At 55.6% G+C, this 115,343-nt stretch carries 106 protein-coding genes, 4 tRNA genes, 3 rRNA genes, 2 pseudogenes and 1 other annotated feature (1 of these 116 only partly in view); of the genes and pseudogenes, 60 read left to right on the top strand and 55 right to left on the bottom strand.

What is annotated here, in order from left to right; translation table 11 throughout:
- Positions 1–389, bottom strand: the 5' portion of a protein-coding gene (locus ACNQFG_RS05980; protein WP_015536742.1) for an AbrB/MazE/SpoVT family DNA-binding domain-containing protein. The gene continues 16 nt to the left of window position 1, outside the view; 389 of the gene's 405 nt are visible here — the first part of the coding sequence; the start codon lies at positions 387–389; its stop codon lies beyond the left edge, outside the window.
- 884 nt (positions 390–1,273) lie between these two features.
- On the opposite strand from ACNQFG_RS05980, the pseudogene ACNQFG_RS05975 reads away from it, so the two are divergent.
- Positions 1,274–1,519, top strand: a pseudogene (locus ACNQFG_RS05975) (transposase); the annotation flags it as partial.
- 182 nt (positions 1,520–1,701) lie between these two features.
- Here ACNQFG_RS05975 and ACNQFG_RS05970 read toward each other — a convergent pair.
- Complete coding sequence (locus tag ACNQFG_RS05970; protein WP_249253956.1) at positions 1,702–3,087, bottom strand: glycosyl hydrolase family 28 protein; 1,386 nt, start codon at positions 3,085–3,087, stop codon at positions 1,702–1,704.
- A gap of 203 nt (positions 3,088–3,290) precedes the next feature.
- On the bottom strand, positions 3,291–3,626 hold the full coding sequence (locus tag ACNQFG_RS05965; RefSeq protein ID WP_423406332.1) for a hypothetical protein: 336 nt from the start codon (positions 3,624–3,626) through the stop codon (positions 3,291–3,293).
- A gap of 253 nt (positions 3,627–3,879) precedes the next feature.
- Here ACNQFG_RS05965 and ACNQFG_RS05960 point away from each other — a divergent pair, with 253 nt between their 5' ends.
- Together ACNQFG_RS05960 and ACNQFG_RS05955 are read left to right on the top strand one after the other, a co-directional pair.
- On the top strand, positions 3,880–4,119 hold the full coding sequence (locus tag ACNQFG_RS05960; RefSeq protein WP_423406331.1) for a hypothetical protein: 240 nt from the start codon (positions 3,880–3,882) through the stop codon (positions 4,117–4,119).
- A gap of 102 nt (positions 4,120–4,221) precedes the next feature.
- A complete protein-coding gene (locus ACNQFG_RS05955) occupies positions 4,222–4,860 on the top strand; it encodes a YczE/YyaS/YitT family protein (RefSeq protein ID WP_097771470.1) in 639 nt (212 codons plus the stop codon).
- A 435-nt stretch (positions 4,861–5,295) separates the two neighbouring features.
- On the opposite strand, the gene ACNQFG_RS05950 is transcribed toward ACNQFG_RS05955, so the two are convergent.
- The 7 genes from ACNQFG_RS05950 to ACNQFG_RS05920 all read right to left on the bottom strand — a co-directional run bounded on the left by ACNQFG_RS05950 (position 5,296) and on the right by ACNQFG_RS05920 (position 14,531).
- Positions 5,296–5,895, bottom strand: a complete 600-nt coding sequence (locus ACNQFG_RS05950; protein WP_423406330.1) for a DUF624 domain-containing protein — start codon at positions 5,893–5,895, stop codon at positions 5,296–5,298.
- A 75-nt stretch (positions 5,896–5,970) separates the two neighbouring features.
- Entirely contained in the window at positions 5,971–7,629 is a 1,659-nt protein-coding gene (locus ACNQFG_RS05945; protein WP_423406329.1) for a glycoside hydrolase family 13 protein, read from the bottom strand.
- A 12-nt stretch (positions 7,630–7,641) separates the two neighbouring features.
- Positions 7,642–9,603 (bottom strand): TIM-barrel domain-containing protein, encoded by a 1,962-nt coding sequence (locus ACNQFG_RS05940; RefSeq protein WP_423406328.1) that lies wholly within the window; start codon positions 9,601–9,603, stop codon positions 7,642–7,644.
- A 99-nt stretch (positions 9,604–9,702) separates the two neighbouring features.
- The gene (locus ACNQFG_RS05935) at positions 9,703–10,578 is read right to left on the bottom strand and encodes a carbohydrate ABC transporter permease (RefSeq protein WP_015564190.1); all 876 of its coding nucleotides are present in this window, start codon (positions 10,576–10,578) and stop codon (positions 9,703–9,705) included.
- Between the two features lie 16 nt (positions 10,579–10,594).
- The gene (locus tag ACNQFG_RS05930) at positions 10,595–11,497 is read right to left on the bottom strand and encodes an ABC transporter permease (protein WP_097793518.1); all 903 of its coding nucleotides are present in this window, start codon (positions 11,495–11,497) and stop codon (positions 10,595–10,597) included.
- A 122-nt stretch (positions 11,498–11,619) separates the two neighbouring features.
- A complete protein-coding gene (locus ACNQFG_RS05925) occupies positions 11,620–13,194 on the bottom strand; it encodes a substrate-binding domain-containing protein (RefSeq protein WP_423406327.1) in 1,575 nt (524 codons plus the stop codon).
- A gap of 272 nt (positions 13,195–13,466) precedes the next feature.
- Positions 13,467–14,531 (bottom strand): LacI family DNA-binding transcriptional regulator, encoded by a 1,065-nt coding sequence (locus ACNQFG_RS05920; RefSeq protein WP_423406326.1) that lies wholly within the window; start codon positions 14,529–14,531, stop codon positions 13,467–13,469.
- A gap of 90 nt (positions 14,532–14,621) precedes the next feature.
- On the opposite strand from ACNQFG_RS05920, the gene ACNQFG_RS05915 reads away from it, so the two are divergent.
- Complete coding sequence (locus ACNQFG_RS05915) at positions 14,622–14,879, top strand: DUF3847 domain-containing protein (RefSeq protein WP_423406325.1); 258 nt, start codon at positions 14,622–14,624, stop codon at positions 14,877–14,879.
- A gap of 177 nt (positions 14,880–15,056) precedes the next feature.
- Here ACNQFG_RS05915 and ACNQFG_RS05910 read toward each other — a convergent pair whose 3' ends face one another.
- Both ACNQFG_RS05910 and ACNQFG_RS05905 read right to left on the bottom strand, forming a co-directional pair.
- Positions 15,057–15,533, bottom strand: a complete 477-nt coding sequence (locus ACNQFG_RS05910; RefSeq protein WP_423406324.1) for a S24 family peptidase — start codon at positions 15,531–15,533, stop codon at positions 15,057–15,059.
- Positions 15,524–15,853, bottom strand: coding sequence for a helix-turn-helix domain-containing protein (locus tag ACNQFG_RS05905; protein WP_423406323.1), 330 nt, complete (start codon positions 15,851–15,853; stop codon positions 15,524–15,526). The genes ACNQFG_RS05910 and ACNQFG_RS05905 overlap by 10 nt, the downstream gene beginning before the upstream one ends.
- Between ACNQFG_RS05905 and ACNQFG_RS05900 the strand changes: the two genes are divergently transcribed.
- On the top strand, positions 15,837–16,130 hold the full coding sequence (locus ACNQFG_RS05900) for an NAD(P)H-hydrate epimerase (protein ID WP_423406322.1): 294 nt from the start codon (positions 15,837–15,839) through the stop codon (positions 16,128–16,130). The two genes, ACNQFG_RS05905 and ACNQFG_RS05900, sit on opposite strands and share 17 nt — an antisense overlap.
- 146 nt (positions 16,131–16,276) lie before the next feature.
- Here the strand turns inward: ACNQFG_RS05900 and treC are convergent, their stop codons facing one another.
- Both treC and treP read right to left on the bottom strand, forming a co-directional pair.
- Positions 16,277–17,902 (bottom strand): alpha,alpha-phosphotrehalase, encoded by a 1,626-nt coding sequence (gene treC, locus ACNQFG_RS05895; protein WP_423406321.1) that lies wholly within the window; start codon positions 17,900–17,902, stop codon positions 16,277–16,279.
- A gap of 18 nt (positions 17,903–17,920) precedes the next feature.
- Positions 17,921–19,336 carry a PTS system trehalose-specific EIIBC component gene (gene treP, locus ACNQFG_RS05890; protein WP_423406550.1) on the bottom strand — a complete coding sequence of 472 codons (1,416 nt, stop codon included), beginning with the start codon at positions 19,334–19,336 and terminating at the stop codon, positions 17,921–17,923.
- A gap of 252 nt (positions 19,337–19,588) precedes the next feature.
- Here treP and treR point away from each other — a divergent pair, with 252 nt between their 5' ends.
- Positions 19,589–20,311 carry a trehalose operon repressor gene (gene treR / locus ACNQFG_RS05885; protein ID WP_423406320.1) on the top strand — a complete coding sequence of 241 codons (723 nt, stop codon included), beginning with the start codon at positions 19,589–19,591 and terminating at the stop codon, positions 20,309–20,311.
- Between the two features lie 645 nt (positions 20,312–20,956).
- On the opposite strand, the gene ACNQFG_RS05880 is transcribed toward treR, so the two are convergent.
- Positions 20,957–22,441 carry a C69 family dipeptidase gene (locus tag ACNQFG_RS05880; protein WP_423406319.1) on the bottom strand — a complete coding sequence of 495 codons (1,485 nt, stop codon included), beginning with the start codon at positions 22,439–22,441 and terminating at the stop codon, positions 20,957–20,959.
- 164 nt (positions 22,442–22,605) lie between these two features.
- On the bottom strand, positions 22,606–23,304 hold the full coding sequence (locus ACNQFG_RS05875) for a LytTR family transcriptional regulator DNA-binding domain-containing protein (protein WP_423406318.1): 699 nt from the start codon (positions 23,302–23,304) through the stop codon (positions 22,606–22,608).
- 264 nt (positions 23,305–23,568) lie between these two features.
- On the opposite strand from ACNQFG_RS05875, the gene ACNQFG_RS05870 reads away from it, so the two are divergent.
- From ACNQFG_RS05870 to ACNQFG_RS05800, 15 genes are all read left to right on the top strand, one after another.
- Positions 23,569–24,948 (top strand): DUF1254 domain-containing protein, encoded by a 1,380-nt coding sequence (locus ACNQFG_RS05870; protein WP_423406317.1) that lies wholly within the window; start codon positions 23,569–23,571, stop codon positions 24,946–24,948.
- A gap of 23 nt (positions 24,949–24,971) precedes the next feature.
- On the top strand, positions 24,972–27,023 hold the full coding sequence (locus tag ACNQFG_RS05865; protein WP_423406316.1) for an alkyl/aryl-sulfatase: 2,052 nt from the start codon (positions 24,972–24,974) through the stop codon (positions 27,021–27,023).
- A gap of 179 nt (positions 27,024–27,202) precedes the next feature.
- Complete coding sequence (locus tag ACNQFG_RS05860) at positions 27,203–27,427, top strand: helix-turn-helix domain-containing protein (RefSeq protein WP_423406315.1); 225 nt, start codon at positions 27,203–27,205, stop codon at positions 27,425–27,427.
- Between the two features lie 632 nt (positions 27,428–28,059).
- On the top strand, positions 28,060–28,308 hold the full coding sequence (locus tag ACNQFG_RS05855) for a DUF6061 family protein (RefSeq protein WP_423406314.1): 249 nt from the start codon (positions 28,060–28,062) through the stop codon (positions 28,306–28,308).
- Between the two features lie 202 nt (positions 28,309–28,510).
- Complete coding sequence (locus tag ACNQFG_RS05850) at positions 28,511–29,089, top strand: GntR family transcriptional regulator (RefSeq protein ID WP_423406313.1); 579 nt, start codon at positions 28,511–28,513, stop codon at positions 29,087–29,089.
- Positions 29,067–29,711 (top strand): GntR family transcriptional regulator, encoded by a 645-nt coding sequence (locus ACNQFG_RS05845; RefSeq protein WP_423406312.1) that lies wholly within the window; start codon positions 29,067–29,069, stop codon positions 29,709–29,711. The genes ACNQFG_RS05850 and ACNQFG_RS05845 overlap by 23 nt, the downstream gene beginning before the upstream one ends.
- A 19-nt stretch (positions 29,712–29,730) precedes the next feature.
- Positions 29,731–30,351: a DUF1847 domain-containing protein gene (locus ACNQFG_RS05840; RefSeq protein ID WP_423406311.1), complete on the top strand. Its 621-nt coding sequence runs from the start codon at positions 29,731–29,733 to the stop codon at positions 30,349–30,351.
- A gap of 425 nt (positions 30,352–30,776) precedes the next feature.
- Entirely contained in the window at positions 30,777–32,045 is a 1,269-nt protein-coding gene (locus ACNQFG_RS05835; RefSeq protein WP_158396105.1) for an SLC13 family permease, read from the top strand.
- Positions 32,046–32,113: 68 nt separating this feature from the next.
- Positions 32,114–33,013 (top strand): L(+)-tartrate dehydratase subunit alpha, encoded by a 900-nt coding sequence (ttdA, locus tag ACNQFG_RS05830; RefSeq protein WP_317393324.1) that lies wholly within the window; start codon positions 32,114–32,116, stop codon positions 33,011–33,013.
- On the top strand, positions 33,013–33,639 hold the full coding sequence (ttdB, locus tag ACNQFG_RS05825) for a L(+)-tartrate dehydratase subunit beta (protein WP_097793052.1): 627 nt from the start codon (positions 33,013–33,015) through the stop codon (positions 33,637–33,639). The genes ttdA and ttdB overlap by 1 nt, the downstream gene beginning before the upstream one ends.
- Positions 33,640–34,050: 411 nt before the next feature.
- Entirely contained in the window at positions 34,051–35,325 is a 1,275-nt protein-coding gene (locus ACNQFG_RS05820) for an SLC13 family permease (RefSeq protein WP_207686026.1), read from the top strand.
- Positions 35,326–36,014: 689 nt separating this feature from the next.
- Positions 36,015–36,611 carry a hypothetical protein gene (locus tag ACNQFG_RS05815; RefSeq protein WP_423406310.1) on the top strand — a complete coding sequence of 199 codons (597 nt, stop codon included), beginning with the start codon at positions 36,015–36,017 and terminating at the stop codon, positions 36,609–36,611.
- 30 nt (positions 36,612–36,641) lie between these two features.
- Positions 36,642–36,968 (top strand): helix-turn-helix domain-containing protein, encoded by a 327-nt coding sequence (locus ACNQFG_RS05810; protein WP_423406309.1) that lies wholly within the window; start codon positions 36,642–36,644, stop codon positions 36,966–36,968.
- Positions 36,969–36,980: 12 nt separating this feature from the next.
- On the top strand, positions 36,981–37,604 hold the full coding sequence (locus ACNQFG_RS05805; RefSeq protein WP_423406308.1) for a hypothetical protein: 624 nt from the start codon (positions 36,981–36,983) through the stop codon (positions 37,602–37,604).
- Positions 37,605–37,653: 49 nt separating this feature from the next.
- Positions 37,654–37,875, top strand: a complete 222-nt coding sequence (locus tag ACNQFG_RS05800) for a hypothetical protein (protein ID WP_423406307.1) — start codon at positions 37,654–37,656, stop codon at positions 37,873–37,875.
- Between the two features lie 12 nt (positions 37,876–37,887).
- Here the strand turns inward: ACNQFG_RS05800 and ACNQFG_RS05795 are convergent.
- From ACNQFG_RS05795 to ACNQFG_RS05755, 9 genes and pseudogenes are all read right to left on the bottom strand, one after another.
- Positions 37,888–39,601, bottom strand: a pseudogene (locus ACNQFG_RS05795) (recombinase family protein).
- Positions 39,602–39,766: 165 nt separating this feature from the next.
- A complete protein-coding gene (locus ACNQFG_RS05790) occupies positions 39,767–40,060 on the bottom strand; it encodes a hypothetical protein (protein ID WP_423406306.1) in 294 nt (97 codons plus the stop codon).
- A 43-nt stretch (positions 40,061–40,103) separates the two neighbouring features.
- Entirely contained in the window at positions 40,104–40,673 is a 570-nt protein-coding gene (locus ACNQFG_RS05785) for a UbiX family flavin prenyltransferase (protein ID WP_417945249.1), read from the bottom strand.
- Between the two features lie 11 nt (positions 40,674–40,684).
- On the bottom strand, positions 40,685–42,172 hold the full coding sequence (locus ACNQFG_RS05780; RefSeq protein ID WP_418521666.1) for a UbiD family decarboxylase: 1,488 nt from the start codon (positions 42,170–42,172) through the stop codon (positions 40,685–40,687).
- Positions 42,173–42,274: 102 nt separating this feature from the next.
- On the bottom strand, positions 42,275–43,735 hold the full coding sequence (locus tag ACNQFG_RS05775; protein ID WP_423406305.1) for a hypothetical protein: 1,461 nt from the start codon (positions 43,733–43,735) through the stop codon (positions 42,275–42,277).
- Entirely contained in the window at positions 43,732–44,004 is a 273-nt protein-coding gene (locus ACNQFG_RS05770; RefSeq protein ID WP_423406304.1) for a hypothetical protein, read from the bottom strand. Before ACNQFG_RS05770 ends, ACNQFG_RS05775 begins: the two co-directional genes overlap by 4 nt.
- 31 nt (positions 44,005–44,035) lie before the next feature.
- A complete protein-coding gene (locus tag ACNQFG_RS05765; RefSeq protein WP_418521662.1) occupies positions 44,036–45,514 on the bottom strand; it encodes a subtype B tannase in 1,479 nt (492 codons plus the stop codon).
- Positions 45,515–45,557: 43 nt separating this feature from the next.
- Positions 45,558–46,361: an MBL fold metallo-hydrolase gene (locus ACNQFG_RS05760; RefSeq protein ID WP_417945241.1), complete on the bottom strand. Its 804-nt coding sequence runs from the start codon at positions 46,359–46,361 to the stop codon at positions 45,558–45,560.
- Positions 46,362–46,443: 82 nt separating this feature from the next.
- The gene (locus ACNQFG_RS05755; protein WP_418521660.1) at positions 46,444–47,880 is read right to left on the bottom strand and encodes a PTS transporter subunit EIIC; all 1,437 of its coding nucleotides are present in this window, start codon (positions 47,878–47,880) and stop codon (positions 46,444–46,446) included.
- A gap of 301 nt (positions 47,881–48,181) precedes the next feature.
- Here ACNQFG_RS05755 and ACNQFG_RS05750 point away from each other — a divergent pair, with 301 nt between their 5' ends.
- Positions 48,182–48,907 carry a MurR/RpiR family transcriptional regulator gene (locus tag ACNQFG_RS05750; protein WP_418521658.1) on the top strand — a complete coding sequence of 242 codons (726 nt, stop codon included), beginning with the start codon at positions 48,182–48,184 and terminating at the stop codon, positions 48,905–48,907.
- Positions 48,908–49,007: 100 nt separating this feature from the next.
- Here the strand turns inward: ACNQFG_RS05750 and ACNQFG_RS05745 are convergent, their stop codons facing one another.
- Positions 49,008–49,196, bottom strand: a complete 189-nt coding sequence (locus ACNQFG_RS05745; protein WP_423406303.1) for a hypothetical protein — start codon at positions 49,194–49,196, stop codon at positions 49,008–49,010.
- 460 nt (positions 49,197–49,656) lie between these two features.
- On the opposite strand from ACNQFG_RS05745, the gene ACNQFG_RS05740 reads away from it, so the two are divergent.
- From ACNQFG_RS05740 to ACNQFG_RS05725, 4 genes are all read left to right on the top strand, one after another.
- Complete coding sequence (locus ACNQFG_RS05740; RefSeq protein ID WP_423406302.1) at positions 49,657–50,091, top strand: plasmid mobilization protein; 435 nt, start codon at positions 49,657–49,659, stop codon at positions 50,089–50,091.
- Positions 50,063–51,598 carry a relaxase/mobilization nuclease domain-containing protein gene (locus ACNQFG_RS05735; protein WP_423406301.1) on the top strand — a complete coding sequence of 512 codons (1,536 nt, stop codon included), beginning with the start codon at positions 50,063–50,065 and terminating at the stop codon, positions 51,596–51,598. Before ACNQFG_RS05740 ends, ACNQFG_RS05735 begins: the two co-directional genes overlap by 29 nt.
- 12 nt (positions 51,599–51,610) lie before the next feature.
- Complete coding sequence (locus ACNQFG_RS05730) at positions 51,611–52,495, top strand: hypothetical protein (protein ID WP_423406300.1); 885 nt, start codon at positions 51,611–51,613, stop codon at positions 52,493–52,495.
- A gap of 138 nt (positions 52,496–52,633) precedes the next feature.
- Entirely contained in the window at positions 52,634–52,966 is a 333-nt protein-coding gene (locus ACNQFG_RS05725; RefSeq protein ID WP_423406299.1) for a transposase, read from the top strand.
- Here the strand turns inward: ACNQFG_RS05725 and ACNQFG_RS05720 are convergent.
- From ACNQFG_RS05720 to ACNQFG_RS05695, 6 genes are all read right to left on the bottom strand, one after another.
- A complete protein-coding gene (locus tag ACNQFG_RS05720) occupies positions 52,918–54,258 on the bottom strand; it encodes an MATE family efflux transporter (RefSeq protein WP_423406298.1) in 1,341 nt (446 codons plus the stop codon). The two genes, ACNQFG_RS05725 and ACNQFG_RS05720, sit on opposite strands and share 49 nt — an antisense overlap.
- A gap of 154 nt (positions 54,259–54,412) precedes the next feature.
- Positions 54,413–55,441, bottom strand: a complete 1,029-nt coding sequence (locus ACNQFG_RS05715; protein WP_423406297.1) for a siderophore ABC transporter substrate-binding protein — start codon at positions 55,439–55,441, stop codon at positions 54,413–54,415.
- A 30-nt stretch (positions 55,442–55,471) separates the two neighbouring features.
- Positions 55,472–56,224: an ABC transporter ATP-binding protein gene (locus ACNQFG_RS05710; RefSeq protein ID WP_215666621.1), complete on the bottom strand. Its 753-nt coding sequence runs from the start codon at positions 56,222–56,224 to the stop codon at positions 55,472–55,474.
- 4 nt (positions 56,225–56,228) lie between these two features.
- Entirely contained in the window at positions 56,229–57,197 is a 969-nt protein-coding gene (locus ACNQFG_RS05705) for an iron chelate uptake ABC transporter family permease subunit (RefSeq protein WP_423406296.1), read from the bottom strand.
- Positions 57,194–58,165: an ABC transporter permease gene (locus tag ACNQFG_RS05700; RefSeq protein WP_423406295.1), complete on the bottom strand. Its 972-nt coding sequence runs from the start codon at positions 58,163–58,165 to the stop codon at positions 57,194–57,196. Before ACNQFG_RS05700 ends, ACNQFG_RS05705 begins: the two co-directional genes overlap by 4 nt.
- 385 nt (positions 58,166–58,550) lie before the next feature.
- Complete coding sequence (locus ACNQFG_RS05695; protein ID WP_412600665.1) at positions 58,551–59,054, bottom strand: CarD family transcriptional regulator; 504 nt, start codon at positions 59,052–59,054, stop codon at positions 58,551–58,553.
- Between the two features lie 304 nt (positions 59,055–59,358).
- Between ACNQFG_RS05695 and ACNQFG_RS05690 the strand changes: the two genes are divergently transcribed.
- Positions 59,359–60,759, top strand: coding sequence for an MATE family efflux transporter (locus ACNQFG_RS05690; protein ID WP_423406549.1), 1,401 nt, complete (start codon positions 59,359–59,361; stop codon positions 60,757–60,759).
- Entirely contained in the window at positions 60,759–61,337 is a 579-nt protein-coding gene (locus tag ACNQFG_RS05685; protein WP_423406294.1) for an AAA family ATPase, read from the top strand. Before ACNQFG_RS05690 ends, ACNQFG_RS05685 begins: the two co-directional genes overlap by 1 nt.
- A 100-nt stretch (positions 61,338–61,437) precedes the next feature.
- Here the strand turns inward: ACNQFG_RS05685 and ACNQFG_RS05680 are convergent, their stop codons facing one another.
- The 3 genes from ACNQFG_RS05680 to ACNQFG_RS05670 all read right to left on the bottom strand — a co-directional run bounded on the left by ACNQFG_RS05680 (position 61,438) and on the right by ACNQFG_RS05670 (position 64,179).
- Positions 61,438–61,689 (bottom strand): DUF6061 family protein, encoded by a 252-nt coding sequence (locus ACNQFG_RS05680; RefSeq protein ID WP_423406293.1) that lies wholly within the window; start codon positions 61,687–61,689, stop codon positions 61,438–61,440.
- A 484-nt stretch (positions 61,690–62,173) separates the two neighbouring features.
- Complete coding sequence (locus ACNQFG_RS05675) at positions 62,174–63,253, bottom strand: SGNH/GDSL hydrolase family protein (protein WP_005922696.1); 1,080 nt, start codon at positions 63,251–63,253, stop codon at positions 62,174–62,176.
- Positions 63,250–64,179 (bottom strand): glycoside hydrolase family 113, encoded by a 930-nt coding sequence (locus tag ACNQFG_RS05670; protein WP_186851175.1) that lies wholly within the window; start codon positions 64,177–64,179, stop codon positions 63,250–63,252. The genes ACNQFG_RS05675 and ACNQFG_RS05670 overlap by 4 nt, the downstream gene beginning before the upstream one ends.
- 270 nt (positions 64,180–64,449) lie before the next feature.
- Here ACNQFG_RS05670 and ACNQFG_RS05665 point away from each other — a divergent pair, with 270 nt between their 5' ends.
- Positions 64,450–65,535, top strand: coding sequence for a GDSL-type esterase/lipase family protein (locus tag ACNQFG_RS05665; protein WP_423406292.1), 1,086 nt, complete (start codon positions 64,450–64,452; stop codon positions 65,533–65,535).
- 138 nt (positions 65,536–65,673) lie between these two features.
- Here ACNQFG_RS05665 and ACNQFG_RS05660 read toward each other — a convergent pair whose 3' ends face one another.
- Positions 65,674–66,330 (bottom strand): substrate-binding domain-containing protein, encoded by a 657-nt coding sequence (locus ACNQFG_RS05660; protein WP_423406291.1) that lies wholly within the window; start codon positions 66,328–66,330, stop codon positions 65,674–65,676.
- Positions 66,312–66,659, bottom strand: coding sequence for a LacI family DNA-binding transcriptional regulator (locus tag ACNQFG_RS05655; RefSeq protein ID WP_423406290.1), 348 nt, complete (start codon positions 66,657–66,659; stop codon positions 66,312–66,314). The genes ACNQFG_RS05660 and ACNQFG_RS05655 overlap by 19 nt, the downstream gene beginning before the upstream one ends.
- 395 nt (positions 66,660–67,054) lie before the next feature.
- On the opposite strand from ACNQFG_RS05655, the gene ACNQFG_RS05650 reads away from it, so the two are divergent.
- The 10 genes from ACNQFG_RS05650 to ACNQFG_RS05605 all read left to right on the top strand — a co-directional run bounded on the left by ACNQFG_RS05650 (position 67,055) and on the right by ACNQFG_RS05605 (position 78,365).
- Entirely contained in the window at positions 67,055–68,467 is a 1,413-nt protein-coding gene (locus ACNQFG_RS05650) for an ABC transporter substrate-binding protein (protein WP_186851173.1), read from the top strand.
- Between the two features lie 71 nt (positions 68,468–68,538).
- Entirely contained in the window at positions 68,539–69,486 is a 948-nt protein-coding gene (locus tag ACNQFG_RS05645; RefSeq protein ID WP_005922707.1) for a carbohydrate ABC transporter permease, read from the top strand.
- Between the two features lie 16 nt (positions 69,487–69,502).
- A complete protein-coding gene (locus ACNQFG_RS05640) occupies positions 69,503–70,348 on the top strand; it encodes a carbohydrate ABC transporter permease (RefSeq protein ID WP_005922709.1) in 846 nt (281 codons plus the stop codon).
- Between the two features lie 252 nt (positions 70,349–70,600).
- Positions 70,601–71,620: a glycoside hydrolase family 130 protein gene (locus tag ACNQFG_RS05635; protein WP_005922713.1), complete on the top strand. Its 1,020-nt coding sequence runs from the start codon at positions 70,601–70,603 to the stop codon at positions 71,618–71,620.
- 140 nt (positions 71,621–71,760) lie between these two features.
- Positions 71,761–72,942 (top strand): AGE family epimerase/isomerase, encoded by a 1,182-nt coding sequence (locus ACNQFG_RS05630; protein ID WP_423406289.1) that lies wholly within the window; start codon positions 71,761–71,763, stop codon positions 72,940–72,942.
- Positions 72,929–74,119: a glycoside hydrolase family 130 protein gene (locus ACNQFG_RS05625; protein WP_097777010.1), complete on the top strand. Its 1,191-nt coding sequence runs from the start codon at positions 72,929–72,931 to the stop codon at positions 74,117–74,119. The genes ACNQFG_RS05630 and ACNQFG_RS05625 overlap by 14 nt, the downstream gene beginning before the upstream one ends.
- Positions 74,120–74,156: 37 nt before the next feature.
- The gene (locus ACNQFG_RS05620; protein ID WP_005922719.1) at positions 74,157–74,837 is read left to right on the top strand and encodes a YesL family protein; all 681 of its coding nucleotides are present in this window, start codon (positions 74,157–74,159) and stop codon (positions 74,835–74,837) included.
- 94 nt (positions 74,838–74,931) lie between these two features.
- Entirely contained in the window at positions 74,932–76,566 is a 1,635-nt protein-coding gene (locus ACNQFG_RS05615) for a phospho-sugar mutase (RefSeq protein WP_423406288.1), read from the top strand.
- Between the two features lie 117 nt (positions 76,567–76,683).
- Positions 76,684–77,598 carry a type I phosphomannose isomerase catalytic subunit gene (locus tag ACNQFG_RS05610; RefSeq protein WP_044960178.1) on the top strand — a complete coding sequence of 305 codons (915 nt, stop codon included), beginning with the start codon at positions 76,684–76,686 and terminating at the stop codon, positions 77,596–77,598.
- Between the two features lie 92 nt (positions 77,599–77,690).
- Positions 77,691–78,365: a hypothetical protein gene (locus tag ACNQFG_RS05605; RefSeq protein ID WP_113621309.1), complete on the top strand. Its 675-nt coding sequence runs from the start codon at positions 77,691–77,693 to the stop codon at positions 78,363–78,365.
- Positions 78,366–78,619: 254 nt separating this feature from the next.
- On the opposite strand, the gene ACNQFG_RS05600 is transcribed toward ACNQFG_RS05605, so the two are convergent.
- Positions 78,620–78,889 (bottom strand): hypothetical protein, encoded by a 270-nt coding sequence (locus tag ACNQFG_RS05600; RefSeq protein ID WP_423406287.1) that lies wholly within the window; start codon positions 78,887–78,889, stop codon positions 78,620–78,622.
- A gap of 805 nt (positions 78,890–79,694) precedes the next feature.
- Here ACNQFG_RS05600 and ACNQFG_RS05595 point away from each other — a divergent pair.
- The 5 genes from ACNQFG_RS05595 to ACNQFG_RS05575 all read left to right on the top strand — a co-directional run bounded on the left by ACNQFG_RS05595 (position 79,695) and on the right by ACNQFG_RS05575 (position 84,067).
- Complete coding sequence (locus ACNQFG_RS05595) at positions 79,695–80,030, top strand: hypothetical protein (RefSeq protein WP_186851172.1); 336 nt, start codon at positions 79,695–79,697, stop codon at positions 80,028–80,030.
- A gap of 624 nt (positions 80,031–80,654) precedes the next feature.
- Positions 80,655–81,386 (top strand): replication initiator protein A, encoded by a 732-nt coding sequence (locus ACNQFG_RS05590; protein ID WP_423406286.1) that lies wholly within the window; start codon positions 80,655–80,657, stop codon positions 81,384–81,386.
- The gene (locus ACNQFG_RS05585; RefSeq protein ID WP_044960195.1) at positions 81,383–82,219 is read left to right on the top strand and encodes an ATP-binding protein; all 837 of its coding nucleotides are present in this window, start codon (positions 81,383–81,385) and stop codon (positions 82,217–82,219) included. The genes ACNQFG_RS05590 and ACNQFG_RS05585 overlap by 4 nt, the downstream gene beginning before the upstream one ends.
- Positions 82,220–82,291: 72 nt before the next feature.
- Positions 82,292–82,606 (top strand): helix-turn-helix domain-containing protein, encoded by a 315-nt coding sequence (locus ACNQFG_RS05580; protein WP_186851170.1) that lies wholly within the window; start codon positions 82,292–82,294, stop codon positions 82,604–82,606.
- A 15-nt stretch (positions 82,607–82,621) separates the two neighbouring features.
- A complete protein-coding gene (locus ACNQFG_RS05575) occupies positions 82,622–84,067 on the top strand; it encodes a site-specific integrase (RefSeq protein WP_423406285.1) in 1,446 nt (481 codons plus the stop codon).
- A 105-nt stretch (positions 84,068–84,172) separates the two neighbouring features.
- Here the strand turns inward: ACNQFG_RS05575 and ACNQFG_RS05570 are convergent.
- The 15 genes from ACNQFG_RS05570 to ACNQFG_RS05500 form a co-directional block, all read right to left on the bottom strand.
- A tRNA-Lys gene (locus ACNQFG_RS05570) sits at positions 84,173–84,248 on the bottom strand.
- A gap of 5 nt (positions 84,249–84,253) precedes the next feature.
- Positions 84,254–84,325, bottom strand: a tRNA-Glu gene (locus ACNQFG_RS05565).
- A gap of 7 nt (positions 84,326–84,332) precedes the next feature.
- Positions 84,333–84,449 (bottom strand): 5S ribosomal RNA (gene rrf / locus ACNQFG_RS05560).
- Positions 84,450–84,576: 127 nt separating this feature from the next.
- A 23S ribosomal RNA gene (locus ACNQFG_RS05555) occupies positions 84,577–87,411 on the bottom strand.
- A 207-nt stretch (positions 87,412–87,618) separates the two neighbouring features.
- A tRNA-Ile gene (locus ACNQFG_RS05550) sits at positions 87,619–87,695 on the bottom strand.
- 3 nt (positions 87,696–87,698) lie between these two features.
- Positions 87,699–87,774, bottom strand: a tRNA-Ala gene (locus ACNQFG_RS05545).
- A 120-nt stretch (positions 87,775–87,894) separates the two neighbouring features.
- Positions 87,895–89,405 (bottom strand): 16S ribosomal RNA (locus ACNQFG_RS05540).
- Together the 16S, 23S and 5S rRNA genes with 4 tRNA genes alongside form the textbook arrangement of a ribosomal RNA operon.
- 392 nt (positions 89,406–89,797) lie before the next feature.
- Complete coding sequence (locus tag ACNQFG_RS05535) at positions 89,798–90,472, bottom strand: sigma-70 family RNA polymerase sigma factor (RefSeq protein WP_423406284.1); 675 nt, start codon at positions 90,470–90,472, stop codon at positions 89,798–89,800.
- A gap of 21 nt (positions 90,473–90,493) precedes the next feature.
- Entirely contained in the window at positions 90,494–90,934 is a 441-nt protein-coding gene (gene spoIIAB / locus ACNQFG_RS05530) for an anti-sigma F factor (protein WP_423406283.1), read from the bottom strand.
- A gap of 2 nt (positions 90,935–90,936) precedes the next feature.
- A complete protein-coding gene (locus tag ACNQFG_RS05525; RefSeq protein ID WP_097791704.1) occupies positions 90,937–91,263 on the bottom strand; it encodes an STAS domain-containing protein in 327 nt (108 codons plus the stop codon).
- An 88-nt stretch (positions 91,264–91,351) separates the two neighbouring features.
- The gene (locus tag ACNQFG_RS05520) at positions 91,352–92,617 is read right to left on the bottom strand and encodes a folylpolyglutamate synthase (protein WP_423406282.1); all 1,266 of its coding nucleotides are present in this window, start codon (positions 92,615–92,617) and stop codon (positions 91,352–91,354) included.
- Positions 92,618–92,621: 4 nt separating this feature from the next.
- A complete protein-coding gene (locus tag ACNQFG_RS05515) occupies positions 92,622–93,131 on the bottom strand; it encodes a VanZ family protein (RefSeq protein WP_423406281.1) in 510 nt (169 codons plus the stop codon).
- A 5-nt stretch (positions 93,132–93,136) separates the two neighbouring features.
- A complete protein-coding gene (locus ACNQFG_RS05510; RefSeq protein WP_097780825.1) occupies positions 93,137–95,842 on the bottom strand; it encodes a valine--tRNA ligase in 2,706 nt (901 codons plus the stop codon).
- A 60-nt stretch (positions 95,843–95,902) separates the two neighbouring features.
- Positions 95,903–96,130, bottom strand: a binding site (T-box leader).
- Between the two features lie 44 nt (positions 96,131–96,174).
- Positions 96,175–97,155: a glycosyltransferase family 2 protein gene (locus ACNQFG_RS05505; protein ID WP_423406280.1), complete on the bottom strand. Its 981-nt coding sequence runs from the start codon at positions 97,153–97,155 to the stop codon at positions 96,175–96,177.
- 43 nt (positions 97,156–97,198) lie between these two features.
- Positions 97,199–98,989 (bottom strand): bifunctional homocysteine S-methyltransferase/methylenetetrahydrofolate reductase, encoded by a 1,791-nt coding sequence (locus ACNQFG_RS05500; RefSeq protein WP_423406279.1) that lies wholly within the window; start codon positions 98,987–98,989, stop codon positions 97,199–97,201.
- Positions 98,990–99,068: 79 nt separating this feature from the next.
- Here ACNQFG_RS05500 and ACNQFG_RS05495 point away from each other — a divergent pair, with 79 nt between their 5' ends.
- The 14 genes from ACNQFG_RS05495 (at position 99,069) to fabZ (ending at position 110,438) form a co-directional block, all read left to right on the top strand.
- On the top strand, positions 99,069–99,335 hold the full coding sequence (locus ACNQFG_RS05495) for a type II toxin-antitoxin system prevent-host-death family antitoxin (protein ID WP_423406278.1): 267 nt from the start codon (positions 99,069–99,071) through the stop codon (positions 99,333–99,335).
- Positions 99,332–99,664, top strand: coding sequence for a type II toxin-antitoxin system RelE/ParE family toxin (locus ACNQFG_RS05490; protein WP_423406277.1), 333 nt, complete (start codon positions 99,332–99,334; stop codon positions 99,662–99,664). Before ACNQFG_RS05495 ends, ACNQFG_RS05490 begins: the two co-directional genes overlap by 4 nt.
- 163 nt (positions 99,665–99,827) lie before the next feature.
- Positions 99,828–100,430 (top strand): GNAT family N-acetyltransferase, encoded by a 603-nt coding sequence (locus ACNQFG_RS05485; RefSeq protein ID WP_423406276.1) that lies wholly within the window; start codon positions 99,828–99,830, stop codon positions 100,428–100,430.
- 72 nt (positions 100,431–100,502) lie between these two features.
- A complete protein-coding gene (gene hflX / locus ACNQFG_RS05480; RefSeq protein WP_005945458.1) occupies positions 100,503–101,768 on the top strand; it encodes a GTPase HflX in 1,266 nt (421 codons plus the stop codon).
- 259 nt (positions 101,769–102,027) lie between these two features.
- Positions 102,028–102,255: an acyl carrier protein gene (gene acpP / locus ACNQFG_RS05475; RefSeq protein WP_005939770.1), complete on the top strand. Its 228-nt coding sequence runs from the start codon at positions 102,028–102,030 to the stop codon at positions 102,253–102,255.
- Between the two features lie 11 nt (positions 102,256–102,266).
- On the top strand, positions 102,267–103,139 hold the full coding sequence (accD, locus tag ACNQFG_RS05470) for an acetyl-CoA carboxylase, carboxyltransferase subunit beta (protein WP_097774750.1): 873 nt from the start codon (positions 102,267–102,269) through the stop codon (positions 103,137–103,139).
- Positions 103,136–104,089, top strand: a complete 954-nt coding sequence (locus tag ACNQFG_RS05465; protein ID WP_005939761.1) for an acetyl-CoA carboxylase carboxyltransferase subunit alpha — start codon at positions 103,136–103,138, stop codon at positions 104,087–104,089. The genes accD and ACNQFG_RS05465 overlap by 4 nt, the downstream gene beginning before the upstream one ends.
- Positions 104,086–105,036 (top strand): beta-ketoacyl-ACP synthase III, encoded by a 951-nt coding sequence (locus ACNQFG_RS05460; protein WP_423406275.1) that lies wholly within the window; start codon positions 104,086–104,088, stop codon positions 105,034–105,036. The genes ACNQFG_RS05465 and ACNQFG_RS05460 overlap by 4 nt, the downstream gene beginning before the upstream one ends.
- On the top strand, positions 105,033–105,968 hold the full coding sequence (locus ACNQFG_RS05455) for a DUF561 domain-containing protein (RefSeq protein ID WP_423406274.1): 936 nt from the start codon (positions 105,033–105,035) through the stop codon (positions 105,966–105,968). Before ACNQFG_RS05460 ends, ACNQFG_RS05455 begins: the two co-directional genes overlap by 4 nt.
- Positions 105,962–107,029: an NAD(P)H-dependent flavin oxidoreductase gene (locus ACNQFG_RS05450; RefSeq protein ID WP_423406273.1), complete on the top strand. Its 1,068-nt coding sequence runs from the start codon at positions 105,962–105,964 to the stop codon at positions 107,027–107,029. The genes ACNQFG_RS05455 and ACNQFG_RS05450 overlap by 7 nt, the downstream gene beginning before the upstream one ends.
- Positions 107,026–107,961, top strand: a complete 936-nt coding sequence (gene fabD / locus ACNQFG_RS05445; RefSeq protein ID WP_423406272.1) for an ACP S-malonyltransferase — start codon at positions 107,026–107,028, stop codon at positions 107,959–107,961. Before ACNQFG_RS05450 ends, fabD begins: the two co-directional genes overlap by 4 nt.
- Complete coding sequence (gene fabG, locus ACNQFG_RS05440; protein WP_423406271.1) at positions 107,958–108,707, top strand: 3-oxoacyl-[acyl-carrier-protein] reductase; 750 nt, start codon at positions 107,958–107,960, stop codon at positions 108,705–108,707. The genes fabD and fabG overlap by 4 nt, the downstream gene beginning before the upstream one ends.
- Positions 108,708–108,722: 15 nt before the next feature.
- Positions 108,723–109,961 (top strand): beta-ketoacyl-ACP synthase II, encoded by a 1,239-nt coding sequence (gene fabF / locus ACNQFG_RS05435; RefSeq protein ID WP_097774745.1) that lies wholly within the window; start codon positions 108,723–108,725, stop codon positions 109,959–109,961.
- A 3-nt stretch (positions 109,962–109,964) separates the two neighbouring features.
- Positions 109,965–110,438, top strand: coding sequence for a 3-hydroxyacyl-ACP dehydratase FabZ (gene fabZ / locus ACNQFG_RS05430; protein ID WP_423406270.1), 474 nt, complete (start codon positions 109,965–109,967; stop codon positions 110,436–110,438).
- Between the two features lie 106 nt (positions 110,439–110,544).
- On the opposite strand, the gene ACNQFG_RS05425 is transcribed toward fabZ, so the two are convergent.
- Positions 110,545–111,660 (bottom strand): ABC transporter ATP-binding protein, encoded by a 1,116-nt coding sequence (locus tag ACNQFG_RS05425; RefSeq protein WP_097773796.1) that lies wholly within the window; start codon positions 111,658–111,660, stop codon positions 110,545–110,547.
- Positions 111,661–111,789: 129 nt separating this feature from the next.
- On the opposite strand from ACNQFG_RS05425, the gene ACNQFG_RS05420 reads away from it, so the two are divergent.
- Positions 111,790–112,650: a helix-turn-helix transcriptional regulator gene (locus tag ACNQFG_RS05420; RefSeq protein WP_423406269.1), complete on the top strand. Its 861-nt coding sequence runs from the start codon at positions 111,790–111,792 to the stop codon at positions 112,648–112,650.
- 27 nt (positions 112,651–112,677) lie between these two features.
- On the opposite strand, the gene ACNQFG_RS05415 is transcribed toward ACNQFG_RS05420, so the two are convergent.
- Positions 112,678–113,976: an MATE family efflux transporter gene (locus tag ACNQFG_RS05415; RefSeq protein WP_423406268.1), complete on the bottom strand. Its 1,299-nt coding sequence runs from the start codon at positions 113,974–113,976 to the stop codon at positions 112,678–112,680.
- A gap of 318 nt (positions 113,977–114,294) precedes the next feature.
- On the opposite strand from ACNQFG_RS05415, the gene ACNQFG_RS05410 reads away from it, so the two are divergent.
- A complete protein-coding gene (locus ACNQFG_RS05410) occupies positions 114,295–115,122 on the top strand; it encodes a PfkB family carbohydrate kinase (protein WP_423406267.1) in 828 nt (275 codons plus the stop codon).
- The last annotated feature ends 221 nt before the right edge of the window (positions 115,123–115,343 follow it).

Raw genomic sequence — 115,343 nt, 5'->3', positions numbered from 1 at the left:
TCTTTGTGTTTTTTCGCCTTAGCTTCCTCTATGTCCATCTTCAGCTGATGTGTAAGCTGTTTTACATAATCGAGTGAAACTTCATAGCCTTCTGCGATTTTTTCTGCCGGCATCCCATCAAGGATACGGGAGATCACAATGTTCTGAGTGGCTTGTTTTCTCGACTCTGCAATCATTTCCTCAATAGAGGGGCAATGTTTATTATGCATCCAATTCAAGTAATCCAAGCGTTCAGCTTCTATCCGCGATAGAAGCCTGACTGCATAGAAATTGTCATCTACCTCGAAGCGAACTTCCTCTCCGGGTTTGACTTCAAGTTTTTCCAGAACCGCATCTGGGAGTTTTACAGTTCCATCTTCACCGACTACAATATTAAATTTCTTTTCCATCGCACACTCCTAAAATCACGCAAAGTTCCTTGCATCCAGTGCCTTTACTCCCGTAAGAATACCATAAGCCCCTTCCTTTTACAAGACACTGCGCATTTCCATTCGCACTGTTACATAGACCAGAGTTTTCTCGCAGAAAGCTCTGGTCTTTTTCTATTGAAAACATTTGTCCATCACACCAGCTACGGCTGTATGGTCTGGTTCACGAATGCTAAACAAGCAAATATCCGTAGGGAAACGTACACTTCCCAGCTAATGAAAGGTGGGCATTTTACAATGAACCTTCCACTTTTCATTAGCTCTGCTAATTTTCTGCTAATGAAAAGCCTTTTACTCGTTTTATTTCGGGGTTTGTGTTCTTTACTCAGATTGACAGCGCAACAAAAAATCAATTGATAAAACGTTACTTGTTTTACCTACTTTTGCCTAGGATTTATGGCTTCAGCCCCTACTCCTAAGCCTGAGGCCCCCGGTTCGAATCCGGGTAGGGACATCCTTTTAAGAAAATGCGAAGGTCATTTTTCCATGTGAAAGACGATCTTCGCATTTTTCATTTTGAACCGATCACCAAAATCAGCCAGCGAATGCCATTAGCAGAATTTTCGGTTCCAGCTAATAAAATCAGGTTTCCAGCTAATGAAGCCTCATAAAGCGCCTTTTGAACCCTGTTTTCTGGCTCTCTGCTAAGATTGGTAAACGCTTTCCTGTAAATCCATGTAAATACAAGATAATCTGTGTGAATCTATTTTCCACCTTTCTGCTGGAAGCCGTGTAAAACACTTTTCTCCATATTCCTTCAATGGTAACAATCATGGAGATTAGTGTTTATCTGGAGATTACCAAAGGATAAATACCAGCACGCATTCTACCGCAGTGAACTTCAGAAACACGGAATCATTCAATCCATGTCCAGAAAAGGTAACTGCTATGACAACTGTATTATGGAGACCTTCTTTGGTAGATTGAAAAATGAAATGTTCTATGGTTTTGAGAAAGATTATCCTTCCTTTGAAGCATTCTCCAAAGCTATTGTTGATTATATCGACTATTACAATAACAGCAGGATTCAAGCGAAAACAAAATGGATGCCTCCCTCTAAATTCAGGGAAGCATCCATGATGGAAGCTTAATTATTCAATTTTGAACCGGTGTCCAGAAAACCGGGTACATATCATTTCATAGAAAGCTCTTTTGCATTTTCACAGTCCAGCTGTAAATATTTTTTTCCGTCTTTTTGGAAAAGCATGCTGCTTTGTTCCATAAATACCCTCCTTGCTGCAAGTAATAAAACCATCTCTATATGGTGATATTCTCAGAATTTCATCTGTCTGCATATTCTGGCACCATTGACATAAATGTCATTTGCCAGTTCTGTAACAAGCCGCATATCCTGCCAGGTTTCACACTTATTCCCCATAAAAGTAATGTTATCAAAATGGACATCATGGACACGTACTTCTTCTGTCGGTGTCTGATACCCCCGGATCATGGAGACCGGGATATCTCCGTTCAGCACCTGGATATTATCAAAATAGATATCATTAATCTCTCCTTTGGCAAGCTGTTCCGTATATCTGCAGAGCAGAACCTTAATATCGAACAGTTTCTGTTCTGCCTGCTCTACTCTGATATTTTTATAATGTATATCATGAACATGGCCGCCATCTGCCTGATGGATGGAAAGCGCCGCACCACCCATGTTTCCTTCATACTGGCAGTGTATAATATCACAATCCTCAAATACTAGGTCGTGGATTTCGCTCTGGAGGGCATAACCAAGCTCTATGGCATTACCGGGTTCTGCATTCCAGATCACGTTATTGTGAACACGCACTTTTGTTACGTCACGTACCGTTGACGGATCTTCAAACAATCTTTGGGATTTGATGCAGATACTGTCGTCTGTGGAACGGATAAAGCAATTTTTTACCTCTACGTCCTGGCTGCTCGTAATATCAATACCGTCTCCCGTTACAATCCTCGACATAATATTCATATCATCAATCACAACATGGTCACACGCCGCAGGAACTACATGCCAGGAAGGACCGTCTACAGCAGTAAAGCCTTTTAAGAGTACATTATTACACCACTTGGCATAGATAAAGAAACGGTCTGCATTACTGTCCGGCAGATGCCAGCAGGCTCCGTTGATAATTCCGTTTCCTACAATGGAAATATTGTCACAATGGTCTGCGTATACACAACCTGATACAACAGCACCTTCCTCTATGTAAACCGTATCATTGGACTTTAAGGTAAGAACTCCTACATTATATACCTTGCCCTTTTCAAAGCAGATGGTGGTATCTGCCGGCTTCTCAATCCTGTGCGAGCAAAGCACAAACAATGCATCATGAAGACCACCATCTGTCTCTACAGTAAACTTTCTCGGTTCATCAAGATGGATATGGACTGTTTCTCCTTTTACAAAAGGAACTATGCCAAAGCTGGACGGACGGATTTCAAGTTTTTCATATGGTGTATGGATTGAAATCTCCAGATCATACGCTTCGTTATCTACTACTACAACATAGTCAAACGAATCTGTATGGTATACCACACGCTCTGTTCCATTGCAGGTAACACTGTATTTTGTTGATTTTTCCAATTCATCTACAGATTTTAAAATAAATCTCGGTTCCTTGACCGGGTCCGGATTAGGATAATAAATCAAATCATTTTCAAAATCCTTCATATCTCTTTTCTCCTCAAGTGACACAAGTCTCGGAAGCTGACTTTTTTGCGTTCCAGTGAGAACACCATATCTGGAGTACGTTCAAAAAATCCCATATCACGCCGCCAGCTTGTGCTGCATTTGCAGTGGAACAGACCAATGAACTGCTGCTTCATTTTACGTCCGCAGTTCGGACAGATCCGCTTGCTGGCTCCCATAAAAGTTTACTGGAGCTTGGCGATAATTTCATCAGCGGACATACCGCTGGCAAGTAGCTTTTTCAATACGGATTCCGCTTCGGCCTTTTTGGATTCTTCTGCGGCCTTTTTTTCGGCTGCAACCTTTTTTGCCTCTGCTTTAGAAAGTTCCTTTACTGCAACCTTCAAAGCAGATTTTTTACTTTTCAACTGTTCCTTCAGTGTGCTAATGTTGTCAGACAGTGCGGCAATCTCGGTTTCAATTTGTTCCTTGGCTGCGGTCTTTTCAGCAACAATAGCCGCATAGTCAATATTTGCTTTCTTGGTACGCACTGCATTCTTGCTTCCTTTTGGTCTAGCCATAATAGTCCCTCCATCTAGTATTGGAATTTAGCTAATATAAGTATATTCTTTCGGTCTCGAAATGGCAATACTTTCTTAGACAACAAGAGCGGAGCCTTTTGCAAGGCCCCGCTCTTATTCATAGAGAAAACCACAAGCTATGCTTGTGGAAGAAAAGAGCCGTAGCGTCGAAACGGTAGAAAAAGAACCTCCTTTTGCTATAATTAGAAGCGGGTAACGCCAACCGCATAGGGCCTTTGGTTCGGCCTACTTTTTGGAGCTGGGCCTCTCGTGCCAGCAGCTCGAACAGAATATCCCGGCCCTCTTCACCGACCCCGCGTGCGGCCATGTGCTGCGGGCGAAAGGTTTCGTACAGGACGAGAACGGCTGGGTGGAGCTGAACGCCACCGCCGACGGCCTGACGGCAAACGCTATCCCCAAGGGGCAGAAAGTGCTCATCGTGATCGGGGAGAGGCTGGAGAAAGAACGGATTGAGGTGAGATTAAAGGGGTAAGGCGGATCCCCCGTATATCGTTGTATCTTTCCATAAATAGTTTGTCTCCCGCCCAAAGTAGGCGTATAATAGGGGAAAAGAAACGCTAAAGGAGAATCCCCTATGAACGGCACCGCATTGCGCAAACCGACTGCCCGGCGGGTGGTGGGCATGGTGGCGGGCATCGTCATCATCGCCCTTGGCATTGCGCTTTTCAAGCAGTCCCACCTCGGCAACGACTCCATCAGCGCCCTGAACATGCGGCTGGCGGAGCTGCTCGGCATCTCGCTGGGCACCCAGAACCTGTGCACGAACATCCTGTTTTTCCTGCTGGAATTCTGGTTCGGGCGCAAGTACATCGGCCTTGGCACCTTCGTCAACGGCATCTGCATCGGGTACATCGTCACGGCGTTCTATGACCCCATTCACGCCCACTTCGGCGACGCGCCGTCGCTGGCGGTGCAGTTGGCGTGGGTCATCGCGGCGGTGCTGGTCACGGCGCTGGGCGCTTCGCTCTACCAGACCGCCGACCTCGGCATCGCGCCCTACGATTACCTTTCCCTCGGTCTGCGGGACTACACACCCTGCCCGTACTTCGGGTGCCGCATCTTCACCGATGCGCTCAGCGCCCTGCTGTGCTGGCTGCTGGGTGGCCTTGTGGGCCTTGGCACCTTGATCTGTGCGTTCTGCCTTGGGCCCTTCATCCAGTTCTTCGATCGGACGTTCTCCCAGAAGGTGCTGCAATACAAACCGAACAATTGAGAAACCCCGCGGCGTCAAATCATACGCTGCGGGGGTCTTTTTTATTACTGCCGTTAAGCAGAAAATGAAAATGAAGGAGATTTATCTTTCAAAACCGCCTGTGGACTGCTGCGGCGATGGGGAGCCATAACAAACCCATCAGACAGGCTTTGGAAGAAGTAAATAGGGATGTGAGAAATGCACTGTCACAGGTTGATGCCGATTCCAAGGATCACGAATAGGATCGCCAGACAGATGCAGCTTAACATTTATCTGGAGATGGCCCAAGGATAAAATAGAGGCAGTATTAAAGCCGCTCACCGTGCAGGTTTCCAGCATGGTGAGCGGCTTTTTACTACAAGTATGAGGAATCAAAGAAGTCTTTTAAGGTGATTCCCAAGCCAGACAGATTCTTTCGATGGTTTCTAGAAAAGAATGGTCAAATTGGAGGAACGATCAATCCTGATGGGAACAGTCTTTATTCTCCTTGTCTATGCCATCGTCTATATCGGGAAGATATTGATAGAACACCTTTTTCTCAAGGACCCACCGGGCAAACAGCGCATATCCGGCAGGTGCCAGAAGGATCAGCGGCGGGCAGAATGCTGTCAGCAGGCCGAACGCAGCCAGCACCACCAAAAGCAGCAGACTTTTGTCAAAATGGAGCAATGCCATGGCACCGGACTGCAAGATCGTCTTTTTGACCGGGTCGTCGAATCTTGCCGCATAGGCTGCGTTGTAGATCATCCAGGCCAGCCCACAGGTACTCAGCACCGTAAAAATGATCCAGAGATTACCCGTCGCTGCCTGTTGCCTCTTGAGGTAATGGGTCATAAAGCAGTCAGCCAGCAGAATGCTCTCCGGCACTGCCAGAGCAAGAAAGCTCAAAGTTGCCTGTCGGAAGCTCCGGCGGTAGGCCCGGAAAAATTCCTCGCTGACCGTTCCCCGGTCCTCAATTAGGGACTTGTTCACTGCATAATAGAGGGCTGTGCTGGAAATGCCCAAGGTAAACAGCGGCAGGCTTCCGATTAGCCACAGCAGGCTGAGAATCACCATATCCGCAACCCGGGTTAAGAAACGGAACAGAGGGGCATCCAGGTCGAAAAAGTCATTCATAGGGTATCACCTGGTTTACTTCTGGAGCACAAAGGCCTCATAGGGGCGCAGGGTCACAGCGCCGGTGAGAGCGGTGTCAGGATAATTGCCGATCAGGCGCCGGGCCCCCGCAAAATCAGCGGGAATTGTGAAGGCCGCGTCCTTGTCTGAGAAGTTGCAAGCGATCAGGTAGTTCTCGCCGGTCTCGGCCAGGGTACGCCGGTAGGCAAAGACCTGGGGGTTCTCCTCGGCCAGAAGCTGGAAGGAGCCGTAAATCAGCCCCAAATGGCTCTTGCGCAGGGTGATCATCTGCTTGTAGTAGTTGAGCACCGAGTCCGGGTCTTTTTCCTCGGCGGCGGCGTTGATGGCGGTATAGTTGGGGTTGACCTCAATCCAGGGGGTGCCGGTGGTAAAACCGGCGTTCGGGGAGTCGTCCCACTGGACCGGGGTGCGGGCGTTGTCCCGGCTGCGGAGGGCCAGGCACTCCATCATTTCGTCTGCAGAAATCAAGCCTGCGCCGGTCAGCTCCTTGAAGGCGTTGAGACTTTCGATATCCCGGTACTGGCTGAGATCTTTGAAATAGGCGTTGGTCATCCCCAGTTCATCGCCCTCATAGATGTAGGGAGTACCCTGCAGGCTCAGCAGGCAGGTGGCCAGCATCTTGGCGGAGAGGGGCGAGTCATCGCCCCAGCGGGATGCAGCCCGGGGCTGATCGTGGTTGTCCCAGAACAGGCTATTCCAGGCTTTGCCGTCTAGGCCGGTCTGCCAGTGACTGAGAATTTTCTTGAGCTGCATAAAATCGTAGCGCTGGGTGGTCCACTTGCCCAGGGGTCCGTCCCCAATGCCGACGTGATCAAATTGGAAGACCATGTTCAGCTCCTTGCCGTCCAGCCCCGCATACTGGGGGGCGTTTTCCACCGTGGCACCGGGGGTCTCGCCCACCGTCATAATGTCGTATTTCGAGAGGACCCGCCGGTTCATCTCCTGCAAAAATTCATGGATGCGGGGCCCATTGACATAGTAGGGACCGCCATTGCCATACAGTCCGTGTTTCTCGCCATCCGGAAAGCGCTGGTCCTTGGAAATCATACTGATGACGTCCATCCGGAACCCGTCGATGCCCTTGTCAAACCACCAGGTCATCATGTTGAACACTTCGTCCCGGACTTTGGGGTTCTCCCAGTTCAGGTCGGGCTGCTTGGGGGAGAACAGGTGCAGGTAATACATATCGGTCTGGGGGTCGTATTTCCAGGCCGAGCCGCCGAAGCTGGCGCCCCAGTTGTTGGGCTCGTGGCCGTCTTTGCCCGGCTTCCAGATATAGTAGTCTCGGTAGGGGTTATCCACCGACTTGCGGCTCTCGATGAACCAGGGGTGCTCGTCCGAGCTGTGGTTGACCACCAGGTCCATCACAATGCGGATGCCCCGCTGATGGGCCTCGGCCAGCAGGGCGTCGAAGTCCTCCATGGTGCCAAACCGGGGGTTGATGGCCTGGTAGTTGGAGATGTCGTAGCCGTTGTCATCCATGGGGGAGTCCATGACGGGGCACAGCCACAGCACATTGACCCCCAGATCCTTCAGGTAATCCAGCCGGGAACGGATGCCGTTCAGGTCCCCGATGCCGTCCCCGTCCGAGTCCTGGAAGCTGCTGGGGTAGATTTGGTATACGATGCTTTCTTTCCACCATTTGCGGTCCATGGCAATGCCTCCTTATTCTTCTGCGGGGATGGTAACCCCGTCGTCGTCGTAGCGGTCATAGCTGGCTTCGGGCCAGCCGATCATCCGGATGGTGGCGGGGTCGATGCCGGCCACCGTCTGGGCGGGGTCCGCCACCGGGATGCAGGCGCCTTTGCGGATGAACAGGGGTACCTCGTTGAGGGCCACCTTCACAAAGTGGGTGCCGGCGGGGAGGACTTCCTGTGTGATGCGGCCCTCAGGGCCGAACTTGACAAACAGCATCTCCTCGGGCAGATACACCATCCGTCCGGTGGCATTCTGGGTGTAGACCGGGGCAATCATCACCTCATTGCCCAGCATCAGCTGGTCCTCGGTCTGAAGGGCGATCTCGTCTTCGGGGTAGACGAAGGCCAGGGGCTTGAACAGCATATCGCCGTTCAGCGCTGCCTTCATGTATTCGCTGTAGAGGTAGGGGATCAGCCGGTAGCGGGTCTCGATGACGCTGCGGAAGTCCTCGGGGCCCTCAAACTGGTAGAACTCCTGCCGGCGGGTGTCGCAGCCCGAGTGATTGCGCATCAGGGGGGTGAACACCCCCAGCGCCAGCCACCGCAGCAGCAGATCCCGGCTGGTGTCGGCGTTGAAGCCACCCAGGTCGGCTCCCACATACAGGAAGCCGCACATATTCAGGGAGGGCAGCATCTTGAGGTTCAGCAGCAGGTGGCTCCACCAAGAATGGTTGTCGCCAGTCCAGATGCCGCCATACCGGTGCATCCCGATGCAGGCAGAACGGGAGAACAGCAGAAACCGTTTGCCCGGGGCAATGCTGGCCAGCCCCTCCGAGGCGGCCCGGGTCATGTTGTAGCCGTAGAGGTTGTGGACCTGGTCGTGGCGGACCATTTTGCCGTCCACCTTGTGATAAAAGCGGGCGTAGTCTTCCGGCGCATTGGACAGATTGAGCCAGCCGATGGCCTGGCCAAAATGCTCGATGGTGCCGTCTTCATGGAGAACCGGCGGGTGATCCAGCCGCTCGGCCAGCCCCTCCCGGGAGTAGAAGATGGCGGGCTCGTTCATATCGTTCCAGAAGCCCTCGATGCCGCAGTCGGTCAGTGCCTTGTACTGCCGGCCGAACCAGGCCCGCGCCTCGGGGTTCAGCACGTCGGGGAAGTGGCTCCACCCCGGCCAGACGGTTCCCTCAAAATCGGTTCCGTCGGCCCGCTTGCAGAAGTAGCCCTTTTCCTTGCCCTCGTCGCAGACCGAATAGCCTGCTTCCTCCTTGACGCCGGCGTCGATGATGGGCACCAGCCGGACGCCCTGCTCTTTCATCTTGGATACAAAGCCGGAAAAATCGGGGAAATTCTCCGGGTTGACGGTGAAGTCCTTGTAGTGGTCCATGTAGTCGATGTCCATGTACACCATGTCCAGGGGAATGTGGGCCTGGCGGTGTTTGGCAACCACCTCTTCAAAGTCGGCCTGGGTCTTGTAGCCGTAGCGGCTCTGGCCAAAGCCAAAGGCAAATTTGGGCGGGATGTAGCTGCGGCCGATGATGGCCCGGAACTGCTTGACCACATCGCAGGCGCTGTCGCCGGTGATGACGTAAAGGGCTAGGTCGGCCCGCTCACAGGTGACTTCCAGCCAATCCCTGCGGGTGAAGCCGATGTCAAACCGAATCCGGGCGGGATAGTCGAAGAACAGCCCCAGATTCTGCTGGCCTGAGATCACGATGAAGTTGTGGGCGGCGTACATTCGCTGCTTGTTTTCGGTGTGGAGGCCGTCGTCCACATTGTCGCTGACGTAGACAAAGCCCCGCTTGTTGATGCCGCGGTTGGCTTCGCCCAGGCCGTAGACCCGGTCGCCCTCCGCCAGGGGGCAGGCAAAGCAGAAGCCGGATTCGCTGGTTTTGACCGTTCCCACAGGGGGTTCGCCTTGGCTTGCAGGGATTGGTGCGACCACCGACTCGGTGTCAAAGGGGGCACCATAGAGATACTTTTGAATCATACCGTTCTCCCAAATAAAAGCGATTGAATGGTTGTTTTGTCAGATAGAGCGCCCCGTCTCCGGAGCGCTCTGAAAGAATATAAATTAGCCCTATATAAATTAGCCCTTAACCGAGCCCACCACAATGCCGGAAACGAAGTACCGCTGCAGCAGGGGATAGATCAGCAGCAGCGGGATAACTGCAATAACGATCTTGGCTGCATTGAGGTTGGTGTTGCCCAGGGAGGCAGAATCCACCACGGCAGACAGATTGCCCTGCTTGATCAGATCTTCCACGTTGATCTGCAGACTCTGGATATAGGTCATCAGGGGATAATAGGCGGCTTTGGACATGTAGATCAGGCCGCTGTAGAAGTCGTTCCAGCTGCCCACAATGCTGAACAGGGATACGGTGGCCAGAACCGGCTTGGAAATGGGGATGAAGATCTTGGTCAGAACCTGGAACGGGTTGGCGCCGTCAATGAAGGCGGCTTCCTCAAGCTCTTTGGGAACGGCAGCAAAGAAGTTCATCACCAGGATGACATTGAAGATGGGCACGGCTCCCGGCAAAACCAGGGCCCAGACGGTATTGAGCAGGCCGTAGGATTTGACAACCAGGAAGGTGGGGATCATGCCGCCGTTGAAAAGCATGGCAAAAATCATCAGGTTTGCATAGATGTTGCGGCCCCGGAACTGTGCGTTGGTTTTGGAGAGGGGATAAGCCATCAGTACGATCAGCACAAAGTTGATGATCAGGGCCAGCACAACCCGCTCCACCGAGATCAGGAAGGAGTGCCAGAACTGGGAGTCCTCCAGGATCTTCTTATAGGCTGCGGTGCTGAATCCCACCGGAATCAGCCCTACCATGTTGCCTTCCACTGCTGCAGAGGAGGAGAAGGAGATGGCAACAATGTTCAGCAGCGGCAGCAGACAGACTAGGCCCAGCAGAATAATAATGATGTAGATGATGACAGTGCGGAGTTTATCAACTTTCATTGCCAGACGGACCTCCTTAGAAAATTTTGCTGTCGGTGTACTTCTGAGCCAGCTTGTTGGCGCCGATCATCAGAACAAAGGCGATCACGGACTTCAAAAGGCCCACGGCGGTACCGAAGCTGTACTGCAGGCCCTGCAGGCCGACGCGGTACACATAGGTGTCCAGAATATCACCGGTGGCATAGACCGATGCGCTGTACAGGTTATAGACCTGGTCGAAACCGGCGTTCAGGATGTTGCCCAAATTCATGACGGCCATCAGGACGATGGTGGTGCGGATGCCGGGCAGGGTGACATGCCAGACCTTTTTCCACCAGGTGGCGCCATCGATGGAAGCAGCCTCGTAAAGGGTCGAGTCGATGGAAGTGATGGCTGCCAGATAGACGATGGAGCCATAACCGAACTCTTTCCAGGTGTCGGTCAGGATCAGCAGGGGCTGGAACAGGGAATTGCTGCCCAGCCAGTTCAGCGAGGTGCCCAGCATTGCGTTGACGGAGCCGTCCAGGTTGAACAGATTCTTGACGACCAGAGCCAGCACAACCCAGGACAGGAAGTGAGGCAGGTAAACCACCGTCTGAACCGACTTTTTCAGGGTCCGGTTCTTGACCTCATTGAGCAGAATCGCAAAGGCGATGGACATGATGGTGGTAAGGACGATTTTGCCCAGGGCGATGATCAGGGTGTTGCGGAACAGCTCAAAGCTGTCTGGCATTTCGAACAGGTATTTGAAATGTTTGAGGCCCACAAAGTCAGAACCGAAAAAACCTTTGGCGGGTCTGTAGTCCTGAAAGGCCATGATGGCGCCGAACATCGGAACAAAGTTGAACAGAATCAGGAAGATGAAACCAGGGAGCATCATGCCGTGGTAATACAGTTGATAGGCCTGGTTTGCGTGGCTCTTTTTGACCTGATTTTTCATCCGTTTCCACCCCCTTTGTTACTGTGCAAAGTATTCCTGGACTTCCTGGGCGATTGCGTCGCCGCCCAGACGCTTCCATTCGCTGACAAAGGTATCGAAATAATCGATGGGCTGTGCGCCGGTCACGATTGCCACATAGGCCTCCAGCTCGGTCTTGTCCAGGGTTGCCTTTTTCTGCTCGCTGGTGGGGGTGGTGGGGGATACTTGGGGGTGATCCATTCGGCGTTGCCGTTCTTTTCCAGCGCATCGATGGATGCGCCCAGGCCGATGATGCGGGACTCATAGAAGTGCCAACCGCCCAGGGTTTCCTCAGTGACGTTCTGGGGATCCTTCAGGTAGTCCAGAATGGCCTGGGAAGAGCCTCTGTTCTCGGCAATGGTGGTTTCCTCAGGGGTCATCTCGCCGTTGATGACGGCCATGTGCTCGGTATAGTAAATGGAGGGATTGTTGGAGGGCAGGACTTCCATGTAATAGGGACGGCCCTCGTTGTGTCCGCCGGCGTTGATGTAGGCGATGACATCCGGTGCGGTTTCCGCGGTGGCGCGGGCCAGATCGTCATAGAGGATGTTCAGAATTTCCACTGCCACCTGGGGATACTTGCAGTCCTTGCTGACCACCAGGAACCGCTCGGCGGCGTTTTCGTGGTAGGCGTGGACGATGCCGTTGTCATCGGCCACCGTATAGGCGATGTACTCTGCCTCCGGCACCAGGGCCTTGACGCTGCTCAGACGCCAGTCGGGGATATGCCATGCGCCAAAGACGATGCCCAGCTCGTTGTTGATCATCATGGCGTTGATGTCATCGGTGGTGCGGGTGCCGAACTGGGGATCCAGGATGCCCTCCTCGTACCACTCGTTCATCTTGGCCCAGGCAGCTTTGACTTCGGGCGCCAGGGTGGACCAGCTCATGGTGCCGTCGGGGTTTTCGATCCATCGGTCGATGTAGCCGCCCATGGCGTTGGCGATGCACATGGCATCGCCGATATCATTGCCGGAAAAAGCCATGCCCACGGTGCTGTTGCCGCCGCCTACATTGGCGTCCACAAAGGCCTTGGCCACAGCGGCGATGTCATCCAGCGTGATGCACAGGTCGCCGTCGGGGTCGGGGTTGATGCCCAGCTTGTCCAGCCAGTCCTTGCGCATCCAGCACAGGACAGGGACGCTGTTGTCGGGGTTCGTACCGGGAATACCCATCAGCCGGCCGTCAAAGGTTGCCATGCTCAGGCAGCGGCCGTCGTAGGAATCGTAGAGGCTCTTGATGTAGTCAGAGGCGTACTCCTCGTACACATCGGTCATGTCATAGGTCAGGCCGTTGTTCACCATCTCGACAAAGGTGTCGTAGCTGATGACGGTCATGATGTCGGGCAGTTCGCCCGAGGCGACGCAGGTGGCCAGCTGGTTGGTGAAAGCGTCGCCGCCTGCTTCAAAGCTGTCCACCAGATCCACGTTGAGCTTGGATTCAATGTAACGGGTGTAGGCGTTGTCTTCAAAAGTCTGGCCTTCCGGGAACAGGGCAGCAGCAGAAGGTTCCGCAAAACGGCCCAGGGTGATGGTCAGGGTGTCCACATAGGCTCCGTTTTCGTCCTTGGCCACAGAAACGGCGGCAGATTCATCGCCGCCTCCGCAGGCGGTCAGTGCGGTGAGTGCGCAGGCAACGGTGGCAGCCTTCAAAAACGATCTGCGCGAAATCTTTCTCATGATAAAATCCTCCACGATGTTCAGTCAGATTTTCCGGAATTCGTTTTTTGTCTGCTCCATCCAGGATACAAAAAACAAATCCTCTTCCAGTTTGTATATGTCTCGTTCTGACAGGCTGCGCAGCGTGTCTTTTTGACGAGCTCATTGTACAATACCGAAGAGGATTTGAAAAGGGTTTTGCGTAACGTTTCCTACGAAACTGATAAATACCACAAAAATTATTTGTGGGTTTTGCGCAACGTTTCCTACGAAACTGATAAATACCACAAGAATTATTTGTGGGTTTTGTGCAGATCTTGTGACCAGGGCGCGGCGTTGGGGGTTGATTCGCGCACCGAGTTGCGGTGGATCAGTTCAACCGGCTGAACGTAATTTTTACACTCCACCGGTTCCTGCCGAATCAGACGCACCAGCAGTTCCACGGCGGCCTCTGCTTTGGCCGGGACGTTCTGACGCACTGTCGTCAGAGGAGGATGCAGGAGTTCTGCATAGATGCAGTCGTCAAACCCGGTGACGGAGACCTGCTCCGGCACCTGTATGCCGTGGTCCTGCAGATAATTCATCACTTCCGCCGCATCATAGTCAGAGGCTAGGGCCACAGCCCCGGCCTGGACAAAGCGATCCAAATAGTGGCCGTACATGACACGGCGCAGAGAAAGATCCTCGGGGAGAAGAATATGGCGCTCTTCTCCGCAGTCAATCCCGGCAGAGCGCATCTGATGCTGAAATCCTTTCCAGCGGTAATGGTCTGCGCCGGTATCACACTCGGCGGCAAAGATGGCTTGGGTGTACCCGTTGTCCAGCAGATACTTTGCAATCATGGCACCGCCGCCGAAATCATCAGTCCCCACGTTGACGTAGTGGTACTCCGCTTCGGGATAGGTGTCAATCAGGACCATATATTTGTTGAGTTGCCTGCGCAGCTCCTTGTATTTCTTTTCGTCCAGTCCCAGGACGACAAGACCATCCACATTCCATCGGGAGGCAATCTCTGCCACCTGGTCCGTATTTTTGTCCTGGCCATTGATCAGCATGACATAATATCCGTTTCGATGGGCTGTCTCTTCTACACCAGACAGAAATTCTGCCACAAAGGTATCGCGCAGAGAAGGGATGCCGTGGACACAGCTGTAGCCCAGCACCAGTCCAATGATGCAGGACCCTTTGCGGGTCAGCTCACGGGAAGATGTATTCGGGACATAGCCCTCCTGGTTCAGAATTTCCGAAATTTTCCGGATCATTTCCTTGGAAACCTTTTTGGTGTTGCCGTGCAGCACATTGGACACTGTTGTCCGGCTTACACCAACTTGATCTGCAATATCCTGCAAACGCTTCATGGCTGTTCATACGCTCCCTGTTTGATCAGTTGAAACACAAAACGGTTTTCAACGTAATCATATCATATTCATACAGTAATTGCAATCCGAATGATCCTTTACTACCAGCACCAAGAGAAAATGTTGGAGCACCGGATACCGGGGTTAACCCGCAAGGCCCGCACCCATCGTCTCTGTACGCGCGGGGGAATGCTGGAAAGTTTTCTGATCTGCCCGGGGGAGCTGACCGATGACCAGGTGATGGAGCTGCTGAAACTCTCGTTCCACCAGCAGGAGGTTGCGCTGGCCCTGGCAAAGATGATTCACGATTTGCAAGAAGTCCGGGACGTCCCAGACTCTTTAGGATAAAGACCTACTACAGGATAAAGACCTACTACGCTCAACTGGCCTCCCCGACGAGCAGTTGTTTGAATCGTGGAGTACGATATTCCGCATTTCTTTGCCAATACACACAGATTCATATCACGCGCTTGCATCAAATCCTGAACACGCTTGATCGTATCCACGAAAACTCCTCCCATCTTTTTAGTTCAAAACTTTTCCAACAACCTCGAATCTTTGCTCTGGAGATATAAGGATCGGCGAATATTTGGTGTTGAGAGAAATCAAAACCGGTTGGTTATGCACCACGCCATAGCTGTCGGTAAGGAATTCTGCTTGGGTTTTATCCGGGGTATGTTCATCGTATTTTTTCAGATATCCGCAGTCATCATATACGAATATCCCGATATCCCCGCATTCAAGTTCTTCGCAGCGCTTTACCCATACGATTTGTCCGCTATGATAACGTGGCTCCATACTATCACCGCTAACGTATATCCCGAACTCGGCACCAGCCGGAACGCTACTGGCAGGCACTTGTATCTGCTGGAACATTTCACCCTCAAGAAAAGCTCCTAGACCTGCCGATACTGGCAACTCTGATACAGGCATCATTATGTAGTCGATTTCCGCAGGCTCTTCTGTGTCTGGCTGGTAGCGCCGAGATGCAATCAAGTCCATTTCGTACTCAGCGACTTTTTTTGCCCGATGGCATTTAGAAGGGCGGGTTTCTGAAAGGTCTTTGTAAAGTAGGAAGGTCCTTCCTTGATGTTCAATGCGTGGCAGATTGCAACCAGTTGGTAGATGCTGGGAGTGGTGTATCCTTTTTCCCATTTACTGATTCCCTTGTCACTGACATCGACGCCATAGTGGCGGAGAAGTTCGGAGAAAGTTATGCACGCCTGGCAGACCTGCCGGTCACCAAATGCCGCGATGCGGCAGCGCTGGCAGCACAGCCCTTTGACGCCGTCGTGGATGCTTTGTATGGCACCGGGTTTCACGACAGCCTTCGCCCGGCCGGGCTGGTTCCCTGCTACGCTGATGAATCGTCAGCGGGAAAGCGGCGCATTCGTGCTGGCCGTCGATCTGCCCAGCGTCATCAACACCGATACGGGTGAGGCCGCCGAGGGAGCCGTCCGCGCAGACCTGACCGTGACGTTTGACAGCTGCAAGCCCCTGCACACAGCTCCAAGCTCCGCACCCTTCTGTGGTGAAATCGTCTGTGCCGACATCAGCATCCGGGACGAATGGCACCCGGCAGGTCTTGCACAGCTTTAAACGCGGAATTTTGCCCTTACAAAAAAGCACTTTCCCTTATATTTGCATTGCAAATAAGGGAAAGTGCTTTTGTCTTGCTCACTATGAGGTTACTATCGCAAAGGATACAGTCAACTCCCAATAGCGAAAAGATAATACGGCAGCCTTCACTTTTTCAGCACTACGCACTCATAGGGGCGCAGCGTGTCGGCGGTGTCGGGGTAGTTGCCCAGCAGTTTCTCGGCATCGGTCCAGCCTACGGGCAGGGGCTTGGCAATTTCCCGCTCCCGCAGGTTGCAGAGAACCAGCAGCTCCGTCTCGCCGTCGTACCGGCGATAGGCTAACAAATCCGCGTTGTCGGGGTACAAGAACTCGATTTTTCCCGCACTGATGACCGGCATTTTCTTGCGCAGGGCCACCAGCGTTTTGTAAAAGCTGCGGATGGAATCCGGGGCGTCCATTTGGGCAGCGGCGTTGATGGCCTTGTAGTTGTCGGCAATGCCGATCCACGGCGTACCGGTGGTAAACCCGGCGTTCTCGCTCGCGTCCCACTGCATCGGGGTGCGGCTGTCGTCGCGGCTGCGCTGGGCGATAATGTCCAGCGTCTCGGCCTCGGTCTTGCCCTGCTCTCGCAGGATCCTGTAGTAGTTGCGGCTCTCGACGTCGCGGTACTGCTCGATTTTCGTGAAGTGCGGGTTCGTCATGCCCAGCTCCTCACCCTGATAAATGTACGGTGTGCCGCGCATAAAATGGATCGCTGCCGCCAGCATCTCGGCACTTTCCTTCCAGTAGGTCGTGTCACTGCCAAAGCGGCTGACCGCACGGGGCTGGTCGTGGTTGCACCAGAACAGCGCATTCCAGCCGTCGTGGGCCTGCATCCCCTCCTGCCAGGTCTGGAACAGTTTCTTCATGGCGAGGTAATCAGGCTCCCTCAATTCCCACTTTTGCCCGTCCTTGTAGTCGACCTTCAGGTGGTGGAAATTGAAGCACATCGTCAGCTCGTGGTTGCCCTCAGCGGTGTAGCCGATGCAGTTTTCCAGCGTGGTGGAGGACATCTCCCCCACCGTGATCATGCCGTCGATGCCGCCCGCGGCGACCAGCTCTTTCAGATATTTGTGGACGTTTCGGCCATCGGTATAGAAGCGGCGGCCGTCGCCCTCGTAGTCGTCCTCATAAAATTCCGGCTTGGAAATGACGTTGATGACGTCGAAACGGAAACCCTTGATGCCCTTCGCCTTCCAGAAGCGCAGGATGTCGGCCATTTCCTCCCGCACGGCGGGGTTCTCCCAGTTCAGGTCGGCTTGCATAACGTCGTAAAGATGCAGATACCATTTGCCAAGGCACGGCACGTATTCCCACGCGGGGCCGCCGAATTTCGACACCCAGTTCGTCGGGTAGCAGTCGGGCGTGCCGTCCTTGAAGATGTAATAGTCCTGGTACTTTTTGTCGCCCGCCAGTGCTTTTTTGAACCACTCATGCTCGGTGGAGGTGTGGTTGAACACCATGTCCAGCATCAGGCCGATGCCGCGCCTGTCCGCCTCGCGGATAAGCTCCTCCAGATCCTCCATCGTGCCGTAGCGCGGGTCAACGGCACGGTAGTCGGCCACATCATAGCCGTTGTCGCGCTGGGGCGAGGGGAAGAACGGCGTCAGCCAGAGATAGTCAACGCCCAGGTCGGCGAGGTAGTCCAGTTTCGCGGTGACGCCCTTCAAATCGCCGAAGCCGTCACCGTTCGAATCCATGAAGGATTTCGGGTAAATTTGGTAGACAACTTTATCTTTAAAATCATTCATGGTACACACCTCACAAAATCAGGCAACGCCTTTTTTCTTGCCGACGATGACGGTCAGCACAAATGGGACGACGATGGCAATGGCCATGCACAGCGCAAAGCTGAGCATATAGGCGGGCTGGATTGACAAAATACCAGGGATGCCGCCGACACCGATGGCGTTGGCCGTGGTGGAAGTTGCCACACAGACGACCGCTGCGATGGCAGATCCAATCATGCCGCAGATAAACGGGAAGTGGAATTTCAGGTTGACGCCGAACATAGCGGGCTCGGTAACGCCGAGGTAGCAGGAGATGCAGGAGGGAACGTTGACTTCCTGTGCGGCAGCATTCTTGCGCTGCAGATAGATCATACCGAGGACGGCGGAGCCCTGCGCAATGTTGGACAGCGCGATCATCGGCCACAGCATCGTACCGCCGAAGTCGGCGATCAGCTGCATATCGATGGCGTTGGACATGTGATGCAGGCCGGTGATGACCAGCGGGGCATAAACAAAACCGAAGATTGCGCCAAAGACCACGCGGAAGGAGCCGGAAATGCCGGCGTAGACGATGTCAGAAATGAAGGTGCCGATCTTCCAGCCGATGGGGCCAAGGACAGTGTGGGCGATGATGACGGACAGCACCAGCGAGCAGAAGGGCACAACGATCATCGAGATGACCGGCGGGCAGATCTTGCGGAAGAATTTTTCTAGATAGACCAGCGTGAACGCGGCCAGCATGGCGGGAATGACCTGCGCCTGATAGCCGATCATGTTGATGGTGAAGAAGCCAAAATCCCATTTCGGGATGTCCGCCGCTGCCGTGGACGCGACGGCGTAAGCGTTGAGCAGCTGGCCGGAGACGAGCGTCAGGCCGAGGACGATGCCCAGGCTTTGGGTCGTGCCCATTTTCTTTGTGACCGACCAGCAGATGCAGACCGGCAGCATATGGAAGATGGCTTCGCCAATTAGCCACAGGAAGCTGTCAACGCCGGACCAGAACTGGCTGATGTCGCACAGCGTCTGGGTGCCGTTATTAAAAAAGTAGATGCTGTCAATGCAGTTGCGGAAGCCGAGAATCAAACCGCCGGTGATGATGGCGGGAATCAATGGGGCAAAAATCTCCGCAAGCACACTCATGACCTTCTGCAATGCGTTCTGGTTCTGCTTGGCCGCGCTCTTGACGGCATCCTTGGAAACACCGTCAATGCCGGAGACGGCAATGAAGTCGTTGTAGAAATCGCTGACCGTATTGCCGATGATGACCTGGAACTGGCCCGCCTGGGTGAAAGTGCCCTTGGCAGATTTCAGTGCCTCGATCTTGGCAACGTCCGCCTTGGCGGGATCGTTGAGGACAAATCGCATACGCGATACGCAGTGGGATACTGCTGCAATGTTCTCCTTGCCGCCAACGTACTCAAGCAGCCGCCGCGCGTCCTGTTCGTATTTACCCATAATGTTTTCCTCCTTTTGCCCGGTAGAGCGGGCATCTTTGAACTTGTTCATACGGGTATTTTCGAACTTGTTCATACAAGTTCTCCTTACAGCCACAGAATACCAGACTTGTTCATACAAGTCAATATGCTTTTGCAAAAAAGCATTGCAGAATGCCTATTTTCGGCACTGCTCACAAGTTGCCCACTTGAAATTTAGCCGAAAAGACGGTATACTAAAGTAAATGTTTGAACAAGTTGCGAGGTGCACACCATGCCAAAGGCAAAATATGAGGGCATTTATCACAGCATCAAAAAACGCATCGAGGCGCAGGATTACCCCTATCAATCGCTGCTGCCCAGCGAGAATACCTTAATAGAGGAATACGCCTGCTCCCGCAACACAGTTCGACGCGCATTGGCGGAGCTGGTAGCCGACGGCTATGTGCAGTCCATGCAGGGACGGGGCGTTCGGGTCATCTACCAGCCGGTGGGCAAAACGACGTTTACCATCGGCGGCATCGAGACGTTTCAAGAAACCGCCCGCCGCAACCGCCTTCGCGCCGTGACGAAGGTCACGAAGTTTGAGACCATCATCGCAACGGAACAGTTTGCTGCGGAAAGCGGATTTTCTGAGGGCGATGAATTGTGGGCGGTACAGCGTGTGCGTTATCTGGACGGAAAAGCACTGATTCTGGACATCAACTACTTTTTAAAGGAATTTGTACCCGGACTGACAGAGGAAATCGCATCCCATTCCATCTATGATTTTATTGAAAACGTGCTTGGAATGCAGATCATCACCAGCAAACGGCGCATCACGGTGGAACACGCAACTGCCCGTGATGAAAAGCTGCTGGATATGGACGGCTATGATTGCGTGGCAGTGGTGGTAAACCAGACTTTCAACTCGGACGGGATGCTGTTCGAGTACACCCAGTCCCGGCATCAGCCGGACTATTTCTGCTTTCAGGACATTGCCACGCGGAAAAAGTGAGCGGCAGACACCCGGCGCAGGGGTATCCACCTGGGATTTTGCGCTGGGCCGGGGCTCCGACAAAATGGGTTTTAGGGTGTCCCTGAATCAGAATCTGTTTTATCCACAGTCATCATATATCTTCTTTTGGGCCGAGATCCTTCTAGGGATCAGTTTCAAAATGAACTGCAAGCCGCTATAGATCATCTTGAAAAAATCAAAGGTCTTTTATAATCACTTCAACAAGAAACGCTCCTGCCGGTTTTGCACCGGCAAGAGCGTTTCTTGTGTTATTCAAAAATATCGGCAAGGGTAAGCAGCTGTACTTCTCCGCGTTCCTGTGCCTGAAGTAGTCCGTCCGTAAATACACATTTCCAATCATACTGTTACATAGGCCAGAGTTTTCTCTCAGAAAGCTCTGTCTTTTTCTATTGAAAACATTTGTCCATCACACCAGTTACGGCTGTATGGACTGGTTCACGAATGCTAAATGTTCCGCACGCATTGTTTCCACTACTTTTATTTTGAATTCCCCACTATATTTTTTGTGGTATTCCCTTTGGCATACAAAAACACCCCATTTGTTAGACAGTATACTATACTGTCTAACAAATGGGGTGCAGTTCACGGGGGCGCTCCCTTTTATTCCCTTATTTGTTTGTCCGCTCAGGCATCCGAGCGGGAGAAGGCATTCTTCATATTGCAGCTCAGTTCAAAGAGTACCTTGTTCAGCGTATCGGCGGCGCGGGCCTTCAGCTCTCTGGCGATGGCCTCGTTGGCCTCCGTGCGCAGGGCGGCACGGCGGGCCGGGTCGGCCTCCTGGGCCTGTTTTTCGTCGTAGGCGTTCAACAGAGCGCGTGTGGCGGAGAGGACGCCTTCCTCGTAGCGCTCGACATGGAAGATGGACTTGCCGTAAGCGGCATCGGCCATGGCAGCGATCATCCGGCTGACCCAGTAAAAGCTCTCGGTGGAGACTTCGCCGGTGGTGCAGGCGAGGTAGGCCGGGGTGGTGTCCACATTGGCATAGAACGGCACCATCGTGTTGAAGGCGTTGGACGCATAGGCGATCCACTCCACCGTGCGGAACTCCTCCGGCAGATCCGGGCGCATCTGGGTCAGCGCCATGAAGCTGTTGCGGTTGATGCCGATCGTACGGTAGGCACCCTTGCTCTTCGGGTCGCCATAGGCGGCATACGGGTCATACGGGGTGCCCTGATAGTGCGAAGACAGCAGGTATTTCACGTCTTCCGGTGTGATCTTCCGCTCTGGGACCATGCACCAGGGCAGGTCGTCCGAATGCGGGGTATAGTCTGCATCGGGGCCTTCCCAGACCCAGGTGTTGGGGTTCAGATGCCGCAGCATGAACCAGGCGCGCGGTGTGTTATACACATGATCGGCGTCGTCGTGGCTGCCGAAGGCATCGCGCGGGTTGAAGCTGCCGTCCAGCGAGAGGTCGAGGTGGTGCTTGTCCACAAAGGCCTTCAGGTCGTCCGAGCACATGTAGTTTTCCTGTGCGCCGCAGGCGTCGGCAAAGTCGAAGCTGTCGATGCCGAGCTGGTTGGGCATCACGACATAGCTGTCGTCCGGCACACGGCGGGCCATCCAGTGGTGGCCGCCGATGGTCTCCAGCCACCAGATCTCGTTCACATCCTGAAACGCGATGCCGTTCATCTCATAGGTGCCGTACGTCCGGAGCAGCTCGCCCAGGCGCACCACGCCCTCGCGGGCCGTGCGGATATAGGGCAGCACGAGGCAGACGATGTCCTCCTCGCCAATGCCGCCAGGCACTTCCGGCCGTTCCCCTTTGGCGGGCTGATACACCACCAACGGGTCTGCGCCCAGAACGCGCGGGTTGGACGTGATGGTCTCGGTGGCCGTCATGCCCACATGGGCCGCATTGACACCCGCTGCCGCCCAGATGCCCTCGCCTTCCACCGCGTTGGGCATGGCCGTCATCCGCAGCGCATGGCCGGGCAGCGGCACCTCCACATGGGAGATCACCGACCGATAGACGGCCGGGTGTTCCTCCGGCTGCACGACCACGAACTTTTTGGCCGTGAAATGCCCCGAACCAGAATCGTCGTTGCGGGCGACCATGGTGGAGCCATCGTATGATGCGTTTTTGCCGACTAAGATTGTAGTACAAGCCATTGTTCTGTCCTCCGAAATTGTTTCCTTATCTTTTCGGTTTGCCGAGGCTATTGTAAGCCTTTTTTGGGGAAAAGGCAAGATTTTTTGAACAGGGAGCGACAGCCTTTTTCCATGTAAAGCAACAGGCGGCATGACCCGTTGTATGGGCCACGTCGCCTTTTGCTTCAGGGCTCGTTTGCCTGCAGCACACAGGCACAATACCCCGGTTCGGGCTGATAGCAGTGGATGGTCAGGTATTTGTCCACCTCCGGGCTGTAATCGTGGAGGGTATGCTTCGTACCGTTCAGCGCCACATCTGCATAGGACACCAGCCACTTTTTGTCCCCATTGGGGAACACCTTGTAAAACGAGCGGTCCAGCATTTCCTCCACCGGCATACCCTCGATATTGGCCATTTCCGCATTGCAATAGCGGAAGATGAAATCCACGCCGCGTCCGTCCTCATTGAAGACCAGCTCGATGACACAGAACGCCAGCGGCATATCGTCCAGCAGGCTGCATTTTTCCAGCAGGCTCATGCTCATGGGGCGAGGCTTCGTGTCGGACCGCCCGATCTCCATGCGCAGGCGGCGGTGGCTGCTCAGGCCGCGCTTGCGTCCCTGAAACGTGCGGCCGTCCGACATGGTATAAACGCCATCGTTGCCGATGTTTACGATCTGGCTGCGGTTCACTGCGATTCCCTTGCTGATGTTCAGGAACTGATCTTCCGGCAGAACAGACAGGACGCCGTGCATCGGCGCATACAGCGCGGCTTCCACGCCGTCCATGCGGTGAACGACCGTTTTCCGGTCGTTGCGGTAAAGATATAAAATGTTTTCCGGGCAGAGATCGTGTTTTTGCATCCATTTATTCAGGTCGCTCATTGCAGTGCTCCTTCGTCAGTTGATGACTTTAGTATAACATACTGCCGTGCGGCCGACAAGGAGGATTCTAAAAAAGCGCAATTCAATGGAGCTTTCAACAATAATCCGAGGTATTTTTTGTTAAAACTTACGTTTTTGCGTGTCTCGCATAGAAACTATTGACTTTCCAGCATTCTTTTCGTATGATGAACACAGAACACCGAATGGTTTTCCCCATAAAGCGCATACGCATAAAGCAAAAAGCATAACAGGAGGTTTCATGTTATGAAAATGACCCGCCGGGAATTTCTGAACATTTCCACTGCGGCTGCGGTGGTCTGCGCAGCTACACTTTTGCCCGTAGAGAAAGCCGCCGCAGCACAGCAGACGATGGCGGCGCAGGAACTTCTGGAACAGGCGTATCTGTACGCCTTTCCACTGGTTCTGATGGATGCGACCCGAAAGGTTTCAACCAACACAGAAACACCGAACGATACCCGTGCGCCGATCAACCAGTTCATCCATGCGAAAAAGCTGGCAGACGCCGCATCTCGCGCAGTCGTCACGCCGAATGTGGATACCATCTATACGCAGGCATTTCTCGATGTCAGCGCAGAACCGATGCTTTACGGTGTACCGCAGACGAACCGATTTTTCAATGTACAGGTGCTGGATGCGTGGACAAATACCGTTGCAGTGCTGGAAGCACCGGGCCTTTACGCGATCACCCGCTCGGACTGGCAGGGCAAACTGCCGGAAGGGGTGCAGCGGATCAATGTGCCGACCAATATGGTCTGGACCATTGCCCGCATCGTGCTCTCCGGGCAGGAAGATCTGCCCAACGTCCGGGCCATTCAGGATAGGATGCAGTTGATGCCGCTTTCCGCCTATCAGGCGGGTGGATGGACCGCCCCCGCAGGCAGCTATGACCCTGCCAATGACTTTGTGCCGGTAAAGCACGTTCTTGCTATGGACGCAAAGGAATTCTTTGATACCGCTAACCAGCTGATGGAAACCAACCCGCCCGCTGCGGCAGATGCGCCGGTACTCCGGGAGCTTGCAGCACTGCATGTCGGCCCCGGTGAGAAGTTCGATGACAAGGCGCTGGGTCTGTTCAGCGGGCTGCGCTGGAAGCTGATGCTGCTCCAGCTGAAGAAAAAGCTGCTGAGCGAATCGAAGGGCTATACGCGCCAGATGGGTCAGTGGACCTATTTCGGCGACCCCATCGGCAACTTTGGCACAGCATATACCTACCGTGCCATGGTTGCGCTGCGGGGTCTGGGTGCCAACACCACCGATGTTGCCGTCTACCCTAAAACAGATGTGGACAGCACCGGCACAGTCCTGACCGGCAAAAAGACCTATACGCTGCATATCGAGGCAGATCCTCCCACACTGGAAAAGGGTTTCTGGTCGGTGACCGCCTACGGGGAGAACGATTTCCTCATTGAAAACCCCATTGACCGCTACTGCGTCAACGACCGCTCCTGTCTGCACCGTAATCCGGACGGCTCGATCGATATCACCCTTTCCAAAGAGGCACCGGCGGACACGACCAACTGGCTGCCGGTAGGAGAGGGAGATTTCCACCTCTTCCTTCGTATCTATAAACCGGATGCCGCCGCACTGACAGACTGGCAGCCGCCGGTCGTCCGCACAAACTGATCCGTAATAAGGAGAATCCTGCTATGAAAATGACCCGTCGGAATTTTATTTCAGCTTCGGCTGCTACAATGCTGGCGTGCGGAGTATCCCTGACTGCGCATGCAGCAGGCAGCACCGACGAAAACAGTCTGAACTTTATCACAGACATTTTCAAGGACTCCACCCAACCGGGCGAGATCGAAGAGGCAACGACTATCACGGCAGAAAAGAACGCCGAATGGTATGAAACGCTGGATTTTTCCGACCGGCGGGAGTTTGCCAACGCAGAGCGCGGCTGGCTGGACAACGCAGAAGGCAGGATCATCGATGGTGATGATAACAGATCTGCATGGGATCTGCAGAGCTACGGCGATTTGAACCGGGACGCGCCGGACACCGTCAATCCGAGCCTGTGGCGGAACACGCAGCTGAACGCCAAAGCCGGTCTGTTTGAAGTGTGCGACGGCATCTATCAGGTGCGCGGCTTCGATATGGCCAACACGACCTTTATCCGCACCGACCATGGCTGGATCGTGTTTGACGTGCTGATGTGCAGGGAAAACATGAAAGCCGCCAAGGAACTGATGGAAAACCGCTTCGGCCCGCTGGAGATCAAGGCCGTACTGTACAGCCACTCTCATGTGGATCACTTCGGCGGAGTGGAGGGTATCATCGACCGCGCACAGGCAGCAGATGCGAGCCTTTCGCTCCAAGACCAGCTGGCTTCCGGCAAGGTCCCTGTGCTTGCGCCGGCGGGCTTTCTGAAGCACGCCATCAGCGAGAATGTCTACGCGGGCATCGCCATGGCGCGGCGCGCACAGTTCCAATACGGCACGGTGCTTGACAAGGGCGAAAAGGGTGCGCTGAGCGTGGGCATCGGCATGGGCCAGTCCACCGGTACGGTGTCCCTCATCGCTCCTACCTACGAGATCGGGGAAGATCTCCCGAAACTGACCATCGACGGGCTGGAGATCGAGTTCCAGCTGACCCCCGGCACCGAAGCCCCCGCCGAGATGAACGCCTATTTCCCGAAATACCGCGCCCTCTGGATGGCGGAAAACTGCACCGGTACGCTGCATAATCTGTATACCCTGCGCGGCGCAGAGGTGCGCGATGCCAACGAGTGGGCAAAGTATATCATCGAGGCCGACCAGCGCTTCTGCGATAAGACCGATGTGGTGTTCCAGAGCCACAACTGGCCGCATTGGGGCGAGGAGATCCATGAGTATCTGCTGAACACAGCCGCCATCTATAAGTTCATCCACGACCAGACCCTGCATTACATGAACCAGGGGTATACCTCGAATGAGATCTCGGCGATGCTGACCCTGCCCAAAAAACTGGAAAAGGTCTGGTACACCCGGCCGTATTACGGCACACTGGCGCACAATTCCAAGGCCGTTTACCAGAAGTATCTGGGCTGGTACGATGCCAACCCGGTCAACCTGAACCCGCTCCCGCCCAGCGATACCGCCAGGAAGCTGGTGGAATATCTGGGCAGCACAGAGCTGGTGCTCTGCAAAGCGAAAAAAGACTACGAAAAGGGCGAGTATCAATGGGTAGCGCAGATCACCAAAGAACTGGTCTACGCCGACCCGTCCAATCAGAAAGCACGCAATCTGTGTGCAGATGCACTGGAACAGCTTGGCTATCAGGCAGAGTCCGGCGCGTGGCGCAATGCCTATCTGATGGGTGCCGCCGAGCTGCGCAAAGGCAACCTGTCCAAACTGGCACGCTCAGCCAATGGACTGACCGCGACAATGGGCGAGATGACCATCGCCATGCTGCTGGATTACATCGCTATCATGACCGATGCCAATGCCGCCCAGAACGATGATCTGACTCTGAATCTGACGGTGACAGATGTGAATGAACAGTTCTATGTAACCCGTAAGAATGGCATCCTGCTGTCTTACCCCGGCGAGAACCATCCGGATGCGCAGGCTTCCGTCACCTGCAAGCGTCTGCAGCTCTTTGCCTTGATGACAGGTCAGCAGGCCGGTCAGGTACAGATCAGCGGCGATGCCACCGTTCTGAAGCGCCTGCTGGCGTACGCCTCCAAGTTCGAGAAGACTTTCAATGTGATCGAACCGTAAAAACTGACTGCAAACAAAAAAGCGACAGGAGCCGTTCTCTGCGGGTCTTTCCCAAATTTTGTGTACAGTCAAGATAGCTATAAAACAAGAGCAATTTTATAGCAATTTTCAATAATACAGCACAGTACTTTAACTTTTGAGCAAAAAGAGGTATAACAGAGGCAAAGAAGGTGAGAACTATGCTGCACAATGAAGCTCGAAAATTGATTCTGGAAGCATACGACAAAGGCGTTAGCGTAAAAGAACTGGCAAAGTGCTTTTCTGTAAACACCTGTTCGATATATCGTTTGCTGAAGCGTCGGAACGAAACAGGCAGCTACGAAACTCAAACGAATCTCCGTGGAAAAAAGCCCAAATTGTCCGATGCAGATCATCAACACATTCTTTCGCTTCTGGAGAAATAGCCGGATATCACTTGTCTGGAGATCATTGAAACGTTGAATTTGTCTGTCAGCATCGATACAGTCTGGCGTTTTCTTCAGAAAGCAGGATACGGCACTCTTACCGTGGTCTGTCGTGCTTTTTTGTGATAAGGTCTAGGACGTTTTTCAATGGAAGCAAGGGATTCGTTCTGTTTTCCGAAAAATACAAAAAATCCGAACCCCTCTCCTATCGGAAAAAAGTTCGGATTTTGTTGATGTGGTGCACCTCCTGGGACTCGAACCTTGGGCCCACTGATTAAGAGAAACCAACGTGCAACAATCGTCAATTTTCGAAATCGCGTTAATCCGTTGTTTTTATCGATTTATCGTGAATTTATGTTTTGCATCTGCTGCATCCTTTGCACCTGTTATTCCCTCTTGCATCCGTTATCCAGCCGTTCCGGTGTGCAAAAATGTGCAGAGCCAAAATCAGCCCCTTAAACAGGCATTGAGTTTTTATGCAAAGCCGGGAAACCGGTCAGGTTCGAGCCCAAAACGGCAGCTACGATATTATCTGTTTAGACCGAGCATCAAATGTACATCAACAACTACGATTCATGGCAGGGATTTGGACAATCGAATAGACACTACCTTATATAGAAAGAGGTTTCCTTATGAACAAACTGCTTTCCTGCCACTATAACATGGACACCAACCGGGTGGAAGCCCGATTTGAAGATGGCACCACCCTTGCCATCGACTGTATCGCCGTTGAGGACGAATACGGCAATACCCCGGCACAGCGAGCTGAACTTGACTGGCTGCTGTACAATAAGCCCTTGGAGTATGCTCAGCTTGTGCTGAGAGGGGAGATTGAGCACTACCTGTCACTTGGCTGTGACCATGGAAGAATGGAAGATTGATTGACAAGGTTCCATAACAGTTAACACAGCTTGCATTTGCCCTGCAATTTTTCAGAATGGAACGCCCCAAGGGCATCCGGTCTATACCCGGCAGATTTTTCATAAAAAATCTGCCGGGTATTTTTGTTTGTCATAAAGGAAGTCTTGCTTTTTATTGTAAAATTGGATACAATATAAAAAAGACATTTGCACGGAGGACTCTATGGAATATATCGGCATCCAGAAGAAAAACGGCGGTGTAGTGGAAGCCCTGCAGCAGGCCATTTTATCTGGGCAGATCCCGGCGGGCACTGAAATGACCCAGAATGAACTGGCAGAGAGTCTCGGTGTCTCCCGGATGCCGGTGCGGGAGGCCTTGATGATCCTTGAATATCAGGGCCTTATCATCCGCCTGCCCAACAATCGGATAAAAACGGCAGATTTGACCGAAGAGACACTGCGCCAAATTTTGGCATTGGGGGCTCAGTTGGAACGGCAGGCTATGCGTACGCTGCCGCAGGATGCGATGTTGGCAGGCGGCGAGATGCTGCAGCACCGTACCCTGCAGACCGTCCTGCCCTATCCGCTGCATCGCAAGCTGCTGGAGAGCATTCAGGAGACCTACATTGCCTTTGCCGTGAGCGCACGTCCTGCGCCGGTGAACGACCGGCTGTCCCGCCTGCTGATGCTGGACCGTCAGGGTTCCCCTGATGTGCTGGATGCATGGAACGCCTATGAAGAAGAACTGCTGCATCTGATTTTAACGATAAGGAGTCAATATGCTGGGACTGAAACCCATTAAGCTGCTGCCTGCCCGCGAGCGGGTAGCTTCCGCTTTGCGGAAAGCCATTATCTCAAAAAGCATCCCGGAGGGCGCAGAACTCACGCTGGAAAACACCGCACAGGAACTGGGCGTGTCGGTCACGCCGGTGCGGGAGGCCTTTCAGATCCTGGCCCGTGACGGTCTGCTGGAAGTCAAGCAAAACAAGTGCGCCATTGTGTTGGGTGTAACGGAAAAAACGATTCGGGAGCACTACCAGCTGCGCGCTGCCTTGGAAGGGACAGCATGTATGCTCTGCTGCCAGAACAATGCTGACCTGTCCAAGATCAAAAACTGCGTGGATACTGCTGAGGAGGCTCTTTCTCATCAGCAGGCCGGAAATTATACGGACTACAACCAGTCCTTCCATTTTGAGATCTGGGAAGCTTCCGGCAATGAAAAAATGCGCAATCTTCTCTCGGAGCTGTGGAACGGTCTGTCCATTGGCGTGGAGATGAGCGAGTTGGACTATGCCCTCAACTCCCAGAGCGAGCATAAAAAGATCTATGCAGCGCTGGAAGCACGGGATGCGCTGGCCGCACGGGCTGAAATGGAAAAGCACATCCTGCGCAGCATGGACGATGCGCTGACCTATTATTTATAAGATCAAGGAGGACAAGACAGTGTATACCTGTGCGAACTGTACGGTTCTGGCCTGCGCCAACAACGCGCCGGAAAAGATGCCCAAAAACTGCCCTATGCGGAATGCTTCGGTGATGGAGGCCGCCCGCGCCGGCTATGATTTGCCTGAGAATCACGATTTCTACATCAATTGTTCGGCCATTGAGGGACTTGGCTACTGTCAATGGCCCCGCCTGAAGGAGACGGTGGAGTTCTGCAAGCGGATGGGCTACCACAAGCTGGGTCTTGCATTCTGCAAAGGTCTGCGGAAGGAAGCCCGCATCGTGGCCGACCTGCTCCGTGCGCAGGGGTTTGAGGTGGTGTCGGTCATCTGCAAGACCGGCGGCATCTCCAAAGAAGAAGTGGGCATCCCGGAAGAGGTCAAGATCCACCCCGGCGAATTTGAGGCCATGTGCAACCCCATCGCACAGGCAAAGCTTCTGAACGAACAGCACACCGATTTCAACATTGAGGTCGGACTTTGTGTGGGACACGACTCGATGTTTTATAAGTACTCGGACGCCATGGTCACAACGCTAGTGGCCAAAGATCGCGTTCTGGCGCATAATCCCTGCGGTGCCATTTACTGTGCCGAGGGGTATTTCAAAAAGCGGCTGGAATAAAAGAAGGAAAAAACGTGCGATCTCCATCTGCTTTGGAGATCGCACGTTTTTTGCAGAAGGCGGCGAAGGGAGATTTTCTTGTATCCTACTGTTTGTCTGGCGTGCACAAAAATTGGTACATAATCCGTGCAATGCGACAAAACTCGAAAAAAGGGATTGACAATTCTTTGTTTTGGGTGTATTCTCGTGTCGTCAAGTGGATACATTATCACAGATTAGATATAAAAATTAAAAAAGACGCTGCCGAGATTCCCGGAATTCTAAGGTTCCGGGCAAATCCTTCCAGAACAAAGAAGGGCTGTGAGGGCACAGCACGGCGGCAAAGACTCTGCACAACGAGGTGCAGCTGGGCGTTCCGAAAGTCAGGGCTGTTATGCTCTGATGAAATGGATACATTATATTTCATTAAAGGAGGATTCCCCAGTATGTCAGCAGCAACTATCACCCTACTCTTTCTTCTCTTCGCGGTCGTCATGTTCGTGTTTGAGAAGATCCCCCTCGGCGTAACGTCCATGATCGTCTGTATCGGTCTGGTCGTCACCGGCGTTCTGGACATCAAGACTGCTTTTGCGGGCTTCATCGACAGCAACGTCATCCTGTTCGTCGCCATGTTCATCGTCGGCGGTGCCCTGTTTGAAACAGGTATGGCCAACAAGATCGGCGGCATTGTTACCCACTTTGCCAGATCCGAGCGCAGCCTCATCGTGGCTATCATGGTCATCGTTGGCCTGATGAGCGGTGTGCTCTCCAACACCGGCACCGCCGCCGTCCTGATCCCCGTGGTCATCGGCATTGCGGCAAAGTCCGGCTATGCCCGCTCCAAGCTGCTGATGCCGCTGGTATTTGCAGCGGCCATGGGCGGCAACCTTTCCCTCATCGGTGCACCGGGCAACCTCATCGCCCAGAGTGCTCTGGGTGAGATCGGGATGTCCTTCGGCTTCTTCGAGTACGCTATCGTGGGCCTGCCCATCCTCGCCGTCGGCATCCTCTTCTACGCCACCCTTGGCATGAAGCTGCTGCCCAACCACCCCGTCTCCGATGATGACTCCTTCGGCGGCGAGCAGGACTTCAGCAATGTTCCCAAGTGGAAACAGGTGCTCTCCCTTGTCATCCTCGTGCTCACCCTGTTGGGCATGATTTTTGAAAAGCAGATCGGCATCAAACTCTGCATCACCGGCTGTATCGGTGCGCTGGCTCTGATCCTCACCGGTGTCATCTCCGAGAAAGACGCCCTGAAGTCCATCGACCTCAAGACCATCTTCCTCTTCGGTGGTACGCTGTCTCTGGCCTCTGCACTGGATAAGACCGGGGCAGGCGCAGAGATTGCGAACATCGTCATTGGTGCTCTGGGCGAGAATCCCTCTCCCTACGTCCTGACTCTGGTGGTCTTCCTGCTCTGCTGCGTCATGACCAACTTCATGTCCAACACCGCAACCACCGCCCTGATGGTTCCCATCTGCCTGAGCATCGCACAGGGCATGGGTGCCGACCCCCGTGCCGTCCTGATGGCTTGTGTCATCGGCGGCTCCTGCGCTTACGCAACGCCCATCGGTATGCCCGCCAACACCATGGTGGTTTCCGCCGGCGGGTACACCTTCAAGGATTATGCCAAGGCTGGCCTGCCCCTCATCCTCATCGCAACGGTTGTCAGCATGGTGATTCTTCCCATCGCATTCCCGTTCTTCCCGCAGTAAAGCGGACAGGAACGTTGAATATGAGTGAACCAACGCGCAAAATGTACCAAATCTAAGGAGGCATTGGAATGAACAAACAGGAACAGGTGCAGCAGATGACGACCTATATGGCCAACTTTGTGAGCCATATCGCCAAGGTGCTGCCGGACGACATCATTGCCAAGCTCGATGAGCTGGGCGCACAGGAGGATGCTCCTCTGTCCAAGGTCATCTACGAGACCATGAAGCGGAACCAGAAGCTGGCCAAGGAGCTGAACCGCCCCAGCTGCCAGGATACTGGTGTGCTGCAGTTCTGGGTAAAGTGCGGCGTGGACTTCCCCCTCATCGGTGAGGTGGAGGGTCTGCTGAAGGAGGCTGTGGTCAAGTCCACCTTCGAAGCGCCCCTGCGCCACAACAGTGTTGAGACCTTCGATGAGTTCAACACCGGCCGCAATGTCGGCAAGGGCACTCCCACCGTGTGGTGGGATATCATCCCGAACAGCGACAAGTGCGAGATCTACGCCTACATGGCAGGCGGCGGCTGCACCCTGCCGGGCAAGGCTATGGTTCTGATGCCCGGTGCAGGCTACGAAGGCGTGACCAAGTTCGTCATGGATGTCATGACCAGCTACGGCATCAACGCCTGCCCTCCGCTGCTGGTGGGCGTGGGCGTTGCCACCTCTGTTGAGACCGCTGCTCTGCTGTCCAAGAAGGCTCTGATGCGTCCTCTGGGCAGCCACAACGAGAACGAGCGCGCAGCCTATATGGAGAAGCTGCTGGAAGACGGCATCAACTCCATCGGCCTTGGCCCTCAGGGCATGGGCGGCAAGTACTCCGTCATGGGCGTGCACATTGAGAACACTGCCCGCCATCCTTCTGCCATCGGCGTTGCCGTCAACGTGGGCTGCTGGAGCCATCGCCGCGGCCACATCACGTTTGATAAAGATCTGAACTACACCATTGATACTCATTCGGGGGTGACTTTGTAATGCTGACCATCAAAGACGGAAAGAAAATTCTTACCACTCCGGTCTCCGCAGAAGACCTGAAGGACATCCATATCGGTGATGTCGTTTACCTGAACGGCGACCTGACCACCTGCCGCGATGTGGCGCACCGCCGCCTCGTGGAAGAGGGCCGCCCGCTGCCTGTGGACGTGAAGGACGCAGCCATCTTCCACGCCGGCCCCATCATCCGCCCGCTGGAGAACGACAAGTTCGAGATGGTGTCTGTGGGCCCCACCACCTCCATGCGCATGGAGAAGTTCGAGTATGAGTTCGTGCAGAAGTCCGGTGTCCGCGTCATCGTGGGCAAGGGCGGCATGGGCCCCAACACCGAGCGCGCCTGCAAGGAGTTCGGTGCCATCCACTGTGTCTTCCCTGCCGGTAACGCCGTTGTGGCTGCCACCGAGGTGGAGGAGATCGTCGAGGCCCAGTGGCGTGACCTCGGTATGCCGGAAACTCTGTGGCACTGCCACGTCAACGAGTTCGGCCCCCTGATCGTCTCCATTGACGCCGAAGGCCGCAACCTGTTCGAAGAGAACAAGGTCATCTTCAATGAGCGCAAGGAAAAGGCCATCGAAGAGATCTGCAAGCACGTCGGCTTTATTAAGTAATCCGGATATCCTCTCAGCGGGGGACAGACTTCACTCATTATTTCCTTTCATACGATTCTCCTAAATCGTTTTTCTTAGCCTAAGTTTCTTGCTCAGCTTAATTTGCCACGTATTTGTTCTCCGCAATTTGCCCCGGAACCCTTTTCCGCGTAAAGGGTTCCGGGGCGTTATTTGTTCCTGGAAGGAAATGCAGACAAAGACGATCTTGCCCGTTCTTTTTGTTCTACACACCTTATATAAAGTTCCTTTGGAAAATTGTGTTTTTCGACAAAAGTATAACAAATCCCTTGACAAGCGTGGTCTTTCGGTGTATTCTTTTCTTGCTTATTGGATACATTATCAAATATAAACATTCAAGTGTCACTGCTTTGCATCTGCAAGGTGGAAGTAATCCACAGGAGGACAACCCAAATGAGCCCATTGGAGATCACACTGGTCATCCTGCTTGTAACGATCATCGCCTTTGTATCCGGTAAAGTCCCGTTCTCGGTCATTTCTACCGGCATCATTCTGGCGCTGATCCTCACCGGCATCAAGACCCCTGCCGAGGCCTTTGGCGGCTTCATCAACACGAACGTGGTCATGTTCGTAGCCATGTTCGTCATCGGTGCAGGGCTGACCAAAACGCCCCTGATTGACAAAGCCCAGAGTCTGGTCATCCGCTACAAGGACAATATGCGGATGCTGATCTTTCTTTCCTGCGTGGCAGGTGCGTTTCTGGGCGCCATCACCAGTGCCACCGCAACTGCCGCTATCATGATCCCGCTGCTGGTAGGCATTGCGAACGACATCGGCGTGAGCCGCAGCAAGCTGCTGTATCCTTCTATGGCCTGTGCCAACATTGCCACCCAGATGACCTTTCTCGGTCAGGGTGCTTCCAACATGGCATGGAACGATGTCATGATGCAGGCCGGCGCACCGACACCGCTGCACATCTGGGATTTCACCATTGCGCGCATCCCGATGCTGACCATTGCCATCCTGTACATGACCTTTGTTGGCTATAAGTTGATGCCGGATATTCCCAACGAGCAGTTTTCAGATGCAGCACATACGGCTTCTGAGAGCGAAAAACTCAGCCCCTTCAAGCGCAAACTGGCTGTCCTGATCGTTCTGGTCTCCATTGCAATGATGCTGCTGGAAAATGTCATTGGTGTCAAGATGTATCTCACTTCCTGCATCGGCGCTGCCGCTCTGGTGCTGACGGGTGTGCTGACCGAGAAGGAAGCCCTCAACTCCATCCACCAGCCGACCATTTTCCTGTTTGCCGGTGTGCTGGCTCTGTCGGACGCCATCCAGACCACCGGTGCAGGCGATGTGGTGGCAGACTGGATGATCCGCCTGCTGGGCGATACCACCAATCCGTACATCATTATGCTGGTGTTCTTCCTTGTTCCTTTCATTCTGACACAGGTCATGTCCAATCTGGCTACCCTGACCATCTTCATCCCACTGGTCACTTCCGCCTGTATCCGCATGGGCGTAGACCCCCGCGCCGCCGTGGTCGGCGTGATCACAGCCAGCTGTGTGTCCATCATGACCCCCATGGCAGCTCCCTGCCAGATCATGATCATCGAGCCGGGCGGATACACCTTGAAGGATTATCTCAAGTGTGGTACCCCGCTGGCGCTCATCCTCATTGTCGTGTCCGTATTTTTCCTGCCGACACTTTATCCTTTTGCCTGATTCTATTTTCCCACCGCAGTAGTATCCACAAACTGCATATCGTAAATATGTCGTTCTGTTCGGCGCTATTTTTGAAAACCGCAATAAAAGCAGCAGAAATTTTTGAGCATCTCATAATTCTGTCAAGAGGGCTGGCACCGTCCGGCCCTCTCTCTTTTTGCCAAAGTTTCCCTTGTGTTTTCTTGCAAGCTGCCGAAATCAGCGTGTTCTCAAAAGTTCGCGTTTGTGGAGCGAAGCGGAACAATGAAAGCCCCAGTGGGGCTTTTAAGCGTTCGAACGGTCTTGCGTAGCAAGATGGAGGGGCCTCGCCCCAACAAGTTCACGTTGACACGGCTCGATTTTTGTGGTAGCCTATCCCAACAATTTAATATAACATATTTACTTAGAGTTCCAGCTCGGCTCCCGAAGGAGCCGGAGCAAGTTTTTAACTTTCTTATCGCTACATAGCAAACCCGAACCAAGGCTATCCCAGAAGGGATGGGCAGGTTCAGGTTGTTGTGTGGCGATTTTTTATTGCCAAATCCAGCACCGTACCTTGAAAACCGCATGACCGTCTGCATGGGATACCCGGCCATGGCCCCGCAAGGGAGAGCCGGAAAACGCCGCCGAAAGGGGGCAGGAAGTCCATGCAGAGAGAACGGCATAAGAACAATGATATTCTATTTCATTTCAGAAAGGATGGTTTGCCTATGACAAAACTGAGCCAGCTTATGCGCGCTGCCGGGTACACCGATATAGAGCGCGGCGAACGTGGCAGCACCGAAGAACACCTGACCGTCACCCAGTTCAAAGTTCAACGGGAGCAGGAGCGTCTGGGCAGCCTATCCGCCAAGATCGACCAGAAAGAGCAGCACCTTACCCAGACCAGTAAAGCCCTTTCAAAAAAGGAGAAAGAGCTTGCCGTCGTTCAGAAGAAAACTGTTATTATAAAAGATGCTCTCATCCACGCACAGGACGTGGAATCCTTGGGCAAGCGTACCCTGCTGGGCAACTATTCGCTGACCGAAGAAGAATTATCCTCCCAGAAAAAGCAGGCAGCACACGGCTATGTCGTAGATGTTGAGAACCGCCAACTGAAACAGCAGTTGGCGGCTGCCAAACGGGATTGCGCCGAATGGCAAACCCGTTACCGTGACCTGCGGAATGATGTCCAACCCTATCTGAACGCTTTGCTCCACGCCCCAGAGCGTGTGCGTAATTTTCTTGAAAATCTTCTCTCCCAGAAACCGGAGCGCACAGCGAGCAGCCCCAAAGACCGCCATCACGAGCAGAACGCTGAGCTTTAACAAACCAGATGTGAAAAAGGAGACTTGCCTATGACAAAAAACCGCACCACCACTATCCCCAGCAATACCACCTCTGTGAAATGCAAAGATTATACGAATAAATCCTTGCAAATGGACTCGAACCTCGCTACAATGGAGATGTCTAAATCCCCTGCCATTGAATCTTCTGACCAGACCAAAGCAGCCAAGCACGAACCTCTTGTTTACCGGGTGGAGGAGATTGCCCAGCTTTTGGCGATTTCTCCCCGTGCGGCGTACAACCTGTGCAACACCACGAAGGATTTTCGGGTGCTGCGCATCGGCACCAGCATCCGGGTGAACAAGCAGAGCTTCGACAGCTGGTTTGCGGCAGTCTGAGGGAGGTAATCTATGGCATCTATCATGAAGCGCGGAGATTCCTACTCCGTCCGTTACAAGTACAAAGACCATTCCGGCAAGCCCTGCGAGGGATGGGAGAGTTTCAAGACCAAGAAGGAGGCGCAGGAGCGCAAGATCACGGTGGAGAAGGAACTGCTGGATGGTACCTTCCTCGTGCCCGACACCATGACGGTCGAGGAGATGCTGTACAAGTGGATCCCCATTCAGTCCAGCAAACACAAGTGGTCTCCCAAGACCTACACCCAGTCCGTAGCGATGGTGCAGAACCTTATCGTGCCGTATATCGGGAAGCGGAAGGTACAGGAGCTGCGCACCTACGACATTGAGAAGTTCTATGCTACCCTTGCCAAGACCCCCTGCGGGCAGTACGTTCATGGCGTAAAGCAGGCCCTGACCGAAAAGCAGAAGAAGCGGCTGCTCTCCAGCACCTCTATCCACGAAGTCCACACGCTGCTCAAGACCGCATTTTCCTATGCGGTGGAATGGGACTTGATCCACAAGGTTCCTCTGCCCCGTGATGCGCCCAAGGTCAACATCGAAGAACGCACCATCTTGGACGAGAAAACCATGCTGGCAGCCTTGCAGACCATCGAGAACCCCGCCCTGCAATGGTGACTTCAAGTCTGTTCAGGGCAACACAGGTCATGCGACAGCGTCTGTCCTGATGGACACCTACACCCACACGCAGGACAAGCCCCGGCTGGAACTGACCGAGAAGATCGAAGCAAACATCTATTCCCAAGACCTGACCCCGGCAGCACCGCAGCAGCCCCCGGAAAGCAAACAGCCGGTGGCAACAAAAATCTCTGGTAAGGAGATCCTTGAAGCCATCCGGCTGATGGACGCAGACGAACGCAGAGAATTGACGAGAGCCTTGTTCGCCTAAAATTTCTTCTTTTTATGCAAAGGAAAGCAGGCTGTGCAAACCTTGCGTAGAAACGCCCTTGATTCGGGCAAATGTGCAAACGGTGTGCAGAAAGTGAGCAGCCGCTTTCTTACATAAAGAAAGAACGCCAAATCTTACGATTTGACGTTCAATATCTGGTGCACCTCGCGCACTCATATCCGAACTTTTCTCCGCTTTCACGGCTTCCCCGAAAGCGACCGTTTCTGTACCTTCCTTATAATTAAAGGTAATGAGGACCTTATCATCGTAGAGATAGATGGCATTGATGAAGGTATCCACCAGTGCCTGCCGCTGCTCCGGCTGGGTCATGTCCAGCTTGCGGAAACGAAGCAGCCAAAACCGGACGAACTCTTCTTTCATCCTCGGCTTGGCAAGCCGCTCCTCTGCAATGCGGGCTTGCAGTTCTTTCCGCTGTTCTTCCAGCGCTTCCAGCCGCTCCTTGGTGGAGCTGGTCAGAATGCCCATCTGGATGGCATTCAGCATATTGGTGATGCCAACTTCCGTTTCTTTCAACTGCTTTTCGTAGATGGGCAAATCCGTGCTTTCCTGATTTTGCAGTTCCATGACCTTGGCAATAATGGCATTCATGGAAGCATCATCTTCTACCAGTTTCATGGTTTCGTTGACCACCAAATCTTCCAGCCATTGCTTTCGCACGGTCTTTTTGTCGCAGGTCTTTTTCTTCTTGGCGGCAGCACACTTGTAATAAGTGTACATCCTGCCGGTATGGCTGACACCGCTTTCACCGAACATCAATGCACCACACTTGCCACAGTACAGCTTGGTGGTAAGCAGATAGCTTTCCTCTGCCTTATGACGGGCAGGGGCTTTTTTGTTTTTCACCAGCTTTTCCTGCACCTTGTTGAACAGGTTCGCGTTTGCGGAGCGAAGCGGAGCAATGAAAGCCCCAGTGGGGCTTTTAAGCGACAGAACGGTCTTGCGTAGCAAGATGGAGGGGCCTCGCCCCGACAAGTTCACCTGACACCAATGCCGGAATCGCATTGGGCTGTACCACATCCCGCAGGCGTAATTCGCCGATGTATCGGCGGTTACTCAGCATCCGCTGAATGGTATTATAGGACATTTCCCCACCCAGCGTATTTTTAATGTTATGCTCTTTCAACCAATCACGCAGGTCAGTCATGGTCGCGCCATCTGCATACTTCTGGAATGTCTGCTCCACATACGGAGCCAGCAACGGGTCGGGCTGGTAATGCCGGGTCTCATCAATCATGTAGCCGAACGGAATCGTGCCGCCATTATAAATGCCCTTGAGAGCATTTTCGGTCATACCACGCACGACCTTTTCCGACAGATCAGCCGAGTAATATTCGGCATAACCCTCCAGCACCGATTCCAGAATGATACCCTCCGGGCCAGCCGAAATGACTTCCGTTGCCGATACTAACTTCACACCATTGCGTTTCAGTTGGGTCTTGTACCGGGCACTGTCGTAGCGGTTCCGGGCAAAGCGATCCAGCTTCCAGACAATGATGACATCAAAGATGCCGCGTTCGCTGTCTTTGATCATCTGCTGGAACTGCGGGCGGTTGTCCGTTTTTGCGGAGACGGCACGGTCAATGTAATGCTTCACCACCGTGAAGCCATTCTTTTCCGCATAGGCGGTGCATTCCCGGATCTGACCTTCAATGGATTCCTCGCGCTGGCTGTCAGTTGAATAACGAGCATAGATCACAGCAGTCATGGCAAGCACCTCCATTTATACATCATTGAACGGTGGAGCGTTCTTTCAAATCAGTGTTTCGTATAATTTATATACCATGATTTCTATTATATTTCAAGTATTTCTTGCCCATTTTCCGAAAATAGTCCATTCTCCTGATGCTGTTCCGGAGAATGGACTATTCACTTACAAGTTATCTAACATATCCTTCAACAACTCATGGCAAAGCTGGACGATCTGCACGATTTCTTCTTTGCTGGCCTTGTCGTAATGCACACCAGCTGAAACGACTGCCGGGGTGTATCCAGTCTTTGCAAGTACCTCGCACCATTGCTGGCACAGGATGCCCTCTTTGTGCCTTTCAAACTGGGTCACCGTGATGTTCCCATCCGGAGCTAGAACTCCCACCGCACCGATGTGGGGCTTATCCCCGCCGAAAAGGCCGATCTGCACTCCGCTGTCCGTGATGGTGGCATCCACCGCGATGATTTTCCCCGGAATGTCCGTTCTGCGTGGAAAGTTTTCACTCGTTCATGCCCTCCCACTCGTACAGCTCATTGTCAAGATCGAACTGGCTCAGGATGCGCTGCACTGTGTGGCGCGTCATCTCCTGCACCGTTGCTGGGTGGTTATAGTATGTCTGCATCGGCGGAAGGATCACCACTCCGTATCGGCTTGCTTTGCACAGGTTTTCCAGGTGCAGGGTGGACAGCGGACTTTCCCGCGCCACCAGCACCAGCTTGCGACGTTCTTTCAGCATACAGTCTGCCGCCCGGAGCAGCAAGTTATCGCTGTAGCCGGCCACGATGCCGGCCACGGTTTTCATGCTGCACGGGCACACCACCATACCAAGGCTCTTCCAGCTGCCGCTGGCCGGTGCAGCACCGATGTTCAAATTCTCGTGGGTGAAATCCGCCAACAAAGAAAGCTCTGCAGCCGTTATGCCCATCTCCTGCCGCAGAGTCATTTCGCCGCCACGTGTCAGGATGAGATGGGTCTCCACGTCCGGGTTTGCCTGCAATGCCCGCAGCAGTTCCACCGCCAGCGGCGCACCGGAGGCCCCGGATACGCCAACGACCAGTCGTTTTTTCATGGGTAAATTCCTCACAGTTCAAAATCCGGCAGCCAGTGTTTCGGGTCCACTTCCTTGAAAGCTGCACGCTTGAACTTTTCTTTCAGTGCAAACGGCACCGTGCAGTCAAAGATGGTCTTGGTGGAGCAGCCCACGTCCCGAATCGAGCCTGTATATTCCGGGTAGGAGCTGGGATCCAGCGGATGGCACCGCACACCGGGGATCGTGATGATATCCCGGTCACCCTGAAAGCGGGTGTTCATCGCCCACAGCACATCATTTGTATCAAAGATGTCCACATCCTCGTCCACCAGAATGACGTGTTTCAGCTCCGGGAAGGCACTGAATGCCAGCAATGCGGCCTGCCGCTGCTTGCCCTCGTCGGTGTGGACCGTCTTTCTACACTGCAAAATAGCCATATACTTGCCGCCGCCTGCACGGTGGGAATAGACATTGAGCACCTTGCCGGGCAGAGCCTTGTCGATCAGGTTCAGGATGCTGGCTTCAGTCGGGATGCCAGCCATGTTGACGTGCTCCTCGCTGGGGCCGATGCAGGTCTGCATGATGGGGTGTTTCCGGTGGGTGACGGCCTTGACCTTGAGCAGCCAGCACTCATGACTGGCGTGGCCGTTGTAACCGGGGAACTCCGGCATTGCATAGCCGGTATGGCTGTTCCGATCCTCGATCACATGGTTGCTGCCGGGCACGATCTCGCCCTCGATGACATATTCCGCATTGGCAATGGCGTTTTCTTTCACGGTCAGGCAGGGGCACAACTCTACCGGACGTTTGCGCAGCGCACCGGCGATACTCAGTTCGTTGAAGCCCAGCGGTGTCGTGGGCGGCTCAAAGCAGGCAGTCACCTCGATGGCCGGGTCCACACCGATGGAAACGCTGATGGGCAGCGACCGACCCAGTTCGGTGGCACGCTCTGCCATGGCACCAATGTGACGGCTGCCCGGCTGCAAAAAGATGGAAAGTTCGTCTTTGGACTGGATGCACATCCGGTGGATGGTCACGTCCGAAAGGCCAGTGTCCGGGTGAGTGGCATAGCACATCCCCAGCGTGATATACGGGCCCGCATCCACCGGGGTATTGGTCGGTGCAGGCACCAGCTTGAACAGGTCAAAATCCGGATCCGTAGCTTTGTGTACCACTTCCTGGCAGGGAGCTGGTTTGTCCGTCACCACCGGCTGGATGGGCGCTTTGGCGCACTCACAGAGCAGATGACCCAGTTCTTCCTTTTTCACACCAAACAGATTTGCCACCCGCTGGCGGCTGGCCAGAACGCCGATGGCAACACTGGTGTCCGGGTGACCCTTGATGTTGTGGAACACCATGGCAGGACCGTCCACTTTGGTGGGCCGCATGACCGTGCCGCCTGCGCCCACATAGCGGTACACGCCAGAAAGTTCTGCTTCCGGGTCCACCACCACATCTGTTTCCACCAATTGCCCCGGTGTCTGGCGCAATACTTCCAGTGCCGTGCGCAGATCCAGTATTTCCGTTCTATGATCCATATTCATTACCTTCTTTCTGCTTTTGTAGCCCCAAAATCCCCGGCCTGCCAACGCGGGTCGGGGATTTTCCTGCCTCAGATCTTCAGGGGCTGAATTGCTTTTTTACAATGGCGGCAGCTTTCCCATCGGCCCTGCAGCCGGGATGAGCAGATTTGCACAAACAGGATTTTCGCTTCCCGCTGCAAAGCCGTAAGGATACTGCACAAAGGGCAGTCCGGTGGGCTGTGCCGTGTCGGTCGTCCAGCCGGACTGATAGCGCATCGTCCATGCCCAGTTGCTGTAGCTGCCTGTCAGATTGAATCCATCATCCAGAACTGCGCCCTTATCCTTTACGATCTGAGCCGGTGTTTTGGAAATGCGGTTGCTGTAATTTTTCTGGAACAGAACCGCCTCACCGTTCACGGTCTTTTGCTCCGTCTGGCCCATCCGGGTCTGTACAAATACCACGTTGTGGAGAACTTTCACATTACAATCTGCTTCGCCGTTTGCATCGAAAACCTTTGCAGCGGCTGCATCCGCTGTCAGAGCAGACGTTCCATCCGCATTTTCCATGTAATAATACGTTGTACCGTCCTGCTCTGTGGTCAGCGTATAGGTTGCGGAACCGGCTGCATTCTCATTCATTTCCAGCAGCCCATAATAGTTATAGCAGGTCACAGTGCTATCCACAGCAACACCGCCGCCACCGGTCTGCACCATGTAAGCAGCAACCGAAGCAATATCATAAGTTTTCTGGTACTGGATTCCATTGTGTGACACACAAATCGTCATCTTGTTATAGACCGGTCTGGGTGCCCACTGCTGGTATGTCACAAATATATTGGTTTCCGCTTTGTTGGAAGCTACCGCATACTCCTGCTCGCCATAGGCATTCACCGGTTGCAGGGTATAGGTATCGCCGTAGGCACTCTTCAGCGTGATCTGCACATCCTCAGCGGTCACATCCGCACCGTTGACATACAGCGGCCAGGTAACAGAGAAGTAATCCGTGTAGGTATCGTTCAGATACGGTTTATCCGCAGCAGATTCTGCTCCTTCCGTGTACCATGTCCACTGCGGGACAAGGCTCTGCTGCTTTCCGCTGGTATAAGACGCATCGTAGGTATTCGCTTCATACACATGGCTCAATGCCAGATCGGTTACGGTACGGCCATAGCAGTACACCGTCACCGGGAAGGTCACAGGATCCAGTTCCTTCCCGTCATACCGGATGCCGCTGACCTCAAAGGTAAAGAAATAGTCGCCTGCACCATCTCCGCCCATGATCGACCATTCACGGCCGCTGTTGTAGTCGTTCCAGGTATAGCCCCAGGTGTTCCATTCCAGATCACCGGTATTCAGCGCATAAGTATAGGTGCCATTCTGCCAGGTTCCGTTCAGCGTGCTGGCGGCCGTGCTCAGAACAAATTCATCTGCATGGTAGGTGTTGCCATCCACCAGCCGCACAACAACCTGACTGCTGTCGATCTTGCTGTCGTCAATGTTATCGCCCAGCGAGATCAGTGCACTTCCGGTGTACTGTACCGGATCCAGCTGTACAACCGTTCCGGGCGCATATGTCACACGCTTTCCCGCTTCATTATAATAGTAAATGTTGATGTCACCGGGCCGGATGTCTTTTGCAGGGTCTTTTTCAATGAAGTCTTGTTGCCCGTGTCTGCAAGGCCCAGAATGTTGCTGGTCACGGTCACAGCCGGTTTATTCTGCTGTGCAAAAATGGACAGACAGTTTTCGCTGTTGTCCGGCCCGGCAGCCAGCGCCAGCGTACTCCCGCAGGAGAGCGCCAACGCGGCAGAAAGGAGAAGCGCCAGAGGTTTTCGGATCTGTTTCATATTCAGCTTCCTTTCATTTATGATTTGGTTTTCAGCGGCACAGACCATCGATCCAGTCAAACAATTCGTCCAGATCATAATCGCCGCTGTGGGGCAGGCCCCAGGGATAGGCAAAATCCACATCAAAGCCGTGATTTTGCAGGGTCGTTGCAAGGATAAACGGAATAGCCAGAGAAGTATCCCTGTCATAGGCTCCATGCCGGATGCGCCAGTGCTTTGCCGTATTCGCTTTGCCGATGAAGGTCAGCGGATTCATTTTGGCAATCAACTCCGGTTCGGCCAGCGTACCGCCCGCAGTATCGTGTGCCTGACTGTATGCAGTAAAGTGGCGGCGTTCGACGCTTTCTGTGCCAAATTCTTCGTTTTCCGGCGACATCAGATCCAGTGCGTCAAAGGCCGGTGCCGTTTTCATGCGTAGGATCACAGCCCGGAAACCGTCCCAATCCAGTGCTGTCACTCTGCTATTTTCGATGGTCAGGTACGGCTGCTTTTCCACTTCGCTGCCGTTGACTGCCAGTGCAGACAGCGCCTGCGCGGTATGATGGGTATCGATCTCCCGCTGTGCAGACTGCATCACGGCTGCTTTGACGGCTTCCAGAAAGCTACCGTTCCCGTTTTCGTCCAGTGTCAGCGGACGGCCTGCCGCATCCTTCAACCCAAGACTGTTCAGGTAGGCAGGGAACAGCGCTTTCAGCTCGCAGGAAGTCTGTTTTTGCTGCTCGGTCTGCGTGCCGGTCGTGCCTTTCTGGACGATCTTACCGTCTTTCACACTCATACGCAGGGTGCTGAAATCATCATAGCCGCAGAACATCCATTCGTAGGCCGTATCCGCATTTTCCAGATTGTGGATGGGGCAGAAGCAGTTGGCAGCAAAGACATCGTCTCGTTCTTCCAGTGCACCGATCGCAGCCAGTTCTGCGGCATATTCCGGGCTGTTCCCGCTGGCACCAGCCAGCGCCGACAGCGCACCGCCTGCACTGGTACCGTTGGTAATGATACGTTCCGTGTCACCGGGCAGCTGTGCCTTGTTGTGCCGCAGCCAGCGGATGCCTGCTTTCAGGTCCACCACAAATGCCGGGGCTTTGCCCACGCTGCGACCGGTTTCCGCTTCGGATTCCGCTGCTTTTGAGCCTTCAAAGAATTCCGTATTCCGGTGACCGGAGGTGCGGCCACGCACACCAATGCAAGCTACAACATAGCCATGCGCCAGCGCACAGAGTGTTGCATTCGGACGGCCAAAGCGATCCGGCCCGGGACAGTCCGCCGGGCCGGGCAGATAACCGCCCACCGTATTCGGTAGAAAAATGGGAGCCGTTTGCAGGGTATACCCGTTGTGCTGCGCACCTGCGTAATAATCCGCCAGCACATAAAGATTCAGCTTCTGGATCGGGTCAACGGGTGCAGCGCAGCATTCCAACCCTTCGTAGGCGCGATATCGCACCGTGATCTCCTCCAGCGTGCATTCCTTCACAGCATATCCAGCCGGATCAAAACACAGAGCGTTTGCCATAAAAATTTTCTCTCCTCTTATCATCATTCTGTAGATTCGCCTCTCACCACCTTGCATCCTGCGCGGCAGCATAGAAGATATTGCCATATTTTCCGGGGTGCTCCAGCGGGCGGCCTGCAAACCCCGGCACGCCCATCATCTGCATCGGAACGACGGCATCCCGGCCTGCCAGAATGTCTTCTGTCAACGTCAGATTGTCCCGCAGGATGCGCTTATCGGACCAGAACGTGCCATGGTTCCGCAGCACAGTATCAAATTGACCTTCCCATGTCTGCAATTTCCGCAAGGCCTCTGCATAGATTGGCAGCATCTCCCGCTTGAGCAGGGTCATTTCTCCGCAGGCATCCCCGAAGATGGCAATGCGATCCTCCGGAATGAGGAATACCATCATGCCGGCAGTATGCCCCGAGACCGGGATCACCTGCACCCGAACCCCGCCCAGATCCAGCACCGTGTTATCTTCCAGCGGACGATATGGTTCCGTGCGGCTGGGCTGCAACAGTTCCGGCGCAAACCCTTCCGGTGCGCCGCCCGGCCCGCCAAGGATCTCATCATACCGGCGCTGCCAGACATTATGCTGCTTTTCCAGCGCAAAGTCCGCCGGACTCAGATACACCGTTTCAAACTGCACCGAACCGCCCGCATGATCCAGATGGCCGTGGGACAACCAGACTTGATAGGGTGTCGCGACTTTCTGCTCCACAAATCCTTTCAGATCGCCGATGCCGAAGCCTGTGTCCAGCAGGACCGCTTCGTGCGTGCCCTGTACCAGATAGACGCATACGCCGCAGGGTAGAATTATCCGATTGAGGTGCCGGGATACCGGCTGAAATTTGAACGCTTGCATCGTACCCCCCTGTTTTCTGAAAATGACCAAAGGGGCAGACCGGGGAAAGTTCCCTTGGTCTGTCCCCTCGGAGCAAATGATATCAGAGTTTCTTCTCTGCCTCGAAATCGTAGGTGATCCACTGGACGATGAAGCAAAACAGCATGCCGATGCCGGTGCCGATCAGTGCCTTGATGAGGTCGCTCATGTCACCGGTCGGGTTGACGTAGTTTGCAAAGCCGAAGATGCCGCTGCCACCGAACAGATAGATCTTGGTGCGCAGCGCGCCCATCACAGCACCGCCCACAGCACCGGACAGGATGTTGATGACGTAGGGCTTTTTCAGCGGGATGAGGATGGAGTACATCAGAGGTTCGCCAACGCCGCACACCTGCGAAATGAAGGAGGGCAGTGCCAGATCGCGCACTTTTTTGCTGCGGGTGCGCAGGGTGATGCACAGGCCCTGTGCTACGCCGATCATCGGGCCGATGCCTCCGGAAGCCATGATATAGTCAAAGCCGTTGATGCCGATGTTAGACAGCGCCAGAGAGATGATGACCCAGTGCAGGCCGAACATGACCAGCACGCCGAAGCCGCCGCCGACCAGTGCACCGGCAATGATACCGCCGACAACGCCCATCTCATACAAGTTCTTCACCAGCATGAAGATCGCACCGCAGATGCCCTGCGAGACCGGGCCAATGACGATATAGGTCAGCGGGACGGTGATCAGCAGCACCAGCACCGGGGTCAGAATGCTGCGGATCGCTTCCGGCAGGGACTTTTTGAAGGCCTTTTCCAATTTGGAGGCCACATAAACGGCTAGCATGATGGGGATGATACTTGAAGTGTAGCCGCTGCCCGGCATGATGATGGGGATGCCGAACAAGGTATTATAATAGTCCATGGCAAACGGCGTGTCTGCCAGGATCGTACCCGCCACTTCCATCGTGGAGCCGATGTTTACCATGGCCGGATAAACCAGTGCTGTGCCGATCGCCGCGCCCAGGTATTCCGAGCACTTGAAACGGCGGGCTGCCGAGAAGCCCAGCAGGATGGGCAGGAAGTAGAAGAAGCCGTCACCGACTGCATACAGCAGCATGTACACGCCGCTGGTGGTCGAGACCCAGCTCAGCGATGCAAACAGCGAGATCACGCCTTTGATGATACCGGCTGCGGTCAGGATGCCCAGGGTCGGTGCCAGAACACCGGACATGGTATTCATCAGCGTATTGATGGGGTTGTGCTTCTGCCCATCTGCCACATCATTTTCCGCTGCCGCAGTGCTGATGCCGTAGGTCTCGCAAATCAGATCGTACAGGGCATCCACCTTGCTGCCGACCACGACCTGACATTGTCCGCCAGCCATGATCAGCTGGATCACGCCCTGTGTTTTGCGCAGGGCATCCTGATCCACCTTGGATTCATCTTTCAGGGTAAAGCGCAACCGTGTAAAGCAGTGCGCCAGATTGACTACATTTTCTTTGCCGCCGACATTTTGCATGATCGATGCGGCCAGAGCATCGTATTTGTTTGCCACTTTGCATTTCCTCCTGTTTCAGATGTGTCAGCTGCCCGGGCTTGTGAATATAATATACAAAATATTTCAAGATTTGTAAATATGACTTTCATGCAAAGATTTTGCTTTTTCTTTGCCATCTTGCACAATTTCATTGGATATCTCCTTGCTTCGTTTCTTTTTGACGGACCATTCCCCGAACAAATGTTATCCGCTGCCGTTTCTGTATGAAAGTTTCATTCAAAGGAAGCCTACGGATTGTATTTCTGCAAAATTCTGCTAAACTTATCTTATCGTATCATCCGAAAGAAAGGTATCTACTATGAATCCGTTGCAGCGCATGGAGCTTCACAAAGCCACCTTTACCCAGAACGATCAAATCATTTACGATCATATCATGCAGGATCCCTCTGCGATCACCCATATGTCCACCAGTACACTTGCCGAATTGTGTGGCGTTTCTCAGCCTGCTTTATCCCGGTTTGTCAAGAGCTTGGGGTACTCCCGTTATCAGGATTTCCGTGCAGAACTGATTAGCATGGTTGCACAGCAGACAGAACAGGCCGAACAGGGGCAGGAGCATCTTTTGTATTTCAGCCAGCTGTATCATCTTCTCCACGAAACAGAGCAGCTGCTCACTGCGGAGTATCTGCATGATCTGGCAAACTACCTACGCCAGTTTCCCCGCATCTTTGCCAGCGGCATCGGCAAAAGCCGTCATGCTGCTGAACTGTTGGAGATCCTGATGCGGAAACACAAACGCTTTGCACAGGCGGTCAGCCATGACGCATTGAACGAATTGACGGATTACATGGAATCCGATGATCTTCTGGTCATTTTTTCCGTAAGCGGCGGTGAACACATCATGGAAGAGGCTCTGCGTGCGAACGGAAAAGTTATGCTGGTTGCTGCCAAACCAGATCCACGCTATACCAATAAGGTGGATAAGCTTGTCGTGCTCCCCCACCTTTCTTCCAACCCCGAGGCAGATCCCATTTCTCCGGTGCTGTTCGACATCTTTGTGGAACTGCTGGTGGAGTATCTGTAACCACACTACATTAGCCTATTCTTCTATCATATCTCTTACCAAGCGGACAGGAATATCTCTGTCCGCTGTTTTCATTTCTATCGCGTCATAAGTCTTACTTCTACCGTTTTACCTCAATAAATTTTGCAAAAACATCTTGACGCACCTGCGCTTCCATGATACCCTCTATTCCAAATCCTGCCTGAAAAGTGGTGGTTCTCACCATGATAACCACCACTTTCAGCGGATGATTGCCCAGAAAGAACGTACCGCCCCGCAACACACCCGATCGTTTTGCCGTCTGTTTCACCCGACAAAATCCTTCGCCTGTACTGCGTGGGCGGTATTTTCTTTTTGGGGAAGCCGTACCTTGAGAATTTCATGAGCCGTCCGAGCGTGATACCGGCTTTTCGGCCAACGCCGCTGCAAAACAGGGGCAGGAACTTCGTTCGGAGCAAACGGTGATCAACATACACGAGCAGCGGAACTCTCTACTTATTTTTGCGTCTTAACAATTCGGAAACATTTGTTGAAAATGCGTTTTGAGCGCAGCGGTAGAGGGCAAGAACCGTCCCGTGGCCACAAATTTTCAATTCTTGAAAATGTTGTGCTCCACCGGGACTTCACTTCTGCAATGCGATTTCCGAAGTGATCTTGTTGGGGCGTACCTGCCCCAAACCCTGCTCATATTCGCACCTTGCGGTGCGAAAGAACGGCGTGTCGTGCTTACATAACTTCACCGAGGAGTTATCGAACAGACAGGAGGTACAATGACCAAAACGAATGTTCAATCGACCCCTAGCAATTCCCAGCACCACGACACGCCGAACAACAAAACGCACGTCATCAAGTTCCGTGTGACAGCGGAGGAAAAAGCGTCACTGGAACTCACTTGCAAACTCCTGAATCTCTCCCTCTCCACTTTTATCCGCCGAGCCATTCACAACGTCAAGATCGAGAAAACGGTCATCGTTGCAGGCGGCGGAGAAGAAACCCTGACCGCTGTTTCCACCTTGCTTGCCCAGTGCAGCAAGGTGGGCGGCAACCTCAACCAGCTTGCAAGGCACTTCAATTCCGGCGGTGCGGACACCGAGCAGATCCGGGCGAAACTCCTTGACGAACTTGCAGACCTGACCGCATTTCGGCTGCACGCCGAGAAAGTTCTGGGTGAACTGTATGGCAACGCTCAAGCATATCGCCTCTAAAAACTCGGACTACACCGCCATCGAAGCGTACCTCGTTTACCAGCACGATGAATTTTCCGGCAAGGTAATTCTGGACGAACAAGGCCGACCCATGCTGCGGGATTCGTACATCCTCGATACCCTTGAGTGCGGTGATTTCTCATTTGCAACGGCCTGTCTGCTGGCAAACCGCAAGTATGGCAAGAACACCCAGCATGGTGATATTAAAAGCCACCAGTATATCATCAGCTTTGACCCAAGAGATGCAGCCGACAACGGCTTGACCATGGAAAAGGCACAGGCACTTGGCCTGAAATTCTGCGAAGAAAACTTCCCCGGTCATCCTGCCATCGTCTGCACCCACCCGGATGGGCACAACCATTCGGGAAACATCCATGTCCACATCGTGATCGGCAGCATCCGAACACGAGAAGTGGAACGCAAGCCCTATATGCAGAAGCCCCGCGACTGGCTAGAGGGTATGAAGCACTCCAGCACGGCCCAGACCATGCGGCACTTGCGTGTCGAGGTCATGGAGCTGTGCGAGGGTGCCGGACTGTACCAGATCGACCTGCTCAACGGCTCGAAAGAGCGCGTAAGCGAAGCTGAGTATTGGGCGCGCAGGCGCGGCCAGTTGAAACTTGACCGTGAAAACGCAGGCCTCGCCGCAACCGGACAGCCGCCCAAGCAGAAGAAGTTTGAAACCATAAAAGACACTTTGCGGAAGCAGATTTCGTCTGTGCTGTACCGTGCTACCAGCTTTGAAGATTTCTCGGACAGGCTCTTGCAGCAGTACGGCATTACCGTCAAGGAAAGCCGTGGACGGCTCAGCTATCTGCCTGCTGGAAGGACAAAGTTCATCCGGGCAAGACATCTCGGTGACAAGTTCGATAAGGCGGCAGTGCTTGCCACGTTGCAGGCAAACACCGAGCGCAAACCCAAGGCGCAGTTCAAGCAGGATACCATCGGGAAACTGATCGACATCCAGTCGAGGATGACCGAGGGCAAGGGCATCGGCTATAAGCGTTGGCTCACGAAACACAATCTCAAAGTTATGGCACAGGCCGTGAAGCTTCTGCAGGAAAAGGGCTTGACCGACGAGGACGCCCTGAACCAGCGCATCGCTGAACTGGAAACCAAGTATCACGACTCGCTGGCGGTGGTGAAAGACCTCGAAGGCCGCATGAAAGCCAACAAAGAGCTGCGCTATCATGTCGCAGCCTACGCCAGCACCAAGAGCGTCGCACAGCAGTTAAAGACTGCCAAACGACCCGCAGCCTTTGAGGAGCAGCATCGTGCAGAGCTGACAGCGTACCGGGCGGCAGCAGCCTATTTCAAGGCAAACGACATCACCAAGCTGCCCAGCCCGAAAAAGCTGGAAGCCGAGTATGCGCAACTGGCATCCGAAAAGGCAAAGTTCTATGAGCAGTACAAGGAAACAAAGGAAAAACTGCTCAAGCTGAAAACCGCAAAGCAGAATGTTGCGTCCTTTTTCCGGGAGGAAGAACCGGCGCAGCAGGAGAGATAAAGGAGTGTGCGTATGATCAACCTGAAAATCGACCCGGAGTTCCAGTCTCAGATTCCTCCTCTGACCGATGATGAATTTAAGCAGCTTGAAGAAAACATCCTCAAGGAAGGCAAGCTGCTCTCTCCTTTGATCGTTTGGAACAACACCCTTGTTGACGGCCACAACCGTTATGCCATTCTCCAGAAGCATCCTGAGATTTACTTTTCCACCATGCCGCTCCGATTTGAAAGCAGAGAAGAAGTCCTCGCATGGATCTGCAAGAATCAGTTGGGGCGACGCAATCTCACGCCGGAGCAGAAGAAGTTCCTTGTTGGAAAGCAGTACAGCATGGAGCATCGGAAGCCCGGTGGAAACGGCAACAACCAGCACACGGCTGCTGCCAAGAAAACCGCCCCGGAGGAATTGTGTCAATTTGACACAATTCCTCCCACTGCCACAGAAGCAAGCGTTCGTAAGCAGATTGCAGAGCGGAACAATGTCAGCGAATCCTACGTTGCCCGTTCTGAAAAGTTCATGCGGGGCGTGGAGATCATGGAGCAGATGATGCCCGGTACAAAAGAAAAGATCCTGTCCGGGCAATTCAAAGTCCGTGATGCCGATATGCACCGCCTCGCCAGAGCTGATTTTCCGAACCGCAAGCAGATCGTGCACGAGATTCTGCACCCGGAAGACCGTCCCGCTCCGCAGTCGAGCTACTCACACTACTCTGGAATCAACTACTCTGCGCTGGAAGTCGCCGTCCGGCGGATTCAGCAGGACTTTGATTTTTTGATGAGATACTTGCCTAAGCTACCGGACGATTCCTACGCCAAAACTGAAACGCTAAAAATCCTCAAGCAGCACAAAGCGTATATGGCACAGTTTGAAGAAATGCTGAACGATAAAGAAATCGCATAACGACAGGCACTTGTAAGCCATCAACGAGCCACCAGCCGCAAGTGCAGGGCAGAAAACATCCGCGCCCTTGCGCCTGATAAGAAATTGGAACTTTGATTTTCTCGCCCGGCTTTGCCACGGTGGGACGATCAAAGGAGCGTGCGTTTGAACAAAAAGAAAAAGTCCACAAACACTTCCCCCTATCCCGATGAAGTCATCGACCGTCTGGCACGGGCATTCTACCCGGCCATCCTTGCCTGCTGGAACAGCGAGGAAGGCCAGCGGGAGTTTGCCGCATGGCAGGCGGAGCAGGCTCATCACACCACCAGCAAAGAAAAACAGAGCGTTCCCGACGGGGAACGCCCTGTTGTACATATCGCTGTTGTCTGTGGTCTTTGGCAGGGTGCGTCCTATTCAGGGACGCACCCTGTTTTTGTTTTGCCTTATTTTCCCTTGTTCCGCAGTTCTTTTTTCGTTGCCCACAGACTGTAAGCGCAGGCAATCACCTCGGACACCCAAAACGCAAACCACGCCCTGTCGATGCCCATGGTGCGGATGAGGAGCCACAGGCAGGGCACCAGCACCACCAGTTGCCGCAAGGCAGCGCCGATCATATTGACCACGCCGTTGCCAAGACCAGAGGCAAAGTAGCCGCACAATATGGTGATGACCGCAAACAGGAAGGTCACCGAGATGATGCGCAGAGCGGGCACACCGAAAGCCAGCATCTCGTCACTGGCAGAGAACAGCCCCAGCAGCTGCGCCGGGAACAGCAGAAACACCGCCGTGCCGCACAGGGCAAATACCACGCCGGTGGGCAGCAGCACCTTCCATGCCTGCTTTACCCGGTGGGACTGCCCACTGCCGTAGTTGAAGCCTACCACCGGGATGGCTGCCTGTCCCAGACCATTTACCGGCATCATCAGGAAGTTTTGCAGCTTATAGTAGATGCCGAAGAACGCCACTGCCGTAGAGGACACCCCCAGCAGAATGCCGTTGACTGCAAAGGTCATGACGCTGCCGATGGCCTGCATCACGATGGTGGGCAGACCCACCCGGTAGATATCGGCCACATCCTGCCACAGAAAGCGGTAGCCCTTCAGCCGGACGTGAATGACCGGGTTTTTGACACGATTGAACCATAGCGCCGCCGCTGCACCGATGAGTTGCCCGATGACGGTGGCAATGGCTGCGCCCCGGATGCCTATGGCCGGGCAGCCTAGCAGACCGAAGATCATAATGGGGTCGAGAATAATGTTGACCACTGCGCCGATGATGAGGGAGACCATAGACAGCACCGTGTCACCCACAGCCTGCAAAAGCCGCTGCCCGTAGGTCTGCAGAAAGATGCCCCAGCAGAACACAAGGTTCACCGAGAGGTATTCCCGGCAGAGCTGCTGCAATTCGGGATCGTTGGTCAAGGCGGCAGCGATCTGGTTCGAGAACAGCAGCCCCACCAGCGTAAACACTAGCGAAGTGCCCAGCATCAGAAACAGCCCGGTGGTGGCGGCACGGCAGGCTTCCTCCGGCTTTTTCTGCCCCAGCTTGCGGGAGAGCAGGGCGTTCAGACCAACGGCGGTGCCCACACCGATGGCGATCATCAAAAACTGGATGGCATATACAAGAGAGGCGGCAGTCAGGGCAGTTTCCGACAGATGCGCCACAAAAATACTATCCACGATGTTGTACAGCGATTGGATGAGCAGTGACAGCATCAGCGGCACTGCCATAGTGTACAGCAGGGGGCGGATGGGCATTTCTGCCAGTTTGTTTTTCGGGTTCATAGGTCCTTCTTTTTCGGGCAAACAAAAAAGCGTGAAATCGTTGAGGGGTAGCATCTCCTCAGGATTTCACGCTTTGTAAGCCGGCTTTTTGTATTCTTAACGGAAGGTATTATACCGGAGTTTTTTCAAAATTGCAAGAAGAATTTTGAAAAAATCACAGCAGTGCGTTTTCCAGATCGCTCAGCATTTCGCTCAGTGCCTGAATGCCGCCCTCTGCGGTGTACCAGACATTCGGGTGTGCCAGATAAACGACGTGGCCGTTCTTGTAAGCATCTGTGCTCTTGACCAGCTCGTTTTCCAGGATCTCCTGTGCCATCTGTGCGCCATCGGTGCCAATGGCTGCATCACGGTCCATGGCGAAGATGTAGTCGGGGTTCTTGTCCACAATGAACTCGAAGGAAGCCTCGTTGCCGTGGGTCGAAGTGTCGATATTGGCATCTACGCCGATGTTCTCAAAGCCGATCTCCTTGCCGATGATGGAGCAGCGGCCATCGTTGCCCAGAACATTGAAGCTGCCGCTGGTGGTCATGCCGACGATGGCAGTCTTGCCCTCTGCAAAGGCTTTCAGGGCGTCAATGCGGCTGTCAAAATCCGCCATCAAAGCTTCCACGTGGTCTTCCAGACCAAAGATAGAAGCGATGGTCATGGCGTTTTCACGGGTGCTTTCCACAACGCCTTTTTCGGCGTCGGTCGCAAGGAAAACAACGGGTGCGATCTCGCACAGGGCATCATAGGATTTGGACAGGCGTCCGCCGATAAAGATGATGTCCGGCTCGCAAGCCATGACTGCTTCCATATCGGCTTCCTTGATGTTGCCAAGGTTCGCAATGCTGTCATCGGTGACATAGCTCTGAAGATAGTCCAGAGAGGTGGATGCCGTGCCGACCACACGGTCGCCAACGCCCAGTTCATCCAGAATGTCCAGAGAAGCAAGTTCGAGGATTGCAATGCGCTGCGGGTCAAAGGGCACTTCCACATCTACCAGTTCCTTTGCACCGTTGAACGCCTTGATGGTCACAGATTCCGGCACCGCTTCCGAAGAGGCTGCGGCTTCGCTGGATGCAGCCACAGAGGATGCCACGGAGCTTGCCGTGGAGGAGGAAGCGCCGCAGGCGGCGAGAACACCCGCTGCACTCACAGCGGCCATAGCGGTCAAAAACGAACGACGAGAAATTTTCTTCATAAGAATGCTCCTTTTTAAAAAGTACTGAAATCAATAATATATCGACAAAGGCTTGCCTTCGATCTGCATGATCTCAAAGTCTACCTTGTAGATATCGGACAGGTTTTCTTTGGTGATCACTTCCTGCACGGTGCCAAACTTTGCGATTTTTCCATCCACAAAGGCACAGATGTAGTCGGAATAAAACGCAGCATAGTTGATCTCGTGCAGAACAAGGATCACCGTCTTGCCCAGCTCATCGCACAGGCGGCGGACGATGCGCATGAGGTTGGTTGCGTGGTAAATATCCAGATTGTTGGTCGGTTCATCCAGCAGGATATACTCGGTATCCTGCGCAATGACCATGGCAATATAGGCACGCTGCCGCTGACCGCCGGACAGTTCATCGATGAACTGCTCCTCAAAATCGCCCAGTTCCATGTAGGCAATGGCACGGTCAATGATCTCGTTGTCCTCTTGGGTCAGCCGCCCGCCGGAGTACGGAAAGCGGCCAAATGCAACCAGCTCCCGGACGGTCAGCTTCATCTGGACATTGTTGGCTTGGGTCAGGATGGCGAGCCGCTTGCTCAGCTCCCGGCTTTTCCAGCGCGTGATCTCCGTCCCCTCAAAATCCACAATTCCGCTGTCCCGTGCGATCAGGCGGGACAACATTCCCATCACGGTGGATTTTCCCGCACCGTTCGGACCGATAAGGGAAAGGACTTTGCCTTTCGGAATCTCAAAACTCACGCCATCGACAACGGCTTTGCCATCGTAGCGTTTGGTGATCTCTTTTACAAACATGGTGTTATGCCTTTCTCTGGGTGAGCAGCAGATACAGGAAATACACGCCGCCGCCCACGGTGATGAACACGCTGACCGGAACCGAGTAAACGAACACCCGTTCCACCAGAAGCTGTCCGCCGATCAGAACGACCATACCGAACAAAACAGAGCCGGTGATGAGCTGGCTGTGCCGGTAGGTGCGCAGGAACTGCCGGGAAAGGTTGGCAATGATAAGCCCCAGAAATGCCAGCGGCCCGACCATAGCGGTGGCTGTTGCAATGTACAGTGTGACCCCCAGCAGCAGCCGGCGGATGCAGCGGTCATAGTCCACGCCCAGATTGATGGCCTGATCTTTGCCCAGTGTCAGAACGTCCAGCAGCGCAAGCTCCTTTCGGAGGGCAAAGGCGACCAGCGCCAGAACCGCAACGGACAGTACCAGAATCGCCGAATTGACATTGGAAAAGCTGGCAACCAGATCCGTCAGCAGCGTGTCGTACTCGTTGGGGTCCATCACACGGGTCAAGGTCGTCTGGATGCTGGAAAAGAACGAGGTCAGCACCGTGCCGATAAGCAGAACGTACAGAACATTGTGGTTCGTTTTCTGGAACAAATAGCTGTAAATTACGGTGGCAACAGCGCCCATAATGGCAAGGTCTACCGCAAAGGCTGCGTTGGCATTGACCGCCAGAAAGCTGCCCGAACCCGCCACAAAGAACACCGCTGTGTGGATCAGCGAATAAAGCTGGTCCATACCCAGCAGGCAGGGCGTGACGATGGTGTTGTTGATGATGGACTGAAACACGATGGAAGCACTTCCAATGGCAAATGCCGTGATGAGCATGGCGATCAGCTTGGGTGTGCGGATACGCATGGCGTAGGCAAATAATTTTTGGTTTTCAAAGTGGACACCCACTGTCATATAGCCTACGCAGGCCAGCAGAACAAGAAGCAGAAGGATCAGCAGTCGCAGATGGTTTTTGTGCGTTTTCATGCTGCACCTCCGGTTTTCTTGGCCGCTTTGCCCAGCCGGACTGCCTTGCGTCCATGCCGAAGCCGATACAGCAGCAGACCGACAAACAGGATACTGCCGATAACGCCAACTATCAGCTCGATGGGCAGCTCGTAGGGATAGATCACAACCCGCCCGATCATATCGCAGACCAGCACGAACACAGCGCCAAACAGAGCGGTATCCACCAGCGTTCCGCGGATCTGGTCACCCTTGAACATTGCTACGATATTGGGCACGATGAGGCCGATGTAGGAGATCGAGCCGACCACGACAACAACGGATGCCGTGATCATGGCAGCAATGGTCAGCCCCATAAACAGCACCAGATCATACGGAACGCCGAGGTTCTGAGAAAAATCTTTTCCCATGCCCACGATATTGAAGTGGTTGGCAAATACAAATGCCAGAACCACCAGCGGTACCGTCAGCCAGACAAGCTCATACCGCCCACGAATGACGGTGGAAAAATGACCGACCAGCCAGCTGGAAAGAGCCTGTGTCATTTCATATTTGTAGGCAAGATAATTGGTAACACCCATTACGATGTTGGAGAACATGATGCCGACCAGCGGGACCATGACAACATCCTTGAACTGGATACGCTGGATGAACCAGACAAAGACCCATGTACCCAGAACGGCACAAACGAAGGAAAAGGCAGCACGTCCCCACAGGGTAGAACCCGGTGCAAACAGCAAAGCCAACAGAATGCCAAACTGTGCAGAAGAGATCGTCGCGCCTGTGGTGGGCGAAACAAACTTGTTCATACAGAGCTGCTGCATGATAAGCCCCGCCACGCTCATGCCGATGCCTGTGCAGAGGATGGCAAGCAGACGCGGCAGGCGGGAGATCAGAAAGATCTCCCATGTTTCCACGCTGCCTGTAAGCAGGTCAGAAGGCCGGATGTCCAGCACCCCGACAAACAAAGAACAAACCGAAAGAATCATCAGCAGAACGCCGAGAAAAACAGTGGAACGATGATTACGAATGAAAAGCCCTCCTCAAGATTAGTGCAAACTAACTTTTTGAAAATAAAAAGAGAACGCCTGCGTGTGAAGAAACTGGTCTTACGTGTTCACACACAGCGCGTTCTGCTGAAGGGATTATATCATAAGGCATCGATGGGTTTCAAGTGGCAAACTCTCACGAAGGTTTTTCGTAACAAACCGCCATGCTTTGTTAATTCCTACAAAGTTGCTCCGATTTATATACGCACCAAAAAGTATAGGATTGAATTTTAAAATATACGATAAAAAATGCAAAAAATAAATGCAAAGGCGATTCTTCACAAAAAGCGCCCTTGCATTTATTGGTAAAAATCACCATGCGGCTTTAGCGCAAAATCTCCAGCAAACGCCTGCCGGCTTCCTGCTGCGATTCCCCAAACGCCACCGCCAGCTCCTCCCGCAGGACACGCTCTACCATCTGGTAAAAGTACGCATCCATAGCGTTGATCTTCCGGCCACGGCTTTGCTGCTGGGTCTGTTTTTGTCCCAGCTCCTTGAACAGGGTCAGGTACTGGTAAAAATCATTGGTGTGCAGCAGCGCCTGATAGTGTTCTGCCAGCGCCGTCTGAATTCCCGTAGGGATGGGCAGCGTCTCCGCTTTGATCCGTGCAAGGTCGGCTGCTGCCTGCTGTGCCGGGGTCACCGGGCGCAGAACACCCTCTTTTGCCGTGGGGATATAGCTGCGGTCGTGGGAATCCGAAAAATAGGGCCGGAGGGTGTAATACTCTCTGGCGGGCTCATCACAAAAGTGCCGCAGCCCGACCCCTTCCACCTCGTGCACTCCCAGATTTCCGTAGACCACCAGCGCTCCCGCCTGAAACCGTGACATGGTATTGCCTCTTTCCCTTGTATGAAAAGGCTGCAAAAACAGACTTTCCAGCGTAATTTTACTTTTTACTTTATTGTACCACGGTAGGTTGGCGGGCTTCAAAGGACATCTTTCACAAAGTTTTCCTCGTGCAATCTGCGCAGAATGCCCAGTACAATTCTTGTGCAAAACTGCCTTTGCAAATTCCAGACAGGCAGGCTATAATGATTTCGTACAACGAGTAGCACTCATGCGTAAAACCGGTTGCATGAGGGCTGCCCGTTGTTTTTATTTGCCCCAAAATGGAAAGGTAAAGGTGAATCCCATGGAAAGCTCCAATCAATTTCTCGGCACGGAGCGCATCAGCAAGCTGATGCAGAAGTATGCGATCCCGTGCATTATTTCGCTTCTGGTCGGCGCACTGTATAACATCGTGGACCAGATCTTTATTGCAAACGCCAGCTATCTGGGCTCTTATGGCAACGCCGCCAATACGGTCGTTTTCCCCCTGACGGTGGTAGCGCTGGCTATTGCCGTGATGATCGGTGACGGCTGCTGCGCCTTCGTCAGTATCAGCCTTGGGCAGAACGAAGTTCCCAAGGCAAGGCGGAGCGTCGGCAATGCGGTGGTGATGTGTCTGGTCAGCAGTATTGTGCTGGCGGCGCTCTATCTGGTTTTTGCGGACAACATTCTCGCCATGTTCGGCGGAACGGTCAACGCCGAGACCTACCACCACTCCCAGGAATATTTCTTTTATATCACGCTGGGCGTCCCCTTTTATATGTTTGGGCAGGCCATGAACCCCATCATCCGCGCGGATGGCAACCCCCGGTTTGCCATGATCTCCACCCTTGCGGGTGCGGTGCTGAACATTATTCTGGACCCCGTTTTCATTTTCGGCTTGCGCTGGGGCATGATGGGCGCGGCGGTGGCTACTGTGATCGGTCAGCTGGTCACCGCAGCGCTGGCAGTGTGGTATCTGCTGCACATGAAGATCATTCGCCCTGAAAAGGGTGACTACCGGCTGAAGGGCTCCATCTGCGGCCGCACCCTGACCCTTGGCATGACCAGCTTTCTGTCCCAGATCAGCCTTGTGGCGGCTATGGCAGCCATCAACAACATGATCCGCAAATACGGCGCACTGGACACCGTGTTCGGGCAGGAGCAGTATGCACAGATTCCCATGGCAGTTGTTGGCATCGTGATGAAGTTCTTCCAGATCGTCATCTCCATCGTGGTGGGCATGGCGGCTGGCTGCATCCCCGTGGTGGGTTTCAACATGGGCGCAAAAAAGCCTGCCCGTGTGAAGGAGCTGTTCACAAAACTGCTGCTGGCAGAAGCGGCCGTGGGCGTTGTTGCGCTGGTGCTGGTAGAGGGCTTCCCGCGGCAGCTGATCGCCCTGTTCGGTGCCGCCAACGAGAGCGTCTACTACACCGATTTTGCAGTGCGCTCCTTCCGCATCTACCTGTGCATGATCATTCTGGCCTGTGTCAACAAGGCCTGCTTCATCTTTTTGCAGGCCATGGGCAAGGCAGTGGAATCCACCGCCCTGTCCATGGTGCGTGAGGTGGTGTTCGGCGTGGGCTTTGCCCTGCTGCTGCCCCGGTTCTTCGGGCTGGACGGCGTACTGTACTCCATGCCCATGTCGGATATCCTCACCTTCCTGATTGCAGGCTATCTGATCTTCAAAACCTACCGTGAACTGAACCAGAAAGGAGAAGTCTAATGGAAAAACATATCATTACCATCAGCCGCGAATTTGGCAGCGGCGGCAGAACCATCGGCAAACTGGTGGCAGAGCATCTGGGCATCCGGTGCTATGACGCCGAACTCATCCAGAAACTGGCTGCTGAAAGCGGCTTTGACGAAAGCTACGTCAAGGAGGCCGGAGAGTACACCCCCGGCGGTTTCCTTGCCTCCGCCTTCACCGACCGCAGCTTCGGCCCCACCAACGAGGACCTGCTTTGGAAGCTGCAATACCGGCTCATTCGGGAGCTTGCGGAAAAAGAGCCCTGCGTCATCGTGGGGCGCTGCGCCGATTTTATCCTGCAGGACCGCACCGACTGCCTGAAGGTGTTCGTCCATGCCGACATGAAGTTCCGGGCTGACCGCATCGTGCGGGTCTACGGCGAGCGGGAGAAATCTCCCGAATCCAGGCTGAAGGAGAAGGACAAGCGCCGCGCCGCCTACTACCGCTTCTACACCGATATGAACTGGGGCAATGCCGCCAACTATCATATTGCGCTGGATAGTGGGGTCATCGGCATTGAAAAGAGTGCGGAGATCATTGAAAGTCTTTCATAATTTCCGGCAGTCCCAGAGCCGATAGTGCAAACTGCCGCCCGCCTGCGTTCCGTTACGCAGGTGAGCGGCAGTTTTTGTCAATGGCGGTTTTATGGGAAAATCAATCTTCTAATCCGTGGCTCCCAGTCACATTCTTCAAATATTCCTTCGGGTCGCCGTTCAGAATCAAATCCGCATAGCCCAGTGGGTCATTGTAGACGAGATAATCCAACTCCGACCTCTGCGCCATGGTCACGTCCAGCGCATCCTCGACCCCAATGGAGTCAATAAAAATTTTTCTCCCATCTTGGAGAGTCAACTCCACACAGCCGGTGTCCATGTTGAATTTGCAGGCTCTTTCATCGTACTTCATGTTTGTGTCCTTTCCGCCTTACGGCACTCTCACAGTGGTCTGTCGTGCTTTCTTATGATAAGGTCTAGGACGTTTTTCGATGGAAGCAAGGGATTCGTTCTGTTTTCCAAAGAATACAAAAAATCCGAACCCTTCTCCTATTGGAAAAAAGTTCGGATTTTGTTGTTGTGGTGCACCTCCAGGGACTCGAACCCTGGGCCCACTGATTAAGAGAGCAAGCCGCCGGTTCGTCTCAATTTCTGGAAGTTTCGAGTCATCGTTATTTTAGAACAAAGCAACGTGATTTTTCGCCCGGTAATTTCTGCATCCCTTGTCGGATTTTGCACCGAGAAGCACCCTCTGCACGTTTTGAAACCGTGCAAAATCCGTGCAGAAACCGTGCACTTACTTCCCGACAAATAAAATCACCCTATCCCCCACCGGCTTGACGGTATTGGTTTGAGCGGCCGCACACCAAAATCAAATCCAGAAGGGGCATTCAGCATCACGCCGTAATCAGAGCCATGAGGTAGAACTCCGTGGGAGTTTCATCTTCTGTGGGCAGAATGGTGATCTCCACGGTATGGGTCTTCTGCTCACCATGGTGGAGAATGGGCTGGAGATACAGGCAGTCGCCCCAATCCTCATCGAAGTTGCCGTCCAGCACAGCGGCGTGGGCGGTGTCGCCATCCAGCACCAGCTGTGCCCGCAGCGCCGGGCGGCGGATGGTCTTGCGGTACTGTACTGCAATGCAGGAGGCATCCACTTCAAAGGTAATCTTATCCCCGGGCTTCTGACCGACCCAGCCGTTTTTCCAGTGGTCCAGATGCCCCAGCTTTTCCTCCGGGTCTGCCCGGAAACCCTCCAGCTTGGGGGAGATCTCCCGGATGGTCAGCCGCCGGGCGTTCTCGTAGGCGTTGGCGGTGAGCGGTGCCGGGAAGGCAGGCTCCTGCTCCGGTTCTTCCCGGTGGGCGTTGACTGCCTCCAGCAGCTTGATGATCTCCCCTGCCACCAGACCGTGGCCGTAATCGTTGGGGTGCAGCCCATCAGGGCTGAGCAGGGTGCGGCTGGCATACTTACCGGCATGCAGATCCTTGTAAATGCTGTCCCGGATGCTGACGTGGGGCACACCGTAGTGGTCGCCCACGGCGTTGTGCTCGTCCTGTGACGTCTCGCCGGTATCGTAATAAATGTTGTTCAGCAGCACCACCGCCGGGTGAGAGGGCCATGTGAGCAGCTTACGGACAACACCCTCGTAGGTCTCCTGCCGGAAGGGGACGTCCAGATCGTTGACGCTGAAATCCACTACCACAAAATCCGGCTGGTACATCAGCACATCGGTCACGGCACGGGCAACGCCATAGTGGGAGCTGGTGCCGCCGATGCCGCCGTTGACGTAGTGGAACTTCGACTGCGGAAAGGTATCCACGAACCACTGATACACCCGGAAAGCGTAGGCATTGCCGGGCTGGGTGGAAAGGCTGCCCTGGGTGATGGAACCTCCCAGAAAGCCGATGGTCAGTTCCTGCCCTGCCGCGGCACGGCGGAACAGTTCTTTCAAGCGAGCAAAATTGGACGTATTCATTCTAAAACTCCTCCCTGATATGCGTTATGGATAATTTTTGCCGCCGGACGGCCGGACACGGCGTAGGCACTGACTGCTCTGGTGTCGGCAGGCCAGTCCCACACGCCAAAGCCCATGACCCACGGACGCTTGGCGCAGGCGGAAAACATTGCCTCATACCAATCTGCCTGCTCCAGATCGTTCCGCGTTCCCTTCAACTCCCAGTTGTTGGGCACGGCAGAAGAGCCGGTGATATTCATACAGCCTGCCTCGCTGAAGAGGACGGGCTTTTTGTATTTTTGGCTCACCGCCTCGATACGGTCCAGCTGGTTTTCCCAGTCCTTCAGGGGGTAGTAGCCGCTGGAAGCGATGCAGTCCACCGCATCCCACCAGTTTACATGGTCCTCGCCGTATTTATCGCAGTTATAGCTCACCGGGCCGTGGTACTGCTGCCGCACGGCGGCAATGAGGGCGCGCCACTCTGCTTCCCGGTGCTCGGTCATGGTCATTTCGCAGCCGGTCAGGAACAGCCCACAGCCTTCGGCTTCGGCAAGAGCCGCGTAGTGGGTCTGGAAGGCGGTGTAGTTGGCAAACCATCCGCTCCACTGGGTCTCACAGGGCACATCGTGGTCAAAAAAGCTGATGCGCGCCCGCCACACGCCGTTGGCACAGTTGACGGTAGGCTTCAGCGCCACCTGCAAGCCCAACTGCTTGGCAAAGCGGATGGCACCGCACAGCTCCTCGTCTGTGGGGGTGGCATCGGTGCGCCAGTCGATCTCTTCACTGTAAGGCCCAGACTGTATTCCAGAGGGCGACAGGATGACCCAGTTGGCGGCGGTGGCTTCCACCATGGCTGCCATACTGCGGTGGGCAGTCTCGCTATTCAACGCGCCCCGCCGGGGAAAGGGTGCAAAATTCACCCCGTAAAAGTTATGTTCCAGCTCCATGACATCTTCCTCGTTTTCTCAAAAATCAACGTCAGATTGCACAATAAGTATAAGACAGTTTTGGAAGTTCCGTCAATATGCCGCTTCATTTTCAGCGTATGATACAAGGAGAGGGGCAAAGCACTGGTCAACCTGACCCAAAAAAGCCCCTGCACCGGGAGGTGCAAAGGCTAAACTAAATTTTAGCTTTTTGTTAGCTTACAGATTTAGCTTGCGATTTTGGGTAGAATCTGCTATGCTTCAGGCAAAAACCAAGGGGAGGAACAGAAAATGGAGCAACTTACAACTGCGACGCTGGCCCAACTGCCGCAGGTGCGGGCACTGGGGCGGCACACCGGGCTTGACCCGCTGACCCTGTTCTGGACAGCCAGCGGCATGGAGCTGGAATTTACCGGCAGTGAGCTGTGGGTGGATCTTTTCGCCGACTATGAGATGGTAGAACCGTGGGTCAGCGTGGAGCTGAACGGCGCATGGGTGGCACGGTTTGCCGTGAACCCCGGCAAAAGCCGGGTCTGTCTTTTCCGGGGCATGACACCGGGCAAGGCAAAGCACCTCCGGCTGCTAAAGGATGTGCAGGCCATGCACGATGACCCGGCGCATCTGTTGCAGATCACCGGACTGGAATATGCAGGCGGCGATTTTCTGCCCCTGCCGGAGCCGCAGTATCGGCTGGAGTTTGTGGGCGACAGCATCACCAGCGGTGAGGGTGCCATCGGAGCCAAGCCGGAGGAGGACTGGGTGGGAGCCTTTTTCTCTGCGGAGAACCACTACGGCCGCCTGACCGCCGATGCACTGGGCGCCGAATACCGCTGCATCTCGCAAAGTGGCTGGGGCATCGTGACCGGCTGGGACAACGATGTGCGCCATGTAATGCCGCCCTACTATACGCAGGTGTGCGGTGTAGCTATGGGGCAGCGCAATGCCGCCCTTGGCGCACAGCAGGAAAACGATTTTGCTGCATGGAAACCGGATGCCGTCATCGTCAACTTGGGCACCAACGACACGGGCGCATTTGATAACCCGCCGTGGCAAGACCCTGCCACTGGCAAGCCCCACCAGCTGCGGCGGCTCTCCAATGGAGGCTTCCACCCTGCGGACGCCCAAAAAGTGGCAAATGGTGTACAGCATTTCCTGACCATGCTCCGGGCAAAGAACCCGGGGCAAAGCTGGTGTGGTGCATCGGGATGCTGGGCAGCGAGCTGCTGCCGGTATTGCGGCAGGGCATGGAGCAGTACAAGACCATTACCGGAGACAGCTCTGTCTATCTGCTGGAGCTGCCCAACACCACGCCGGAAACCGTGGGTGCCCGGCAGCACCCCGGCGCAGAGAACCACCGGCAGGCGGCAAAGGTTCTGACCGCCTTTCTGAGAACGATCCTGTAAAAATGGAAACAGGATGCCGGAGCGTCCGCAGACGCTCCGGCATCCCCAATATAAACTATATTTTCCGCTAAAGGGGCTGATGCACAAACCTTCGTGCATCAGCCCCTTTTTATCAGGTAGATTCTCTTCTTACAAAGCCGCCGGGCACGATGACGGTGGGAGCAATGGCAGGCTTATGCGCCATTTTGCGGCGCAGTTGCGCCACCGCCGTTTTTGCCATGCCGTCCAAGTCCACCCGGTAGCTGGTGAGCTGGGGGCTGCAAAGAGTGGAATAACGGTAGTCGTCGTAGCCGGTCACTGCCACATCCTGCGGCACCCGGTAGCCGTTGCGCTTGAGGGTCTCCACCAGATTATAGGCCACCGCATCGCAGTTGCAGACAAAGGCGTCCGGCATTTCATGAGGCAGAGAGAACGGCATGAACTTGCCCTGATCGTCCCGGTCCTCCAGCCGCCAGTCGTCCCGGATGGGCAGACCGGCACGGAGCATCGCCTTGACGTAGCCCAGATACCGGTCCATGATGGAACTGGTGGACAGCACGCTGCCAACAAAGCCGATGTTCCGCCGCCCGGTGGAGATAAGGTGCTCGGTCATCGTGTAGCTGCCGCTGGTGTTGTCGCTGAGCACGCAGTCGGCGGCAATGGCATCGTCGTAGAAGTCCAGCAGCATAAAGGGCACACCGGTCTGCACCGCCGTAGCAAGGTAGCGGCGGCTGATCTCGCCCATAAAAATCAGGCCGTCCACTTTCCGGTTTACAAGGAAGGTGGGCATATTGCAGCTTTTTCTGCCTGCGGCAGAACGATCTCCATCAGAACCGAGATGTCCTGCTCGGCGGCAGCTTTCAACACGGAACGGTACAGATTGGAATAAAAGGCATTCTCGTTGAAAAAGCGGTCTGCCACCAGAATGCCGATGCTCTCGCCGCCGGGGTGGGCGTTGGTCCGGGCGGGGGGCTGGTAGCCCATCTCCTCCGCGGTGGCAACAATCTTGGCACGCATCTCGGCGCTTACGCCTTCCTTCCCTGCCAAACCCTTGGAAACGGAAACGGTGCTGATGCCCAGCCGCTGTGCAATGTCCGCCATGCGTACTGCTTTTGCCATGTTCCTGACCAGCTTTCTTCTTGATTTGGTTATGAGGTAAATAAAATTCCGATTAACTTTATAATTAGCATAACAGTTTTCGGTAGTTTCGTCAACAAAAACCTTGAAAACCTTTAAGCCAACCACCATTTAGGCTAATTTTCTCTATTTTTGTTAGCTAACAAAACATTTTAAGTTCAATTTTCGTGTTGTATCCCGGATTTGCGGGTCAGTTTTCACAAGAAAATCGCCGAATTGCCACCAAAACACCGAATCTTTTTGGTGACATTGACAGTGCATCGTGAAAAGACTATACTTAAATCACAAAAAGCGAAAGCAAGCAGTTAGCTAAATCAAGTTAACGAAAGCTTTCGCAAATCAGAAAAAGGTTCCACATAAAGAAGGAGGACATTTCTATGCGTAAGATCAATCGCCGTAACTTCCTGAAGGTCACTGGTGTGTTGGCCGCAGCCTCTGCTCTGGCCGCCTGCGGCGGCAGCAGCACTTCTACCGCCGGCTCCACCGGCAGCACCGCCGGTTCCGCTGCCAGCGCAGACGGTGCAAAGGCTTACAACGAGCTGACCGTCGGCACCGACAACACCGACCTGAAGGCCGATCTGAAGTTCGTCAGCCACCGCACCGACCTCATCGAGGACGGCACCTTTGACGGCTACGTTGCCGCATTCCAGAAGCTGTATCCCAACATCACCATCAAGTACGAGGGCATCACCGACTATGCCACCGACATGACCACCCGTCTGACTTCCAACGACTGGGGTGATCTGTGCATGATCCCCACCAACATCCCCCTGACCGAGTTGGGCGACTACTTTGAGCCTCTGTGCGCACTGAGCGACATTGAGAACGATTACAACTTCGCTTCCAACCGCGCTTATAACGGCAGCGTGTACGGCATCCCCTCCACCGGCAATGCACAGGGCATCGTCTACAACAAGAAGGTTTTTGAGGCTGCCGGCATCACCACCCTGCCCAAGACCCCGGACGAGTTCCTGGATGACCTGCAGAAGATCAAGGACTATGATCCTTCCATCGATCCCCTGTACACCAACTACGCCGCCGGCTGGACCATGACCGCATGGGATGCTTACACCAGCGGCGGCGCAACCGGCGACCCGGACTGGATGAACATTACCATGCCCCAGACCAAGGATCCGTTCCAGAAGGGCATTCTGGGTGCGGACGATATGGGTCCCTACGCTGTGTACTACATCCTGTACGAAGCAGTGAAGCGCGGTCTGACCGAGGCCGACCCCACCACCACCGACTGGGAGGGCTCCAAGCCCCGCATCAATAACGGCCAGATCGGTGCCATGGTTCTGGGCAGCTGGGCCATCGTGCAGATGCAGGCCGCCGGTGACCACGCCGACGACATTGGCTATATGCCGTTCCCCATCACCGTCAAGGGTACCCAGTACGCCAGCGCAGGTGCAGACTACTGCTACGGTGTGAACAAGAACACCACCGATGACAAAAAGCTGGCTGCCATGCTCTACATCAAGTGGCTGACCGAAAGCTCCAACTTTGCTTATGATCAGGGCGGTGTGCCGGTGCTGAAGAGCCAGGAATACCCCGATACCCTGAAGGCATTCGACGGCATCGACCTGGTCGAGGATGCCCCCGCCCCCGCAGAGCTGGCAGACCTTGCCACCGAGGTGCAGCAGGAGGCTGAGCTGATGCTGAATGCCGACCAGACCCACGTCATGCGTGTGGTGGAGGCTGGCATCAACGGCGACGAGACTCTGGACGACATCGTGGCCGACTGGAACGCTGCATGGGACGCGGCTGTGGATGCCTGCGCACCGCAGTAAGCGATCTATCGTTATAAATCAGCAGGGCGGGCCCGTGTCCGCCCTGCTTTTGGTGAAAGGAGGTCTTTTACATGGCATCTTCCGCAACCGTATCCGCGCCTAAAAAGCGCAAGAGCTTCAGCGAATACTTTCACAGTATGCGCGGGCAGCAGCTCATCGTCACGCTGGTGTTCCTGTTCGTTCCGCTGGTGCTGCTGTTCATGTTCACCTATCTGCCCTTCTTCAAAATGGTAGAGTTCAGCTTCTTCAAAATGAAGTACATCGGCAGACGTACCTTTGTGGGTCTGCAGAACTACATCTCGGTCTTTACCCGCAAAGACTGCTTCCATGCTTTGAGCCTGAGCCTTTACTACATGGTAGGTTCGGTGGTGCAGATGGCGCTGGCGCTGCTGTTTGCCACCATCCTGAGCTTCAAGTGCAAGGGCAGCAAGTTCTTCCGTGGTGCACTGTACTTTCCCTGCCTCATCTGCGGCATCTCGGTGGGCTTCATCTTCAAGTTCTTCTTCACCCACGGCTTTGTGCTGGATACCCTGCTGAGCTGGGTGGGCTTCAACGTGGATAAGCTGCCCTTCTGGCTCCGGGATGAGTCCATCAACAACGTCGTGCTGGTGGCCTGCTCTATCTGGAAATACATCGGCCAGAACATCGTCATGTTCATCGGTGCTATCGCTTCTGTGGACCCCGTGCTGTACGAGGCTGCTGAGATCGACGGTGCCAACGCATGGCACCGCTTCAAGGACATCATCCTGCCCTCCATCAGCACCATCGTGGTGCTGAACCTCATCATCTCGGTGTCCGGCGCACTGTCCGCCTTCGAGATGCCCTATGTTGTCACCGGCGGCGGCTTCAACACCTCCACCTACTTCGTGGTCATGGACAAGATCGCCCATACCGACCAGAAGGTGGGTCTTGCATCCGCCATGGCTGTGGTTCTGCTGCTGCTCATCGTGATCGTCACCTACGCCCAGAAGGCTGTGGAAAAATGGCTGGAAAACCGCAGCAGCGGCGTAACCAAGTGAAAGTGAGGCAGAACGTATGAACGCAATCAAAATGAAGCGCATCCTCATCAATATCTGCAAGTATGTGCTGCTGATCTTTGCCGCTTTCGTGGCACTGGTGCCCATCGTGTCCTGTATCTTCACCGCCTTTAAGACGGAGGAAGAGTATGCCAGCACCAACGTCATCACCCTGCCCAAGAACTTTTTGAACTTCGATAACTTCATCATCGCATGGAACAAGGCCAACATGGGTAAGGCGTTCCTCAACAGCTTTATTATCCTGATCTGCGTGCTGGTAGGCAGCATTATGATCAGCGCCATGCTGGCTTATGTGCTGAACCGGTTCAAGTTCCCCGGCAACAAGCTGATCCGCAACCTGTTCACCATTGCCACCCTGATCCCCGGCATCGCCTCCCAGGTCACGGTGTACCAGATCATGACCGCTCTGCATCTGGTAAACTCCATGCCCGGCTACATCATCCTGATGATGGGCACGGACGTTATCACCATCTATATCTTTTTGCAGTTCTTCGAGAACCTTTCCCCCACGCTGGACGAAAGCGCCATTCTGGATGGCTGCACCTACTTTGGTGTGTTCTTCAAGATCCTGCTGCCCCTGCTGAAGCCCGCCATCGTCACCAGCGCCATCCTGAAGGGTGTGTCCACCTACAACGAATACTACATGGCAAACCTGTATCTGCAGGATAAGACCAAGTATCAGGTGGTTGCTACCTCCCTGTATGTGTTCTCCGGCCCCATGGGCAACCAGTACAACTACATTTGCGCCGGTGTCATCATCACCATCATCCCCGCCCTTATCGTGTTCCTGCTGTGTCAGGATCAGATCTACAGCGGCATGGCTGCCGGTGCTGTGAAGGGCTAAAATTGCGACCGCCGCCTGCGGCGGAAACAGGGAGCAATTTTTGGCGCCGCGGTCAGCAGGACACGAGGCCCGCCCAAGGGCCGAAGTGGACGCTGGGCACCGCAAGAGGAAAGCCGTTTTCGGCCAGTACAGTCTTTTCAAGACATCCACATTTTTCCTTCATCATCTGCTGCTTCTCCCGGTTTCTGTGCAGGAGCCGGGAGAATACAGCAGAAGGAAAACAAACAATCTTCTATTACAGGAGTTTATCTTATGAGCAACGTAAAAATGTTCTGCGACGCACTGCCCAACATCCCTTGGCAGGAAAAGCCCGCTGACGTTACCGCCCCGGTGTGGCGGTACAGCGAGAACCCCATCATCGACCGCAACCCTGTGGAAGGGGTGGCACGCATCTTCAACAGTGCCGTGGTGCCCTACGAGGGCAAGTTCATCGGCGTGTTCCGTGGCGAGCAGGTCGATGGCATCCCCTACATCTATCTGGGACGCAGCGAGGACGGCATCCACTGGAACTTTGACAAGGACAAGATCCCCTTCGTCAACGAAAAGGGCGAGCCGTTTATGCCGGTGTACGCCTACGATCCCCGTCTTGTGAAGGTGGAGGACACCTACTACATCATCTGGTGTCAGGACTTCTACGGTGCGTCCATCGGCATCGCCAAGACCACCGACTTCAAGACCTTTGTCCGCATCGAGAACCCCTTTATCCCCTTCAACCGCAACGCCGTGCTGTTCCCCCGCAAGATCAACGGCATGTACACCCTGCTGAGCCGCCCGTCTGACAGCGGCCATACCCCCTTTGGTGACATCTTCCTGAGCCAGAGCCCGGATATGGAGTTCTGGGGCCGTCACCGCCATGTGATGAGCAAGGGCTCCAACTGGTGGGAGAGCGTGAAGATCGGCGGCGGTGCTGCCCCCATTGAGACCAGCGAGGGCTGGCTGCTGTTCTACCACGGCGTTACCGGCACCTGCAATGGCTTCGTCTACTCCATCGGCGGTGCCATTCTGGATAAGGACGAGCCCAGCAAGGTGCTGTACCGCTGCGGCAACTTCCTGCTGACCCCGGAAAAGTGGTATGAGGAGCGTGGCTTCGTGCCCAACGTCTGCTTCCCCTGCGCCACCTTGCAGGATGCCGACACCGGCCGCATCGCTCTGTACTATGGCTGCGCCGACAGCTATGTCGGTTTGGCCTTCACCACCGTAGACGAGGTGGTGGATTACATCAAGACCCACGATAACGCAGGCCCCACCGACCACGAGGTGGGCATCCGCTAAGCGTCAAGCGCAACCCTCTCTGTCAATGCTTCGCATCGCCATCTCTGCAAAAAGAGATTTTACGTCCCCTACCGGGCGCTGGCACGGCGCAAGCCGTGACTGAGAGGGTTTTACTTTGTACAGAAAGGAAGTTCTGTATTATGTCTTCCATCAAACAGGCAGCAGAAGAAATGCTGCTGCAAACCATCATTCCCTTCTGGAAAGGGCTGCGGGACGAGGAAAACAGCGGCTTTTACGGCTACATGGATTTTGACCTGAAGCTGGATAAAAAAGCCGAAAAGGGCTGCATCCTGAACAGCCGCATTCTGTGGTTCTTCTCCGAGGCGGCCATGCTGACCGGCCGGGCAGACCTTGCCGAAGATGCCCGCCACGCCTACCAGTTCTTCCTGAAAAACTGCTACGACGAGGCAAACGGCGGCGTGTACTGGAGCTGCGATTACACCGGCAAGCCGCAGGACACCACCAAGCACACCTACAATCAGGGCTTTGCCATCTATGCCCTTTCCGCTTACTACCGGCTGACCAAAGACCCCGTTGCGCTGGCCTACGCAAAAAAGATCTTTCATCTCATCGAGCAGCACTGCACCGACAGCGAGGGCTATCTGGAGGCCTTTACCATCGACTGGAAGCCGGAGAGCAACGAAAAGCTCTCCGAAAACGGTGTCATGGCGGCAAAGACCATGAACACCCTGCTCCATGTGTTCGAGGGTTACGCCGGGCTTTATCAGGCAAGCCGTGACCCGGAGGTGGAAAAAGCCCTGCGCCGCATCCTTGATATCTACGAGCACAAGATTTACAGCCCGGAGCTGCACCGGCAGCTGGTGTTCTTTGACCAGCACTACAACTCTATCATCGATTTGTACAGCTACGGCCACGATATCGAGTCCAGCTGGCTCATCGACTGGGGCTGCGATTTACTGGGAGATGCAGCGCTTTCCAAGCGCATCCACGCCATCAACTCCGACCTTGCCGCCCACATCTACAAGGAAGCTTACATTGACCACTCGGTGGTCAACGAGTGCGACCGCGGCAAGGTGAACACCACCCGTGTGTGGTGGGTGCAGGCCGAGTCCGTGCTGGGCTTCGTGAACGAATACAACAAGAGCGGCGATACAAAATACCGCGATGCCGCCGCCGATATTTACCACTACATCTGCAACGTGATGGTGGACAAACGCCCCGGCAGTGAATGGTTCTGGGAGGTGGACGCAGACGGAAAACCGTCCAGCCGCAAGCCCATCCTTGAGCCGTGGAAGTGCCCCTACCACAACGGCAGAATGTGCATGGAACTGATAAGGAGGAACCCCGATGTCACAGTCTAAACTCCACCCCGAATACCTGCGCCAGAAGGCTTTGCAGGATGCCTACCTGGCCCGCAAAAACAAAAAGACCGATTTCTACAACGGCATCTACGACCGGTGGGAAAACCCGGTGCTGACCCGCGAATCCATCCCGCTGAGCTGGCGGTTCGACCTGAACCCGGAGACGAACCCCCACTTTATGGAGCGTCTGGGCGTGAACGCCGTGTTCAACTCCGGTGCCATCAAGCTGAACGGCAAGTATTACCTTGTGGCGCGCATCGAGGGCAACGACCGCAAGAGCTTCTTCGGCGTGGCAGAAAGTGACAGCCCGGTGGAGGGCTTCCACTTCTGGGAAAAGCCCATCCTGCTGCCGGACACCTGCCCGGAGGAGACCAACGTCTACGATATGCGCCTGACCCAGCACGAGGACGGCTGGATCTACGGCGTGTTCTGCTCCGAGAGCAAGGACAACAGCGTGAATGACCTGTCCGCTGCCGTGGCTGCTGCGGGCATCGTCCGCACCAAAGACCTCAAGACTTGGGAGCGTCTGCCGAACCTTGTCACCAAGCGCAGCCCCCAGCAGCGCAATGTGGATCTGCTGCCGGAGTTTGTCAACGGCAAGTACGCCTTCTACACCCGCCCCATGGATGACTTCATCGACACCGGTTCCGGCGGCGGCGTAGGCTTTGGTCTGTGCGAGGACATCACTCACGCCGTCATTGACGAGGAGATCATCACCAGCCCCCGCCGCTACCACACCATCACCGAGGCAAAGAACGGCGAGGGTGCCACCCCCATCAAGACCGAAAAGGGCTGGCTGCACATTGCCCACGGCGTGCGGAATACCGCCGCCGGGCTGCGGTACGTTATTTATGTATTCGTCACCGCACTGGACGACCCCAGCAAGGTGATTGCAGAGCCCTCCGGCTTCCTGATCGCTCCCCGGGATTGGGAGCGTGTGGGCGATGTCTCCAACGTGGTCTTTACCAACGGCGCGATTGCAGACGATGACGGCAGCGTGTATATTTATTATGCAGCCAGCGATACCCGTCTCCATGTAGCTTCTACCACCATTGACAAACTGCTGGACTTCGCCTTCAACACCCCCGCCGACCCGCTGCGCAGTGTGGACTGCGTAAAGCAGCGGTGCGCCCTCATCGACAAAAATCTGGAGTACCTCAAGAGCATCGGCGAGTAAACCGCCCCTCTGAGCCCTCCACCCGAAAGGAAACGCCATGAAAAAGACCAACATCGACAGCCCCTTCTACCGCACTATGGGGAAGATCGGCGATCTGCTTTTTGCCAACCTTCTGTGGCTGGTGTGCTGTTTGCCCATCGTCACCGCCGGAGCCTCCACCCTGGGGCTGTTCACGGTGGTGAACAAGATGGCGGCAAAGGAGGACTACACCGTCCACACCGACTTTTTCAAGGCGTTCAAGCGGGATTTTAAGCAATCTACTGCCCTGTGGCTGGTGCTTTTGCTGGCAGGCTTTGCCGCCCTCACCGGGCTGCGCACCGCCACCGCACAGGACACCCCCAGCACCGGCATTCTGGCGGCAGCGTCCTTTCTGCTGCTGGTGCTGGCGGGCTGCTGCGGCAGCTGGGGCTTTGCCCTGCTGGCACGTTTCACCTATCCCGGCGTTCTGCCGGTGCTGGCGGACAGCGGCCGCATGACCCTTGCAAACCTGCTGCCCACTGTGGGGAATCTGGCTTTTCTGGCGTGGTTTCCTCTGCTGGCAAAAGCCGCCCCTGCGTGGTTCGTCTATCTGCTGCCCCTGTGGCTGCTCATCGGCGGCGCAGGTTCTGCCCTTGGCATGGCAAGCCTGATGCGCCCCGCCTTTGCTCAGCTGGAAAAAGCCGGGCGCAAGGAAGAGGAACCGGAAGAAGAACCTGACACGGAGGACAGCGTGCAATGATCGTCTGCACCGAAACTGTCCTTATTGGAAGAAAGTGTGATCCTATGGAAGAAAAAGTAAAACAGCAGTATGACCGCTGGCTTTCCCAGCCGGGATGCCTGCTGACCTTGCCGAGGAGCTGAAGAGCATTGCAGGCAACGAGGACGCCATCACCGACCGCTTTTACCGGGAGCTGGAATTCGGCACCGGCGGTCTGCGGGGTGTCATCGGCGCAGGCACCAACCGGATGAACGTCTACAACATCCGCAAGGCAACGCAGGGGCTTGCCAACTACCTGAACGCCTCCGACCTGCCCAAGAAGGTGGCCATCGGCTACGACAGCCGCATCAAGAGCGATGTGTTCGCAAAAGAAACGGCGGCTGTTCTGGCTGCTAACGGCATCAAGGCGTACATCTACCCCCGTCTGGAACCCACCCCGGCGCTGAGCTGGGCGGTGCGGTACTACGGCTGCGGCGCAGGCGTGTGCATCACCGCCAGCCACAACCCCGCCAAGTACAACGGCTACAAGGTCTACGGCGCAGACGGCTGCCAGATCACCCTTGAGGTGGCAGCAAAGATCCTTGCCGCCATTGAAGCAGTAGACTGCTTTGCCGTACAGCCTGCGGACTTTGACGCAGCCCTTGCCGAGGGCAAGATCGAATACAGCAGCGAGAAATGTCTGGACGACTTTGTGGATGCCGTCTATGCCCAGCGTGTGGGCGATGGGGCTGGCACCGCCGACCTAAAGCTGGTGTACACTCCGCTGAACGGCTCCGGTCTGGAATGCGTGAAAAAACTGCTGGCAAAGCTGGGTGTCACCCATGTGACCGTGGTGCCGGAGCAGGAAAAGCCGGACGGCAACTTCCCCACCTGCCCCTACCCGAACCCGGAGATCCGGGAAGCCATGCAGAAGGGTCTGGAGCTGTGCGACAAAGTGCACCCGGACCTTTTGCTGGGCACCGACCCGGACTGTGACCGCTGCGGCACCGCCGTGCCGGACGGCAAGGGCGGCTACCGGCTCATCACCGGCAACGAGATGGGCATCATTCTGTTGGACTACATCTGCCGCACCCGCAAGGCACTGGGCACCATGCCGGAGCATCCGGTGGCTGTGACCACCATCGTCTCCACCGATATGGCCACCCCGGTGGCGGCAAAGTACGGCGTGGAGCTGCGCCGCACCCTGACCGGCTTCAAGTTCATCGGCGAGCAGATCGGTCTGCTGGAAGCCGCAGGTGAAGCCGACCGCTACATCTTTGGCTTTGAGGAGAGCTACGGTTACCTGTCCGGCGCTCACGTCCGGGACAAGGACGCCGTCAACGCCACCCTGCTGGTGTGCGAAGCCGCCGCATGGTACGCAAAGCAGGGCATGACCCTGCTGGATGCCATCAATCAGCTGTATGCCGAGTTCGGCTGCTACCGCAACGCCCTGCACAGCTTCGCCTTTGAGGGCGAAAGCGGAATGCACACCATGGACGCCATCATGAAGCAGCTGCGGCAGACCCCGCCCACCGCCATCGGCGGCATGGCCGTGGAAAGCTTGGTGGACTACAACACCGCCGGCACCGGACTGCCCAAGGCCAATGTGTTGGAGTTCCGTCTGGCGGGCGGTGCCAAGCTGATGGTACGCCCCTCCGGCACCGAGCCGAAGATCAAGGTGTATCTCTCTGCCGTTGCTCCCACCGAAGAAGCAGCCGATGCCATCAATGACACTCTTGGCAAAGCTGCCTCTGCCCTGTTGAAAGCATAATCCCCTGCAAACTGGCTGCCTCGTTCCCGCCGAAAAATGGACGGGGCAGCTTTTTGCACCCTTTTTCGGAAAAATCGCCTTTTGTGTTCAATTTCAGGCATATTCGAGGTATATAAAATGAAAACGATTCAGCTTACTCCCAGCTGCAAAGACTACCTCTGGGGCGGCGAAAAGCTGCGCACCGAGTACGGCATCCAGAGCGAATTACACCCCCTGAGCGAGGCATGGATGCTGTCCTGCCACCCGGACGGCCCCAGCTACCTGCCGGACGGCTCCACCTTCCAGCAGTACATCAACACTCATCCCGGCTGCCTTGGCACCCACTGCGAAAAGTTCAGCGAGTTCCCCGTTCTGGCAAAGCTCATTGATGCCAAAAAAGACCTGTCCATTCAGGTGCACCCCTCCAATGAATACGCTTTGGAGCACGAACACCAGTACGGCAAGACCGAGATGTGGTATGTGCTGGAAGCAGAGCCGGGTGCCTCCCTCTACTACGGCTTCACCCATGAGATCAGCAAGGAAGAGTTTGAACGCCGCATTCAGGATAACACCCTGACCGACGCGCTGAACGCCGTGCCGGTGCACAAGGGGGACTGCTTCTTCATCCCCTCCGGCACGCTGCACGCCATCCGCAAGGGCATCGTGGTGGCAGAGATCCAGCAGAACTCCAACGTCACCTACCGCATCTACGACTATGGCCGTCTGGGCGCAGATGGCAAGCCCCGGCAGCTGCACATCCCGCAGGCACTGGATGTTACCCTCCGGGAGCCGCCGAAAGCGCAGGACTTCCACGGCCATCTGGCGCAGTGTGATTACTTCACGGTGGATGCCGTAGAGGGTGACTTTGAGGATGTCTGCGACGAGACCTCCTTCACCTCTCTGCTGGTGCTGGAAGGCAGGGGTACCCTGACCGAGACCGCCACCGGCGAAAGCCTGCCAATCCGCAAGGGGCAGAGCCTGTTCCTGCCCGCTGGCACCGGGGCCTACGCCGTAACCGGCACAGACCTCAAGTGCCTGCGTACACGGGTGTAAATAAAGCATGAAAAATTCCCGGGCAGTCTGCCGCTGCCCGGGAATTTGTGCTATGATAGATGCAGAAAAACAGACGAAACGAGGACACAGCCATGGCATCCTACCGCTACGAACGGGATATCAAACCCGAAGACCTGATCCAGGAAACGCCCCCTCCCCTGACCCCGGCGCAGCAGCGTGCCAACTGGTGGCACTACCACTGGTATTATGTGGTGCTGATCGCTGCTGCCCTGCTGGCGGTGGGGTATTTCGTCTGGAACCGAGTCACCGAGGTGCAGCCGGACTACACCGTGGCAGTGGTGAGCCGCACCGACCCGGACACTGCTTTCCTCAGCCAGCTGGAGACCCGGCTGGAAGCCCTTGCCGGGGACGTGAACGGCGATGGCAAGGTGAAGGTCACGGTAAAGGGCATCTGGCTGGCACTGGACTTTGAAACGCAGGATGCCGCCCTGCAGCGGCTGATGCAGTCCAGCGAGGACAAGCTGAACTCTGATTTTTATCTGTGCGAGAGCACCCTGTTCATCGTGGACGACCCCGCCGCCATGGAGCAGCGGTATGGCTGCTTCCAGACGCTGGACGGCACCGACCCGGAGGAAGGAGACGTTCTGTCGGTGGCAGACTTTGCTCTGCCGCTGCAAGACACCGCCCTTGCCAATGATGTGCAGAGCGAAAGCTCTACCCTCTGGTACGCCGCTCGCCGCCTGAACGAGGGCATGAATGCGGATGCCGCTGCCGCTTTGAATGCGCTGTGGGAGAAGCTGGTTTGAGGATTGCGAGAGCATATAGCCTGCATCGGAACGGTGCAGTTCAAGGGTTTGGGTGTTCCCAACAAGCATTTTGCAACGCAAATGGTGTTTGTATAGACAGACACATTGCTTGCAGATGCAGACGTTGTATATACGTCTGCCCTGCTTGCAACAACTATGAAGCCCCTCAATGTGCTTTCCAAATTTGAAAATCACTTTGCGATTGAGACTATCCGTTTTTAAGTTCAACTTGAAGTGGACGGTTATTTTTCTTCTTAGAAAATTTTCGTGTTTGCATCCGCAGCAAGCAGGGCAAGCCGGTACCAACTCGCAATTTTTGAATCAGATTTTACAAATCCGAATTCAAAAACGCTTGTTGGGCTTCTCCCAAACCCGACATTCAGCACAAAATTGCGCTGACCGTGCATCTTATCCTCTAAAGGCATTATGACCCACAAGGGGGCCGGTACCGTCCAGCCCTCTCTCCTTTTGCCAAAGTTTTCATCGCCTTTTCTTGCAACCCGCCGAAAGTGGCGTATTTTCAAATCTTTTTGTTGACACAGCTCGATTTTTGTGGTAGTCTATTCCAACAATTTAATATAACATATTTACTTAGAGTTCCAGCTCGGCTCCTGAAGGAGCCGGAGCAAGTTTTTGACTTTCTTATCGCTACATAACGAACCCGAACCAAGGCCATCCCGGAAGGGATGGTCAGGTTTCGGTTGTTGTGTGGCGATTTTTTATTGTCAGATCCAGCACCGCACCTTGAAAATCGAAAGACCGTCTGCATGGGATACCCGGCAAAGACCTCGCAAGAGCGAGCCGGAAAACGCCGCCGGAAGGGGGCAGGAAATCCATGCAGGGAGAACGGCACACCCAATATCAACTGGTCAAAATGGCCAGTTGATGTGGTGAATGACACAAAGCGTCATTCACCAGAAACATCTTCTACGTTACAGCTCGTTCAATGTGTTCAAATTGAACACATTGATTCTATCCATGTTACGCTTAACCTCGACTTGACATTTTGTCAAGCCACGGTGAAATCTGGTAAGTGCTGCTTTTCAGTACTTACCAAATTACCGTAACACGGTCACTCTGTGGTGGGTTACGAAAACCGTAACTCACCACTTGGAAGTGGTAAATAGACAAATTGTCCACTTACCACCCAGCCATAACGCACAGATTTTAGTTGGTGATCATTTTGATCACCAACCAGACAATCGTAACGCTTTATTGTGTGAAAGTGGTGGTTACCATTTTGATAACCACCATATACCCGTAACATTTGGGGCAAATAATGCTTTTCATTATCCACCACACACCTGTAACAGCCAAAGGAGGATGCCTATGACAACAGAACAATGGGAACGTGAAAATCAGGACACCCTGATGGAATATTTCATTGACGGTGACCCCAGTGTGCACAGAATCCAGTGTGAATGCTGCCGCAAGGTCATCTACACCCAGACCCGGAACCGCAAATATTGCAGCTTCCAGACCTGCGGTCACCGGATGCTGAACTTGCGAAAAAGTCTTAAAAAGCGCATTGAGCGCGGAGCCTACACCTGCCCTTGCTGTGGTGAGCAGTTCTTGCCGATTCGGGCGGATGCCAGATATTGCAGCAACGCCTGTCGGCAGAAAGGCTACCGCAAGCGTAAAGTAACGGCTCACGCTTCTCTTTGAGGAGCTTGATGAAGTTTGTCAAGTTCCTTATCTACGCTCGCTTTTGTTCAGTAAAGTGGCACTTCCCATTCTGGGAAGTGCCAAAAAACCGTAATGCTTAAATTGCTCACTCCCAAATCCCCAAAGTGGGGATTTGGGCTGTCATCTGAAATCAGGTTACGCTTTCCGTAACCTGATTTGCAACTCCTGCCGAATCAAGTTCCCACTTCGGGAACTTGGTTGTAGCCGTATCAAAATCAAGTTATCAAAATGATAACTTGATTGCATCCGTGGCAGAGCCACCGGAGTTATCATTTTGATAACTTCGGCTTTATCTGTAGCACGTCACTCCTACTCCGTAAAAATCAAGTGGTCAAAATGACCACTTGATTCTGCCTGTAACGCTGCAATGTCGTTGCAAATCAGGTTGCCAAGATGACAACCTGATTCCACCTGTAACACTTCAAGGTTGGCTGAAAATCAGGTGCCGCCACCCGGCACTTGATTTTACCCGTAACGGAATCAGTGGGTCAAAATGGCCCTCTGAAAAAGCCGAGCGAGCTGCGGGCAGAAATTCGCAAATCTTTGCCTGTCAACTTTTTCGGAGCAGGAGTTGCAGACCTTTGCGCCATTTTTTGATATAAAATGCTGGAGGTGAATTCTATTTCCGACTACCTGACTGTCACTACACCTTTGCCGCAATATCTGCCCTATCCCCGCTTTCTGCTGGACACCGACCTGAGCCACACAGCAAAGCTGCTCTACACCCTGTTGCTGGATCGTGCAACACTTTCCCAAAAGAACAACTGGATCGATACACAGGGGCACATTTATGTGATCTATCCGCTTTCCCATCTGGCAAAAGATTTAGGGTGCTGCATTTCCAGTGTAACACGCGCTTTCTCCGAACTGGAAAACGCACAACTCATGGAACGTATCCGCAGTGGATTTTCCAAGCCCAGCCGTATTCTGCTCAAGGTTCCGCATACTACGCAAAATTGCACCATCGCAGTATGCAAAAATGCCGAGGATGACTGTGCAGAAACGAGCAGTATGATTGCGCAAAAATGCACACCTAACCAACGTAATAAGAGCAACCTGAAAGATAACCACCTGATAAAAACAACAGATGCCCCTTTAACCTTCGGAGAATATCGCAATGTCTTTCTGACAGAAAAAGAGTACAAGCAGCTCCAGACTGACTTTTCCGGGCTGGACAGCCTGGTCGAACAGCTTTCGGATTATATCCAGTCTACCGGCAAAAAGTACTCTGATCATGCCGCTACCCTGTGCATCTGGGCGAAACGGCAAAAGTTAGAACAGAAGCAAACACCGGGTATTCCGGACTACACATTCAAGAAAGGAGAAAGCCTATAAAGACGATCGAAAAAATTTTGGAACAGCCCCTATCTAGTATTCCCGAAAATATCGAAGATTATTATGGCGAGGACGGTCTGCTTTACTGCGGAAAATGTTACACCCCTAAAGAAGCATTTTTTGCAAAGGGCATTGTCCTGATGGGCAAGAATAAGCACCCAGTCGAATGCTGCTGTCAGCGCATGGAAAGAGAAAAGCAGGAAGCCCTTATCAACCAGCAAAAACACCTCGACCTTGTGCGGCGACTGAAAGCAGAAGGATTTTTAGACCCAGCAATGCTAGACTGGACCTTTGAAAACGACAATGGCCGCAGCCCGCAGATGCACCATGCACATCACTATGTGGAACAATGGCAGACCATGCGTTCAGAGAACCTAGGACTGCTCCTCTGGGGCGGCGTAGGCACCGGCAAGAGTTTCCTTGCCGGGTGCATTGCGAACGCTCTGATGGAGCAGGAAGTGCCTGTGCGGATGACAAACATCGCCCGAATCCTGAACGAGCTGAACGGCAGCTTTTCCGGGCGGAATGATATTGTGGACAAGCTCTGCCGCTATCCCCTGCTTATCATTGACGATTTCGGCATGGAACGTGGTACAGAATATGCACTGGAGCAAATCTACAACATCGTAGACAGCCGATACCGCAGCCAGAAGCCTCTGATCGTCACCACCAACCTGACACTGGACGAGATACGCCACCCACAGGATACCGCCCATGCCCGCATCTATGACCGCCTGCTGGAAATGTGCGTTCCGATTTCCTGCATCGGCATGAGTTTCCGCCAAGAAACAGCGCAGGAAAAGCTGGAACGCGTGAAACTTTTGATCGGATAAACCGATAACATCGGAAAGCCAAAATTGCCGGGTGCAATAGTCACCCGGCTACAAGGAATTGGAGGTCTGCCTATGAATATGAATCGGCCTGACATGACCGAAACTGTGAAATCCGAAAATTATACGAATAAGTTCTTGCAAAAGGACTCAACTACGACTACAATGGAGGTGGTCACTCAAACCAATGCCGTCAAGTCTCCGACTGACAGCCCGGCAACCACGAAGCTGGTGTACACGGTGGAAGAAATCGCACGAATGCTGGCCATCAGCCTGCGCTCTGCTTACAACCTGTGCAACCGCACCACCGAATTCCGCGTCCTGCGGGTAGGCGGAAGCATCCGTATACCGAAGGACAGCTTCGATGCGTGGCTCAACCGGGCAGCTTGATAAGGAGGCAACAGTATGGCATATATTACAAAACGCGGCAACTCTTACAGCGTCCGCTACACCTACGAAGATGAGCACGGCAAGAGCTGCGACAAATGGGAGAGCTTTCCCACAAAAGAGGAGGCAACGAACCGAAAAAAGCAAATCGAGCATGAACTGGCCGCTGGCACTTTCCTGATTCCGTCCTCGGTAACGGTGGCAGAGTTCCTGATGGACTGGCTGCCGAAACAGTGCAGCAAGCACAAGTGGGCACCCAAAACCTACGAATCCAACCTTTCCACCATTCAGAATCTCATTATCCCCTATATCGGTAGCATGGAGATGCAGAAGCTCAAGCCCTACCACATGGAGAACCTCTACACGACCCTGAGCAAAACGCCCTGTGGTTCGTATATCGAGGGCAAGAAGCAGGAACTGACCGAAAAGCAGAAGCAGCGTTTCCTTTCCGGCACAACGATCCATGAGGTGCACCGGCTGCTGGGCACTGCCTTCCAGTATGCCGTAGAGTGGGGCATCCTTGTCAAAAGCCCTGTTCCCGTGGACAGCCCCAAGAAGTCTACGCAGGAGCGCACCATCTGGACGGTAGAGGAGATGCGGGCGGCTCTGGACAGCATGGAGGACCCCATCCTGCATCTGGCAGTCCACCTCACACTGGTGGGCGCACTGCGAGAGGGCGAGATCGTAGGTCTGACCCCGGAAGATCTCGATTTTGACGCTGCGGATGGCATTGGAACCTTCCGTATCAACAAGTCCATGCAGCGGGTGCGAAAAGAAGCCCTGAATCAGGTAGACGATGGCTGCATCATCAAGGTATTCCCGGATAAGTTGGAACGCAGCACCACTTCCCTCATCCTGAAAAGCACCAAAACCGCATCCTCCTGCCGCACCATCTTCATGACCTCTGCACTAAAAGAAGAATTGAAGAAGTGGCTGAATCAGCTGGCGACAGATGAGAGAAAAGACCCGACACGCTACCATGACAGTGGGATGCTGTTCCGTCTGCCCAACGGTCTGGCGGTGGAGCCGGTGCTCATTCGCAAAAAGTTCCTCAAGTGGCAGGATGCCCACCCGGAGTTTCCCCGCATCGTCTTTCACGGTCTGCGCCATTCCAGTGCCCACCTATCAGCTGATGATCTCTGGCGGCGATGTGAAGGCCGTTCAGGGCACCACAGGACACGCTACGGCGGATATGCTGGTGAACACCTATGCGCACATATCCAGAAGTCCTCTCGTGTAGAACTGGGCAAGAAGTTTGAGGAAGGTTTCTATGCCAAACAGGAAAACCCCAGCCCGCAGGCTGTGCCCGCCGCAGACGAATCGACCATTTCTATGACCGCTCTGCTGGAACTGCTGAAGAATGCAGACCCCGAAGTAAAGGCGCAGCTCCGTCTGGCTCTGCTGACCTGCAAAATTTACCACGCATTTCAAAGTAATTCCAGCCCATGCAGAGGATTCCTATGAAAACTCCAACCGTGCAAAAACCGTGCATTGACCGTGCAAGCCCCGATTTTTCGGGGTTACATAACAAAAAAGAACGCCAAATCTTACGATTTGACGTTCAATATCTGGTGCACCTCCAGGGACTCGAACCCTGGGCCCACTGATTAAGAGTCAGTTGCTCTACCAACTGAGCTAGAGGTGCAAATATGACCCGTACCGGAATCGAACCGATGTTAAAGGCGTGAGAGGCCTCTGTCTTAACCGCTTGACCAACGGGCCATATAAAAGTCGGCGACTACCTATTTTCACGCGCCGTTTCCAGCGAACTATCTTCGGCACAAGTGAGCTTAACTTCTGTGTTCGGAATGGGAACAGGTGGAACCTCACCGTCATCGACACCGACCATCTGACTGAACCAGTATAACATGTTTGTCTACTGTTTGTCCAGTGTTTCTTAGAAGGACGTGCCTTCAAAACTGAATAATCACTGCTCACATTTTTTCGTTGACTCTCAGAGTCTCAAGCGAATTGTGGTCAAGCCCTCGACCTATTAGTACACGCTTGCTGAATGGATCGCTCCACTTACACATCGTGCCTATCAACCTTGTAGTCTTCAAGGGGTCTTACTTGTTTGAAACAATGGGATATCTTATCTTTGGGTCGGCTTCACGCTTAGATGCTTTCAGCGTTTATCCGATCCGTACATAGTTGCCCAGCTATGCTCTTGGCAGAACAACTGGTGCGCCAGAGGTACGTCCGCTCCGGTCCTCTCGTACTAGGAACAGCTCCCATCAAATATCCTGCGCCCACGACAGATAGGGACCGAACTGTCTCACGACGTTCTGAACCCAGCTCGCGTACCGCTTTAATTGGCGAACAGCCAAACCCTTGGGACCGAATACAGCCCCAGGATGCGATGAGCCGACATCGAGGTGCCAAACCTCCCCGTCGATGTGGACTCTTGGGGGAGATCAGCCTGTTATCCCCAGGGTAACTTTTATCCGTTGAGCGATGGCATTTCCACTCACATACCACCGGATCACTAACTCCAACTTTCGTTACTGCTCGACCCGTCAGTCTCGCAGTTAGGCTCGCTTCTGCGTTTGCACTCTTTTGCTTGATTTCCGTTCAAGCTGAGCGAACCTTTGAACGCCTCCGTTACTCTTTAGGAGGCGACCGCCCCAGTCAAACTGCCCACCTAACAATGTCCCCCGCCTTGATTCAAAGGCGCAGGTTAGAATTCCAATATCGCAAGGATGGTATCCCAACGGCCACTCCACAAGCGCCAAAGCACCTGCTTCCCAGTGTCCCATCTATCCTGTGCATGCAACATCGAAACCCAATATTAGGCTACAGTAAAGCTCCATGGGGTCTTTCCGTCTTGTCGCGGGTAACCGGCATCTTCACCGGTACTACAATTTCGCCGGGCGGGCTGTTGAGACAGTGCCCAAATCATTACGCCTTTCATGCGGGTCAGAACTTACCTGACAAGGAATTTCGCTACCTTAGGACCGTTATAGTTACGGCCGCCGTTCACTGGGGCTTCGATTCAATGCTTGCACATCTCCTCTTAACCTTCCAGCACCGGGCAGGCGTCAGCTCGTATACGTCATCTTTCGATTTAGCACAAACCTGTGTTTTTGGTAAACAGTTGCTTGGGCCGATTCTCTGCGGCTGCATTGCTGCAGCACCCCTTCTCCCGAAGTTACGGGGTCAATTTGCCGAGTTCCTTAACAACCCTTCTCCCGTTGGCCTTAGAATCTTCTTCCTACCTACCTGTGTCGGTTTGCGGTACGGGCACCGCAGAAATACACACAGCTTTTCTCGCCATCTTCCATCCCGGACTTCGGTACTAATTTCCCTCGATCGCTACCGGAACCAACACCCGGCTCCGAGACTTCATATGTGTCCCTGTGTTTAACTCTTTTGGTGGTGACGGAATCTCTACCGTCTGTGCATCGGCTACGCCGTTAGGCCTCACCTTAGCTCCCGACTGACCTGGAGCGGACGAACCTTCCTCCAGAAACCTGAGGCTTTCGGCCATGCAGATTCTCACTGCATTCGCGCTACTCATTCCGGCATTCTCACTTCTATACACTCCACAGCCGCTTGCGCTACTGTTTCACCGCGTATACAACGCTCCCCTACCCAGCATGTAAACATGCTGCCTAAGCTTCGGTGTCAGGTTTAGCCCCGTTAAATTCTCCGCGCAAAGACGCTCGACCAGTGAGCTATTACGCACTCTTTGAATGAGTGGCTGCTTCTGAGCCAACATCCTGGTTGTCTACGTATCTTCACATCGTTTTCCACTTAACCTGACTTTGGGACCTTAGCTGTAGATCTGGGCTGTTTCCCTTTTGACAATGACATTTATCTGACACTGTCTGACTCCCAAGCATCAATACTCTGGCATTCTGAGTTTGATAAGCTTCGCTAACCTCTCGGCCGCTAGGCTATTCAGTGCTTTACCTCCAGGTATCTAACTTGAGGCTAGTCCTAAAACTATTTCGGGGAGAACCAGCTATCTCCGGGTTCGATTGGAATTTCTCCGCTACCCACAGTTCATCCGCCGCCTTTTCAACGGAGGTCGGTTCGGTCCTCCATGGAATTTTACTTCCACTTCAACCTGACCATGGGTAGGTCACCCGGTTTCGGGCCCATTATATGCAACTTAACGCCCTTTTCAAACTCGCTTTCGCTTCGGCTCCAGACCTTAAGTCCTTAACCTTGCTGCATACAATCGCTCGCCGGACCGTTCTACAAAAAGTACCCTATCACACATTGACGTGCTCTAGGTGCTTGTAGGCACAGGGTTTCAGGTTCTTTTTCACTCCCCTCCCGGGGTGCTTTTCACCTTTCCTTCACAGTACTATACGCTATCGGTCACTGGGTAGTATTTAGGGTTGGAGGGTGGTCCCCCCGTATTCCGACCAGGTTTCACGTGTCTGGCCGTACTCTGGATCCTGCGCAGCTCTCTCCGTTTTCACCTACGTGGTTCTCACACTCTCTGACCGGCCTTCCCATGCCGTTCGGTTAACAGATTAAGTCCTAAAAGCAGTCCGTACCCCGAAAGTATTTCTACTCTCGGTTTGCCCTCTTCCGCGTTCGCTCGCCACTACTTACGGAATCTCGTTTGATGTCTCTTCCTCGCCCTACTTAGATGTTTCAGTTCAGGCGGTTCCCTCGATATACCTATTTTGAAGTTCAGTATAACGTACCTGAGTATGAACCCAGGTGAGTTTCCTCATTCAGAAATCTCCGGATCAATGCTTATTTGCAGCTCCCCGAAGCTTATCGCAGCTTATCACGTCTTTCATCGGCTCCCAGTGCCAAGGCATTCGCCCTGCGCCCTTGTTCGCTTGACCTTTCAAACGTTCTTTCAAGAACATTTGGTATCCTCTTGATTCTCTCTTGCCAACGAAGATTATTTGTTACCCTTCCTTTTGAAATTGCAATATTTCTTAAAAAGAACTTACTATAATCTTTGTTTCGCAGTTATTATTCAGTTTTCAAGGTACGTCTTGGTGATGTTCTTCAAAGCCCGGTCTCCCGGAACTTTGAGAAACATCACATGGTGGGCCAAAATGGACTCGAACCATCGACCTCACGATTATCAGTCGTGTGCTCTAGCCAGCTGAGCTATTGGCCCATGTGGTGGAGATTAAGGGAATCGAACCCTTGACCCCCTGCTTGCAAAGCAGGTGCTCTCCCAGCTGAGCTAAACCCCCACATTAGGAATTGAGTTCCCTTTTCAGGGCCCTCAAAATCGAACAATATCTACTCTGCTTGTTTATTACCTGTCCGAAAGATCTCCATCTTCGATGTCGCTCTTTCGCCTGACTCCTTAGAAAGGAGGTGATCCAGCCGCAGGTTCTCCTACGGCTACCTTGTTACGACTTCACCCCAATCACCAGTTTTACCTTCGGCGGCGTCCTCCTTGCGGTTAGACTACCGACTTCGGGTCCCCCCGGCTCTCATGGTGTGACGGGCGGTGTGTACAAGGCCCGGGAACGTATTCACCGTGGCATGCTGATCCACGATTACTAGCAATTCCGACTTCGTGCAGGCGAGTTGCAGCCTGCAGTCCGAACTGGGACGTTGTTTCTGAGTTTTGCTCCACCTCGCGGTCTTGCTTCTCTTTGTTTAACGCCATTGTAGTACGTGTGTAGCCCAAGTCATAAAGGGCATGATGATTTGACGTCATCCCCACCTTCCTCCGTTTTGTCAACGGCAGTCTGGCCAGAGTCCTCTTGCGTAGTAACTGACCATAAGGGTTGCGCTCGTTGCGGGACTTAACCCAACATCTCACGACACGAGCTGACGACAACCATGCACCACCTGTCTCCTTGCTCCGAAGAGAAAACATATTTCTATGCCTGTCAAGGGATGTCAAGACTTGGTAAGGTTCTTCGCGTTGCGTCGAATTAAACCACATACTCCACTGCTTGTGCGGGCCCCCGTCAATTCCTTTGAGTTTCAACCTTGCGGTCGTACTCCCCAGGTGGATTACTTATTGTGTTAACTGCGGCACTGAAGGGGTCAATCCTCCAACACCTAGTAATCATCGTTTACGGTGTGGACTACCAGGGTATCTAATCCTGTTTGCTACCCACACTTTCGAGCCTCAGCGTCAGTTGGTGCCCAGTAGGCCGCCTTCGCCACTGGTGTTCCTCCCGATATCTACGCATTCCACCGCTACACCGGGAATTCCGCCTACCTCTGCACTACTCAAGAAAAACAGTTTTGAAAGCAGTTTATGGGTTGAGCCCATAGATTTCACTTCCAACTTGTCTTCCCGCCTGCGCTCCCTTTACACCCAGTAATTCCGGACAACGCTTGTGACCTACGTTTTACCGCGGCTGCTGGCACGTAGTTAGCCGTCACTTCCTTGTTGGGTACCGTCATTATCTTCCCCAACAACAGGAGTTTACAATCCGAAGACCTTCTTCCTCCACGCGGCGTCGCTGCATCAGGGTTTCCCCCATTGTGCAATATTCCCCACTGCTGCCTCCCGTAGGAGTCTGGGCCGTGTCTCAGTCCCAATGTGGCCGTTCAACCTCTCAGTCCGGCTACCGATCGTCGCCTTGGTGGGCCATTACCTCACCAACTAGCTAATCGGACGCGAGGCCATCTCAAAGCGGATTGCTCCTTTTCCCCCTGCTCGATGCCGAGCCGTGGGCTTATGCGGTATTAGCAGTCGTTTCCAACTGTTGTCCCCCTCTTTGAGGCAGGTTCCTCACGCGTTACTCACCCGTTCGCCACTCGCTCGAGAAAGCAAGCTCTCTCTCGCTCGTTCGACTTGCATGTGTTAGGCGCGCCGCCAGCGTTCGTCCTGAGCCAGGATCAAACTCTTTATAAATGATATTTATCACTTAAAAGTGTTAAATCTTGTTCGCTCAGCACGCAATCGCTTGCGTCCTGTGTGAATTACTTTTGGAATTGTTTTTAGTGTTTTTCCAAACACTTAAAGGTTCCTTACAAGTTTTTCGATATTGTTCAATTTTCAAGGTCCTGTCTCTCAACCTCAGCGGTTGATAGCTTAAACATTTTACCAGATTTGGTTTTGAATGTCAAGCACTTTTTTCGGAAGTTTTTGAATTTCTTGGAAGAACTCGTGGAACTTCGTACTTTTTCATCCGTTTTTGTTGAGATTTGTCTGTCAGACGTCCACCTGACAGTAATGTATTTTATCACAGCCCCGGACAAAAAGCAAGCCCTTTTTTCAACTTTTTTCAAGAAAATCCAATTTTCTTACTCTTCCAGCAATTTTGCCCGCATCAGCTTGAGGAGCTTGCGTTCCCGCCGGGAGATCTGCACCTGTGTGGTATGCAGCACCTTTGCAGTTTCACTCTGGGTGCGGTTCGCATAGAAGCGCAGTCGGATGAGGCGCTGGTCTTCCTCCGGCAGCGTCCCCAGGACCTCTGCCAGACCGATCTTATCCGCCAGCGCCTCTTCGGGCGATTCTACCGGGATGTCGATCTGGCGGTCCGGTTCATCCCGATTCTCCGGGGTCAGGCTCATGGCAGGCTGTGCCGCCTGAATGGCAAGTGTGATGTTCTCCACGCTCTCCCCCAGCTCTTCCGCCAGCTGAGAAAGGGTCGGCTCGGTGCCGCAGAGCTTCCGGTGATGCTCCCGCGCTGCGTTGATCCGCAGATTCAGTTCTTTCAGCGACCGGCTCACCTTGACTGTGCCGCTGTCCCGGAACAGCTTTTTGATCTCGCCTAAAATTACCGGCACTGCATAGGTAGAAAAGCATACGCCGCGCTCCGGGTCAAAGGCATCGCAGGCTTTTACAAGTCCCATGCATCCGGCACTGTACAGGTCATCGTACTCTATGCCCCGCCCGCGGAAGCGCCCGGCGCAGGCGTGCACCAGCCCCAGATTCTGTTCGATAAATTCACTGCGCCGGGTCTTGTCCGTTACCATCGTATCCCCTCGTTTTCTTTTTTATGTAGAGGGCTTTTCCTCCAGTCGCTTGGTCAGGGTGACGCGGGTGCCATGCCCCGGCGTGGAGCTGACCCGCACCTTATCCATAAAGCTCTGCATCACCGCAAAGCCCAGCCCGGAGCGTTCCTCCGGGTTTCCGGTGGTAAACAGCGGTTCCATGGCCTGCGGGATATCCGGGATGCCGATGCCCTTATCTGCCACCGTGATCTTCACCAGCCGCCCTGGATAGACCGCCAGCGTCATCACGATCGGGCCGACCCGGTCCGGGTAGGCATGGACGATGCAGTTGGTCACCGCCTCAGACACTGCCGTTTTGATATCGGCCAGCTGCGGCACGGTGGGGTCGTACCGGGCAAGAAAGGCCGCCGCTGCACCGCGGGCATAGGCCTCGTTGACGCTGAGAGAGTCAAATTGAATTTTTGTGGTGTTTTCCGCTTTCATCCTCATTCCTCCTGTTCTTCCCGGCCGGGCTCGTCCGCGCACGGAATGCCCGCAAGCCGCAGCACACGGCGCAGCTGTTCCGGGGCGTGCTGGATGCGCAGGGTCCCGCCGAGGCTCCGCGCACAGCGCTGCCGCCCCAGAATGAGCCCCACGCCGGACGAATCCATAAAGCCCACCCCGCCCAGATCCAGCACCAGCGTGTGGGGTGTGCGGGTGAGCAGCGCATCGTCCAATTGGATGCGAAGGTCCTGCGCGGCATCGTGGTCGATCTCGCCCGCCAGATAGGCATAGAGCAGATCGTCCGCCGCGCTGAAGGTCACAGTCGCCATGTTATCAACTCCTTGATGGCATAAAAAGAGCCTGTACACAGCTTCAGTGTACAGGCTCTTCGGGATAAATTTTAGAAAACGGTGTCGCTCAGCGGGCTTCCAGCTTCTGTTCGGCTTCCAGCGCGATGGCTTCGCTGCCGCAGATCAGAAGACCACGGCGGCTGTTGGCTCTGGCCAGACCGATGGCTTCGTCCAGGCTCGTGCAGCGCTCGGCGTCGAAGTGATACCGGGCCTTTTCCAGCAGGCGCTCGGTCAGGGCGTCGTCGATGCCCTGCGGCGTGACGAGGAACACCTTATCAAAGGGGTTCTCACTCATGCCGGGCATGGTGGACTTATCCTTTTTCTGCTCTTCAGGGGTCAGGCCGGTCTCCAGTGCGGAGAAGAACGCTTCGGCTCCCTCCTCCTCTGCCAGACCGATGATGGCGCTCATATGGCGCACCTTGGCCATGTTGAGCACACGCAGCAAGGCTGCTGCCTGCTGCGGGGTGCGGCAGGCATCCAGAATGATGAGTGGGCGCTGCGAGATGACCCGGATGCTGCTGCGGTTCTCCACCGCAGCCAGACCTTCGAGGATGGCTTCGTCCGGGATGTCGAGGCCCTTTTTGCAGAGGGCCAGCGCCGTCTCAACTGCAATGGCAGCGCTGCCCGCCGCATGACGGCCCAGAAAAGCCAGCGGCACGGTATATCCGCCGTAGTCCACCCTGCTTGTGAATTTCTCGGCTTCGAGGAAGGTGATGTCGTCCGGGTCCGGCACGACCAGTTCACAGTCCTCGCGGCCAGCCGCCACGATGAGCTCGCTCAACGCGGCCTTGGGCTGCTCCGGCGCGGTGACGCAGATGCTTTCCTTGCGCATGACACCTGCTGCCAGAGCCGCAAGGCGCTCCACCGAGCGGCTCACACCGTCCGGGCCGACCGAGGTGACGGCGCACACCGGCATGCCGGGCAGCGCTTCCGCAAGGCCCGCATCCGGCAGTTCCACCACGGCCAGCGTGCAGCCCGCTGCGCCAAAGCAGACGGCTGCTGCGGCCAGCTCTGCCGCTGCGCGGGGCAGCGGCTTTGCACGGCTCAGCGTTTCCGCTGCGGCGCAGAGCAGGGCATCTGCCACCGGCTCGCCGTTGATGCGGACCCGCTGTTCCAGCGGCTCGCAGCCTGCACGGTACAGGCCGGTGACGAAACCGGCGGCCTGAAGCACCGCTGCCGTCAGGGCGGCGGCAGCGGTCTTGCCTGCCGTGCCTGCCACGCCCACATAGGCCACCTGCTGCGCCGCTGCGGGCAGCGCCGCGCGCAGTTCTTCCGCCGGGGCGAACCCCTCCGGCAGGGCGGCAAAATACTGATTTGCCTGTTCGATGGTCATTGCGTCAATCCTCATTTCGATGTTTATAGAGCAGGATGCACATTCGGATGAGCCCCAGCAGGATCAGCCCCACGATGAGGCCGGTCATCACGCCGGAAAAATCGATCCAGACGTCTGTCACCTGGCTGCTGCGCCCCGGCACGAACAGCTGGATGGTCTCATCGGTCAGCGCAGTGAGCACGCCGCCCAGCATGGGCCACGAGACATGCTTGAGCACATGTTTGGTGTAGACCCGCAGGCAGAGCATGAACAGGAAACCCTCCAGCAGATATTCCGAGAAGTGCGCCAGCTTGCGGATGATGTGCATCGTGAGATGGTTCGCCGCACCGGGCATGCCCAGCTTGCGCAGGACCTTCTGCATGAAGTCCAGCACCCTTCCGCTGGCTCCCTCGGAGACAGCCGCCACCTGCATCGAGTTCGAGAAGATGAAGACGATGCAACCGATGAGCGCAAAGGTGAAGATGACCCGCCAGGCGATGAGCCAGGGCGAGGTGCGATTTGATATTTCTGCCATTGTATTTAACCCAGAGCCTTGATGCTCTGCTCGATGTTGGCCAGCTTATCCTGGCTCTTGGCGTACTTATTGCGGATATCCTCCACCAGTGCCGCCGGGGCGCGTTCCACGAACTTGGGGTTGTTCAGCTGGTTCGCGAACATGGCCATTTCCTTTTCGGCCTTGGCCTTTTCCTTGTTCAGGCGGGCCAGTTCCTTGTCGCGGTCGATCAGCTCCATCATGGGGATGAAGCCGCGGGCGGCGTGGGTGGATACCTGCACCATGCCGTCGGTGCTGCCCTCGTACTTCTCGGTAAAGGTCACGTCGGTGGCAAAGGCGAACTTTGCCAGATAGACCTGTGCCTTCTGGAAGGGTGCAGCGTCGGCGGTCTCGATGATCATGCTGGTCTTTTTGGCGGGGTGGACATTCATCTCGGTGCGCATGGTACGCACGGCCTTGATGTAGTCCATGACCTTTTCAAAGGCTTCCTCTTCGTCGGCCCAGTTGTGAGCTTCGTCAAAGGTGGGCCAGCTCTGGGTCATGATGGTCTCGGCAGAGCCGGGCAGAGCCTGATACAGCTCCTCGGTGATGAAGGGCATGAAGGGATGCAGCAGCTTGAGGGCCTTGTCCAGCACATACACCAGCACACGGCGGGCGGTGTCGGCCTGCTCGGCATCGCCGGAGTTCAGGCGGGGCTTTGCGATCTCGATGAACCAGTCACAGTAGACATCCCAGATAAAGCTGTTGATCTTGGCGGCGGCCAGACCCATCTCGTAGTGGTCGAGGTTGTCGGTCATGGCACCGGCCACCTGATTCAGCTTGGTGAGCACCCACTTGTCGCTCATGTCCAGCTTGTCCTCACTGGGCAGACCCGGGGTAAAGTCCTCGGGCAGGTTCATCAGCACAAAGCGGGTAGCATTCCACAGCTTATTGGCAAAGTTGCGGGCAGCCTCCACCTTCTTTTCGATATAACGCATGTCGTTGCCCGGGGTGGAGCCATCCACCAGCATAAAGCGCAGGGCATCTGCACCGTACTGGGCAATGACTTCCAGCGGGTCGATGCCGTTGCCCAGACTCTTGGACATCTTGCGGCCCTGACTGTCGCGCACGATACCGTGGATGCAGACCGTGCTGAAGGGTGCCTTGCCGGTGTAGGCCAGACCGGAGAAGATCATGCGGCTGACCCAGAAACCGATAATATCGTAGCCGGTAACAAGGGTGTTGGTGGGGTAGAAATACTTGAGGTCTTCGCTCTCTTCATTGGGCCAGCCCAGTGTGCTGAAGGGCCACAGAGCGGAGGAGAACCAGGTATCCAGCGTATCGGGGTCCTGCGTGAGCTTTGCGCTGCCGCACTTAGGGCAGGCGCAGGGAGCGGACTTTGCCACCACGGTCTCGCCGCAGTCGTCGCAGTACCATGCCGGGATCTGATGGCCCCACCACAGCTGACGGCTGATGCACCAGTCGCGGGTGTTCTTCATCCAGTTCATATAGTTCTTGGTGAAGCGCTCGGGCACGAACTTGATCTCGCCCTTTTCCACGCTCTCGATGGCGGGCTTTGCCAGCGGCTCCATCTTGACGAACCACTGCTTGGACACCATGGGCTCGATGGTGGAGTGGCAGCGGTAGCAGGTGCCAACCTCGTGCTTGAGGGGCTCGATCTCCTTCAGGAAGCCGCCTGCTTCCAGATCGGCCAGAATGGCCTTGCGGGCCTCGAGGGTGGTCATGCCGGCGTACTTGCCGCAGTCCAGCACCTCCGGCTCATTGATGGCGTTCTTGCCGGCGGCGAACAGGGCATCGGCAGCAGCCTTGTCGGCAGCACCGGTCATGTGGCCGTCGTAGGTGAACACGCGCACGATGGGCAGGTCGTGGCGCAGACCCACTTCAAAGTCGTTGGGGTCGTGGGCGGGGGTGATCTTGACCACACCGGTGCCCTTGGTCATGTCGGCGTGCTCGTCGCACACAATGGGGATCTCCTTGTTCAGCAGGGGCAGCACCACATGGCAGCCGTGCAGATGGGCATAGCGGGGGTCATCGCCGTTGATGGCAACAGCGGTATCGCCCAGCATGGTCTCGGGACGGGTAGTAGCCAGCTCCAGCATCTCGCCGGTCTCCTTGACCGGGTACAGCAGGTGCCAGAAGCTGCCGTCCTTCTCCTCGTACTCCACCTCGGCATCAGAAATGGAGGTGTTGCAGTGGGGGCACCAGTTGACCATGCGGTTGCCGCGGTAGATCAGGCCCTTGTCGTACAGGCGCACGAACACTTCTTTGACAGCCTCGGAGCAGCCCTCGTCCATAGTAAAGCGCTCACGATCCCAGTCGCAGCTGCTGCCCAGCTTCTTCAGCTGGCTGACGATGCGGTTGCCGTACTTGGTCTTCCATGCCCATGCACGGTCCAGAAAACCATCGCGGCCCACCATCTCCTTGGTCAGGCCCTCGGCACGCATGGCCTCCACCACCTTGGCTTCGGTAGCGATGGATGCATGGTCGGTACCGGGCACCCACAGGGCAGCATAGCCCTGCATCCGCTTGGTGCGGATGAGGATGTCCTGCATGGTGTTATCCACCGCATGGCCCATGTGCAGCTGACCGGTGACGTTCGGGGGCGGCATGACGATGGTGTAGGGTTTCTTGTCGGGGTCTGCCTTCGTGTGGAAGTAGCCGCCGTCCAGCCAGAACTGGTAGATGCGGTCTTCCACCTGGCTGGGATCGTACTGTTTTGCAAGTTCTTTCATAGGGTCCTCCCAGTAAAAAATGATGAAGTGGGACGAAAAAAAGCCGTCCCACGGAACGTTCCATGGGACGGCTGTAATAACCGCGGTACCACCCAAATTGCACAAAAAGCGCCTTGCATTTTTGTGCCCCTTGATGCCCCGGTAACGTGGGACAGGCCCGGAGGCGACTACTGATTTCCCCGCCTCTGCTCAAAAGCGACAGCGCATCTCCGCACACTTACCGGCTTTCACCTGCCCCGGCTCTCTGGAAAGCTACCTGCGATGCACACTCTTCTTCAACGCATTTATAAAAAGAATATAGCGTTTTTTGTGCGATTTGTCAATCTCTTTTTTCAGAAACCGATCTTGTTCATCCAGCTTTTGGTCAACAGCGCCGCGCGGTACAGCGTTGGAGAACAGAGGAACAACCGGAACTTGATCCGGTCGGCCCGCGAGCCGCTCCCGCTTTTCAGCAGGGTCTTTGCCAGCGCGTTCATCCGGCCGCGCATCTCTGCGCACCACCGCCGCTGCGCCGGCTGCAGGTCCTTCCGCCTGTGGGCCTGCGCAAACACCAGCATCGACGTCTTGGCTGCTTCTATGGCAAGCCTGGTGAGCTGCTGCTCCTGCTCGAAGCAGGCCCGCTGGAAAATGCCTTCTGTCAGATCCATCGTTTTTTGGGGCGAATCGGTATGGATGATGCTGCCGCCCCGCTGCACATAAAAATACAGCGGCTTTGCTGCAATCGTAATCCGTTCACACTGCCAGTAGAACTGATGCGCCGTGTATTCATCCTCGTGGATCTTCCCCACCGGAAAGCGCACCGTTTCAAAGAGCTCCCGCCGGTATAGCCGGTTCCATGCCACTTTGAAGTGGCCCCGGTTCATCTGTTCCAGCGCCCCCACACGGTCGAGCACCTTGTCTTCCTCCAGACGATACGACGACGGAAGCGGTTCTCCGGCTTCCGTCACCAGCAGGTAATCGCAGACCGCGATCTGTGCCCCGTCCCGCCGGGCGTAGGTGAGCAGTGTCTCGTACATTTTCGGGGCGATGCTGTCATCGCTGTCCACAAAACCGATCCATTCCCCGCGCGCAGCCTCCACCCCGGTGTTCCGCGCAGCGGAAAGCCCGGCGTTCTTCTGGTGGATGACCCGGATGCGCGGGTCGCGCGCTGCTGCTTCCTCGCACAGCGCCGGGCAGTTGTCCGGGGAGCCATCGTCTATGAGAAGGAGTTCAAAGTCCCGGAAGGTCTGCGCCAGAATGGAATCCACACATTTTTCGAGGTAGGCTTCCGTTTTATAGACCGGGACAATGATGCTGATGGTCGGTTCTGCCATAGACTGTCGCTCCTTTCATCGAATCGTTTTGCCGTTTCCCTCTTCAGGACTCCTGCAGCACCTCGGTGCGGAGCCGGGCGATGAGCCGCTCCATCAGGGCGATGCGGTTGAAGGGGGTCATCAGATAAAAGCCGTCTGCATAGGGCAGGGCCTCCCGCGCCATCTTCAGCGAGATGGCAAGGCCCAGCTCTTCGCCCTGCGCACGGTCCAGCCCGGCAAAACGCTCGATGATCTCAGCATCCACATGGATGCCGTTGACCTCGTTCTCCATAAAGATGGCGTTGCGCTGGCTCACCACCGGCATGATGCCGGCCAGGATCCTGGCCCGGCTGCCCAGCACCTCCCGCGCATGGCGGAGGTTCACCACCGCCTGTGCGGAGAGCACCGGCTGGGTAAGGAAGCCGGACATGCCGTGTTCCAGCTTCTCACCCGCCCGGCGCAGCTCCACATCAAAGTTGCGGGCGTTCAGGTTCAGCGCACCGAACACGGTGAGGGGCGAGGGCATCTCCCGTCCCTCCCCTGCCAGCGAGACGATGTACTGCGCCAGCTTGCGGGAGTTGAACTGGTATACGTTTTTCACCTCGTCCCGCTCCGCGGTGGGGATGGGGTCGCCGGTGATGGCCAGCACCTCCCGCACGCCCTCGGCGTACAGGCCCAGCAGCAGGGCCTTTGTGGCGTTCAGATTGCGGTCGCGGCAGGTCATGTGGGGCAGGACGTTCAGCCCCAGCTCCCGGTGCACCCGGCAGGCCACCAGCGAAGAATCCATCCGTGCCCGGGCAATGGGACAGTCCGCAATGGTCAAAAGGTCTGCGCCCGCCGCCTGCAGCTTCCGTGCCCCCTCCAGATAAGCCGTCAGGTCTGCATTGCGGGGGGAGTCCAGCTCAATGGCGATCACCTTTTTGCCCGCGTTCAGCTTGCGCAGGAAGGCATCGTCTTTTTCCACCGGTTTTGCCTCCGGTGTGGAAAATTCTTTCGTCCGCGCCGGAGCCACTGTTTCGGGCAGGGCGTCCAGCGCAGCCCGCAGAGCCGCAATGTGGGCAGGCGTAGTGCCGCAGCAGCCGCCCAGAATGCGGACCACGCCGTCTGCCGCCAGCCCGCTCAGTTCCTGCGCAAAATATTCCGGCTTGCCCTGATACTGCACCCGGGTGCGTGTGACCACCGGGTAGCCCGCGTTGGGCATCACCGACAGCGGCAGTGCACTGCTCAGGCTCCGGGCCAGCGTGCGCATCGCGCCGGGGGCCGACACACAGTTCAGGCCCACCGCATCCACGCAGCCGCTCTCGCTCATCCGGCGGACAAGGTCTTTGCAATACAGACCTTCGCGGGTGTAGCCGTCCGGCAGCACTGCAAAGGACACCAGCACAAAGGCATCCGGCTCCGCGGCCTTGAGCGTACGCACAGCCTCCAGAATGCCTGCATCCGAGCTCAGCGTCTCGAACAGGAAGTTCTTTGCCCCCAGCTTCCGGAACTGCTCGGCCACTGCCGTGTAGACCTGCGCTGCCGGGAGTGCCTCGGTGTCCGGGGCCGGGCCAAGATCGGCAAACACGAAGGCACCGGCCGGTGCCGCTGCCGCCTCAGCCAGCTTCCAGCCCGCTTCGGCCAGCGCTTCCCAGCCCGGCATATGCGCCGCCGCCATCCGGGGCAGGCCGAAGGTGTTGGTCTTGATAGCATCGGCACCCGCTTCCAGATATTCCCGGTGAACTGCCTGCACCCCGGCCGGGTCAGTCTGGTTCGCCCGCTCGCACTCAATGCCCGGTGCCGCTTTATAATATGTACCCATGCCGCCATCGAACAGCAGCGGCCTGCGGGATAAGAATTCTCGAATATCGTTCATATAAAAGCCCCTTTTTCCTATTTCGCTTGCTTTTGTACAAAAATTCAGATATAATTTTGTTATAAGGGAGGTGTATTCTATGCCCAAGATCCGTTCCAGCGCAGACCTGCGCAACAACTACAACGATATTTCCACGTTCTGCCACACCTATGCCGAACCCGTGTTCATCACGAAAAACGGCAAGGGAGATCTGGCCGTGATGAGCATCGAGACCTACGAAGAGATGGTCGGCCGTTTTGAATTGTACGGCAAACTTCAGGAAGGCCTTGACGATGTCGCCGCCGGGCGGACGCGCCCACTGGAAGATGTTATTTCCGGTCTGCGCAGCCGGAGGAATTTCCGATGAATTATTTCGTCCATGTAACCGACAAGGCCGACCAGGACTTGGGAGAGTCATTCGACTCTATTGACCTTACTCTGAAAAATCCATTGGCTGCCGATGTTCTTGTCGATACCGCCGAAAAGAAGCTGGCACAGCTTTCCACTTTTCCCAAACGCTATCCCGTTGTCCGTGACCCATTTCTGGCCAGCCTTGGCATCCGGTTTGTGCCTGTGCAAAGCTACCTGGCCTTTTATCAGGTCGATGAAGCTGCACAGACCGTCCATATCCTTCGGTTCCTTTACGGCAAAAGCAGTTGGGAATCCATCCTGAAGACCGATCTTGCACCTCATTGAACCCTCTCCCCGATCCTTCGGGGATTTTTTCGTTCTCTCTTCAGTTTAATGAAGTTTTCGCCCTTGTCAAGCATTTTTTCGGCGCATGGGACGGTTTTGCTTGCACCGGGGGCAATTTTGTGCTATCCTATGCGTAACTTTTATGGATGGGAGTGGAAGAACCATGCGCCATGCAGGCACACAGGAGATCGAAACGGAGCGGCTGATCTTGCGCCGCCTGACCCCGGAGGACGCCGGGATGATGTACACGAACTGGGCCAACGACCCGCAGGTGACCAAATACCTGCGGTGGGAGCCGCACAAAAACGCCGAAGAGACCCGCGAACTGCTGACCGCATGGGCACTGCTCTACCCGAATGGAGATTACTACCAGTGGGCCATTATGGAAAAGGCTTCCGGGCAGGTGCTTGGCAGCATCGGTATTTTCACATCCAGTTCCGCCGAACCGGAGCGCGACCCCTGGCCCGGTTTCGACCACACGAACGGCGTGTGGGAAGTGGGCTACTGCATCGGCAGAGCGTGGTGGAACAAAGGGTTTACCACCGAAGCCCTCCGCGCAGTTGTAGAATACTGGTTCCAGAATACAGACAGTAACTGGCTGGCCTGCGCACACGCATTCGAGAACCCCGCCAGCGGCAGGGTCATGACCAGGGCAGGCTTCGTCTACGACCATGATTCCGCATACCACAAATTCGACGGCACCCCGGTCCCCTGCAAGTGCTATGCTTTGACAAGAGAACATTACAACACCCTTGCCTGCTGGTAAGGGCAGCATTTTCCGCCCGTTTTTCGCAACATTTTGTTGAGTGAATGAGCAATTCAACAGAGAGGAACTATTTTGAGCGAACTTTACGATATTTTGGTAGAAACACCCCCGACGAAGGTCATTCTGCTGGCGCTGGATCAGGGCCTGTGGGACTGCGAGCGCAGCCTTGCAGAGCTTTCCGCCCTGTGCGAAGCAAACCACATGGAAGCCGTGGCACAGGTGACCCAGAAGCGCCAGACCCCGGAGACCGGCATCGTGCTGGGCAGCGGCAAGCTGGAGGAAGCATCTCTTGCCGCCGAAACGCTGGGCGCGGAATGCGCCGTATTTGACGGTGAACTGACCGGCAGCCAGATCCGCAACATCTCCAATGCGCTGGGCGGACTGGAAGTGATCGACCGCACCATGCTGATCCTTGAAATTTTCCGCAGCCGCGCCGTCACCAACGAGGGCAAGCTGCAGACCGAACTGGCCCTTCTGCGCTACCGCCTGCCCCGTCTGCAGGGCATGGGCGAAGCGCTCAGTCGTCAGGGCGGCGGTGGCGGCGGCGGCGGTGGTGCCCGCCGCGGTGCCGGTGAGACCAAGCTGGAACTGGACCGCCGTCATGTGCATGCCCGCATCGATGCGCTGGCTGAAAAGCTGGCCGAAATGGAAAAGCGCCGGGGCGAGAGCCGCAAGGCCCGTGCCAAGACCGGGATGCCGGTGGTCAGCCTTGTAGGCTATACCAACGTGGGCAAATCCAGCCTGATGAATGCTCTGTGCGGCCCCAGCGTAGCGGAAGCGGACATGCTGTTCGCCACACTGGACCCCACCAGCCGCAAGCTGATACTGCCCAGCGGCATGGCGGTGCTGCTGGTGGACACGGTGGGCTTTGTGTCCCGCCTGCCCCACAATCTGGTGGAAGCCTTCAAGTCCACGCTGGAAGAAGCGGCATGGTCGGACGTGATCATCCGTGTGGCAGACGCAGGCGATGAGCAGCGGGAAGAGCAGCTGGCCGTCACGGACGAGGTTCTGGACGGGCTGGACTGTGCGGACATCCCCCGCCTGACCGTCTACAACAAGTGCGATAAGCCGGGTGCCATGAGCTTTGACCCGGACATCCTGCTCACCAGTGCCAAGACCGGCTACGGTCTGGACACCCTGCTGGCAAAGCTGGACGAGGTGCTCAGCGACCGGGTGCACACCTTAAAGGTGCTGCTGCCCTACGATAAACTGGGCCTTGCCGCCCCCATGCGGGAGCGCGGCAGCGTGCAGGTGGAGGAATACCGGGAGGACGGGCTGTATCTGGAGGGCATCGTCAAGACGGAAGACCTGCACTGCTTTGAAGGGTATCTGGTCTGACGAACGGTTCTGTAGAAAGTAAAATAGGTACGGTCTGCCGGACCGTACGGACCGCAAAGCGCGGAGTTTTTGGCCGAAAGGCTGAAAACTCCGCGCTTTTTTCGTGCAATCGGAGGAGCCAAAGTGTGTCAGAATTGTAAAAGATAAAATATTTTAACTATTATTCTTGACTTATCCAACGATTCGGCTATAATGGTCGTGTTCGCAAGAAACTTCAAAAAATTTAGATATTCAAAACAATTCAAAGGAGACTACTACCATGACGTTTGAAGAAATGAAGAAGATCGTTGTTGATACCCTGAACTGCGACGAGGACAAGGTGACCATGGAGGCCAGCCTGACCGAGGATCTGGAGGCCGACAGTCTGGATGCCGTGGAGCTGAACATGGCTCTGGAAGATGCCTGCGGCGTGTCCATCCCGGACGAAGAGCTGGCAAAGCTCAAGACCGTGGGCGATATCTACAACTACATCACCGCACATATCTGAGGCAAAAAGCAATGAACGATATCCGAGATCTTTTCCCCGGCCGAATGCGGGAGCGCACCTTCCAGCTGAAGGCCAAGCGGGATGCCGGTGCCGTCTGGCACGAGCAGCAGTTTGTGGAGTGCAAGCAGTGCGGCCGCCGCGCCGCACGCACCCTGTGGGCAAGAAGCCTTTACGTCTGCCCCAACTGCGGCTACCACATGCCCATTGGCGGGTACTACCGGCTCAGTCTGGTGCTGGACCACGGCAGCTTCCGGGAACTGGATGCCGACCTTGCTCCGCAGGATGTGCTGCATTTTCCGGGCTACCGTGAAAAGCTTGCCGCCGCCCAGAACAAGACCGGCCTGCGCGAAGCCGCTGTAACGGCCACCGGCCGCATCGGCGGGGTGGCCTGCGTGGCTGCCGTGTTGGACAGCCGCTTTTTCATGGGCAGCATGAGCACTGCCGTGGGCGACAAGATCACCCGCGCCATCGAGTACGCCGCCGCAAAGCACCTGCCGCTGGTTATTTTTTCGGCCAGCGGCGGCGCGCGGATGCAGGAGGGCATTTTCAGTCTGATGCAGATGGCAAAGACCAGTGCCGCCATCCAGCGCTTTTCAGCAAAGGGCGGGTTGTACATCAGTGTGCTCACCCACCCCACCACCGGCGGTGTGACGGCCAGCTTTGCAAGCCTTGGCGACATCATGCTGGCAGAGCCTGGCGCGCTGATCGGCTTTGCAGGTCCGCGGGTCATTGAGCAGACCATTGGCGAAAAGCTGCCTGCCGGATTCCAGCGCAGCGAGTTCCAGATGGAGCATGGCTTTGTGGATCAGGTGGTGCCCCGCAGCCAGCTGCGGGATACCCTGATCCAGGTCTTGCAGCTCCATGCAGGAGGAAAACACGAATGATCAAGGAAATTTTAGAGCAGCTGGCTCCGCTGGATGCCCAGATCGCCGCGCTGAAAGGCAGCGGCAACGAGATGGATGCCATCACGGCCCATGCCTCCGAGCTGGCAGAGCTGGCTGTGGAAGAGGACGAGATCCTGCGCACCTGCGGCCCGCTGACCGCCGAGGATCGGGTGTTTCTGGCCCGGCACCCGGAGCGCCCCCACATTGATGAGACTGTTTCTGCCCTGTTCACCGACTTCTTTGAGCAGCGCGGCGACCGTCAGTGCAAGGAAGACCCTGCCATTCTGGGCGGCATCGCCCGTTTTCACGGATTGCCGGTGACGGTCATCGGCCACCGCAAGGGCAGCACACTGGAAGAAAATCTGGCCTGTAACTTTGGTATGCCGGGGCCGGAGGGTTACCGCAAGGCCCTGCGCCTGATGAAGCAGGCCGAAAAGTTTGGCCGGCCCATCATCACCTTCATTGACACGCCGGGCGCTTACCCCGGCAAGGATGCCGAGGAGCGCGGTCAGGGCGAAGCCATTGCACGCAACCTGATGGAAATGAGCGGCCTGACCGTGCCGGTCATTGCCGTTGTCACCGGCGAAGGCTCTTCCGGCGGTGCGCTGGCACTGGGTGTGGCAAACCACATCCTCATGCTGGAAAATGCCGTTTACTCGGTGCTCAGCCCCGAGGGCTTTGCCAGCATTCTATGGAAGGATGCTTCCCGCAGCGGCGAAGCCTGCGAGATGATGAAGCTGACCGCGCAGGATCTGTACAGCGATGGCATCGTGGAGCAGGTGATCCCGGAACCGTTGGGCGGCGCACAGCGCAGCCACGCAGCCTTGTTTGAACAGTTGGATGTTGCTTTGCGGGTGCACCTGAAAGAGCTGTGCCGCATGAGCGGCCGCCAGCTGGCCGACCAGCGCTATAAAAAATACCGCCAGATCGGAGAAACGAGGAACGCATGAGTGGTTTACAGCTGATCGCCACCGGCGGGGCCATCCCCGGCCGAACGGTCACCAACGAAGATCTGAGCCGCATGGTGGATACCAGCGACGAGTGGATCACCAGCCGCACCGGCATCCGCACCCGGCACTGGTGCACGGAGGATGAATCTGCCGCAACGCTGGCCATCCGGGCGGCAAAACAGGCATTGGACCGCAGCGGCCTTGCCCCTGCGCAGATCGGGTGCTGCATCTGTGCCACCCTGTCCGCCCCAGACGCGACCCCCAGTGTAGCCTGTCAGGTGCAGGCGGCGCTGGGCCTTCCCGAGGACCGGCCTGCGCTGGATGTCAACGCGGCCTGTTCCGGCTTCCTCTACGGCATAGCCGTGGCGCGGGGACTGCTGACAACTTTGGGTGGACAGTATGCCCTCGTCATTGGGTGCGAAGCCCTTTCCCGCCTGATGGACCCCGCCGACCGCTCCACCTGTGTACTGTTTGGGGATGGAGCCGGTGCTGCCATTTTTCAGCTGTCGGACACTCCCTTTGCTCTGACGCTGGGCGCGCGCGGCAGCGATGTTCTCCATGCGGGCGGGCCGAACCGCACAGGTTCTGCGCCCATCACCATGGACGGCAAGGCCGTATTCCGCTTTGCAGTGGATGCCCTGCCCAAGTGCCTGCACACTGTGCTGGATGAAACACAGCTGACCCTCGATGATCTTGAGTGGGTGGTCTGCCATCAGGCCAACAGCCGCATCATCGACCACTGTGTGCGGGCGCTGAAGGCCGACCCGGCAAAGTTCTACAAGAACATGGACCGCCACGGCAACACCAGCGCCGCCAGCATTCCGGTAGCCCTGAACGAGCTTGCCGAGAACGGGCAGCTGCAGCCGGGCCAGCTTCTGGCCTGCATCGGCTTTGGCGGCGGCTTGACATGGGGCGGCGCGATTTTTCAATACAAAGAGTGCGTATGAAACTTTTAAATGAAATTCTAGGCACAAAATACCCCATCATTCAGGGCGGCATGGCCAACATTGCCACCGGCGAGTTTGCCGCCGCCTGCTCCAACGCGGGTGCGCTGGGCATCATTGGTGCGGGCGGCATGAACGCCGACACCCTGCGCCAGAACATCCGCCGCTGCAAAGAGCTGACCGACAAGCCTTTTGGCGTGAACATCATGCTCATGCATCCGCAGGCAGATGAGTTTGCCAAGATCGTGGTGGAAGAGGGCGTGCCCGTTGTGACCACTGGTGCAGGCAACCCGGGCAAATATATCCCCGCGTGGAAAGCGGCAGGCATCAAGGTGATCCCGGTTGTCGCCGCCGCCGTGCTGGCAAAGCATCTGGAGCCGCTGGGCATCGATGCTGTCATTGCTGAGGGTACCGAGAGCGGCGGCCATGTGGGCGAAATGGCTACCATGGCGCTGGTGCCGCAGGTGGTGGATGCCGTAAATGTACCTGTCATTGCAGCTGGCGGCATCGCCGATGGCCGCCAGCTGGCAGCAGCTCTGGCTCTGGGCGCCTGCGGCGTGCAGGTAGGCACCTGCCTGCTGGTGAGTGAGGAGTGCCCCATCCATGAAAACTACAAAGCCGCCCTGCTCAAGGCCAAGGACAGCGATACCATCGTGACCGGCCGAAGCGTAGGTGCGCCGGTGCGAGTGCTGAAAAACCGAATGAGCCGCGAATATGTCCGGCAGGAAAACGCCGGTGCCGACAAGATGGAGCTGGAAAAGTATACCCTTGGCAGCCTGCGCCGCGCCGTGTTTGAGGGCGACACCACCACCGGAAGCCTGATGGCCGGTCAGGTGGCAGGCATGCTGCACGAGGTGCGCCCGGTGGCGGATATTCTTACAGACCTGTGGAACGGCGGGAGGCAGCGCATTGCCGCGCTGAGCACCGAATGCTGACCCTCGGCAGAAAGACCCTGTCTGTGCCCATCCTACAGGGCGGCATGGGTGTGGGCGTTTCCCTCGGCGGGCTGGCCGGTGCCGTTGCAGCCTGCGGCGGCATGGGGTGCATCTCCACTGCCGATGCAGGCTACCGGGAGCCGGACTTTGCCCGCGACCCGGCAAGCGCCAACCACCGCGCGCTGGCGGCGGAGATCCGAAAGGCCAAAGACCTCGCCAAGGGCGCGGGCATGGTAGCCATCAACGCCATGGTGGCAACGCAGGATTATGCGGCCGCGATCCGCACCGCTGTGGAAGCGGGCGTGGACGCGGTGGTGTCCGGCGCGGGCCTGCCGCTGGAGCTGCCCGGCATCGTGGGCACAACGGATGTTGCCATTGCGCCCATCGTTTCCAGCGGAAGAGCCGCAAAGCTCATCCTGCGCCGCTGGGCCAAAGAGTTTGGTCGCACCGCTGATTTTGTGGTGATCGAAGGCTGCAAGGCAGGCGGACACCTCGGCTTTTCGGAAGAAGAGCTTCTTGCCGGGGCCTGCCAGACGCTGAACGACATCCTGCCCGAGGTGCTGGCCGAGGTAAAGCCCTTTGAAGCACAGTTTGGCCACAGCATCCCCGTGTTTGTGGCAGGCGGAGTGTATACCGGTGCCGATATGGCCCACTTTACGAAGCTGGGGGCCGCAGGCGTCCAGCTGGCCACCCGCTTCATCCCAACGGTGGAGTGCGATGCTGCGCAGGGCTACAAGGACGTTCTGCTGAACGCCCGGCCCGAGGATGTACGGATCATCCACAGCCCGGTGGGAATGCCGGGCCGTGCACTGAACACCCCGCTGGTGCAGGCGCTGGCAGAGGGGACCCGCTTCCCTCCCCGGCACTGTGCCCGCTGCCTGAAGACCTGCGACCCCGCCAAGGTGCCCTACTGCATCACCCACGCGCTCATCGAAGCCGTAAAGGGCAATGTGGAGGAGGGCCTGTTCTTCTGCGGGGCCAACGTGGGCAGGCTGGACCGGATGCGCACGGTACAGGAGCTGATGGATGAACTTGTGACCGAATGGAGGCAAAATCAATGAAGCTTGCCGTTTTATATGCCGGTCAGGGGGCACAGCACCCCGGCATGGGCAAAGAATTTTACGAAGGCTCTCCCGCGTTCCGGGCGGCATTTGACAGTGCAAAACTGGACTTCGATCTGCACCGCGTCTGCTTTGAGGACCCGGACGGCCTTTTGAATCAGACCGAATACACCCAGCCCTGCATGGTGGCCTTTGCCTGCGGCGTGACCGCAGTGCTGGCCCAGCAGGGCGTGGAACCCGCTTATGTGGCCGGGCTTTCGCTGGGCGAATACTCCGCGCTGGAAGCTGCCGGGGTGTTCACCGCAAAGCAGGCCATCGAGCTGGCCGCTTACCGCGGCAAAGCCATGGCTGAAGCTGCAAAGGGCATTGACTGCGGCATGACCGCCGTGCTGAACCTTGACCGCGAGACCCTTGCGCAGTGCTGCGAACAAGCTTCGGCTCTGGGCTGTGTCCAGATCTGCAACTACAACTGCCCGGGTCAGCTGGTCATCGGCGGCGAGAAAGCCGCTGTGGACAAAGCCGCCGCACTGGCCAAAGAAGCCGGTGCCCGCCGCTGCATCCCGCTCAAGGTGAGCGGCCCGTTCCACACCCGCCTCATGGCCCCCGCCGGGGATGCCCTCGCCCGCCGGTTCGAGACCGAATCCTTCGGCGAAATGCGCGTTCCGGTGCTGTTCAACTGCCTTGGCCGTGAAAAAGCTGAGCAGGACAGCATCCCCGCCCTGCTCGTGAAGCAGGTGCAGAGCAGCGTTTACATGGAAGATACGCTCCACCGCCTCGGTGAGCTGGGCGTAGACCATATTCTGGAAGTTGGCCCCGGCAAGGCCCTGAGCGGTTTTGTGAAAAAGACCCTGCCCGGCGTGGTCTGCGCTTCGGTGGAGACCCCGGAAGAACTGGACGCCGTGCTGGACGCATGGAAAAAGGAGACCGTATGAGCGAACAGACTCTGACCCGCGCCGCCGTCGTGACCGGCGGGAGCCGCGGCATCGGCCGCGCCGTCTGCACGGCACTGGCAAAACAGGGCGTGAACGTGGTGGTCAACTACTGCCACGGCGAAGCTGCAGCTGCCGAGACGGTGGCTCTGTGCAAGGCCGAAAACGCAAATGCCGTGGCTGTGCAGGCCGATGTTTCCACTGCCGAGGGCTGCAAAGCGCTCTTTGACGCCGCTGCGGCCGCCTTTGGCCGGGTGGATATCCTTGTGAACAACGCGGGCATTACCCGCGATAATCTGATCCTGCGCATGAGCGAAGAGGACTTCGATGCAGTGCTGAACGCAAACCTCAAGGGTGCGTTCCTCTGCTGCAAGGAGGCCGCCCGCCGCATGGTGCGCCAGCGCTGGGGCCGCATCGTGAACCTTTCCAGTGTGGTGGCCCTGCGGGGCAACGCCGGCCAGACCAATTACGCCGCCAGCAAGGCGGGCCTGATCGGCCTGACCAAAAGCCTTGCCCGCGAGCTGGCAAGCCGCAATGTGACCGTGAATGCGGTCGCGCCGGGCTTTATCGAGACCGACATGACCGCCGCCCTGCCGGAAGCCGTCCGTGCCGAAATGGCAAAGGGCATCCCCGCAGGCCGCGCAGGAAAGCCGGAGGATGTGGCAAATGCAGTGGCATTTTTTGCCGCAGAACAAAGCAGCTATCTCACCGGGCAGGTGCTCTGTGCAGACGGCGGCATGGCAATGTAAAAGGAGAAAACTCTCATGGAAAAACGCAGAGTCGTGATCACCGGCCTTGGCACCGTGAACCCGCTGGGCAACAACACCGCCGACAGCTGGGCCGCTGCCAAAGCGGGCAAATGCGGCATCGGCCCCATTACCCAGTTCGATACCACCGATTTTAAATGTAAGCTGGCAGGCGAGGTGAAGGGCTTTGACCCGGAAACCATCGTGGACAAAAAGGAAGCCCGCAAGATGGCCCGCTTTACCGTTCTGGCCCTTGCTGCCGCCGCTGAAGCAGTTGCAGACAGCGGTCTGGACACCGAAGCGGAAGCCAAGCAGATCGGTGTCATCCTTTCCAGCGGCATCGGCGGTCTGCCCACCATTGAGGAGCAGCACACCCGTGGTGAAGAGAAGGGCATGGAAAAGGTAAGCCCCTATTTCGTGCCCATGTCCATTGCCAACATGGCAGCGGCACAGGTGGCCATCCGCTTTGGCCTGAAGGGCATGTGCACCTGCCCGGTGACGGCCTGCGCCGGCGGCACCAATGCCGTAGGCGATGCCTTCCATCGCATCCGTGACGGCTACGAGACCGCCATGGTCTGCGGCGGTGCAGAGAGCTGCATCAGCCCTCTGGGCATCGGCGGCTTTACCAGCATGAAAGCGCTTTCCACCGCGACCGATCCGGATGCAGCCAGCCTGCCCTTTGACGCGCGGCGCGGCGGCTTCGTGATGGGCGAAGGCAGCGGTGTGCTGGTGCTGGAAGAGCTGGAGCATGCCCGTGCCCGCGGTGCGCACATCTACGCCGAGGTGGTGGGCTACGGTGCCAACTGCGATGCCTACCACTTCACCGCCCCCGCTCCCGGCGGCGCAGGTGCCATCGACTGCATGGCGCTGACGCTGGCGGATGCAGGCATCGCACCGGAGCAGGTGGACCACATCAACGCCCACGGCACCGGCACCCACATGAACGATGCCTGCGAGACCGCCGCCATCCATGCGGTGTTCGGCGAACACGCAAAGCAGCTGACCGTGGTGAGCACCAAGAGCATGACCGGTCATCTGCTGGGCGGTGCAGGCGGTATTGAAGCCGTATTTACAGCGCTGGCCCTGCATGACCAGTTTGCGCCGCCCACCATCCACTATGAGCAGCCCGATCCCGAATGTGATCTGGACTATGTGCCGAACACTGGCCGTGCGCAGGCCATGACCTACGCACTGAGCAACAGTCTGGGCTTTGGCGGGCACAACGCCTGCATCGCCCTGCGCAGATGGGAGGGCTGACCCATGGCAGAACCCCGCACCGTGCGTGCAGACGCAAACGCCCTGAACAGTGAGGAGATCGCGGCGCTTCTGCCGCACCGCTATCCCTTTGCCCTTGTGGACCGCATTCTGGACTACGAGCCGGGCCAGTGGGCCATCGGCCGCAAGTGCGTGAGCCGCAATGAGGAATTTTTCTGCGGACATTTTCCCGGCCAGCCGGTGATGCCGGGAGTGCTCATTCTGGAAGCACTGGCCCAGACCGGCGCGGTGGCAGCGCTGAGCCTGCCGGAGAACAAGGGCAAACTGGCCCTCTTCGGCGGCATCAAGAATGCCCGCTTCCGCAAACAGGTCACCCCCGGCGATGTGCTCACCCTGCACTGTGAACTGGTAGAGCAGCACGGCCCGGTGGGCGTGGGCAAAGCCTCGGCGTGGGTGGACGGCAAGTGCGCCGCCACCGCCGAGCTGACCTTTGTGCTGACCGAAAAGGCAGACGCCTGACATCCGTTTTTTCAAGCGAATAAAATACGCAAAAACAGCAGCCGCCGGGAATCTCTTCCCGGCGGCTGCTGCTATTAGGAGGACCAAAAGCGATCCCTGGAAAAACTTAGTTCAGGATGGTCAGCTCGGTCTCGATGTCGAACAGGTGGACCTTGTGGGGATCGAATGCAACGCGGACGGTGTCTCCGTTGCGTGCCTTGGAGGTGGGAGCCACACGAGCGGTCATCTTGTTGCCCTTGTACTCCAGATACAGGTAGATCTCAGCGCCCATCATTTCGGAGACATCCACCTGAGCATCCAGCTGGCAGTCTGCGTGCTTTGCCATAAACTCGGGCTCGTCGTCGATATCCTCGGGACGGACGCCCATCTTGATCTTCTTGCCGACGTAAGCATCCAGCTTGCCGTCTGCGGTCTTCTCCTTGGGCAGGGGGATCACGTCGCCGCCCAGATCAACACCGTACAGCTCACCCTTCTTGATCAGGGTGCCGTCCAGGAAGTTCATCTGGGGGCTGCCGATGAAGCCAGCAACGAACATGTTGCAAGGCATATCGTACAGGTTCTGCGGGGTATCGACCTGCTGGATGATGCCGTCCTTCATAACAACGATACGGTCGCCCATGGTCATAGCCTCGGTCTGGTCGTGGGTAACGTAGATGAAGGTGGTAGCCAGCTTCTTGTGCAGCTTGATGATCTCGGTACGCATGGAGGTACGCAGCTTAGCATCCAGGTTGGACAGAGGCTCGTCCAGCAGGAAGACTGCCGGGTTACGAACCATTGCACGGCCCAGAGCAACACGCTGACGCTGACCACCGGACAGAGCCTTGGGCTTGCGGTCCAGCAGGTGCTCGATCTCCAGGATCTTAGCAGCCTCGTGCACGCGCTTGTCGATCTCGTCCTTCGGGGTCTTGCGCAGTTCCAGACCGAAAGCGATGTTCTTGTAAACGGTCATGTGGGGGTACAGAGCGTAGCTCTGGAACACCATTGCGATATCACGATCCTTCGGGGGAACGTCGTTGATCAGACGGCCACCGATGTACATTTCGCCCTTGGAGATCTCCTCCAGACCGGCGATCATGCGCAGGGTGGTGGACTTGCCGCAGCCAGAGGGGCCGACGAAGATGATGAATTCCTTATCCTGGATCTCCAGGTTAAAGTCGGTAACAGCGGGAGCGGTAGCACCCGGATAGATCTTATAGATGTGCTGGCAGCTGATCGAAGCCATAGTCGTTTGCCTCCATAATTTTTTATCAGGTTCGCACCGCTTCTTGACGAGGGGTGCTTTCGTTGGTACTATAATAACAGATAATTTTGTGATATAAAATAGCATTTTATTGATTAGAGGTGTCAGATATTGCTTTTTGATTGGAGTACCACCGCCGCGCTGGCCTCGGTACAGGATGTCCAGCCCGAAAGCCCCCTCACGCTGGCGGGCGAAGGACTGTGGGTGTGCCTTGTGTCCAGCGGAAAATGCACGGCTTCCCTGCCCGCTGCCGGGCCGTCCCCGGCGGGGTCGGCTCTCGTCCTGCCGCCCCAGAGCGTGTCTGCCGGCCATCTGATCCTGAGCCGTGCCCCGCTGGCCCTTGCCCCGGAGGGCGGCTGCCATCTGCTCTGCATCCAGCTCACCGGGCAGGCGGCGGCGCAGTTCCTCGCCGGGCTGACCGAGCTGCCCTTTCTGGCCCGCGGCGAGACCTGCCCTGCCGCCGCCGAACTGATGGGGCGGCTGGCCGCAGAGGCCGGGGCAGAGCTTCTCGGCACCCCGCACAGCCGCGCCGTCAGCCAGCTCGCCTTTGCACTGCTGTGCGAGCTGTCGGGGGCCGACAGCGCTGCGCCCTCCCTGCCGCCCCTCGTCACCGCCGCCATTGAGGACATCCGCGCAAACTACGCGGGCCTTTACGGCGTGGAGGAGCTGAGCGAACGGCTGGGCGTCTCGAAAAGCCACCTCGTCCGCACCTTCACGGCCGCAGTGGGGGTACCGCCGGGGCGGTATCTGACCACCGTCCGCATCGAAGCGGCCATGCGTCTGCTGCTCCACCGGGAGTACACACTGGACGTGGTAGCCAGCCTGTGCGGCTTTTCCGGTGCCAACTACCTGTGCCGGGTGTTCAAAAAAGAAACCGGCCAATCCCCCGCACAGTGGCGGGCAATGGCCGGTCAGGCAGTGCGCCCCCTCTCGCCCGCCGAAAGCAAACGGGAGCAGGAGCTTTATATCTAATGTACGGGGCTGCTCTGCCCCGCTTTTTTATGCCCTTCCGGCCTTCCGCTTCAGCAGGAAGACGGTCAGCGCCAGTGTGATGGCCTCCGAAACCGGGAACGCCGCCCAGACGCCGTTCATCCCGAACAGTGCGCTCAGCACCAGCGAGCAGACCACGATGGCCACCATGCCGCGGCAGATGGAGGTGACGGAGGCTTCCACCGGGCGGTTGGTCGCGCTCAGGTAGCCCGCCGCCACGATGTTGAACCCGGCGAAGAAGTATCCCACGAAGTAGATGCGCATCCCGCTGTGGGCAAACTCAGCCATGAGCGCGGAGTTCTCGCTGTTGAAAAGGGCCGTCAGCGCATCGGTATACCCGAACACGACGCCGTACAGCAGCGCCGCCAGCCCCAGCGCCGTGCCGCAGCCCAGCAGCAGGAGCTTTCTGGCCCCGGCCATCTCATTTTTGCCGTAGCACTCGCTCACCAGCGGCTGTGCACCCTGTGCTACGCCGTTGAAGATGGCCGTTGCCACCAGCGCAAAGTTCGCCACCACGCCATAGGCCGCCACCGCCACATTGCCCGCCAGACCCAGCAGCAGGAAGTTGAATACGGTGGTGGTAACGCCGGAGGACATCTCACCCACAAAGCCGGAAATGCCAAGCTGGCAGCTCTGGCCCAGCAGCCTGACGGACGGTGCCTTGCGCACAAAGGTGATGGTGTTGCTCTTCTTTATAAAATGTGCGCTGCATACGGCAATGCTCAATATCGGCGAAATGGCCGTTGCCAGCGCCGCACCGGCCAGCCCCAGACCCATGGGAAACATGAAAATATAGTCGAACACCACATTGAACAGGCTGCTGCTCAGGGTAGCCACCATGGCAAGGGAGGGGTCGCCGTCGTTGCGCACAAAGGCCGACACGATATAGTTGCACATGAAGAAGGGCGTGAACATAAGGAAGATACGGGCATACGGGATGCCCAGCGCCATGATCCCCGCGTCACCGCCCATCAGCCGCAGAAGGCCGCCGGGCGCAAAAATGCCCACCAGCAGGAACGGCACCGCCAGGATGCAGACGCTGAAAATGGCATTGGAGAAATAGCGCTGCGCCCGCGCATCCCCCTGCGCCCGCAGGATGGCGTAGCGGGTGGCCGCGCCAAGGCCGACCATGGAGCCGACGGCAAAGATGAAGTTGTAGACCGGCAGGCAGAGGTTGAGCAGGGTCACGCCGTCGGTACCCGCCGCCTGCGAGATGAAATAGGTATCGGCCAGAATGTAGCACGAGGTGCCCAGCAGGCCGAAGATATTCTGTGATACATATTTAAAGAACTGTTTTGTCAGATTCATGAAGCGTCCTTTCTGTCCATTCTTACACTTGTTCGCCAGTTTAGCACAGTTTTACGCAAAATGTCAATCTCGTGCGGCAGACCGCTCCCACGGAACGGTTGCTTTTCCCCCAGCCGCACGAGGGGAGTTTTACCGGCGAGTATCCGAGGTGGGGACCCGACGCGAAGCGTTGGGGAGGGCATGGAATGCCCTTTGACTCGCCGGGAAAAGCTCCCGGAGATGCGGCTCATGTAGAGCTCCCGCCAGATTTCCCGTTGACGAACCGCTTTTACCGGGTGTATACTTGTACCCTATTTTGATGGAAAGGAGGGAGCCGCCATGCCGGAAAAACCCCTGCTCTGCCTGGGCGAAGCCTGGCTGGAACTGACCGCTGACACACCGCCGGAGCTTGCCGGACAGTTTCAGGTGCAGGTCGGCGGCTGGGGGGCCGGACTCTGCCGCGCCTACACCCGCTGCGGCGGGCGGGCGGTGCTTCTCTCCCAGCTGGGGGCCGACCCCTTTGGCCGCAAGGCAGCGGCCCAGCTGGCGGCAGACGGTGTGGACTGCTCCCGCCTCTGCTTCACGGATGCAGCCCCCACCCCGGTGGTCTTCTCCGGCGCGGGCGAGACGCTCCCCTATCGCACCCGCTCCTCCGAGCTTTGTTATGCCCCGGAACAGCTGGACGCCGACACCTTCCGGGACGCCTTCGCGCTCTGCTTCTCCTCCGCCTGCCTGCTGGACTCCCCCGCCCGGCTGACTCACCTCAAGGCCATCGCCGCCGCGCGGGACGTCGGCACCTTCGTCTGCTATGCACCTCGGATGGCCGAGTCTGCGCCCTTCTGGCCGGACGCTGCTTCTCTACGGGAAACGGCCTGCGCATTTTTTCCACAGGCGGACGTTTTGTTGTTGAAAAGCAGCGACCTTTTCCCGCTGTTTGGCTCCCATGAGCTGCGCACCGCCCTGTTTGCCCTTTTTTCCGGCCATGTTCAGCTGATTTTTTATGCCGATTCGGAAAATATTCATCTTTTTACACGGAGCGTACTGCTTTCTGCGGCAAAAAACGACCTTACCGAGGCCGAACTGCTCCACCGGCTCTGCCGCCTGAACACCTGGCCGGACAAGCTGGCCGGCCTGCGGGAAAGTACGCTCCGCAAGCTCTTATTCTGAACTGCCTTTCATCTGCCCCCGTACAACGCACAAGACCCCCGGCCTGCGCCGGGGGTCTTGTGCTGCATTCTGCCAAAAACGCAAAAACAGGCAGCGCCGTGGAAAGGAGGATAAAGCGGTGCTGGCTGCGGTATGAGAACTCCCAAACATTTGCGGTTGTCAGGAGATGGTTGGTAGTCTGCCCGCCGCATTGGCTATTGCCTCGCATCAGCGGGGGACAG

It is taken from the genome of Faecalibacterium prausnitzii (genome assembly GCF_049532945.1).
GTDB classification, from domain to species: Bacteria; Bacillota; Clostridia; order Oscillospirales; family Ruminococcaceae; genus Faecalibacterium; species Faecalibacterium prausnitzii_N.
This window is presented reverse-complemented; position numbering and strand designations above follow the sequence as displayed.

Coding starts and splice junctions, on each gene's coding strand:
- ACNQFG_RS05970 (WP_249253956.1), bottom strand. CDS start 3,087: ATGAAGGATTTTGAAAATGATTTGATTTATTATCCTAATCCGGACCCG.
- ACNQFG_RS05965 (WP_423406332.1), bottom strand. CDS start 3,626: ATGGCTAGACCAAAAGGAAGCAAGAATGCAGTGCGTACCAAGAAAGCA.
- ACNQFG_RS05955 (WP_097771470.1), top strand. CDS start 4,222: ATGAACGGCACCGCATTGCGCAAACCGACTGCCCGGCGGGTGGTGGGC.
- ACNQFG_RS05950 (WP_423406330.1), bottom strand. CDS start 5,895: ATGGTGATTCTCAGCCTGCTGTGGCTAATCGGAAGCCTGCCGCTGTTT.
- ACNQFG_RS05945 (WP_423406329.1), bottom strand. CDS start 7,629: ATGGACCGCAAATGGTGGAAAGAAAGCATCGTATACCAAATCTACCCC.
- ACNQFG_RS05940 (WP_423406328.1), bottom strand. CDS start 9,603: ATGATTCAAAAGTATCTCTATGGTGCCCCCTTTGACACCGAGTCGGTG.
- ACNQFG_RS05935 (WP_015564190.1), bottom strand. CDS start 10,578: ATGAAAGTTGATAAACTCCGCACTGTCATCATCTACATCATTATTATT.
- ACNQFG_RS05930 (WP_097793518.1), bottom strand. CDS start 11,497: ATGAAAAATCAGGTCAAAAAGAGCCACGCAAACCAGGCCTATCAACTG.
- ACNQFG_RS05925 (WP_423406327.1), bottom strand. CDS start 13,194: ATGAGAAAGATTTCGCGCAGATCGTTTTTGAAGGCTGCCACCGTTGCC.
- ACNQFG_RS05920 (WP_423406326.1), bottom strand. CDS start 14,531: ATGAAGCGTTTGCAGGATATTGCAGATCAAGTTGGTGTAAGCCGGACA.
- ACNQFG_RS05915 (WP_423406325.1), top strand. CDS start 14,622: ATGATCCTTTACTACCAGCACCAAGAGAAAATGTTGGAGCACCGGATA.
- ACNQFG_RS05910 (WP_423406324.1), bottom strand. CDS start 15,533: ATGGACTTGATTGCATCTCGGCGCTACCAGCCAGACACAGAAGAGCCT.
- ACNQFG_RS05900 (WP_423406322.1), top strand. CDS start 15,837: ATGGCACCGGGTTTCACGACAGCCTTCGCCCGGCCGGGCTGGTTCCCT.
- treC (WP_423406321.1), bottom strand. CDS start 17,902: ATGAATGATTTTAAAGATAAAGTTGTCTACCAAATTTACCCGAAATCC.
- treP (WP_423406550.1), bottom strand. CDS start 19,336: ATGGGTAAATACGAACAGGACGCGCGGCGGCTGCTTGAGTACGTTGGC.
- treR (WP_423406320.1), top strand. CDS start 19,589: ATGCCAAAGGCAAAATATGAGGGCATTTATCACAGCATCAAAAAACGC.
- ACNQFG_RS05880 (WP_423406319.1), bottom strand. CDS start 22,441: ATGGCTTGTACTACAATCTTAGTCGGCAAAAACGCATCATACGATGGC.
- ACNQFG_RS05875 (WP_423406318.1), bottom strand. CDS start 23,304: ATGAGCGACCTGAATAAATGGATGCAAAAACACGATCTCTGCCCGGAA.
- ACNQFG_RS05870 (WP_423406317.1), top strand. CDS start 23,569: ATGAAAATGACCCGCCGGGAATTTCTGAACATTTCCACTGCGGCTGCG.
- ACNQFG_RS05865 (WP_423406316.1), top strand. CDS start 24,972: ATGAAAATGACCCGTCGGAATTTTATTTCAGCTTCGGCTGCTACAATG.
- ACNQFG_RS05860 (WP_423406315.1), top strand. CDS start 27,203: ATGCTGCACAATGAAGCTCGAAAATTGATTCTGGAAGCATACGACAAA.
- ACNQFG_RS05855 (WP_423406314.1), top strand. CDS start 28,060: ATGAACAAACTGCTTTCCTGCCACTATAACATGGACACCAACCGGGTG.
- ACNQFG_RS05850 (WP_423406313.1), top strand. CDS start 28,511: ATGGAATATATCGGCATCCAGAAGAAAAACGGCGGTGTAGTGGAAGCC.
- ACNQFG_RS05845 (WP_423406312.1), top strand. CDS start 29,067: ATGCTGGGACTGAAACCCATTAAGCTGCTGCCTGCCCGCGAGCGGGTA.
- ACNQFG_RS05835 (WP_158396105.1), top strand. CDS start 30,777: ATGTCAGCAGCAACTATCACCCTACTCTTTCTTCTCTTCGCGGTCGTC.
- ttdA (WP_317393324.1), top strand. CDS start 32,114: ATGAACAAACAGGAACAGGTGCAGCAGATGACGACCTATATGGCCAAC.
- ttdB (WP_097793052.1), top strand. CDS start 33,013: ATGCTGACCATCAAAGACGGAAAGAAAATTCTTACCACTCCGGTCTCC.
- ACNQFG_RS05820 (WP_207686026.1), top strand. CDS start 34,051: ATGAGCCCATTGGAGATCACACTGGTCATCCTGCTTGTAACGATCATC.
- ACNQFG_RS05815 (WP_423406310.1), top strand. CDS start 36,015: ATGACAAAACTGAGCCAGCTTATGCGCGCTGCCGGGTACACCGATATA.
- ACNQFG_RS05810 (WP_423406309.1), top strand. CDS start 36,642: ATGACAAAAAACCGCACCACCACTATCCCCAGCAATACCACCTCTGTG.
- ACNQFG_RS05805 (WP_423406308.1), top strand. CDS start 36,981: ATGGCATCTATCATGAAGCGCGGAGATTCCTACTCCGTCCGTTACAAG.
- ACNQFG_RS05800 (WP_423406307.1), top strand. CDS start 37,654: ATGGACACCTACACCCACACGCAGGACAAGCCCCGGCTGGAACTGACC.
- ACNQFG_RS05785 (WP_417945249.1), bottom strand. CDS start 40,673: ATGAAAAAACGACTGGTCGTTGGCGTATCCGGGGCCTCCGGTGCGCCG.
- ACNQFG_RS05780 (WP_418521666.1), bottom strand. CDS start 42,172: ATGGATCATAGAACGGAAATACTGGATCTGCGCACGGCACTGGAAGTA.
- ACNQFG_RS05770 (WP_423406304.1), bottom strand. CDS start 44,004: ATGAAACAGATCCGAAAACCTCTGGCGCTTCTCCTTTCTGCCGCGTTG.
- ACNQFG_RS05765 (WP_418521662.1), bottom strand. CDS start 45,514: ATGGCAAACGCTCTGTGTTTTGATCCGGCTGGATATGCTGTGAAGGAA.
- ACNQFG_RS05760 (WP_417945241.1), bottom strand. CDS start 46,361: ATGCAAGCGTTCAAATTTCAGCCGGTATCCCGGCACCTCAATCGGATA.
- ACNQFG_RS05750 (WP_418521658.1), top strand. CDS start 48,182: ATGAATCCGTTGCAGCGCATGGAGCTTCACAAAGCCACCTTTACCCAG.
- ACNQFG_RS05740 (WP_423406302.1), top strand. CDS start 49,657: ATGACCAAAACGAATGTTCAATCGACCCCTAGCAATTCCCAGCACCAC.
- ACNQFG_RS05735 (WP_423406301.1), top strand. CDS start 50,063: ATGGCAACGCTCAAGCATATCGCCTCTAAAAACTCGGACTACACCGCC.
- ACNQFG_RS05730 (WP_423406300.1), top strand. CDS start 51,611: ATGATCAACCTGAAAATCGACCCGGAGTTCCAGTCTCAGATTCCTCCT.
- ACNQFG_RS05720 (WP_423406298.1), bottom strand. CDS start 54,258: ATGAACCCGAAAAACAAACTGGCAGAAATGCCCATCCGCCCCCTGCTG.
- ACNQFG_RS05715 (WP_423406297.1), bottom strand. CDS start 55,441: ATGAAGAAAATTTCTCGTCGTTCGTTTTTGACCGCTATGGCCGCTGTG.
- ACNQFG_RS05710 (WP_215666621.1), bottom strand. CDS start 56,224: ATGTTTGTAAAAGAGATCACCAAACGCTACGATGGCAAAGCCGTTGTC.
- ACNQFG_RS05705 (WP_423406296.1), bottom strand. CDS start 57,197: ATGAAAACGCACAAAAACCATCTGCGACTGCTGATCCTTCTGCTTCTT.
- ACNQFG_RS05700 (WP_423406295.1), bottom strand. CDS start 58,165: ATGATTCTTTCGGTTTGTTCTTTGTTTGTCGGGGTGCTGGACATCCGG.
- ACNQFG_RS05695 (WP_412600665.1), bottom strand. CDS start 59,054: ATGTCACGGTTTCAGGCGGGAGCGCTGGTGGTCTACGGAAATCTGGGA.
- ACNQFG_RS05690 (WP_423406549.1), top strand. CDS start 59,359: ATGGAAAGCTCCAATCAATTTCTCGGCACGGAGCGCATCAGCAAGCTG.
- ACNQFG_RS05685 (WP_423406294.1), top strand. CDS start 60,759: ATGGAAAAACATATCATTACCATCAGCCGCGAATTTGGCAGCGGCGGC.
- ACNQFG_RS05680 (WP_423406293.1), bottom strand. CDS start 61,689: ATGAAGTACGATGAAAGAGCCTGCAAATTCAACATGGACACCGGCTGT.
- ACNQFG_RS05675 (WP_005922696.1), bottom strand. CDS start 63,253: ATGAATACGTCCAATTTTGCTCGCTTGAAAGAACTGTTCCGCCGTGCC.
- ACNQFG_RS05670 (WP_186851175.1), bottom strand. CDS start 64,179: ATGGAGCTGGAACATAACTTTTACGGGGTGAATTTTGCACCCTTTCCC.
- ACNQFG_RS05665 (WP_423406292.1), top strand. CDS start 64,450: ATGGAGCAACTTACAACTGCGACGCTGGCCCAACTGCCGCAGGTGCGG.
- ACNQFG_RS05660 (WP_423406291.1), bottom strand. CDS start 66,330: ATGCCCACCTTCCTTGTAAACCGGAAAGTGGACGGCCTGATTTTTATG.
- ACNQFG_RS05655 (WP_423406290.1), bottom strand. CDS start 66,659: ATGGCAAAAGCAGTACGCATGGCGGACATTGCACAGCGGCTGGGCATC.
- ACNQFG_RS05650 (WP_186851173.1), top strand. CDS start 67,055: ATGCGTAAGATCAATCGCCGTAACTTCCTGAAGGTCACTGGTGTGTTG.
- ACNQFG_RS05645 (WP_005922707.1), top strand. CDS start 68,539: ATGGCATCTTCCGCAACCGTATCCGCGCCTAAAAAGCGCAAGAGCTTC.
- ACNQFG_RS05640 (WP_005922709.1), top strand. CDS start 69,503: ATGAACGCAATCAAAATGAAGCGCATCCTCATCAATATCTGCAAGTAT.
- ACNQFG_RS05635 (WP_005922713.1), top strand. CDS start 70,601: ATGAGCAACGTAAAAATGTTCTGCGACGCACTGCCCAACATCCCTTGG.
- ACNQFG_RS05630 (WP_423406289.1), top strand. CDS start 71,761: ATGTCTTCCATCAAACAGGCAGCAGAAGAAATGCTGCTGCAAACCATC.
- ACNQFG_RS05625 (WP_097777010.1), top strand. CDS start 72,929: ATGTCACAGTCTAAACTCCACCCCGAATACCTGCGCCAGAAGGCTTTG.
- ACNQFG_RS05620 (WP_005922719.1), top strand. CDS start 74,157: ATGAAAAAGACCAACATCGACAGCCCCTTCTACCGCACTATGGGGAAG.
- ACNQFG_RS05615 (WP_423406288.1), top strand. CDS start 74,932: ATGCCTGCTGACCTTGCCGAGGAGCTGAAGAGCATTGCAGGCAACGAG.
- ACNQFG_RS05610 (WP_044960178.1), top strand. CDS start 76,684: ATGAAAACGATTCAGCTTACTCCCAGCTGCAAAGACTACCTCTGGGGC.
- ACNQFG_RS05605 (WP_113621309.1), top strand. CDS start 77,691: ATGGCATCCTACCGCTACGAACGGGATATCAAACCCGAAGACCTGATC.
- ACNQFG_RS05595 (WP_186851172.1), top strand. CDS start 79,695: ATGACAACAGAACAATGGGAACGTGAAAATCAGGACACCCTGATGGAA.
- ACNQFG_RS05590 (WP_423406286.1), top strand. CDS start 80,655: ATGCTGGAGGTGAATTCTATTTCCGACTACCTGACTGTCACTACACCT.
- ACNQFG_RS05580 (WP_186851170.1), top strand. CDS start 82,292: ATGAATATGAATCGGCCTGACATGACCGAAACTGTGAAATCCGAAAAT.
- ACNQFG_RS05575 (WP_423406285.1), top strand. CDS start 82,622: ATGGCATATATTACAAAACGCGGCAACTCTTACAGCGTCCGCTACACC.
- ACNQFG_RS05535 (WP_423406284.1), bottom strand. CDS start 90,472: ATGGTAACGGACAAGACCCGGCGCAGTGAATTTATCGAACAGAATCTG.
- spoIIAB (WP_423406283.1), bottom strand. CDS start 90,934: ATGAAAGCGGAAAACACCACAAAAATTCAATTTGACTCTCTCAGCGTC.
- ACNQFG_RS05525 (WP_097791704.1), bottom strand. CDS start 91,263: ATGGCGACTGTGACCTTCAGCGCGGCGGACGATCTGCTCTATGCCTAT.
- ACNQFG_RS05520 (WP_423406282.1), bottom strand. CDS start 92,617: ATGACCATCGAACAGGCAAATCAGTATTTTGCCGCCCTGCCGGAGGGG.
- ACNQFG_RS05515 (WP_423406281.1), bottom strand. CDS start 93,131: ATGGCAGAAATATCAAATCGCACCTCGCCCTGGCTCATCGCCTGGCGG.
- ACNQFG_RS05510 (WP_097780825.1), bottom strand. CDS start 95,842: ATGAAAGAACTTGCAAAACAGTACGATCCCAGCCAGGTGGAAGACCGC.
- ACNQFG_RS05505 (WP_423406280.1), bottom strand. CDS start 97,155: ATGGCAGAACCGACCATCAGCATCATTGTCCCGGTCTATAAAACGGAA.
- ACNQFG_RS05500 (WP_423406279.1), bottom strand. CDS start 98,989: ATGAACGATATTCGAGAATTCTTATCCCGCAGGCCGCTGCTGTTCGAT.
- ACNQFG_RS05495 (WP_423406278.1), top strand. CDS start 99,069: ATGCCCAAGATCCGTTCCAGCGCAGACCTGCGCAACAACTACAACGAT.
- ACNQFG_RS05490 (WP_423406277.1), top strand. CDS start 99,332: ATGAATTATTTCGTCCATGTAACCGACAAGGCCGACCAGGACTTGGGA.
- ACNQFG_RS05485 (WP_423406276.1), top strand. CDS start 99,828: ATGCGCCATGCAGGCACACAGGAGATCGAAACGGAGCGGCTGATCTTG.
- acpP (WP_005939770.1), top strand. CDS start 102,028: ATGACGTTTGAAGAAATGAAGAAGATCGTTGTTGATACCCTGAACTGC.
- accD (WP_097774750.1), top strand. CDS start 102,267: ATGAACGATATCCGAGATCTTTTCCCCGGCCGAATGCGGGAGCGCACC.
- ACNQFG_RS05465 (WP_005939761.1), top strand. CDS start 103,136: ATGATCAAGGAAATTTTAGAGCAGCTGGCTCCGCTGGATGCCCAGATC.
- ACNQFG_RS05460 (WP_423406275.1), top strand. CDS start 104,086: ATGAGTGGTTTACAGCTGATCGCCACCGGCGGGGCCATCCCCGGCCGA.
- ACNQFG_RS05455 (WP_423406274.1), top strand. CDS start 105,033: ATGAAACTTTTAAATGAAATTCTAGGCACAAAATACCCCATCATTCAG.
- ACNQFG_RS05450 (WP_423406273.1), top strand. CDS start 105,962: ATGCTGACCCTCGGCAGAAAGACCCTGTCTGTGCCCATCCTACAGGGC.
- fabD (WP_423406272.1), top strand. CDS start 107,026: ATGAAGCTTGCCGTTTTATATGCCGGTCAGGGGGCACAGCACCCCGGC.
- fabG (WP_423406271.1), top strand. CDS start 107,958: ATGAGCGAACAGACTCTGACCCGCGCCGCCGTCGTGACCGGCGGGAGC.
- fabF (WP_097774745.1), top strand. CDS start 108,723: ATGGAAAAACGCAGAGTCGTGATCACCGGCCTTGGCACCGTGAACCCG.
- fabZ (WP_423406270.1), top strand. CDS start 109,965: ATGGCAGAACCCCGCACCGTGCGTGCAGACGCAAACGCCCTGAACAGT.
- ACNQFG_RS05425 (WP_097773796.1), bottom strand. CDS start 111,660: ATGGCTTCGATCAGCTGCCAGCACATCTATAAGATCTATCCGGGTGCT.
- ACNQFG_RS05415 (WP_423406268.1), bottom strand. CDS start 113,976: ATGAATCTGACAAAACAGTTCTTTAAATATGTATCACAGAATATCTTC.
- ACNQFG_RS05410 (WP_423406267.1), top strand. CDS start 114,295: ATGCCGGAAAAACCCCTGCTCTGCCTGGGCGAAGCCTGGCTGGAACTG.